Origin of the sequence: Dehalobacter sp. TBBPA1 (genome assembly GCF_040931655.1) — a bacterium.
Lineage (GTDB): Bacteria > Bacillota > Desulfitobacteriia > Desulfitobacteriales > Syntrophobotulaceae > Dehalobacter > Dehalobacter restrictus.
Genome location: NZ_CP162385.1, coordinates 996,097 through 1,111,439 on the forward strand (window position 1 = coordinate 996,097; position 115,343 = coordinate 1,111,439).

Sequence of the window (115,343 nt, forward strand, 5' to 3'; positions counted from 1 at the left end):
TGCCTGAAAAGCATTTGGAGCTATCGTATCATCCCAAATCATGGGGTTATCAGTATTTTTAGTAGTAACTGTATTATAGGCCTCGGAGACTTTTTCATCCATGGTAATGACGGCATCGTCCCACCGCATTAAAGGTGATTGGGCGGATACTCCAAAAGCATTCATAAATGCCCCGTTATTATGCACGTGCCATGCAGCCAAGTTCATCGCCATGTATTCGTGCTCATCTTTTACACTAAAATCGCGAGCCTGTAAAGTTTTTCTCCAGGCGTTGTATTCAGCATCCCAAAATTTGCGGGCGAACATGGTATTCTTCTGATCGAAACGGCCATAATCCTTAGTCAACTCGTAAACTGGTTTGTCTACGGTTTTAGCCTGGGCTTCTTCCGGTGCTATCAAGGAAGGAACGCTTAAGGCTGCTCCAGCTACTAGTGCTGTTTTCAAGAAATTTCTTCTTGAAGTCTTCATGCCACTTCCCCCTTTTTCTCCATGTTGACCGAGTTCTTTTTACCCGGGGTAAGCATTTTCCTGAGAAGGGGCAATAATACCAGCATGATGGCTATAATAGTCGCTCCCATGATTGTGGCTGCTCTTGTTTCATGTTCAGCAATACTGAGACAGACAATATCAATTGCCAAAAAGGCAAGCGCATACCAAATGACAAAAACTCCCCATTGATACCATTTTAAAATAATTCCTTTTTCCTTTAAGCGCTTGTTGAATGTTTGGGCGATAAAGAAACTTAAAGCTCCTGCCGCCATCCAAATTAACCACACAAAAACCACTCCCTTTTTTTTGATCTGCCATGATTACACAGACACTTAATCGTTTTGTTTAACTTTTTTGTTAGATACCCCCTTTAGACATTGAGATTTTGTTTTGTGATTAAAGGCTATAACTCTTTTGAGATAAAGATAGCAAAATAAAAAAAGAAAACATATTGCCCAGACAACAGGGATTTTGTTGTCTACGCTACATATTTTCTTTGTCTTTGAAAATATCGATACTTTATTAAGCTTTATCGATAAATTTTTTTCGTAGTTATTCTGTTATAGCCTTATTATAAGCAGATAGTTTATCTATATCCGTAATAATATATTTTCCACTTTTAACATCAATGAGATTTTGTTTTTTTAAGCCGATAGCTATTTTGGATGCTGTTGTTCTATTAATACCCAATATATCACTAAGAAACTGATGCGTGATTTTAATATTCAGACTAACAGTATTATCACTATTCTTTTCTCCATAATATCTGGCAAGTTGAATTAATGTATTGCATACTCGAGTTTCTGCCTCACCAAAAGTCAGATCCTGAGTCTGGTAGTAGAAAGTTACTATTTTTTTAGCCATTGATTCCATCAAAAATTCAACAGCATTATAATCCGTTTTCAAGATATCAACAAGCGTATTTCTACTCACATATAAGGCCTTGGCATTATCGGATGCCTTATAATAAACAGGATTCAGCACATTCCCAAAAATATTGGTTTCGCCTATTATAGAACCGGGACCAAAGATGAAAAAGATTTTGGAATTACCATTAGAGGAATAGATAAAATTTTCTACTCTGCCTTCTGTTACGATAAGTATGCCTTCCAATAACTGCCCGGGATAATAAATAATTTGATTCCGCTTAAATTTTAGTTCATTTCCCCTTTCTAAAAAAATACCAGGCACTATTTTATTTCCGAAGATAAAGCAGTTATTTCCTTCCATACTTTAATCCTCCTAAATAAAGAATCGTGTCAAATAATAATAACCCAATCACACTGGAGCCATTTTCACATGGGCTTGAAGCCAAAGGCATTGAGGCTGACATCTTTCCGACCCGCTAATGTTGTTGTCTGGTAATATTTAATTATCCGTTTTTAACAAAGCATCATTTGTATGTTAGTGTATCATAGAATGATAAAAGTTAAAATTAAAAGGACTCATTTTTTTAATAGATAAAGAGGTTAAGGCCACCTTGAATGTTCAAGGTGTTTTTTTATTGGTCTGTTTCAATTTGAGGTTTGTCAGTAATCTTAAACATTTAAAAATGTTTTCAACAATAGTTTAACAAATGTGTTTCTAGACACAGAGACAATAATTTTAGATAGCCTACAATAAAGTGGAATTAATAATTCCATTTTAAGGGAGGAGAGACTACATGGCGCACAATGTAAGCAGAAGATCTTTTTTCAAAACATCCCTAATGGGTGCCGTAGCTGTTGCAGTTGCATCCGCTGCAGCGGCGAAAGAAACTTTTAACCCATTAACAGCTGAAGCGGCAGAGATCGTAGCTCCAATCAAAGAAACCTCGGAATTTCCTTACACAGTGGATGCAAAATACCAACGTTTGCCCGGAAACAAGCTCTTATACCAAAGGGTCTTTGATCCGAAAGAAAACAAATCTCCAATTAAGTTTAAGCATGATGATGTTTCTAAAATCACAGGAAAAAAAGACACCGGGAAAGAACTTCCCAGAATTAACGCTGAGACGCTTGGAATTAAAGGACGTGATGCAACCCTTACTGAAACGGGAGGTATTTTTTTCTCCCATCATGACGGTACGGTTTTACCACTGCGCAAGGATGAGTTGGGATGGCGTGAACTGGAAGTAGCATTAGATGTGGCAGCCTGGTCAGTAGAATATAAATTCAATGGATTTACCGCACCTGGGAGTGGCCCCGGCGGCGTCATTGCGCATTATCCGTTTAATCCCGCAACCAATGAATCTGGTACAGAACCGGTGGTTATCCAGGGCATGTATTCTTGGGACAATTCCAAAGTTGTGGAGAGACGTGGTCAAGGGCGGCAATGGAAATTCGGCTCAGGTGAAGAGGCCAGTAGAATTGTGAAAAAAGCAGCCCGCTTCCTGGGGGCAGATCTGGTTGGTATTGCGCCCTATGATGATCGCTGGACCTATTCAACCTGGTCTCGGCCAAACCTTAAACCGTTCAAATTACCGGATGGCAGGACTGAATTTTTTCCGACGGATCCTTTTAAATTTATGAAAGGGGAAGTAGAGACCTTCGGGCAAACCGTTTTTGATGCAGATTGGGAAAAATATGCCGGTTTTAAGCCGAAATCAGTCATCGCTATGGTATTCGAGATGGATTACGAAGCATACCGCACCGCTCCGTCGATTCTTCACAGCGCCGCGCCAGGCAAATCTTACTCGAACATGGGAGAAGTGGCTTTTAAAGTGGCAAACTTCTTAAGAGAGATTGGGTACTATGCAATCCCGTCGGGAAATGATACCGGAATGAGTATTCCAATTGCAGTTCAAGCCGGTCTGGGAGAGGTAGGAAGAGCCGGACAGCTAATCACCCAAAAATACGGGCCCCGGCTGCGTATTGCCAAGGTCTATACAGATTTGGAACTCGTCCCTGATAAGCCAAGAAGTTTCGGTGTACGTGAGTTCTGCCGCTTGTGCCTGAAATGTGCAGATGCTTGCCCGTCACAGGCCATCTCTCATGAAAAAGAAGCACGGGTTTTGCAGCCCGAGGATTGTGGTCCGTCGGAAAATCCTTACACGGAAAAATGGCATGTCGACTCTCATCGCTGTCTCTCTTTCTTTGCCTATAACGGTGGAGATTGCGGGAACTGTATCTCGGTCTGTTCTTGGAATAAAATTGATCAATGGCAGCATGATGTGGCCAGAATTGCTACCCAAATTCCTTTGGTTCAAGATGCAGCCCGTAAGTTTGACGAGTGGTTTGGCTACAATGGCCCTGTAAATCCTGAAGAACGGATTGAGTCCGGCTATGTTGCGAATATGGTGAAAGATTTCTGGAAGGACACAGAACCGACAAAATAAAGGAGGGAAACTAAAATGAAAATTGCGAATGACTTTGTTTGGATGTTTTTTGGTATGTTAATGCTCATTATTCAATTTGGTATTTGGCAGTATTCAAAAAGCAAAGTAAAAAATACGATTCCTATACAGCTTTGTGGTTTTCTTGCGAACTTCTTATTTATATTTACTCTGGCCTGGGGTTATGCTAGCCTTCTTGAGCACGAATACCAGGCTGCCTCAATGGGGTTTGTCTTTTTTGGCGGAGCAACGCTGATCCCGAGCATTATCACATATAGATTATTGAAGAGTTCGCCCAAGAAGAGCAAAGAAAATTCTGAAACCATCTCAGTCTAGATTAATTGAAGGAATAAGATGCTTTTTAATACGCTAGCCACTTGTCCATTTAGCTTTGGTATTAGTGGCTTGCGTACTTTATTACGTCTATTAAGGATTTATTCTCAAAAACAGCGAAGGATGAAAAAAGATGGCTAGTAAAAAGAGAGACCTGGAGTCTTACTATTTGATCGTACTATTCATAACTGCGATAGCGGCGATCTTTTACGGTATCTTTTGGACGAATAAAACCATTGATTACGAGGCGGTTATTCAGCAGAATATTCCTGGTGTAACATCCATCGAGAAAATGATCGGGGCCCAACGTGCTTATCAAGTTGATGCTGAAGGGAAGAAATATTATGCCGTCTGTGACTCCGCAGTAGGGTATCAATCCCGCATCGAAGCCATGACCATCGTCAACCAAGAAGGCTTAGTGGAAAAAGTGATCATTACCCAGCAGGGTGAGACCCCCATCTTTTTTGAGAGACTTTATACCGGGAAATTGTTTGATCAATTTAAGAATCTCTCCATCAAAGAACCTGTTTATTTGGGAGGGGCTTCCGGTTATTCCGGTTATCTGGATGAAAGACAAACCAATAATTACATTGACCGGGTAACCGGTTCCACGGTATCGTCTCATGCTGTAGCTGAGGCAGTTAACAAAGGGACTGCGTATATCGCAGCACAATTCTTTCATACGCGCTGGAGCAATCCTTATGACACTTATCAATTTAACCGGCAGGATTTCACCATGACGATAATCTATATCATCGCGCTCGCTGCAGCTTTCATCAAGAAACTCGTGCGGCTGAGGATTTGGATACTCTTAGCAAGCTTTGGTATCATGGGATTTTTCGTAAAAAAATTCGTAGCAGCCAGCAATTTGTTCTCCTTAATAACGCTGCAAATGCCCGGGTTGACCAATTTGGGATGGTACGTGCTTATTGGTGGAACTTTGAGCTTCATTGTCCTCTTAGGAAAGAACATTTACTGTGCCTGGATTTGCCCTTTCGGAGCAGCCCAGGAGGTCATCAATAAAGTGGCGGGTTTTAAATCCTTGGGGATTTCCCCGCAAGTCACCAAGAAATTGAAGCTGGCTGCGCCGACCATCCTATGGGCTGCGGTCATGCTTGGAACCTTCTTAGGGGACTATGGAACATTGGATTACCAGCCGTTTAGTGCATTCTTCCTGTTTAAAGCCGTATGGGTCATGTGGTTAATGCTGCCGATATTTATTTTCATCAGTCTGTTTATCAGCCGGTTTTATTGTCAATTCTTCTGTCCAGTCGGCTTTATACTCAACTTACTAAATCGTTGGCGAAATAATGGGGTGAGAGTATGGAAACAAATGTGGAACCGAATAGGGTACCAAAGATGGAACCAATGGAAAAACAACAAAGCCTAAAAATAAAAGATCTGTTATTTATTGCTTTAATACTGATACTTGGAGCAGCTCACATTATTGTAATGCTTCAATCAGTTGGCATTATCCGGGCGGACCGTTAAAAATTTCCGGAAGGGGAGATATCTTGAGTGGCAGACAACAGAGAGGTTAGAGGCGAGATGAAACAATTTGAACTTGGACAGTACAAAGGATTAAATGTCAATCGTTTTGATGTATCCGTCAAAGAAGAAGAACTTAATGAAGCACTCAATTATGTTCAAAAATCAATGGACGAAATCCAGGTCGAAAAAAGTGATGAACCGATCGAAGCCGGAGATTACGTCATCGTGAATTTTGAGGGAACGGAAAATGGTATGACAGTCCCGAAATTTAGGGACAGAGGCTTTAAGTTCAGATTGGGTGACGAGAACGTCTTACAGGAATTCTCCGCCAACCTGCTTGGCAAGAGGATGGGCGAGACAGTCGTTTTTGAAACGAAGATACAACCTGTTTTATTGGAATACCAAGCCTTATGGGGGCAGCGGATCACCTTTTCCGTCGAGATTGTAAAAGTATATCGTATGCAAGAGCCGGAATTGACAGACGACATTATCCGGGAAATTGATCCAAGAGTAAAAACCTTGCAGGAATTAAAAGAATTGTTGGCAACGGAGATCAATCAAGAAAAAAAGGCAATAGCACGAGCAGCAAATATTGAAAAAGTGTTTCAGGCGCTGGCCGATCAAAGCAAATATGAATTTGACGAGGAGACATTAAATCAAGCAGCAGAGAATCTGTATCGGAAATTTGCTGAGGAGCTTAAGACAGTCCACGATATGGAACCCATTAATTACTTAATGAAAAGGAAGATAACGGCCGACGAGCTGCTGGCTGAGTGTAAACAAGAGGCTGCGAAAATAATACTTGGAGAAAAAATCTTGGATGCAGTGATTCAAGCAGAAGGGATTCAGCTTACCGGTGAAGAAATGAAGCAGAAAAAAGAGCAGTTAAAGAACAGCCGACAGGATGATCAGGCAGCCGGTCTGCCCGGAGAGCTAAAAATGTTGGAAACCCAACTTCGGAGAAGAACAGCCATGGATTTTTTGTTGGAGGCAAATTTGGCAAAAGGATAGTGTCAACTAGGTATTCTTCCATCTTACTATGTTTAGAATTAGGAGAAGCAGCTTAAGGCTGCTTTTTGCCTTTTTGATCATATTCAACATTTTCTACATTTGTATGCTGGGTAACATACAGAATTCTTATTCTATGTTAATATTGATTCGAAAGATAAGATCTTTGTCCAATTGTATAGCAGTTTATAGGTTAATCATTTATAAAGGAGTATAATAATTTAAATTTATATATTTGCGGGAGAATAAAAGTATGGACAAAATAGCAAATAATTATGGGGCCTTACCCAATCATTTTTATCCGATGAAAAAGCTGCAAAATTATATTCACATGGGTGTTGTCCGTGAATATCGTAAAGGGGATTCCATTGTTTTGCCCGGAGAGTTAATAGATAGAATCGTCTATGTGCTTTCCGGAAAACTAAGTATAAGTTTTCTTAATGAAGATGGACGAAAAAAAATAATGTTCTATGCGGGCCCTTATACCTTTTCCGACAGATTATTCCCAGTTGATCCCTGTTTTGTTCATGTTGTTTCCGTAGAGGACAGCACAGTATGTTTTTTCTCCAAAGAACAACTTTCAGAAATCTTCCAGATGGATAAAGAAATGATTTTTGAATTCATTACATCCTATTCGTCGAAATGTAGTTATTTTATGCGGGAAACCCATGAGATGGCCCTTTATAGCCCATCAGCCCGGGTCTTGCGTTTACTTTATGATCTTTGTCTTAATCAGGGGAAATTGGTTGATGGCGTTTATCAAATTGACGTTAAATTATCCCAAAAGTCTATCTCAGAGATGACAGGTATTCACTATGTGACTATCTGCAAACTATTCGGATATCTGAGAAAAGAAAATATTTTATATAAAACGACAAATAAGATTACAGTCTTTGACTTGCAAGGACTTAAAAATTTAATTAATGACTGGATGAAAATAAAATGATATCATGATAGTTTGTTATTAAGAGAAAGCAGTAATTCTAAATCCCTGCTTTCTCTTTTTTGACATAGAAAATATTTTTAGAAAGATTATTAACAGATAGAGCAGGTAATGAAAAAATTTATATTGAAGTAGCCGCAGGAGTAGAGGCAGTCAGAGTTACTGTGAAATAGTAGCAATATAGGCAGGACTAAGAAATATCGAAATAATAGCCATGGCTATTATTTCAGGTCAATTAATTAATTATAATTGATTATGATAATGAGAATAATAATTTAGTCTTGTCTTGTCTAAGGCGTACGATCAAATCTCGCAGTATGGAGGATAAAGAATGGATGAATTTCTTAAAAATTATATTCTGCCAGATACATTTTATCCTATCAGTAAACTATTAAATTATTGTCATTTAGGCTCCATACGGAACTATAGAAAGGGAGAAATCATAGTATTTCCTGATGAAATAGTGAATAAGGCGATATTTGTAATATCTGGGAGATTCAATATTAATACCGTCGCGGATGAGTGCAGGGAATTATTTATGTACACTGCTGGGCGGCATTCCCTTATGAACAGATTGTTTGAATTTGAAGAAGAAAAAATTCAAATTGTTGCGATTGAGGATAGTAAGGTGTGCTATTTTTCTAAAGAGCAATTACTTCTGGTCTTTAAACAAGATGAAGAAATAATCTTTGACATTTTTAGAAATTATAGCGTTAAGGGAGCTTATTGTTATAAGCTTTTCAGTGAAATGAAGCGATTTACACCTTCTACAAGGGTTTTACGATTGTTTTATGAGTTGTGTCAATCGAACGGAGAATCTATTAATAATCAATGGATAATAAATATTGCATTGTCAAATAATATTATTTCTGAAATAACCGGGATTCATTATGTCACAGTTAGTAAGATACTTGCAAGTTTAAGAAAAGAAAAAACTTTAATAAAAAAAAGAAAGGTAATTATTATTTATGATTTAAAAAAATTAAAAGATCTGATTGATGTGGGAATATCTTACTAATTAGCTATTAAGAACTGCTTTTCTCAGTAATATGCTGAAAGCAGTTTTTTTATTTTCATCTTCAGGCGGCTTTGCCAGTAGCCCACTAGGAGTATTAGCAAAACAGTCGATTATTTCTTCAATAGACGCCCCTTCTATAGGTTAAATTGTTACTGTAGGCAATTCCATATAGAATTGGCGAACAAAGCAAAGTCAAAATATTGTTAAAAGCAGTGATCGCTAAATACGCCAAGAAGTAGGGCTATATACAATATTAGTATAGTAACTCGGAATCACGGATAACTGAGTTTGATAGACTGAGTTGAGAGTTTCCGAGAACCTACTGTCAGTCAATAAAAAGGAGGTGAAAAAAGCTATGAGCACATTTTTGATTTTCTTGTTCGGGATCCTATTTTTGGCCGGAATCTTATTTATTAAACTACGTGCCACCAAAGAGGTCATGTGGAAAACCGTGCTTGTATGGGCTTTATATGGTATTGGCAGCGCAGTCTTATGGATGGGAGTCTCTTTTGTTTACATCAATGCCAGTGTCGGCCACGCTAAGGCAACAAGTACAGCGATCTTCTTATTTTTAGGTCTTGCGGTAGTAGTTGCTGTGATCCTAGCGCGTATGTTGGGATTCATCGGTAGCAAAAAAGTAAACGACAGCAAGTCTGTACAGGCGTGAAAGGAGTATAAGGATGAAAGATTCCATCGAAAGTAAAAACAATCCTGAAAAAAGATTTCAGGTGAGCCGCCGCGGTTTTCTGAAATCAGGTGCGGCTGCAGCTGCCATGGGTGTCCTTGGAGCGATTAAAGCCCCCGCAAAGATTGCTGAAGCGGCAACTGCACCCCACTTAGAGTATAGCTCACCGAAAAAAGGCCAATGGTCAAAATTAAGGCCTGAAATTAATTATGGAGGAGCTTCTGTCAGTTATGCAGAGCATAATGACCAGTGGTTGGGGACATCTAAGATCGTTGGTACTGTAAAAAATACCAAAGAATGTGATATGGGATTTGCACTGGCTGGTCGAGGGCTTCTTGGACAGTATACAGAAGATTGCATTTTTAAACCTGGAAGAGATCCGGTATCTGGTAGCTTAGGAATGGTTACCGCAATGATTGCCTCTGATGATGCAGTTAGTGGACCACCCATGACGAAAGATAAACTTCCCATTCCTGATCCGGAGCAAATGTCCATGCATATTAAAGATCTAGCCTACTGGTTAAGAGCTGATGAAGTTGGAATCGGCAAGATGCCCGAATACGCTTATTATTCTAGCCAAGCGGATCCTCAGTTGTTTACCGGTAAAGTTCGTCAGGGAGATCCCATAGGAGATAAACCGTATACCGAAAGGTCGCCTTATGTGATTGTTGTCGCAATTGAGCAAAATTTAGAGACTTTCTTGGCCTCAACAGGATATGACGGAATCTCAAGCGGCCAATCTCAGCGATGTTATCACGCTTCAGCTAACATTGCCGTAATAATGGCTACTTACATCAGAATGCTGGGCTATAATGCCAGAGCGCATCATTTTGCCAACTACGGAGCGGTTATGACGCCTTTACTGATTGCTGCAGGGATGGGAGAACTTACCCGGACAGGAGACTGTACAGCCCATCCTCGTATGGGATTCCGCAATAAGGTAGCGGCTATTACTACGGATTTGCCTTTGGTACCGGATAAACCTATTGACTTCGGAATGCTGGATTTCTGCAGAGTATGCAATAAATGTGCGGAAAATTGTCCAGGCGGAGCTATTACACACGACCGTGACCCGGTCGAGTATAACGGCTATTTGCGCTGGAACAGCGATTTCAAAAAATGTACAATATTTAGAGTAACAAATGATGAAGGAGTTTACTGCGGGCGCTGTATTAAAGTATGCCCATGGAGTTCCAAGGAGGATTCGTGGTTCCATCAGGCCGGCGTTTGGATCGGCAGCCACGGAGAGTCTTCTGCACGCGTATTAAGAAGTATCGACGATATGTTTGGTTATGGTACTGAAATCGTTGATAAATATAAATGGTGGCTGGAGTGGCCGGAGTTGTATAAATTTTAATGTAAAATTATTAATCCAAATGAATTTATAAGATCGTTTCAGCGGTGCCTGCAGAAGTGCGCCATATTGGCTCATGCGGACACTTTAAATGGTTGTATTCTAGATAATTCATAGAATAGCGGCGATTTATAACCCAATGCTGAATGAAGTCTTCTGCAATTGTAATAAATATCAATCCACTGTTTGAGAGCACGCTGTGTTTGTTCGATGCTCTGAAAGTATCGTTTGTAAACAAATTCTGTCTTCAAGGTTTGGAAGAACGATTCCATCGGGGCATTATCGTAAGGATTCCCTTTACGGCTCATACTGCCGATAATCTTATGCTTATCAAGTAACTCACGAAATGCCTTGCTAGTATACTGACTGCCGCGATCTGAATGATGAATAAGTCCGTGAGCAGGCCGTTCCTTGGCGATAGCCAGAGTCAGAGCTCGACAAACCAATTTGGGCATTTGGCTTTGTTCCAAGTGCCCAACCTACTATTTTTCTACGGCACAAATCCATGACGGCTGCGAGATAAGACCATTTTCCATTTGTCCTGACATAGGTAATGTCGGCCAGCCAAACTTTATTAATCTCTGTAACTCTAAACTCCTGGTTGAGCAGATTAGGAAATGCCTGTTCATTGAGATCAGCCTTAGTGGTTTGCGACTTGTACTTGCTCTTGATCTTAGCTTTAATACCATTTTGATGCATGATCCGCTGGATTTTGCTCCGACCGCACTTGACGTTATGTTCCTTGTTTAAAGATTCATAAACGCGCTGTACACCGTAGTTATGATCATTATCTCGTTCAATCTTTCTGATTTTGGCAAGGACCACGGCATCTTTATCCTGGCGACTCGGGAATCCAGCAGCTACCCACTGATAATATTCGCTTCGGGAAACTTCTATTATTTGGAATAACTTCTTAACAGCATATTTGAAGCGGTATTTGTAAATAAAAGCGTATTTTACTTGCTGTTCTTTGCAAAGTATGCCGTGGCTTTTTTTAGGATCTCGACCTCTTCTTCGAGTTCTTTAATACGCCTTTGGGCTTTCTTTAACTCAGCGTCTTCTGGCTTGAGGTTCCCTGATCCTGGGAAGGAATTTTCAGGATCTGTTTTGAATTGCTCAGCCCATTTGTAAATGGTATTTACATGCAATCCCAGTTCTTCAGCTAAACTCGTTGCTGTTCTTCTTCCCTCAAGATAGACCTGCGCAATTTCTCTCTTGAACTCTGAATCAAAATTCTTTTTACTCATTTCTGACACCTCTCTGGTTTTATTATACTAGCCATTCACGGTGTCCACAAAATCCATTACGCGGCAGTGTCCAAAGAAGCACCTCCTTTTGCATATAATTGTGGAGTTACACAGATCAGTCTAAAACAACTTTAAGATCAAATATTTTTCTCTTTTTTTCATCGACAGAACCTGCCCAAATTGAAGCATCCGACATAGGGTCCTATGTCAAGTTTATTCCAAAACGGCTTTTAATCGGCAGAAAGGACATAACTAAATTTTTTGAAAAATGTGTCTTGACGGTAGGGTGCGGTATAAATCACCTCACCAATAAAAATAATATAAGTAGTCTCCGCTAAACTTCAAAGCTTTATCTTAATATAAACTTAATATAATAAATTAAATATTTGGTATAATGGGAAAATATAGGAGGATAAAAATGGACAGAGTTACTAAAAGCTATATTTTGCCGGATGCATTTTCTAGTGTCCCTAAACTTCTAAATTATATCCATTTAGGATCTCTACGTAATTATGGCAAGGGGGAAATAATATTACAGCCTGATGAAATAATCGGTAGAATAATATTTGTACTATCAGGGAGATTCATTGCCTCTAGGATAACAGATGACGGCAGAGAAATATTTGTCAGTTCAGGCGGACCGCATAGCGTTATAAACAGATTGTTTGAATTTGAAGGAGACAATGTTCAGATTGTCGCGGTTGAGGCTAGCAAGGTATGTTTTTTCTCTGAAGACCAAATGCTTATGATATTTAAACATGATGAAAAAATAATTTCTGATTTCCTTTTCAATGAAAATCTTAAATTAAATTATTTTATTAAGCTTAGCTGTGAACTAAAGCTATATGCCCCTTCTATAAGAGTTTTGCGATTGTTTTATGGACTTTATAATTTGAACGGAAAATCAAAGGATACTTATTGGGAAATACAAATTGCATTGCCAAATAAAGTTATTGCTGAGATAACTGGACTCCATCATGTAACAGTTAGTAAAATACTTGGAAGTTTAAAAGAAAAAAAAATTTTACGCAAGAAAAAAAATGCAATTATTATTTATGATTTAGAAAAATTAAAAGATCTGGTTGATAAAGGAATATCTTACTAATTTGCTTATTTTAACTGCTTTCTCAGTAATATGACGAAAGCAGTTTTTTTATTATTCTTAAGGTGGCTTTGCAAGTATTCCTATAGAGTATTTGCAAACAATCGGTTATTTTTCCCAAAAATTCTTCAATAGCAAAACGTTTCCGTAGACAAGTTCATATAGGATTAGAGAAAAAAGCAAAAATATTTTTGCAAAGTAGTCGTGGCAAATCCACCTAAAAGCAGGGTTATGTACAATATCAGTGTAGTAACTCGGAGACACGGATAACTGAATTAAAAAGAGCCAAGAGCTGAAGGATGTAGCGAGCTTAATATAGGTTCTTTTGAGATGGAGATGAGGCCTATGTCATAACCCAACAGAAACCTTGTCAGGGAAGCTGGAAGAGATAATTGGGATAAACTTAGGATATCAACCGGGGATCAAGTTAGCACGCCGGGTTGGAAGGTTATCCGAGAGACTACTTTTAGTTAGTAAAAAGAGAGGTAAAAAGCTATGAGTATTTTTTTGATTTTCTTGTTTGGGATTCTATTTTTAGCCGGAATCTTATTTATTAACTCACGTGCCACAAAAGAGGTCATGTGGAAGACCGTGCTTGTTTGGGCTTTATATGGTATTGGCAATGCAGTCTTATGGATGGGAGTCTCTTTTGTTTACATCAATTCCAGTGTCGGCCACGCTAAGGCAACAAGTACAGCTATCTTCTTATTCGGAGGAATTGCGGTAGTAGTTGCTGTGATCCTGGCGCGTATGTTGGGATTCATCGGTATCAAAAAAGTGAATGACAACAAGTCTGTACAGGCATGAAAGGAGTAAAAGGGATGGTAGATTCCATTAAAAGCAAAAAAGAATCTGAGAAAAAATTTCAGGTGGGTCGCCGAGGTTTTCTGAAAACAAGTGCGGCTGCGGCAGCCATGGGCGTTCTTGGCGCAATAAAAGCGCCCGCGAAAATTGCCGAAGCCATAAGTGCCAGCAGTTACGGTTATATCCCGGGGGGAAAAGGGAAATGGTCCAAATTATGTCCTGAACCAAATTACGGAGGCGCTACTGTCAGATATGCGGAAAATAATGACCAGTGGCTGGGGACAAGCAAAATCATAGGGCCTATACAAAGAAAAAGCGAAAAAGATATGGGATTTGGTTTAGCGATTCAGGGAACATTAGGCGCAAAGGCGCACAATGGGTTTTTAAAACGAAGAAGTTATCCGTTGGTTGGGGGGTTTGGGACGGCAATAGGACCAATTTCCCTTAATACTATCGTCGACGGTAAACCTAATCCGGAAAGTCTCCCAATACCGGATCCTGAGCAGATGAGCATGCATATTAAGGATATGGCTTATTACTTAAGAGCTGATGAAGTCGGAATCGGCAAAATGCCCGAATACGCTTATTATTCTAACCAAATGGATCCGGGTCTAAATGATTTCCTTGTAATTAGCCGAACAACCGGCAAAGAGCCTCCCCTTGGGGAAAAGCCAGTTACTGAGAAAATGCCTTATGTGATTGTGGTGATGGTTGAGCAGCATTTAGAATCTCACCTGGCTTCGACTGGCTATGACGGAATTTCCAGTTGCCTTTCTTACCGGTGTTATCACGCAACAGCCAACATTGCTGTAATAATGGCTAAATACATCAGAGAGTTGGGTTATCACGCTAGGGCTCACCATTTTGGCAACTATGCGGCGGCTATGCCCCCGTGTATAATTGCCGCGGGGATGGGGGAATTAACCCGGACTGGGGACTGTGCAGCTCATCCTCGTATGGGATTCCGCAATAAAGTAGCAGCTATTACTACGGATTTGCCTTTGGTACCGGATAAACCGATTGACTTCGGAATGCTGGATTTTTGCAGGGTATGCAATAAATGTGCGGAGAACTGCCCGAGCCAGGCTATTTCTTCTGATCTTGACCCGGTCGAGATGAACGGCTACCTGCGTTGGAACAGCGATTTCAAAAAATGTACTGTATTCAGAGTATCCAATGAAGAAGGAACAAGCTGTCATCGTTGTATTAAAGTATGTCCGTGGAGTTCCAAGGAAAATTCCTGGTTCCATGAAGCCGGGATCTGGATCGGCAGCAAAGGGGAGTCTTCGGCGCGCCTGCTTAGAAGTATTGACGATATGTTCGGTTATGGGACTGAAATTGTCGAAAAATACAGATGGTGGATAGAGTGGCCGGATCTATACAAGGTCCCAATGTAATTGCTGCATCAATGAAATCGGTAGATTAAACAAATTCTTAAGCCCTCGACTTTCCGAAAGGAAGTATTGAGGGCATTGTTTATGTTCTGAGACATTTCCCAAGGATCTCGTCTTGAAGCTGCCATTTCGACAATGAATAAAAAAGACATTATACTAATTTGCGTATAAAAGGTTACATTATTTTCCTATTTATGATATAATAAATACATACCAACTTGGAAGGTGTGTATTTGAAATGAGACAGAAAGAATTTACCCAAGAACAAATTGATGCAATATTAAAAGCTGAAAAAGAAGCGGATAACAAGTATGTAATAAAGAGACTTATGGTATTACGTCTTCGGGCAGTACAGAACATGCCATCAAAAGAAATAGGAAAAATGGTTGGGTACCCGCCTGCAAGCGTAAACAATATTCTCAGCAAATATTTCAATAATGGTCTAGAATCAATGCTTGGAGAAAATCGTAAAGGTGGAAATAAAAGATACCTTACACAATCTGAGGAAAATCAGATCCTTCAAGGATTTGAATCCCAATCAGAAGAGGGGAAGATCCTAATCGTTGCAGATATTAAGGAAGCATATGAGAAAACTGTCGGTAAAGAGGTACCAAAATCAACAATTTATAGAATGTTAAAAAGACAAGGATGGCGAAAAGTAATGCCCAGAAGTAAACATCCTAAGTCTAAGCCTGAAGAATTCAGTGCTTATAAAAAAAATCACGGATAAGATAACTGAACTGGTAAATTTTACAAGTAACACAATATCAAAAAAACTTCGTTTAATGTTTCAAGATGAAGCTGGTTTTGGCCGGATCAACAAGCCCAAACGGTGCTGGTGCAAGAAAGGACTGAGACCAAATGTCCCTTGTCATAGAGTTAGAGAATATTCCTATGCCTATGCAGCCGTCTCCCCGCATGATGGGGAAATGGTATCTCTTGTACTTCCATATGCCAACACGGCTTGTATGAACATATTTCTTAAAGAAGTTTCAAAAAGATATCCCGATGACTACATTCTTATGGTCGCAGATAACGCTGCATGGCATAGATCAAAAGGACTTGCTATCCCAGATAATATGGAAATATTTCCATTATTACCCTACAGCCCCGAACTAAATCCCGTTGAACAAATTTGGGATGAAGTAAGGGAAAAAGGATTTCGAGATGAGCTATTCAACACATTGAAACACGTGGAATTAAGACTGTGTGACACACTTGCAAGTCTTGAAAATAATCACTTAAGGGTAAAAAGCATTACTGGCTGGGATTGGATTGTATCTAATGATTTATACGCAAATTAGTATGAAAATATTGGCCGTTTAAAAAAACGACCAAAGTATTATTAATTGTTTAAATGTGCGGAGAATTGCCCGGGCGGAGCGATTACAACTGATCGTGACATGGTCGAGCATAACGGTTATTTGCGTTGGAACAGCGATTTCAAAAAATGTACATTGTTTAGAATAACAAATGAAGAAGGAGTTGGCTGCGGGCGTTGTATTAAAGTATGCCCGTGGAGTTCCAAGGAGGATTCGTGGTTCCATGAGGCCGGTGTTTCGATCGGCAGCCACGGAGAGTCTTCTGCACGCTTATTAAAAATTATCGATGATATGTTTGGTTATGGTACTGAAATGGTCGATAAATATAAATGGTGGCTGGAATGGCCGGAATTGTATAAAATTTATTAATCTAAACGAGTATGAGAGATGATTTCAGCGGTGCCTGCAGGAGGCACCGCTGAAAATTTTATTCTAAAAATGATGGTATTTATCAAAATATCTATATTTTTTCATTTCATAAAATGAGAACCGCATGACTATAGCATGAAGAAACGTCAGATTCAAGGCGTTTCTTCATGCTTTTTTGGATTAAGATTGCGTTTTTTGCTTCCATTGTGGAATAACATGTGAATAATAACACAGAAGATTTTAATATTATGCTTTATATTGTTCTCAAATGGCGTATGAGATGAAAACATTTCGTAATAAGGAGGCAAAAAAGCTTTGAGTACTATATGAATTGCGGGGAAATTATTTCTAGTCGGAATTTTGTTTTTGAAAACCAATAAAAATAAAAGGGGATCTGTATAATGAAACTTAACTATCTATCTAATATGACAACAAAGCAAGTTAGGAATTTAGAAGAAAAAACGAACATTGCTCTATTTCCAATGGGTCCATGCGAAGTTCATGGGACACATCTGCCAATGATGGTTGATGTAACGAGTGCTAACGAAATGACTGAACGAGCTGCCCAAAAATTAAAAGCCAAAGGTATTGAAACATTAATAGCTCCGACTCTTCATTATACCTTAGCTGATATTGCGAACTTATTTGATGGCAATATCACTCTGAGATTTGAAACTGTTGTTAATATTGTAGAAGACGTTTGTCTTGGTTTAGCGAAATGGGGCTTTAATAAAATAGTTATTATATGCGCTCATGGCGAACCCAAAAACAACGAAGCGATCAAAGAAGGAATCAAAAGAGCTTCACTGAAAAAAGATGGATTAAATGTTAAGGTATCCGAGTGGTTTCATCATGGACTGCCTAGAATGAGTTCAGTATGCAAGGGAGAACATCCGGAATGGGATTTTCATGCCGGAGAATGGGAAACAGGCTTAATCTTACTTAGACATCCCGAATTAGTGGATCAGGAAGAACTAAGTAAGTTAGAACCGAACTGGGAGGCAGAACATCTCTTTGCGGGCATTTCAGCCGGCAAAGACAATTGGAAAGATTTAGGCGCTCCTTTGGCATATTTAGGCGATCCTCAAATCGCTACGAAAGAAACCGGTGACAAGGTATACGATATTTTCTCCGACATTGTAGTTGAAGAGGTACTTGAACTAATCAAATAAACAGGGGAAAAATTATATAAGTAAAGCATCATTCATTATTGGAGCGTCCATAATGGCCAATTTATGTGTATAGTAACACAGAAGATTTTAATATGATGCATTATATTATTAGCGAATGGCAGATGAAATGAAAGTAGTCTGTAATAAGGGAGGTGAAAAAAAAAGCTATGAGTACTGTATTAATTTTTTTGGCCGGGATATTATTTTTAGCCGGAATTTTGTTTATTAAACCGCGTGTCAAAAAGGATGTCATGTGGAAGAATGTGCTTGTTTGGGCTTTATACGTAGTTGGGAGCGCTGTCTTATGGATGGGAATCTCCTTTGTTTACATTAACGCCACAGTCGGTCACGCCAAGGCGACAAGTACAGCCATCTTCTTATTTGGAGGAATCGCAGTTGTAATTGCCGTGATTCTAGCGCGCCTGTTAGGATTCATCGGCACTAAAAAAGTAAAAGACAATGAATCAGCATCAGCATGAAAGGAGGAAAAAAGATGGCAGATTCTTTAAAAAGTAAAAATGCTCCAGAAGAAAAATTTCAGGTAAGCCGCCGTGGCTTCTTGAAAACTGGAGCGGCTGCAGCGGCAATGGGCGTTCTTGGCGCCATTAAAGCGCCCTCGAAAATAGCTGAAGCTGCGGTAAGCAACTACGAATACATTACCCCTAAAAAAGGACAATGGTCTAAGCTGAAACCCGAGCCTAATTATGGAGGCGCATCCGTCAGTTTCGCCGAGCACAATGACCAATGGCTTGGCACATCCAAAATCGTAGGGACGGTAAAGAAGTTTAAAGAAAAAGATATGGGATTTGCTTTAGTTGCCCAAGGTCTTTTAGGACCTAAGGCACAGGCGGGGTTCTATACGATCGGTATTAGACACCCGCTGAGTGATGCGCTTGGCTGGGCTATTTCCCCCATATTCGGAGAAAACATCGTTGATGGTCAGCCCAAAAAGGAAAAACTTCCGATACCTGATCCTGAGCAAATGTCCATGCATATTAAAGATGTTGCTTATTATCTAAGAGCTGATGAAGTCGGAATCGGGAAGATGCCTGAATACGGTTATTACTCCGATAAAATGAATCCACCGATGATGGGAATTATTGGCGGTATGGTTCCAAGGGGAACTCCTCTTCAAGATGTACCCTTTACGGAGAAGATGCCCTATGTCATCGTTGTTGCGGTTGAGCAGCATTTAGAGACTTACTTGGCCTCAACTGGATATGACGGAATTTCAGATTCTCAATCTTTCCGGTGTTATCATTCGACCGCCAACATTTCTATAATTATGGCTAAATACATCAGAGAGCTTGGATACCACGCCAGAGCACATCATTTTGGCAACTATGGAGCTGTAATGGCACCCTGTTTAATCGCTGCAGGGATGGGGGAGCTTACCCGGACCGGAGACTGTGTTGCCCACCCGCGCATGGGATTCCGCAACAAAGTGGCAGCCATCACCACGGACTTGCCTTTGGTCCCGGATAAACCGATTGATTTCGGAATGGCGGATTTCTGCCGTGTGTGCAATAAATGCTCCGATAATTGTCCTTCCCAAGCTATCACGCGTGACAGGGACATGGTTGAATATAACGGCTATTTGCGTTGGAACAGCGATTTCAAGAAGTGTGCACAATTTAGGGCAAGCAATGATCAAGGAGTTAGCTGTGGCGTTTGTATTAAAGTATGTCCATGGAGCTCCAAGGAAAGCTCATGGTTTCATGAGGCCGGAATTTGGATCGGAAGCAAAGGAGAAACTGCCTCAAGCCTCTTAAAAGGAATTGACGATATGTTTGGCTATGGCACAGAGATTGTTGATAAATATAAATGGTGGTTGGAATGGCCAGAACTGTATAAGTTCGAATATTAATCCAACGAGTATAGGTAAAAAATTTCAGCGGCGCCTTTGGAAGGCGCCGCTGAAATTTTTGGCGTCATAGCCCAGCGAACGAATATAATGTGCCTTTTTTCGTAATAAATTTAAACAAAAAATAAATATGAGTAGTATTTACTAATGGAAATATATATAAATGTATATACAATATAACTTGAAAGAAGAAGATAATGTTATCAATTTTTCGGCAATAATTTTGTTAAATTAATAGGTAACATTATATTAATAATTTTTAAATACTGGAGGTAAATTAAAATGGATTTGTCGCTATTAACACAGAAAATTGGAGAACTCGATGAAGAAAAAGTATTTGAAATGCTGAATGACTTTGTTAACACAAATCCCAGTCCAGATGAATCCAAAAAGGTGGTAGCTGCTTGTCAGAGCGGGATGTCAGTAGTCGGAGATTTTTTTGAAAAGGGGGAATACTTTGTCGGTGATTTGATCTTTGCCGGGGAGTTGTTAACCAGTGCAATTGATATTTTAAAGCCGGTTATGGACACCCAAAATGCTGGAACTGTCGGTTCAATGGTGCTTGGAACTGTTGCAGGCGACTTGCATGACATTGGAAAAAACATTTTTAAGAGCATGGCTGAAGCAGCAGGTTTTAAAGTATACGACCTGGGTATTGATCAATCTGCAGGTGAATTTGTAGAAAAAGTAAAAGAGGTAAATCCTACAATTGTTGGTTTAAGCGGTGTTTTGACGTTAGCATTGGAATCGATGAAAAATATTGTTGAGGCTTTAGAAGAAGCGGGATTACGCAGCAAAGTTAAAGTTATTATCGGTGGTAACCCTGTAACGAAAGAAGCTTGTGAAACAATCGGTGCTGATGCATTTACCACGAATGCAGCAGAAGGGGTAAAAATATGCCAGAAGTGGGTTGGTTAATCGTAAGGGTTATACGATAACCGTTAAATCAGTATCGGAGGAAAACTCGCAACGAAGAAAACTTGTGAAATAAATAGCACAGGAGGATCTAGTATGAGCGATAAATTAAAATTGTATGATGAACGTGTCAAAAGGCTCAAAGATGCCATAGAATTAAGAGAACCAGACAGGGTTCCTATTTACGGTCTGGTAGACAATTGGGCTCTTTCCTATTATGGAATAACCTTAGAAGAAGCATTAAAAGATGTAGAACTTGAATACAAAGCTTATTCCAAGGCCTTAACAGATTTTCCCTTTGATGGGGCACTCGCTTCACGCGTAACCTTTCCCCTTAATTTTGTGTATTCCTTAGGCGGCGGAATTTTTAACAATGCGACGGAAACCATTCAAATCGCCACCGGTCATTCGGAAATTATGGCAGTAGAAGAGTATGATGAGCTTATTGCTGATCCGATGAAATTTATCCGCGACAAAATTCTTCCTAGAAAACATAAGATTTTCCAAGAGGGGACAGTGGAAGAAAAGTTCGCGAAATATGCCAATTCACTTTCCATCTTCTTCCAGTTTGGTCAAACAACAAAGATGTTGGCGGAGAGGTTTAAAACTGAACATGGACTTCCGATAACCAACGCGGGTGTAAATCATTTTATGCCCGGTGATATGATAATGGACTATTTAAGGGATTTCAAAGGGATTATGAGGGATATTAAAAAATGTCCTGATAAAGTGGCTGAAGCCTGCATGGCAATGGTCGACCCTATGGTAAAAGACACATTTGGAAAAATGCGTACTGTTTCTGATGACAAATATGTTCATTTATATCTGCATTTGCCGCAATTTATCAGAGCGAAAGAGTTTGAAAAGGTTTACTGGCCATCCTTTAAAAAATATGTTGAAGCAGTTGCAGCAAGAGGTGTCAAGATTCTCATTCTATTTGAAAAGAATTGGGAACATCTGTACGAGTATATACAGGAGTTTCCAAAGGGATCGGTTATTGGATTCTTTGAAGAGGACGATCTGAGAAAGGCGAAGAAAGCCTTAGGAAACACTATGTGTATTGCCGGCGGTTTAAAGACAAACGACCTGTACTACGGAACAAAGGAAAAATGCATTGAAGTTGCCAAGGGATTAATCGATGATTTAGCTCCGGGCGGCGGATTTGTCTTTGCACCGGACAAAGTTTTGGCAACTAAAAATGATGCCAAGGCAGAAAACTTAAAAGCTGTTACTGAATTTATTGTGGAATATAGCTCAAAGTAATAGAAACTTCCATCTGTTATCTGAAAATAAATATGTAACCCTAAAGAATAGGAGGGTGTTCTTAAAATGAGTGACATGGAAATGATCTTTAAAATGGCAAGGGAAAGAATTTTATCACAGTTTCTTCATTCAGATCAGGAAAAAGATGGGGTTGAATTGGCTTTAACGCTGCTAATGCTCTATTCATAGGTCTGACGTTACAAAGAAGTAAAAATGTTATATCACTTGGGGCTGTATCACAACTTAGCCCAAATGAAGGACGTCAATAAAATGAAGTGCACCCCAAATGTTGGACAAAAAAATCTAGCATTAGGAGGTGCACTTTTCTTTTGGGAGTGTGCAGCCTTACATAAATCAAACGTTCTACCGTTCTCGCAGCAGTTAAAAACAGAAATATTTCACTAACATGCCAAAACTCCGCTGCTTACTGCAAGTCGTCGCCCTGCCTGACGAAGGCCAAGGCAGCGATTCCATATGGGGAGTAGGGAAAGTGGCTTGCCAGATTCGAATCCGGATTCGAATCTTAGTTTTTCCCAAGCGGTCGTCCCCCCTGGGGATTATGAAATTTTAATCAAAAAACGCTTAAGAAATACTAAGCGTTTATTTTTATAATAGATGCTATATTTAAATGGAAATTGTGGTTTCCGGAATCAGGGCAATTGCGGAAGTTGCTAATAAAAAATAAAGGAGGAGAAATATGGGTACATTTTTGGTCTTTCTAGCGGGTGTTCTTTTTTTAGCCGGCCTACTATTTATTAAACCTAGAGCAAATACGGACAAAAAATGGAAAACTATTCTTAATTGGGTCTTGTACGTCGCATGGTATGCAATTACTTGGATGGGGATTTCTTTCATTTATATTAATGCCAGCGTAGGGCATGTCAAAGCAACGAGTACAGCAATCTTTTTGTTTTTAGGTATTTCAGTTGTACTAGCAGTAGTCTTAGCAAGACTCTTAGGATTTTTCGGTAAACAACAGAAAAAAGCAAATACAAGTTTAGAAGCTTAAAGAGGTGAAAAAGGATGTCTATTGAAAAACAAGAAGAGAAGCAGAAACACGAGCAGCATCAAAAGATAAATCGACGTAATTTTCTAAAGGCAGGAGCAGCCTCAGCTATTTCCATGGGTGTTCTTGGTATGGCAAATGCTTTGCCGGTGCAAGCTGCCGAGACGGTGACAAACTCCGCAGGACAGTCGAAGCTTCATCCGACGAATTACGGCTTAGCCTCAGTTAAAATGGCTGATTTTAACGACCAATGGTTGGGCACAACCAAGATCGTTGGCCCTATAAAAAAATTCCATGAGGCAAATCAGGGATTCAACTTGGTTTTCCGCCATAAGGTTTCCGAGGCGGCTTTTAAGGCGAACATGTTTTACCATGCTGCTGCAAAATATCCTTTGGGAGATGCTTTAGCCAAGTTTACTTTAAGCTTAGCTCCGATGGTCTCTGGAAAACCCGCCCCTGAAAAATTGGCTATTCCCGACCCTGAACAGATGTCCCAGCATATCAAAGACTGCGCCTATTTCTTAAGAGCTGACGAGGTTGGCATCGGCAAAATGCCTTCATTTGCATACTATGAGTTCAAGGCACCTCCTCTTGCAGATATGATGAAAGATGACTTGTCCAAATCAGTGCCTGTCACAGAGAGCCTGCCTTATGTCATCGTTGTCATGACGGATCAGCACCTGGAGACCATGATGGCATCTACCGGCTATGACGGCATCAGCGGTTCCCAATCATTCCGTTCTTATCATGCAACCGCCGTTATTTCGGTAATCTTGGCAAACTATATCCGTAATCTTGGTTACAATGCCAGGGCGCATCATTTTTCCAATTATGCCTTGATCCTGGCTCCATGTATGGTATCCGCAGGACTGGGAGAGATGACAAGGACAGGTGACTGTATAGCTCACCCGACACTTGGATTCCGCAACAAAGCTGCCGCTGTGACCACAGACTTGCCGCTAGCTCCAGATAGGCCAATTGATTTCGGCGCTCAGGATTTCTGCAGGGTGTGCAAAAAATGTGCCGATAATTGTCCTTCGGGAGCGATTACCCAAGACGAGGATTATATTGAAAAGAATGGTATTTTGCGTTGGCAGAGTGACATTAAGAAATGCGTTGAATTCCGTGTAACCAATAAAGAAGGATCCATGTGCGGACGCTGCATGAAAGTATGTCCATGGAATTCCAAAGAAGACTCCTGGTTCCATCAGGCCGGCACATTTATCGGTAGTCAAGGGGAAACTGCTTCAAGTTTGCTCAAATCGATTGACGATATATTTGGCTATGGTACTGAACAGATTGAGAAGTACAAATGGTGGTTAGAGTGGCCTGAACGTTATTAACTCATTGAGTAAGTAACAAATCAAAGAAGAATTTAATAGGAAAATGCATATGTCTCTGACAACCCGAATGTTGTCAGAGACAAATTGCTATGTAAAAAAAATAATATCCTTTGCTTTACCATTAAAAATTTGAGAAATCAACGATATATTCATAATTTATGTTACCAATACACAGTATAAAAGATATAATCCTTTATACTAATTTCGTCTTCTAATAATTGACAAGCTCTTTTAAATAAGATAATTCCTGATAAACTAAGTTTAGACCCAATTCTTCATTTGTTTAAGCAGGTGAAGGCATAATATCTAATCTTTTTGTATTATCTAAAACTAATTTTTATTAATCTCCTGCTAAATCTAATCTTAGCATAAGAATCGATAAAGTATATTAGTATATGCAAAAGGAGGAATTAGATAATGGATGATACTAATAGGAAACAAATTCCCCGACCTTATATGCTTGAGAATTTTGAGCAAACCGAAAGACTAGAAAAGTACCTGCATCTGGCACATAAACGTATATTTCCTAAAGGAGCAATCGTTCAAGCTCAGGGTACAAATGCTAATTCTATTCTTTATGTCAAGTCCGGATGCCTGGGTGTAAGCATTGGCTCAGATGAAGGCTATACCAAATTTCTTTTTCATATTGATGAAAAAACGATCGGGGCAACAATCAATACAAATGAAGACAATAGCGAAGTTCAGGTTTATGCAATCAGAAAAAGTACGGTTTATTTTTTCACGCTTGAAGATATTCTGGAAATATTTAATGAGGATAAACAACTATTTCTAGAAGTTATTCAAAATATTCTTGACAAGTCTTATTGCCTTATGGCTAAAACAAGGGATTTAAGTTATTGCCGGCCGTCAAGCAGAATATTACGGTTTATCTATAATCTCTGTGTCTCTAAAGGGAAACTTGTGGACAATTATTACATTATCAACACCAAACTAACGCAAAAAACGATCGGAGACATTACTGGAACTCATTATGTTTCAGTGAGTAAACTGTTTAAAATGCTAGAAGAGCAGAGAATACTCAAAAAAACAAAAGATAGAATTTACATTTACAATCTTTCAAAATTAGCTTCTATGATTGATGAAGTTTTAAAGTACTGACTTTGGATTGTTAATGACAAAAAAATACAAACCAGGGCCCACTCAAAATTATACCTTGAGTGGGCTTCTTGTTATGTGTATCGTAACACAGAAAATTCTAACATTATGCTTTATATTATTAAGCGGATGACGTATGAAGTTGAAGAAAGTATTTACAAGGAGGAAATATAGCGTGAAAAATACATGAAAAGTTCCCATTAATGATTGTGTTTATTAGGTTCGGGTCACAAAAAATTGGTAAAAAAGCAAAAATTGCAAAGAAAAGGAAAAGTAGAAAAGAAGGGAGATGTGGTAGATAGTATGGGTGGAATTATCGCATATATTTTGGGTCTTACTACGGTATTGCTTATTCAATTATACAAAAAATCTGTGGAAAAGAAGAACCGCAAGTTTGGCATCTGGAACTGGGTATTATCAATATTTGTTACACTCTACGTAGATTTCCTGGTGTATTGGCTCTACATGGGAGTATGGGAGAGGCAACCCAAAGCCGGAATAGTTGGATTATTCCTGATGGGTATTATTGGGGTCGTTATCGTTGCTGTTGCTCAATTATTGGTCAGCAAATCTTTTGGAAAAAAAACGATTGCCAAATTAATGAAAGGAGAAAAAGCATAAAATGTCTAAGAAACTTAGCAGAAGGTCCTTTCTGAAAAGTACTGCACTGACTGGAGCCCTGACCAGTATATTGACACTTACGCCCGGAGCAAGAGAGAAATTACTCGGAGACGGTGCTGCGAGTGCGCTGGAATACCCCAGAGTGGATAAACCGCCTTATGAGGTTGAAGGTGAAGTCGGGCGATTTGATAATAGAAATAACGCTCATTCCCGCGGGTATTGGGATGAAAGCCAGTCGTTTTATATGTTTGGGCCGCAAGGGATGACAGCGCTTCATGATACCGTAAAAAATATCGCTGTCGGTACACCAAAACCCGGGTTTGATCATCGCGATCTGTCATTATTTATGAGTTCGGCGCTGATGTTTAAAGTTGGTAGCTTTGCTGCTTCGCATCTGTGGGAGCCAGAACTGCCTCCGGGATTAACAAAACCATACACGACGACTCCGGAAGAAGCAGCCCAGACTGTGAAAATGGCCGCTAAGCATTTCGGCGCAAGCGTTGTGGGGACATGTAAGCTTAATAGAGATTGGCTTTATAGTCACCGGTATCACGCCGAGAATTGGAAGACGGATGCTAAACGTCTTTTTGAAAAAGTATTTGGTCTTCAAAACGGTCTGTTGGGGCCGGTGATGACACCAGAAGAAAGAAAGAAATTACAACTGCCGAATGTAGATGATGAATTGCCTCAAGAGATGAATAACGTTATCGTCTGTGGTATTGAAATGGACTACGAGGCCTACCAGCGTACCCTTTCCTGTGTTGAAGTAGCTGAAACGTATCGGGCGTACAGCTTTGATAAATTCTTGATTATGCACTTGGCCCTCTTTATTAATTATATGGGTTACCGTGCTTGGCCATTTGGTAGTTATGGACCAGGCTTGGGAATTCCGATGGCTGTCGATGCAGGGCTGGGGGAAATGGGACGGAATGGTCTGCTCATCAACCCAGACTTTGGACCTCGTCTGCGTATTTGTGGTGTTATCACCGACATGCCTATCCAGCCGGATAAACCTATAGATATGGGAGTGACCAAGTTCTGCGAGACCTGTGCGGTTTGCGCTGATAACTGTCCTTCCGGGTCTATTCCCAAGGATAATAATCGTACTGCCGAAGCCGTATATTCCACTACAAATTCTGGCGTTAAAAAGTGGCCGATCGATGCTTGTAAATGCAAAGCGTATTGGGATGATCACAACATAAGTGCTTGTGGTAACTGTGTTCATTATTGTCCGTACAATAAGCCCAAAACTGAAATGCATAAGTTAGCAGCGCATTTGGCACCGACGCTAGGGTCCACTCTTGTCAAGATGGAAAAAATGTTAGGCTATTCAGAACCCAAAGATGTGGCAAGCTGGTGGGCGCAGGATCCTAATAAATTCTTTCCAAGGAAGTAAGTAGAACTATAAACGATATGCCGGCTCTCAAGCGGGAGCCGGCATATCGTTATTAGGTTTCTTATTTACTTTATTTGTCAGCCTAGTTATTAGTCATACTTCTGGAGGAAGCAATAATGTTGAAACGCATAATGATAGTTGTTGCGGTTGCTATGCTGATCGGGATTTTAGCATATTCCAATATGGCAGCAGAGAAGGATGAACTTCTCTACATGAAACAAATTTTGCCGCAAACAAGCTTTAAAGAAATAAGTAACAACCCTCCAACTTTTAAAGCTGATCAAAGTAACGGTAAGGACCATTATTATGTCGTATTTGGAGAGGCCAATGGTTATGGCGGGCCAATGAAGATAGCTACAGTAATCGATCCGCTGGGGGAGATCCAACAAGTTGTGGTTGTGGAGAGTAGAGAGACGTCCAGTTTTTTGAACAAAGTCTTAAAGGCAAAATTTCTGGATCAGTTCAAGAACATAAAAGCAAATAACCCGATTGAACTGGGTGCTGACATTGATTACGTCACCGGGGCTACAGTAAGTTCCAGGGCTATCGCCAATGCTGTACGACAGGGAAGTCATGAAGTGGCAGTCAATCAACTTGGTCTAAGTATATCGGAAAAGCCGGAATCCTGGAAGTTTGGGTTAGCGGAAGCAAGCGCGATCATTCTATTTCTAGCCGTATTGATCCTAAGCTTGGTGTGGAAAAAGTCCAAAGTACGGTATATTACTTTACTTGCTGCAGTCGTTATCTTTGGGTTCTGGCTTAAAATCCAGATTTCCTTATCCTCTATCTCGGCATTATTGATGGGGTATTGGCCTTCTATACACAGTAATATGATTTGGTATGTAATCGTACTAGGCGGTTTAGGGATCGCTCTTTTTTCAGGACGTAACCTATACTGTTACTGGCTGTGTCCTTTCGGGGGAGTACAAGAATTAACAAGTATGGTAAGAGGTCACAGCAAGTGCCGAAGGGTATCTAATCAGCTCCTGAGATTATTACCTAAGATACTGTTGTGGTCTGGCTTACTTTTAACTTTCCTGTACCGGAACCCGGCTATTGGCAGTTATGAACCATTTGGCACGTTGTTCGGGCTTACAGGGACTTTTCTTAATTGGCTATTATTGCTTGTGATTATGACGGGGTCCATCTTTATCTATCGGTTCTGGTGCGATTGCTTCTGTCCAGTAGGTGCTTTTCTGGATATTTGCGCTAAAATAAGGCGTAAACTCGGAAAACTCGCGACACTTACCGGACAAAGTTACCCAGCACCAAATGCCGATAGAATAAAAACGAGTAGGTGTAATTAAATCAACGCGAGGGAGATAATGAAAAATAAATTCAATATCGGTGATATCCTAAACCATGCCTTATGTGTTGTTACACTTGTAATAATCAGTTTGATCTTTTGGCAGAACTCCGGCTTGAATAATACTCACTGTTCTTTGTCTTCCGTCTTTACTTAACATCATGGTCTTCAATGTTCCTTTTTCGACACACTGGATGTAGTTTATTTCTTCACCGGTATTTATGACTCTTTGTCCTTTGCTTACAGTAAAACGTTGACCATTCGTCTTCATAAAATCAAATAGTTTTTCAGATGAAGGCTCCCATGGGAAATGTGAATAGTCAAACACTGCAATCACCTCCACACACAGATTCCCCTATACCTTATCATATCATTTCTGTTTCTGAAGATATGTGAATCAAGACACACTCTGTCTTTTGATTACCAGAAAAGCAAAACAAAAGAATCGCAGAAAATAAGGATAATTAAAGCATCTCCAAATAATTAAAAATTATTTGTTATGCCAATAATAATCCACAATGAAATTGGGCAGAAAACTGTTGAGATAAATAATATATAAATAATTTTGAAAATTTAAAATATATAAATTATACCCTTAGTAAGCGCTAAGATTTATTAAATTTTATCTATGATATATTAACTTGTATAGACAGCAAACTTTATTATCATAGACTAAAAAAATAGCTGTAAAAAATTTAAGGAGGATGGTTTGAAGTGGTGGATTTGAAAGCCCTGATTCAAGCGATGTCCGATTTGGATGAAGGCGTGTTAAACAAGGCTATTGATGAAGTACTCAGCAAAGACGACAACGCGGCAGAAGTCCAAGAAATTGTTAAAGCCTGTCAGCAAGGTATGACGCTCGTAGGTGAGCGTTATGATTCGGGTGAGTACTTTATCGGGGACTTGGTCTTCGCCGGGGAAGTGTTGCAAAACGTCATGGACAAGCTCAAACCGGCTTTAAGCGCAGAATCTTCAGCAAAAGGCGGAAAAATTGTCCTGGCTACCGTTTTCGGAGACCTTCATGATATCGGCAAAAATATTTTCAGATCCATGGTAGAAGCCGCAGGTTTTGAGGTCATCGACATGGGGATCAATGTTCCGGTCAGTCAGATCGTGGACAAGGTTAAAGAGGTTAACCCAGATATTGTCGGATTAAGCGGCGTACTCACCTTGGCGCTGGATAGTATGAAAGAAACGGTTGACGGTCTTGCTGAAGCAGGTCTTAGAAGCTCAGTCAAGGTGATTATCGGCGGCGTACCGGTTAATGAGGTCGTATGTAAAAGCATAGGTGCGGATGCCTTTTCGACAAACGCTGCTGAAGGCGTCAAAATATGCCAAAGATGGGTGGGTTGATCGATGAGTGATATGATGAGTCTATATCAAGAACGTTTAGATCGGGTGTTCAAAGCCTTTAATCTGGAACAGCCGGACCGTGTCCCTGTGCTTGGGACTTATGGATCTTGGTGCGCCGAGTTTGCAGGGTATACCGATGCAGAAACCAATTGGGATACGGACAAAGGCGGCAAAGCTATGATGAAAGTAGCCAGCGAAATCCCGCTGGACATGGTTCATAACTACTTTGGCAGACCTGGCGGCGTTTATCAGGCGTTGGGGAGTAAAGCATTTCATTATTTAAGTGACAGTACGGTCGCACAGTATTCGGATGAGTCTGCCCAAATCATGACAGCTGATGAATATCCGGAGTTTGCCAAAGATCCGTTTAGATTTATGGTAGAAAAAATCTTGCCGCGTAAATACGCTGAACTGGCCAAACCTTCACCGGTTAAGGATTTAGCTTTTGCTAAAGGCGCTATGAAATTCGGCATGTTTGGGGCACAATCCGGAGGTATTGCGGGTGCGCTTGCCGCGCAATGCGGGATGCCCAAACTTCTTGATGGCGTTATTATTCACCCAATGGATTGGATTGCGGATTTCTTCCGGGGCATTAAAAACGCCTTCATGGATATCCGCCGTTGTCCCGAGGAATTCTTAGTAGCGATAGAGGCATTTACGCCGTTGATCATCAGGTTCGGTATGGGTCAGGCACTCATGGTTCCGCCGACACAGTACCCCAAAGTTATTTTGATCCCTATTCATTTGCCTACAATGTTAAAAGTTGCTGATTTTGATAAATTCTTCTGGCCGGCTTTCAAAACGATCATGGAGTTTTTTGCTTCCCAGAATATCAATGTCGTACCAATTTATGAAGGCGATTGGTCTCGTTATTACGATCACCTCCAAGAGCTGCCTGCCAAGAAATCCATGGGTTGGTTTGAATACGGGGATCCTAAAGAAATTAAAGATAAACTCGGAGATACCATGTGTATTTCGGGACTTTACCCGGCAACCTTACTGCAATTTGGCACCAAGGAAGAATGTATCGCCAAGGCCAAAGAATTAGTAGACATTCTGGCCCCTGGCGGCGGATATGTATTTGGTACGGATAAGGAACTGATTACAGGTAAAGCGGAAAACATCATCGCCGTAAACAAGTTTGTCATGGAGTATGGTGTTTATAAATAGGAGGTGCTTCACAGTGGAAGAACAATTGTTGATCTCTTGGAGTGATATCGTAAAAGAGCATCCGGAGCTCGCAGATAAAGATCCTGCAATGGCTATGAGCTGGGATATTGGACAGGAAATGATTTTTGCTTATGTAACTTTCCTGGCGCTCTTTTAAAACAAAGACGATAAAGAAAGCATGGGTGCAAGCGTATAACTGTGCTGTGATGGTATAACCTTAACCATGAATAATGAAAAAATACCAAAAGATAATTTCACAAATTGCAGATTACTTACACAGCCTAAAGCCAGGAGAAAATCCTGGCTTTTTCATGGATTCGTGTTTTACATTCGTGTCAACTGGCGCTAGAAAGAAGGTCTATATCAGAGCATCAACTTCTGCTGGGGTGAAAATGAGCTGTTTATCCTTGACCTCAGCTGTCCCAGCGAGACGATAGCCTTTAGGTCCACCGTTCATTGTTGCTGCAACAACCCATGTATTTTTATTAGCTGCTAAATTCTGCTGTGTTACTTCCATTTTGTAAATCCCGAAAACTACTGTATCGCCTACAACTTCGCCTTTGCCCGCAATGATTGGGTGAGGAATGCCATCTGTACTCAGCGTGACAAGGGAGAGGAAGGCCGAACCCTCAATGACTGCTTTGACCCCTTCATTAATAACCATCTCGTCATCTCCTTAATATTTTTTGATAGTCTTTACTTTAGTTTTACTACCTAGTACAATATTACTACCTAGATTTTATTTTTCAAGTACGCAGAAAATGATGAGTAGGTAAGGAAAAACTGACTATGAAAAACGATCAAAACAACAGCGCATGTAAAAATAACTGCCCATGTATGGAGGATTGTCCATTAGGGAGTGCATTAAGGCTAATAGGCGGAAAATGGAAAGTGCCTATTTTATGCGCGCTTAATCAAGACGGGGTAACAAGGTATAATGAACTGAAACGCAAGATTAGAGGCATAACAAATACGATGTTGGCAAGCTCATTGAAGGAATTGGAAGAAGATGGTCTCATCTACCGTAAACAATATATGGAGATGCCATTGAGGGTTGAATATGCATTGACGGACCTTTGCAGTGACCTGATGCCGATTCTAAAACAACTTGCACATTGGGGGATTCAGGTTCAGGAGTCCGAATAATATTGAGCAGATACAAAGAAATGTATCTGCTCAAATGAATGTTTAGCAACGGAATTTTGTAAACAAACCAATTTTTATGGTGCTATTAGGCACTTTTTTCTTCCGAGCGGGTTCCTTTGATAAAGAACGACAGAAGTACTCCAACTATGCTGATGCAAGTCACCACCATAAAGGCCACGTTGACGCCGTGGATAGCCCCCTCCATGCCATACGTTTCAGGATTTAACGCGCTGTTCGTCATCACCGAGACAAGAACCGCCGTTCCAATGGCACTTGCCACTTGCCGCAGGGTATTATTCATTGCGGTCCCGTGCGGGATTAATTCTGCCGGTAACTGGTTTAGTGCCGCAGTGGTAAGGGGCATCATCACCATAGCAAAGCCAATCATCGTGACTGAATTGACGACTGCCAGATAAGTAAATGATGTCTCCAAATGAAGATGTGTAAGCATAAAAGCACTGACAGCATTGTTCTTTTTTTCGAGGAGACAGAAGCTTACTTGGAAGAAAAACGGAAAGAGCCGCCGAGCAAGCGATTGAAGGGGGTACTCAGGCTATTTATCCAATTCAAAGAAAACAAAGCAAAATTACTTAAAGGTGTTGGGGACATTGCGCCAAAACGAAAATCTATAGACGGGAGTCCGCTGTATAACCAATTACACCAAATATTTGTCGATCTTTTTGAAGAGATAAATGAAAAAGAATTCCCGGTAACTAACAGTATATTTAGAGCTGACATGTTGCTCACAACTTTCGCAAGTGATTTTTACTTGTTCCAGAGAGAAGTACGCGGTTATTCGGCCGATATGCTTTTGGAACAGGTCTATATCATATTCGTTTCAGGTAATTCGGCCCACTTGAAGAAGTAAAAAAACGAGTTGAATTTGCCCTGGGGAATTAAAGGAAATATATTTTATAGGAGCATTAGTCAAAAAATAGTCTGATGCTCCTTTGTTTGCGTTAGATTTTTCTGAATATTCAAAAAAGTATTCGTTTAACATACACAAAAAGTTGGCTGCTATAAACTGAATACGAGCGCTCATGTTTATAATAAGGATCCAGATTTTAAGTAAAGGAGGAAAGGCAAAGACTAAGTCTAAAAAAACCAGACTTCATAGCGCAAATGTTTAGCATCTAAGGGACTTTTAACATTATCTTTTTTAATTTTCACAAATTGGAATGGAGTGAACAGGATGGAAAATAGCCCGTTAGAAAATGGCCAGGGAAATGGCTCCGTAGTAGACAAGATTAAATCTGTTCAAATCAGCAGACGTTCTTTATTTAAATTTGCCGGGCTTGCTGGGGGTGTAGCGGCACTCGGGGGAATTGCTGCCAGTAGCTTTGGTGATGCAAAGTCCATTGATACGATGATGGGATGGGAATCAGAACAAGGGGAAGTATATTTTAATCGTGAGCCGTTTAGAGTAGATAAGCCTGGTTATGAGATTAAAGGACCGGTCAATCGTGTGGATCAAGACGTAGATTCACCAACCTTTCGTCGTCTGTACTATCAAGAAGATGCTTTATTAAGCAAAAAAGGCGAAGAAAATTTAATGCCCAGATTGAAGGAATATTACGCAAAGCATCCTGATAAACTGGAAGGCGACAGAGCGTGGTTCACCAAACTTCTTCCAAACCTCGCTGAAGAAGAGAAAAAAATGAATAAGGATATGTGGGGAATTGCAACTGCATGGAACAAGGCTTGGACCAGCATGCTTGCTCCCTTAGTAGGGGACCCAAAAGAGTGGGACTTTAAGGGTGTAATCAAAGAACCATTAAAAGTTAAGGATCCAAAAGAAACAAGCAAACTCATTAAAAAAATGGCAGGCCTCTTTGGTGGGACTTTAGTGGGTATTACGAAAGTCAATCCGAGGTGGATCTTAGGCTGGGGTGGTGGCGTGGACCCCAGGATGCTTCCAATTTTAGCTGCGGTAGGAATTGATCCAATAACGCCAAGGGGGGTAAGAGGCGGTCCCATAGACATCCCCGATTGGTGGCAATATGCAATTGTCATTGCTGTACCCCATGAACCTAATTTAATAGAAGCAACACCGCTTTTTTACAGTCCATTTGAGGCATATACGCGGTCAGGCCTTGCTGCTGCAAGACTTACGGGCTTTATCAAAGCTTTGGGGTATCCTGCCAGATATAACGGAAACCCAATTATAGGGTGGGATGAACTTTTACCCACGCCGTTAGCAATTGATGCAGGATTGGGTGAGATGGGAAGGCCTGGCATATTGGTTACACCCGAATTTGGACCCTCGGTAAAATTGGCTGTTGTACTGACAAATCTTCCTATGGAGCCGGATCGGCCAATCAACATGGGCTTAAAGGATTTCTGCGACAAGTGTGGTATTTGCGCGGAAAAATGTCCTGGTGGCTCTATTCCAAGCGGACAACCCGAACTGCAGGACGATGGCGTGGTACGTTGGATGTCAGACAGAGAAAAATGTCAGAACTATTATGCTTCTGTTCCCATCAGACATATGTGCGGTGTTTGTTATTCTGTGTGTCCGTGGCGCAGATTTGACAATGCGTTGCATAAGTATAGCCGTGAATTGGCTGTAAGAGATCGAACCGGAATAGCACATCAAATCATGTTATGGGGGCAAAAGAGCTTTTATCCAAGTCCGTCAAAAGACGATTATAATGCTCCGACGTGGGCGACTTATAAAGACGTGCCTTGGTGGATGAGAACGGATATGTTCTTTGACGGGATACCGGAAGGCATCTTTAAGAAATAGGAGGGAATAGCGGATGAGCCTTTATTCGTTCATTGCAGGAATGGGAACAGCGGTGGCTGTGTATTGGTTGTATTCATGGTCGAAGCAACGTGGTCAAAGCTTAAATTGGTGGAAATGGTTAGTCGTTTGTGCGTGGGTTTTATTACTCTTTTTAACGGATATATTTATTTTCACTAGTCTCGGTGAAAATGAGTCTCGTGCTGCTTTAATGGGCGGAGTCTTTTTGACTGCAATCACTGTAATTTCAGGAGTCGGGATCTGGCGTTGGTTTTTTACTGTACCGAAAGCAAAAATAGCTGATAATGCATCTAAAATGTAATTACTTTTGTTCTCAGTTTTAAGGTAAGGCTGAATGGTTTGCTGCCCAGAGAGAAAACAAAAAAATAATCGCTGGGCAGTCAAACCGTTTGTCGTAAAAGCGTGGTTGGCAGTTTGAGGAAATCTGAGGGACACTCTTGTAGCCGGATCCAACAAGACTTGGAACTACATGCACTATGTTTCAATTGAGGCGGGAAGTGCTGAGAAAGGCACGTAGTGCGGATATAATAAACGATGGTATACCGGGAGATGTGTAATTTTGTCTAAAGTTCATTTAAAAAGACTGTTCTTATTTATGTTTTTTGGATCTTTAATAATCGCATTATTGTTTAGTTTTAAGGGCAGACAGATGGATGTCCAGCAATTCTTACCCTCAATGCTGAGCAATACTCAGGAGTTTAAAGCGATTGAGACTCACCCACTGACCTATGCAGGCTATAAGAATATCAACGGTCAGGATACGCTGCAGGGGTACGTGGTTTTTGGTCAAGGGAACGGCTATGGCGGTCCCGTATCTGTTTTAACGGCTACAGACCCCAACGGTAACATTTTAAAAGTTCGGGTTGTAGGGTATGCTACGGAAACACCATCCTATATTCATTCAGTTTTGAGTGGGGATTTTCTAAAACAATTTACAGGTAAATCTGTAGATGAACCGTTAGAAATTGGTCAGGATATCGACAAAGTGACCAGCGCTACGCTTTCATCAAGAGGAATTACCAATGCAGTCCGTCAGGCTAGTCATGGGTTGGGTAAAAACCAACTTGCTTTGAATATTTCTGAGCCTTCCGAGAATATTAATTTGGGGATCAAAGAAATAGGCTTGGCTTTATTAATATTTGCAACGATTATAGGAGTGCGTTTTAAGATTCCTAAGCTGCGATGGCTGGTTCTTATATGCAGTATATTTTTTACTGGTTTCTGGTTTAACTGTTCAATTTCACTTGCGAACATTGCCAGCGGATTAATGGGATTCTTCACGGCTTTTAAACAAAATCTTTTTTGGTATATTTTAATCGTCGGGATTCCAGTAATTATTTTCTTAAGCGGGAAGAACCTATACTGTTATTGGTTATGTCCTTTTGGAGGGATTCAGGAAATACTGGCAAAAATCGGAGGCGGAAAACTAAAATGTAATCATCATGTAGCAACATGGCTGCAAAAAATAAAATACATGTTAGTTTGGATCGTACTGATTTTAAGCTTTTGCTTTAAATCACCGAGTATAGGAGGCAGTTATGAGCCTTTTGGAGTCCTGTTCGGATTTCAGGGGGTGAGTGTGCAATGGATACTGCTCAGTATTATCCTGGTTGTATCGCTGTTTATTAGAAGATTTTGGTGTTTATATTTTTGTCCGGTCGGGGTGATCAATGAAATCATCATTAAAGCAAGACGATTTGTAAATTCCCTTTTCCAAAAGAAACAGGAACAAGGTATTCTAACGAATAAAGGAAGGTCACTATGAGGCACCTTGGCTCTAAGGAAATATTTTTCTGTACTTTGACAGCGATCATCTTATTTTTAGTTATAATCTTAGTATTTAGCAACATAAAACAACTTTTATAACCATTCACCAGCGTTAATTAAATTGACGCTCGTCGTTAGATGTCCATTATCTGCATACTATATCCACGAAGAAAAATAATATATAATCAAGGTAAGGGTAGTTCTGTCTGCCCATATCTCTAATTATCAGGAGATTTAGGCAGGACAAGGAAACAACATAATTACATTTTCACATATTAATTAGTCTAAGTATAAGGCTAAGTACAAGGGAGTGTAATCATGAGTGATAATGATCTACCATGGCTGAAACACACAAAATTATTCCGGTCGCCAATAGATGGTTGGAAGAAAGTTTTTGCGGATAGAGAAAGATTGTTATATCCCAAAGGAAGCATTATTATTAAACAAGGCATTACGATTGAGAAGCTATTATATATTTTTACAGGGACGGTTGAATATTCGAAAGTTGACGAAGAAGGCAATGAGGTTCTCATTGATGTCTTGGGTGCAAATAATTTATTTATGATTGCGCCATTGTTTACCGGTATTCCCCCTCTCGGTTCATTTACGGCTGTTGAAGACACAGTAGCCGCTGCAATTTCAATTCAGGAAATGAAAAGTTTGATGAAGTCTGATTTTACGCTTACTGAAGAGCTGCTCTACGACCTTTCAATGAAAAGTAATAACCATATAAGCCGGCTGCAGAAACATTACACTTACAAGGTAGACCATAGAATTATCGAAACTTTATGTGCACTTGCAGATCAACAAGGGATGCAACTGTTTATCAATCAACAAGATTTGGCTGAACTTGCAGATACAACAAGAGTAACGGTGTCAAAATTATTTCGCGACTTAAAATCTGAGAACATTATACGGCCAATATATGGAGGGATCATTATACAGGATTATAGCCGTCTAAAAAACTGGCAGAAACATATTTAAAGATCTGTAATTAAGACCAGCTAGTATTTTCTCCTGGCGTCATACGGATATAATATTGGGGATTCAATGAATTTATTATTGATTTGATGAAGAAAAGATATTTTAGGAGGTTATTAAATGCCAACTTATGACTTTATTTGCGAAAAGTGTGGTCACAAGTTTTCTGTTTTTTGTAGTGTTAGTTCAAGAGACAAACAAATATGTCCGCAGTGCGCTGATGATAAAATAACTCAGCGGTTTACAACGGTTAATGCCTATGGAGTTAAAGGTGGTAAAACCTGTTCATCTGGGAAATGTAGTCCTGGCTGCAAATGTTAAAATCTCACCATCTTTTCTCTTGACTTTTCTTCAATTTCATTTAGAATAAGACGTAATAATCATACATTCTTTTTTGGTGTCTCTTATCGAGAAGAATAGGGAATCAGGTGCAATTCCTGGACGGACCCGCCGCTGTAAATAGCTGTGATGACTGTACGATGCCACTGAGAAATCGGGAAGGCACAGAAATCGGTTAAAGCTATGAGTCAGAAGACCTGCCAATGAAGATATCAACATGAAGCAATGGTAAAGTTTCAGTTTGAGAGTTAGTATCTCTCAAAACTGGAACTTTTTTATTTTGTATGCATGTCGTTTACATAGTTTAGATTTTTATATGGAGGCCTTCATCCGATGGAACCTGCGGTACAGCTTAAAATAGAATCTCTTGTATTTCCGCCTGAGACAAACAAAGTGTTAAAAGATATCGACTTAACCATCAATCAAGGAGATTTCATCGCCATTACTGGGGAAGCCGCATCGGGAAAATCGATGTTACTCCATAGTATCACCGGAGCGGCATCTCAATTTTTTAACGGACAGCTAAACGGTACCGTTAGGGTCATGGGGCAAGACATTCATGCGATCCCCTTAGCAAAAATGTGTGATTATATCGGCTATATGATGCAGGAACCGCAAAATCAAATGGTCAGTATCACGGTAGAGGAAGAAGTGGCTTTCGGGATTGCCAATATGGAACTTCCTTGGGATGAAATGAAGAACAGAGTCAAAAAAACTTTACAATTCGTTGGCCTGGAGGGTTTTGAACAAAGAAAGACGGATGGACTGTCCGGCGGCCAAGCCCAAAGAGTAGTATTGGCAAGTATTCTCGCGATGGAAACGCCCATTCTTGTTTTAGATCAGCCCACCGCAGAATTAGACGGAAAAGGAAAACGGGAACTTTATTCCTATATCAGCTATTTAAATAAAGAAAAGGGAATTACCGTGATTATGGTGATGGACCGGGCCTGCGATATTCTTCCCTATACCAACCGTATTCTTATCATGGCTGAAGGAACAATCAGAGAAGAATGCAGCCCTGGTGACTATCAGAAACGCTTCAATCAAACAAGACCAACCCCAAATATGACGGCGGCAAATGAAAAGTTAAATGAGAAATTGAATGAAAAATCGAATCAAAAATCGAATGAAAAATTGATGGAAGTAAAGGATCTGGCCTTTACCTATAAAGGTGGTTTCAAAGGCTGTGAAAATATGAATTTAGATATTAATTGCGGTGATTTTATTGGGGTGATTGGGCTCAATGGTTCAGGGAAAACGACGTTGTTGAAATTAATGGAAGGTTTGCTTATCCCGGATACGGGTGCGATTCGAATCTTTGGCAAACCCCTGACCAAGAGGAACTTAGCAACGATACGCAGTCAAATAGGTTTCCTGTTTCAAAACCCCGATCTTCAAATCTTTGCGAACACAGTAAAAGATGAGGCGGCATTTGTTTTAAGAACAAGAAAACTGCCGGAAGAGGAAATTGCAGAGAAAGTAAATGGGATTTTAGACAAAGTCGGGCTATTGGCATTCGCCGATGTCCACCCGCACAGGCTTAGCCGCTGCCAGCGTCAGAAGCTGGCAATTGCCTCTGTTTTGGTAGGAGGCCCCGAGATTATCATGGCGGATGAACCTACCTCAGGTTTAGATGAAGAACAGAGCGCCCTGATCATGGAGCTGCTCTCTGCATTTCAGCAACAAGGTAAAACGGTTATTCTCGTTACCCATGACCTGGGTTTGGCCAAACAATATGCCAACCGTATTGTGGCAATGCACATGCACCGTCTGGCATTGGATATTCCGGCCCAAGAGATTGGTTCTTTTGAAGAGGTCCTTAAAGACATAGGGTTAGATTTCCAGAAGGAAGGCGTTGCTTATGGCTTTCATTGAAAAAATTGATCCGCGTACGAAGTTGGTATGGTGTTTAACACTCATTCTTACAGCTTTGCTTTCACAAAATCTGAGCCTGGAAATCGGAATTATTGCCTTGGTAATCATTGCGGATTGTATTTTTACCAACCATTTAAAAAAATATAAAATACTGTTGCCAGTAATGCTTTTAGTAGCCTCGCAGATTCTTGTCATACAGTTATTGTTCTGCCGGGAGGGGGACCTTCTCTGGAAGTGGGGTATTCTGTCTGTTTATACAGGCTCAATTCCGGCCGCTGCTTTGGGTATTTCCCGGACGGCTGCTGTGACCTTGGCCGCTGTTCAGTTTATGACCTGGACTTCTGCCACAGATGCGGCTTTAATGCTTATAGCATGGGGTGTCCCTTATCGTTATGCCATGTTGGTCGTTATGACAAAACGTTTTTTTCCTCTGATGCAAAAGGAATATCTGGCAATTTCAGAGAGTCAATCGGTTCGGGGTTATCCCTCGGAAGGAATTAAAAATAGAATAAAAAATCTTCCGCTAACCTTTATGCCATTGCTCTATCGCACAGTCCGGCATACTTCAGATATCGCTCTTGCAATGGAGTTAAAAGGTTATGGCCGAAGCAAGCAGCGGACGTTTGGCAAACAATTGCATTTAAAAAGCTGGGAAATGATCAGTATGATGGTTTGTACCCTATTCTTTATCACCGTTAATTTTATTTAAAATTAAAAAATATAATTTTAGGAGGACATTATGAAAAACAAATTTTTAAGAACCGACACCAAAGCGCTCGTAGGGTCCATTCTCTTAGGGATTGTCTTTGTCATAGCCTGTCAGGCGACAGGGTTTATTGACAACCTTCTTCCCACAGGCAAAGCAGGCATGTACTTAATTAACGGTACGGTCTGGGCTTCCTTTACAGCCCTCATTGTTCTGCTTTATAAACAGCCTGCAGGGATCATTGCCGGGGAAGTTGAAGCTATCATTTCCATTTGGTACAGTCCGCTGTGGATTGCTTTTATCTTTGCGAATGCTATCGGGTCACTTGCCGTATCCTTCGTGGCGGCCAAATATTCTATGGAAAAATGGGGGCACCACATTTTCGCTCAATTCCTTTGTAATGTTTTGGGGAATGCTGTTGTTTGTATCGGATTAATTTATATTTACCAGTTACCTGTTAAGGTTGCCGTTGTTGAAGCCTTGATTACCATTGCAGTCTGCTGGCCTCTTTCCACAGTCATCACAAAATTGGTGTATGACAGCATTAAAAAATCAGGTTTAGCCCAGTAAAGAATCATTTGCGGGAGACAATGCAGTAAGAAAAGAGGTTAGGATATGAGCCAAGACTTAAGAGATTTTTTGAAGCAGCTGGAACAGGATGGTGAAGTGAAGCATGTCACGGAAGAAGTCAAAAGAGCGTATGAAATCAGCACTCTCATTATGGAACTGGAAAAAGAGCACCGTTATCCCGTCATGGTTTTCGATCAAGTAGAAAACAGTGCGTTTCCTGTGGTGACCAGTATCTTAAGCACCAGAGAACGGTTTGGCAAAGGCCTGGGTGTCGAAGCGTCTAAAGTTTCTGAGACCTATGCCCAGCGTATCAAAAAACGGATTGAAGAGGTCAAAGTTATTGAGAACCCTCCTTTTGCTGAGCATTGTATCACCGGTGATGAGATTGATCTCTATAAGCTTCCGATTCCGACCCACTTTCCGATTGACGCCGGACCCTATGTGACCTCCGGACTGTGTGTTGCCAAAGACCCTGTAAGCGGTGTGGAAACCTTAGGTTTCCACCGCATGCAGTTAAAAAACAAGAATACCTTAGGGATTTCACTCCATTCCCGTCAAAGGCTCTGGGAATATTTCCGAAGAAGCGAAGAAAGAGGACAGAGCCTGGAAGCCGCAATCGTGATTGGTGTTCATCCCAATATTGCCTTGGGATCGATGGCCCTCGTCCCCTATGACCAGGGAAAATATGGTGCGATTGCCGGACTTTTCGGTGAACCATTAGAGGTTGCACCTTGCGCAACGGTCAATTTGCAGGTTCCGGCCTACGCGGAAATTGTCCTGGAAGGTGAAATATTGGCTGACGTACGGGAACAGGAAGGTCCTTTCGCTGAATTTACCAATTACGCCTGCTATCGCAGTACGGAAAATGTCTTTAAAGTCAAAGCCATCCGCTACCGGCAAAACGCTTTTTATCATGATTTAACGCCTGGGATGAGCAGTGAGCATATCACGGTTGTGGCCATTCAGAGAGAAGGCGATGTTTTAAACGCTTTACATCAGACCTTGCCGAATATTAAAGCAGTTCATGCACCTTTTTCCGCCTGCGGACTTTTTCATTGCTATATTTCTATGAAAAAAATTGCCGAAGGTCAGCCAATGCAAGCGATTTACGCCGCTTTGGCGGTCGACCACAATATTAAAATGGTCATTGTGGTGGATGAAGATGTTGACGTCTTTAACGAAGAGGAAGTCCTATGGGCACTTGCCACTCGGTTACAAGCGGATAAAGGCGTTTCCATTTTGCCGCAGCACCTGGGAATGGGTGTGACCCTTGACCCCTCGACGGATGAACTGAGCCGTACTTCTAAAATGGGGATTGATGCCACAAAACCGTTAAGCGGCTTTGCTCCTAAAATCGAGATGAACGATGACGTCAAAAAAGCAGTGCAGCGGCTTCTTAAATATGCCAGATAAGGGATGCGTATTTTAAATATACCGGTTAAAGGATGAGCATATGATTAAAATTGCCATTGATACAGGAGGTACATTTACCGACTACACTGCGGTAGGGATGTTTCAAAACAGTGAACCCAAAACGGTCTTTGTCAAAAATCTCACGGATCATAACCATCTTGCCCAGGGGATGATCGCTGGCTTAAAAAAATTAGCAGATGCCTGGCATACGGATTTAGAGACACTCCTCTCAGAAACGGAACAAATCATTCACGGCACCACCTTAGCTTTAAACGCCCTTTTAGAAAAAAAAGGCGCGGTTACTGCACTTTTTACCACGGAGGGGTTCCGTGATGCGCTGGAGATACGCCGTTCTCAGCTTGAAAATCAATGGGATCTGCGAGCGGAAACGCCGGATGTACTGGTTCCGCGCAGACTGCGCTTGGGTATTGCGCAGCGTATGGACTACAAAGGGGACATCCTTAAAGTGCTGGATGAACAAGCTGTCCGAAATGCTTGTCTGAAATGCAAGGCATACGGCGTACAGAGCATTGCGGTTTGTTACCTTTTTTCTTTTCTAAATCCGGAACATGAAAAAAGAACAGCAGAAATTATTCGAGAAGAACTACCCGGCGTTTTCGTGGCGCTCTCTTCGGACGTAGCGCCAAAAATCAGAGAGTATGAAAGAACTTCCACGACGGTTCTCAATGCTTATCTGACGCCGGTTCTTCAAGATTATCTCCGCACCGTCAAAAAAGAACTGGCCCAATATGGCTGGGGCAAACCGATTCACATGATGATGAACAGCGGTGGCTTAAGCGATACGGATGCGATGTCCAGTTTCGCTGTCAGAACCCTTTTTTCTGGACCTGCCGGCGGTGCCTGCGGCAATGAAGCCATCGGGAAAATGACAGAAAAGCCCTATACGGTGTTGGCAGATATGGGGGGGACCAGTTTTGATGTGCATGTGGCAGACAGTAAAAATCAGCTGATCCCCCAATCGAAGATTGCTGGCTATCCGTTATCGATCCCGACCATTGACATCACTTCCATTGGAGCCGGCGGGGGTAGCATTGCCCGTCTGGACGAAAGCGGAAGATTGTTGGTGGGACCGGACTCCGCCGGATCAGTTCCAGGCCCTGCCTGTTACGGTTTAGGCGGGACCGAGCCTACGGTTACGGATGCTTTGGTTGTTTTGGGACTGATCGATGAAGATAGTTTCCTCGGTGGTCAAATGGGCCTTAATAAGAAGCTGGCTGAAAAAGTGATTCACGACAAAGTTGCTGCGCCGCTGGATATCTCTGCGACAGAAGGGGCCAATATCATTTACCGGATTGCTACTGAGATGATGGCTGATGCGGTGCGTCTTGTCACAATCCAAAAAGGCAATGACCCCAGAAAATTCTCCTTGATCGGCGCGGGAGGAGCTTTTCCGTTGTTTGCAGCCAACATGATGGATGCGCTGCATATGAAAGAAGTCTTATTTCCGGTCACCGGTCCTGTCTTTTGTGCATGGGGTATGTTAGGGGCAACCCGTCGTTGTGATTTCACGCGAAGTTTCTTTATGGAAAAGGGACAATGGGACCCATCGAAGATTAACGTGGTTATTTCCGACATGAAAAAAGAAGGAAAAGCGGAGCTCGGGCGTTTGGGAGTACCGGAAAATGAGCAGAATTTCCGACTTACCCTGGAAATGCGTTACATCGGACAGCACCATGAAATAGCAATACCCTGGCAGGGAACGTTTACCTCAGAGAGCCGGGATGCTTTAGAAATCGCCTTCAATCGTACCCACGAAAGCATCTATGAATATGTTGAAACAGACAAGGAATGGGAAATCATGAATATCCATCTGGCTTGTGTGGAACGGGAGAAGGAGAACACACGTTTTCCGTTCCCTGAGAATGACATTCTCTTAGCGAATAGGACAGTGGCAGGGAACCCCTTCGGACAAACGGGCGAAATCTCCGTCCCTGTCTACCACGCCGGTGATTTAACCGGCAATGGTACAAAAAGTATCAACGGCCCGGCTCTGATTAATTTTGACTACACCACGGTTTTGATTCCCGCTGGCTTTGCAGGCAAACCGGTTAAGAACGGTGTTTTATCGATAACAAAAGAAGGTACAGAAGCATGACAAGGACAACGACGGAAGATATGATTAACCGCACCGTTATCGCCAATCGTCTCGATAGTATCACCAAAGAAATGGGACTCGCCTTGGAGCATTCCGCCCATTCCCCGATCTTCGCCGAAGCCTGTGACTTTGCTTGTTGTATTTGTGATCGAGACGGTCAATTGGTCTCTCAGTTAAGCGGTATTCCGATTTTGGCGACAGCAGGCTCCTTCAGCGTCAAATCTGTTTTGCGGAAATATCCGAATAGCATCACAAACGGTGATGTTTTTATCATCAATGATCCCTATGACGGTGGAAATCACCTGCCTGATATCGGAATCATTACCCCTGTCTTTTTTGAGGACAATTTAATGTTTTTCTGTGTCAGCCGCGCCCATCACGGGGATATCGGAGGTTCCACCGCGGGCAGCTATAATCCCAAGGCAACCGAAATATTTCAGGAAGGAATTCGAATCCCCCCGACAAAACTAATGCGCAACAACGAATTCATGGGTGAAATTTTAGATCTGATTTTAATCAATACCCGTAATCCCAACATGCTCAAAAGCGACCTCTTAGCCCAGATCGGCGCCAACAAAGTTGCTGCGAAGCGCATTCTGGAGATGGTGGAAGCTTATACGCCCGCTGTCGTGAACAAAGCCATTGCCGAAACCCTGGAACAAACCGAAATGCTCACGAAGAAGCGGATAAGAGAGATTCCTGACGGTATTTACCGGGCGACCGAATACATTGATGATGACGGTTTTCAAGAAGAACCTGTTAAAATTGAGATTGCAGTGAAAGTAGAAGGCGAACGTCTTTTGGTTGATTTCGCAGGGACAGACCCGCAGGTCAAAGGCTTTATCAATACTTCAGTGGTCACAGCGACGACTGCTTCGGGTATTGCGGTACTTTGGTTTTTAGGCGACGATATTCCCAGAAATGATGGTGCCTTCCGCTGCATCGATGTCCATTTGCCCAAAGGATCTTTAGTAAATCCATATGAACCGGCACCCATGACGCTTTGCACCTTAACCCCGGCCAGTGAAATAATCGGCGCCATTTTTCAGGCATTGAATCAAGCAGTCCCCGGAAGGGTTCCTGCGGGATATACGCGCTATGCAGGCCCTTCTTATTATGGTACCGATCCGAGGAATAACCGCTATTACGTTGGGTTTTCGTTTTGCTCGACCGGAAGCGGCGGCGCCATGCAAGGAAGAGACGGAAAATCCTATATGTCGCCCATGTCTAATTTCGGTGGTGTCAAAACGCCGGATATTGAATCCAACGAAATTCAATATCCGCACATCACCCTTTATCATGAAATGGAAACGGATACGGCCGGTGCCGGAGAATATCGCGGCGGAGCAGGGATGAAATATGCGTTTGAGCTATACGATGAAGGCAGCCATATCGTAAATTTTGGGGATGGGATGAAATTTGCACCTTACGGTTTAAATGGCGGAAACCAAGGGAGTTTAAATAAAGGGGTTTTTATTCATCAGGGGGAACCGGTCGTTATGGCAAGTAAAGAAGCGCCAAGATGTGTTGCCAAAGGTGACCAGGTCATGCTGAGTTCCTGCGGCGGCGGCGGATGGGGCAAACCGCTGGACCGCCCGGTAGAAAAGGTATATGCGGATGTTTTGGATGAGATCATCTCCATCAAAACGGCTAAAGAAATTTATGGTGTTGTCATCACGAAAACAGGCATCGACTATGATCAAACGAACCAATTCAGAAACAGTAAAAATGGGAATAAAAGAGTGTAAGAAAAAATAAGGCGACAAAAACAAGGATAAGGATAAGGTAAGGACTGATAAGTAATGAAAATTCTTGTTGCAATGACCGGTGCCACCGGGGTGATCTACGGCGTACGTCTATTGGAAGTCCTCAAAGAGACAGAGCATCATGTTTCCCTGATCATGAGCGGGTGGGCCAAAGAAACGCTCTCGCTGGAAACGGATTATGCTGTTGGCTACGTCCAATCTTTAGCAGACAAAGTATACGACCATAACGACTTAGCTGCCGCTGTTGCCAGCGGTTCTTACGGGATCGAGGCGACCATTGTCGCACCTTGCAGTATGAAGACTCTGTCCGGGATTGCGAATGGCTACAGCGATAATCTGATTGTCCGCGCTTCCGACGTGGCCTTGAAAGAGCGGCGTCCTCTCTTATTGATGGTCAGAGAAACACCGCTTTCGTCCATTCATCTAAAAAATATGACGACCGTAACAGAAGCGGGCGGCATACTCATCCCGCCCGTACCGGCTTTTTACCACCGGCCCAAAACCATTGACGATATTGTAAATCAAAGTGTCGGCAAGGTGTTGGATTTGTTGAGAGTTCCTCATAATCTCTATGAAAGATGGAGAAGTGACCAATGAAAATAACCATCGGACAAGACAAGCTTGCCCTGTCCTACGAGATATCCATCATAGGACACGACATTCTAATTACCGTTACCGGAGGGAAACAACATATCGGCAGTGCAGCGGTCGGAAACTGCGGCACGGTTACAAAGTATGCCGTAGAAGGCCACCGTGATGACGTCCTGGCCGGAACTCTGGCACAGGATGTTTCCAAGCTTTTTAACTGCATTTGCTTGGTAGCTGCAGGATTTCATCAAGACAATATGACCAAAGAAGAAATTGAGATTGTGTTGCTAAATCATCAGCAGGGAATCCAAAAAGTGATTACGTATTTGAAAGAGAACTATGCAAAGAGAACCGATGGCAAAATAATTAAAGGATGATACCGGCATGAACAAAATTGATTATCAAAACAATGACTATGACTTTTTATTGAAGGTCAAAGCGGAACAGCAAACAGCAGCGATTCTTCAGAAGGCGATGGCATGTGATATTTTTACCGCGATTGAAGAAGGTAAATCTTTCGGTGATCTGACCAATTGCCTTCATCTCGATGCGAAAGGAACGTTTCTTTTCCTCGACGTTTTAGACAAAATGGGTCTAATCATTAGGAAAGAAGGCTATCTGTGCAATGCCCCCGTCAGCGCAAAATATCTTACGGCAACAAGTCCTTTTTTTAGCCTGGACGCTTTAAAAAGCGGTAAAATCAGCGGCATCTTTATCGCGGAAAAACTTTTGCCCATGTTAGCATCTTTTAGGGGGAATGTCCTCTTTGAGGGATTTTCTGCTGATATTTTTTCTCCGTTAATTCAAAAGTTTATGTTGGAGCAATGTAAAGAAATTTCTTTTGATGATCAATCGCCTTATGAGCTGATTATCACAGGCGAAAATTACGAAAAACACGCGGAAAGCATTATCCATAACGGAATTATTGGTGTCATGGGGGCGTTTTCCGGGGAATACTCTTTAAACACTGCGATGAACTTATATCATAATTACCTTAATGAGAATGACCTTCAACAAAAAGACAGCTCTATGTTTTCGGTAAACATCCTTTCAGAGAAAGATGTGGCTGCATTTTTTACGAAAAAGCAGATGCATCAGACACCTTTATTACCCCTCACCCGTGATATTTCGGTGATTTTTGCATCCAAGAATAAGCACAAATTAGAGGAGCTGGCCATAACAAAAGAAGCGCAAATCTACGCAAGATTAAAAAGACTGCCCATTCAGTCCATCACGATGATCAATCCTCAGGATGTTGTTACGGCCCACTGGGCAAAAGATCATTGCCGTTACGGATGCTCCAGCTATGGGGAAAAGTGCTGTCCGCCAAATAGCCCTTCCTATGAGGAAACGAGGGTGAAATTAGACGGCTATACCAAAGCTTTTCTGATTGAAGGCCAGCCGCCGACAAGTGATTTTCAAAAACTAATGCTGAATGCAGAGAAATTAGCTTTTAAACATGGATTCTACAAAGCATTCTCTTTTTGGGCAGGACCATGCCATATTTGCAGCGAGTGCAAACCGCCAGCATCGCCCAAGAAGTGTACAGTGACCCGTCCCTCTATGGAAAGCGCCGGTATTGATGTTTTTGCCACTGTTTCTAAGCAAGGCTTTACAATGCGAACCTTAAAAGATAAACAGGAATTCGTTAAATACTTTGGACTGTTACTTCTGGAATAAATGATAGGTTTCTTTAGCTGGATTGAATTGTTATCTCCAAACAGAATGTATTTGTGATTTTGAGAAATAATAATGGAAATCACAAACCTGAATATGGAGAATACAATAATGAAGAAAAAACATAAGGGATTATCTGTTTGGCAGCTTACAATGATGGCTTTGGGAACAGTAATCGGAGGCTCCTTTTTTTTGGGCTCATCGGTAGCGATTAATGCTGCAGGACCTTCAATTATCGTTTCCTTTATTCTTGGCGGAGTCATCGTTTATTTTATCCTTTTTGCATTGTCGGAAATGACGGTTGCAAATCCTGATGTCGGCTCCTTTCGTACTTTTGCAGCCCAAACCTTTGGGAAAGGAACCGGTTTTGTAGTTGGTTGGGTATATTGGGCTGGGATGGTTTTGGCTATGTCCAGTGAGGCTACTGCTGTATCGATCCTGATGCGCGAATGGGTTCCCAATATATCCATAGCCGGATTGGGAAGCTTAATTATTGTAAGCGTCACGCTGCTAAATTTATTGGGAGCTGATAAATTAAGTAAGCTCGAGAGTGGTCTGGCTGCCGTTAAGCTATTAGCCCTGGCTTCGTTTATTATCATCGCCTTACTTTTAATCATGGGATTATTTTCGACTGTTTCCCAAATTGGTGTCGGAGAATTAGTCAGGGAACCTTTGATGCCGGCGGGAATAAAAGGGATAGCAGGGAGTATGCTTATCGTCATATTTTCCTATGCGGGTTTTGAAATCATCGGACTGGCTGCTTCGGAAGCTGACAATCCAACAAAAACGATTCCCAAAGCAATTTCCCATACAGTATTAATTCTAGTAGGATTTTATATTGTCTCTATTGCTGTGCTGCTTCCGTTAATCCCGACCTCCAGTCTGAGTGAAAAATTCAGTCCCATGGTAGCTGCGCTTGATAGATGGGGAATCAGCTGGGCGGGCAACGCCATTAACTTTGTACTCATAACAGCGATACTTTCCACCATGTTGGCAGCGATGTTTGGTCTGGGCAGAATGATGCGTTCTCTTGCCGAAGAAGGCCAGGCACCCAGGTGGTTAAAGGACCGGAGAAACGTCCCGTATCGGGGAATACTGATTTCTGGTTTAGCCATGCTTGCGGGATTGGGCATTGGTCTTATGCTCCCAAGTGTGTACTTATTTTTGATAAGCTCTGGTGGGTTTGCTTTGTTATTTACGTATGCGGTAATTATGGCGACTCACTTACGCTTTCGAAAAAAATATGGGTGTCCGCCATCAGGGAAGTGTCAGATGCCTTTATACCCTTATTCTAGCTGGATTGTTTTTCTGAGTCTGATCATGATTATCATCAGTATGCCATTTATCTCCGGGCAGGGAACAGGACTTATTGCCGGGATAATCATGATTGCTGTGTTTTATGTCCTCTATATGTTTCTAACTAGGATCAATAAACTACAAACAAATAACGCTAATAGAGCCAATAATAAACGATTAAACAATAATACCTGTAAAACGAAACTGTCCGTCGAATTCTCCAGAGATTTAATAGAAAAAGTGGATTTTCAGGCAGACAGAAAGCAAGAATGCCAGCCAAGAAAGGACGAATTACCTTAAACAATGAGCATTCCAAAACTGCTACAGCGCTAGCGAATAGTGAAGAGATTTCCATGGAAAGCATTTTAGCCTCTGCCTAAGCTTGTCACACTATAATTTAGCCTCCCATACTATATAGCAAAATATGGTTAACTAATTGGTAAGCGCCGATTAGGGGAGGTTAAGAGCTTAAGATGAATAAATATCTTAGTCAAAAAGCAATTGATTATCTTCTTTCGCTAAACAATGTGGTGGGAATCGGCTACGGACTAAAAGAGGTCAAAGGAAAACTGACTGATCAAAAGGCGATTGTCGTAATGGTAAGTCGGAAAGTAACGCAAACGGAGTTAATCAGACGACATGTTGTTCTAAAATCTATTGAAGGATTTGTTACCGATGTTATCGAGGTCGGGAAGGTCTCTGCTCATAGAATTCAGGAAGAAGGGCCAATTAGGGAAGCTGAAGATAATGTATCCCGCAAATCCAGCTGGCGGCCCGCGCCAGGAGGGGTAAGCATCGGCCACTATAAGATTACAGCCGGAACTCTTGGAGTTGTGGTTTATGATAATTTTACAGGCAAAAAACTGATTTTATCCAACAATCATGTCTTGGCCAATTCAACGAATGGTAAAGACAAACGAGCTAAAAAAGGCGATCCAATCCTTCAGCCTGGACCACTGGATGGCGGGACCAAGAGAAATGATAAAATTGCTAAACTTTACAGGTATGTTCCATTAAAAGACAACGGTTTCAATGTTGTTGATGCTGCTGTAGCGAAACCACTTAGACAAGGCCTCGTAGTTCCGGAAATTCTTGGCATTGGTACTGTCCAGGGTAAAACGCTGCCGCAATTAGGAATGCTGGTGAAAAAATCCGGACGTACGACGGGTTTGACCAGTGGTATCGTTCAAGTAATAGACGCCATTATTGATGTGGATTATGACGGACGGATTCTTAAATTTAAGAATCAAATTATGGTTACTGCCTTTGATCAAGGCGGCGATAGCGGTTCATTGGTCCTCAATGAGTTTAACTGGGCCGTCGGTTTATTATTTGCCGGGTCGGATACTTTCACTTTTGTAAATCCTATTGATCCAGTCTTAGATTTATTGGGTGTACACTTGTAAGCCAGTCTTAGATTTATTGGGTGTACACTTGTAAGCCAGTCGCAAGATTGGCTTTTTTATGACCCAAAAGCACTAAAGCAAAGCAAGGATTGTCATAGTTTGGCAGGATATGACATTCTTTCTAAAGGAATTTCTCGATCCAGCGTGTAATACTCATATTTGCTTTCAATATATTGGATCATTATACCTCTCGATTTTTTTCAGTTCTGCCGTGACCCTTTATTATATACCAATGAATATACAGACCATCCTGAGTGGGGTGGGGAGTATGGCTTTCCCGGTCATGATCGGAGTCTTAATCTGGATTTTTTCCGAGAAGCTCGCGAGCTTCATGGTTGAGCGTGAAGGAGAAAAAGGAGGACATGATGTCCCCTACCTTTGATCTTGACAGTGCTCAAATCATTGTACTGACGACAGCCGGTCTGATCTTGCTCGTCAATGCCATTTCTTCGCTGATTTCAGCTTTAACCGTCTATGCAGTTTTGTCGGACCTTCCTACCAGCAGTGCTTGGCATGAAATTATCAGCCAGCTGGTGAACTCGGCCATCCAGATTATTCTGGGGTTATGGCTTGTATTTGGCGGTAAAGGGCTGGTAAATATCATAAAGAAGATTCGGACTGCAGGTGTTAAGTGAAATAAGATTCCTGCCTAAAAATAAGGAATTTAGCGGCAGGCCTCTAGTTCCTGAACTTTATTTAAAAACCAGGCCGTGTGCAGATCTTCGTCAACTAGATTGGCCCACAGGACAGAAAACAACGTATGATCTTTTCCGATTTTTAAAATCAAGTCTTTATAATCACTCATTGCTTTTCTCTCCAGAAGAATATCGGCTTTTAGCAGGGAAACTATTCCAAACGCAGCAGTGATATTCCCGGCGGTCTTTCCCAGGAGCGGGGAAATAATATCCCCTAAAATGGTCGGTTCGCTACCGTATTTCCGTATTTGGGCGGCAATGTTATCGACATGCTGCTGTTCAATATAAGATGACCGTTCCAATACTTTGCTGATATAGATATCTTCGACCAATTTACTTTGCGCCATATAAAGATCAACCTGGTTCAGTTCCAGGCTGTAAAACCAGTTGAGCTTTGCGATGATTCCGTCAGTATCCAGATTTTATTCCACCACCTGACTGCCTCAATGTCTTGATGTTCGTACTGAAAGAAGTCTTTCATAAGTCTATTCTATTATTGATAAAATGCCTTGCAAATATACGGAAATCTATTCGGATTGATCATGAATCATGCCCCATTAATTTCAGTAAATCTTATTTTAGTGGTAAAATAAAATGGCAATATTACTGCTAGGAGGGTAAACAATGAATGCTGCTGACGAAGGAATCGTCTACGAAGAATTTGAGGTAGTAGAAATCCAAAGAGAAAATGATGCCATTGTGATGAAAGAAGCGGTGAGAAAGGTCATCGCCGAAGTGTCCCTTAAAATGATAGTCAATGGACAGGAGCTTGTTTCCGTTCTCTGTCTGAACCGGCACCACGAGGAGTTGGCCCTGGGTTTTCTATATAATGAGGGTGTTATTGGTTCTTATGAAGATATTGAAAGCATCGAATACAATGAGAAAATGCTGGCAGTGCTGATTGAACTTAGAGAAGGAATCGTTATTGACAGACGCGAAAGTCTGAGAAGCATCACTTCCGGCTGTGGCAAGTGTTATACCTACATTAATCCGCTGAAAAAGACGCAGTACGCCGTCAGCACGAACAAATCCACTTTTTCCGCAGGAAATATCTTGACAATCATGGATAAGTTCATTGAGCAGTCTGAGATCTTTCATACGATTGGCGGCGTCCACAGTGTCTTATTTTACGCTGACGGATTTGAAGTGCTAAATGAAGACATTGGCCGGCACAACTGCTTCGATAAAATGACAGGAATACTGATGAAGGCAAACAAGATGGAGCTAGCCGCAAATGGCATGGTTTTTATCAGCGGCAGACTTACTTCGGAAATGCTCATGAAAATGATCAGGCTTGGAGCACCCGTGGTAGTTTCCAAATCGACGCCCACAACAGCGACCATCAGGCTTGCCCGGGAACATAACATTACACTTCTCGGCTATGTCAGAGGAGGCAAAGGTACTGTTTATGCCTGCCCAGAAAGGCTGGCTGACACCTCCGATAGCCAAATCTAATGCTCCGCATATTTTGAAAAAATTTGTCGAATAGTAGGAATTTCTTAACTTATGTAGAAATAGTATACAAATCCTTTGAAATGACAGAATGTTTAGATTATTGAAATATTCTGATAAGGTAAAAAAGTTGAATTGTTCTAATTACTATCCCGAGCTGCAGGAAAAGTTATTGGATCTTGAGCATATTAATATTCGAAACAAAGCTTTGATGGCCGCGATTCAGGACATTATGCTGGTCAGCGATTCAGATGGCCATATTTCGCCATTTGCCGTCTCCAATAAAAAGGACGATCCTTTAACACTAGAGATCTTAAGAAATAACGAAATTGTTCGGAGATTACAGGAGGCAATTTATCAGGTTGTTCAGAAACGGGAGATGGTCACCTGTGATTTTAGGTTAAAGTACCAGGGACGGGACTACTATTTTGAATCGCGAATTCACATCTCAGAGATTAATGAAATCTTAATACTGGTTCGGGATATGACCGAAAGAACCCTAATGGAAATGCAGTTAAGGGAGATGGCGGAAAGAGAAAGCCTGACAAAGCTATATAAACGGCACTGTTTAATCAACAAACTGGCTGAATTCCATGGAAAAGGCTTCGAAAAGCTCACCGTGCTGCTCTTTGATATTGATGGGTTGAAAATTATTAATGATACTTTTGGAAATCTGAAAGGGGATGAAGTGATTGTATCCGTAGCCCGGATTATTCATGACCACTTCAGATTGATTGGGTATATCGCCCGTATTGGCGGAGATGAATTTTGCGTGATTGTCGAGGGACTCTCCAGCCAGGAGATTGAGCAGCAACTTAAACAGATGAATAAAATGCTGCATAAATATAATGAACAAACAGATGCATTAAAGATCTCGCTGTCTTCGGGCTATTCTTTCCATAGGACAGGTATTGTCAATACAGAATGGATGTTTCAGGAAGCAAATAACAACATGTATCAAAATAAATTATTGAAGGAATCCAGCAACCGGAACGATTTGGTCAAGACCCTGATGAGAGCGCTGGAAGCGAAGGACTATATTACCGAGGGCTATGCGGAACGGATGGGTGAGCTTGCAACCCAAATGGGTGTAGCGCTGCGGCTGCCTCAAAGTAAACTCGACCGGATCAGGTTGCTTACCAAATTTCACGATATCGGTAAAGTGGGAATTCCAGATAGGATCCTGTGTAAACCTTCCAAGCTGAACGAGGAGGAGTGGAAGGTCATGAAAACGCATTGCGGGATCGGGGAAAGAATTGCGGCCGAATCCTCAGAATTAAAGAGTATTGCACACCTGATTCTGAAGCACCATGAAAGGTGGGACGGAAAAGGTTATCCTTTAGGATTGAAAGCAGGGGAGATACCGATCGAATGCAGAATTTTAAGTATTGTTGATACCTTTGATGCGATGACAAATGACCGGCCGTATCGTGAAGCACTGTCTGAAGCTGAGGCAATCAAGGAAATCGTATCATGTTCCCGAACGCAGTTTGATCCGAATTTGGTTCTCTTGTTCAAAGAGATTATTGAGAAATCATCATAAACATCGAGTAATACGCATCACCCTTTCTTCCATCATACCATCTTAGCAATAGCCACGATCCTCCGAACATATTGCCATTGATTCCATGAATTAAACAAGCGTATTGCATATATATAATTCACAATATTCACACAATTATCCACAATTAATTTGCTATCAATTTCAACGATGATTCCATGATTCAAAGAGAGAATATAACTGCGGATATGGCGATTAAATATTATCAGAATATTAAGAAAATGGCATCTGATTTTTGTAACCTTGGATACCGATTTCCGGCAGTTTTTTACGTATGATTAAAAAAATAAGACCACGATTAAAAACAAAATATAGAGGAGGTAAATTCTTATGTCTCAGATGTTCTGTTTTCAATGTGAACAAACTGCCGGTGGAAAAGGATGCACGAACGCAGGGGTCTGCGGAAAGAAACCGGAAGTAGCTAATAAGCATGATGAACTCACTTGTGCCCTGATTGGATTGGCCAGAGCAGCATCCGGTCGGAAAACTGCACCGGAAACAGATGCTTTGGTGATGCAGAGCCTGTTTGCCACAGTGACCAATGTTAATTTTGATCCTCAAGATTTTGATGCCTTCATACAAAAGGTAACTGAAGAGAAAAACAAACTTGGCGGGGCGGAAGATTTTGCACCTGAAGCTTTGTTCCATGGTGATCCGGACATCGTTTCGCTGCGTACGACTCTCTTGTTAGGCATGCGCGGGATGGCGGCATATGCTTGGCATGCGTATGTTCTAGGCAAGCAGGATCCTCAAGTCACCGCCTGCTTTTATAAAGGATTGAAAGCTGTCGGGGAAGATCATTCCGTCGATGAATGGCTGGAGTTGCTGATGGAATTCGGCAAAACCAATCTTGCCTGTATGGCGCTGCTCGATGAAGCGAATACTTCGGCTTTCGGTCATCCGGTGCCAACCAAAGTTACAACAACCATAGAAAAAGGCCCATTCATTGTGATCACCGGCCATGACCTGCTCGATCTGAAACAATTGCTGGAACAGACAGAAGGAAAAGGAATCAATATTTATACCCATGGTGAAATGCTCCCAGCTCACGCCTATCCTGAATTTAAAAAATATGTGCATCTGAAGGGCAATTTCGGAACGGCCTGGCAGAACCAGCAAAAGGAATTTGACAATATTCCGGCTCCAATCTTTTTTACGACGAACTGTCTGATGCCACCCAAAGCCAGTTACGCTGACAGGGTTTATACGACATCCGTCGTCGGTTATCCCGAAATGAAGCATATCCCGGATGCCAAAGTCAAGGACTTTTCGCCCCTGATTAAGCAGGCGCTTGAACTTGGCGGCTACAGCGGAGATCAATACAGGACAGGGATCAACGGCGGAAACGAGCTGATGACAGGTTTTGCCCGGAATACTGTTCTCGGAGTCGCGGATAAAGTGATCGATGCCGTCAAGGCAGGGGCAATCAAGCATTTCTTCCTGGTTGGCGGCTGTGATGGCGCGAAACCCGGCAGAAACTACTATACCGAGTTTGTCAGACAAACTCCGAAAGATACGGTCGTACTGACACTTGCCTGCGGGAAATACCGCTTTAATGACCTGAATATCGGAGAAATCGGGGGACTGCCACGGCTAATGGATATGGGTCAATGCAACGATGCCTATTCCGCTATTCAGGTTGCTGTTGCATTGGCCAAGGCTTTTGAATGCGGCGTAAACGATCTGCCCTTAACGCTTGTGCTTTCCTGGTATGAGCAAAAAGCCGTCTGTATTTTACTGACACTTCTGGCGCTGGGCATAAAAAATATCTATATCGGACCATCCGTTCCCGCTTTTTTCTCTTCCAATGTACTCAGTGTTTTGGTCGAAAAATTCAATATCACACCAATCTCTACACCAGAGAATGATTTAACAGCTATTCTGGCTAAATAAAAGGGCTCACCTCAATCCGAATGCTGCTGACACTGTGTTGGCAGCATTTCATTTTGGGTGTTAATAGCCCCTTTTTGCACATTTAGCATGACCTAGCTGCGTTTCACATCCATGTTCGCTTGGACTGCTGGATCACGTTACGTTACGCGAATTATTCCACGAAATTATGCTATAATATTTTCATGCGCTGATCTTAGACATAAAGGCTGGTAAAAAGTATGCAGGTATTTTTACGGATTGATATTAATCTTGTTGCCCTGGTGTTGTTGGGGGTAGTATTTTTAATTGCTTACCAGAGTCTTGACCGGCAGGATCGTATCAATAAAAAATTTCTGACCACGTCTTTAGTCATTATGCTGGAGCTTGTTTTTGAAACGCTGACCTGTATGATCAACAGACGCCCTGAGTTATGGTTGATCCCGGTGTCCGAGCTGATGCATATATGTTTGTTTATTACGGCACCGCTGTTAACCTATTCATGGTACAAATTTAATTATAGCTGGACTGAACCAGATAGTACGATTTTTAAAACCAGGGAAATCCTGTATTTTATTCCGATTGTCATCAATACGGTACTGACCGTCTTATCGCCCATTTACGGTTTTATCTTCACTATAGACAGTGCGAATGTCTACCACCGGGGATCACTTTTTCTTGTCTCAGCCGTTATTACCTATTTCTATCTGATAGTCAGCCTGATACATATTCTCAAAAGAAAAGGAAAAATCATTAAGCAGGAATGGATTCCTATGATCGGATTTGGAATATTGCCGATTATCGGAGGGATCCTTCAGTCGTTATTTTATGGTGTGCTTCTGATGTGGAGTTGTACGGCATTTTCCCTCGTGATTATTTATTATTTTCTGCAGCAAAGAATGGCTCATCTGGATAACTTGACCGGCGTATGGACGAGAGGATCTTTTGACTATTACATTTCCCGAAGGATCCACCATAAGGCCGATGACAAATTTGGGCTTATTTATGCCGACCTTGACGGACTGAAACAAATTAATGACCAATATGGGCATTCCGAAGGGGACAAAGCGATCCAGACTGCTGTTGGGCTAATAAGAAGTGTCCTAAGAAAAACAGACATTATTGCCAGGATGGGTGGCGATGAATTCGCGGTAATTATGGAATGTGACAGCAAAGAAGCTCTGGAGAAAACAATTGAGAGAATCAATGTGTCTTTTGAAGCGTATAATAAAACTTCCGGAAAGCGTTACAGGCTGGAAGGAAGTTTTGGGACTGACATCTTCGATATGAAATATGCCAGCATTGAGCAATTTCTGAACCATGTTGACAATCTGATGTACAGCCAAAAAAGAATAAAAAAAGCGGATTTGCGATGATCCGTGGGATTTTATTCCTTTTAGCAAGTAATTCTTTATGAGCTAAAGAAAAACCGGTATAATAGACTGAAAATTCGTAACATTTTATTAACTTTAGCCTAAATCACGATATTTGCAGGTTGACCGAAAGCTTGTATTTTATGTATGATAATAACAAGCTTCAAGGAATTCCTAAGATGGAATACCAGTGAAGCCTGAAAATGGAAACAAAATGTTATCATTGGATGATTAGGTCGGTGAACGAAAAGGTTCACTATATCTGGAGAGTTTCGAAGAAAAGAGTCTGCAACGGGATTGATAGAAATGAAGGTTTGGTTCAAAAAAATCTGTAAAAAGAATTTTTAAGAGGCAAATTCCGAAATGAAATCAGACTGAAGTGGGTAATGAGTAAACGGAATATCTGTAGACGAAGGTCTTTTAAGGAAGATGGATAGCAGGAAACGAAATTGAGGGTAATACTGGGGATACATTGATAAAGGTTCGTTGGAGCTTCTTTTTTATTTTTCGCGCTTGTAGGCTGCGATATACGGAAGGTTTCGGTACTTTTCCTGGTAATCGAGGCCATATCCAACTACAAATTGGTCCGGCATAAGAAAACAGCAATAATCGATGTTAATGGTGAGGAGCCTTTCCGAGGGATTATCCAGCAGGGTGCATATTTTTAGACTAGCCGGCTTTGCAGCTTCGAGGTGCTGGCAGATATAAGCAAGCGTAAGTCCGGTTCCGACCACATCTTCTACTAAAAGAACATGTTTGCCGGTGATCGAAAGGTCAAGATCTTTCGCAAATCTTACAATGCCAGTTTTATTCGTTTCATCAGGGAAGGCCCTGATCGACAGAAAATCAATGCTTAAGGGTACCGTCAGGTGCCGGGTCAGGTCAGCCAAAAAGTAAAACGATCCTTTTAGGACGCTGATCACAACCAGCTCTTTGCCCTGATAGTCGGTATCAATGATTCGCCCGGTTTCGGCGACTTTCCGTTGAATCTCCTCTGCAGTGAAAATGATCTTCCCAACAGCATTAGCATTCATTGTGCATGTCCTTTCTTAATGCCGAATCTCTCCAAAAGGGAATAAAAATCATTTTTAAAGACAATGTTGATGTTGGTGCCGGGATAGAGCCGTTTGAGCAGCTCAACCTTTTTCTTTTTTTCTGAAGCATATTTTTGGTTCATCGTGGTCAGTTCAATGAACGTATTAAATCTGGGTAGGTAAAAATCAGGTGAAAACGCCATGGTAACATTACCCTCTTCATCCCATTGAATCGGGAACGTACGGGGCTCGTACTCCCAGTCAAGGTGGTACATATCCAGGATTCCGGCAAATTCCTCTTCGGATGGATGCTTGAAAATAATCGGTTTTTTACCGTCCTGAGAAGGACATTCAGCCGCAGGGGAGTAAAGCTGCTTATTTCTGGCATAGTACTCCAGAAATGCAGCGCCTTCTTTGATGCCAATAAAATCTGTGTTCAGCGTAATGCCGTAAAGAGAAGGATCAGACCAGTCTCTATGATAAATGGTGGAAATATACCGTTTGTGTTTGCGGTCGGTCAGCTCCAGGAATCTTTCGGCATTGGAGCGGTCCAGACGGAGATTATGCATGACCCGGCCGGTTCGAACTTCATCTGAAGCTATGATTCTGACATGGATCGCTTCAGGATGGCGGGAGAAAATAACCTGAGCGCCGAGACCGAAGATGATAGCAGGCTGTTCAGAAATATAACCTTTTAATCTGCTTTCAATATGCTCGGCAAAGGTAAGGCCTTGAGAGGACAGATTCAAATAAAAGCCAGGGCTTTCTTTCAGCATATGTAGCTCATGCTTGTCGGCAATCTCCGGCAGCCATTGGTTCACAACAAAATCGTGTGTAATCAGAGGCAGATCCAATTTCTTGGCGAGGAGCCCAGATATTTCTTTCCCCAGGCTTCCTGTTTGTCTGGAAATTGTAAGAAATACCAAATCAGTCACCCCCACAGCAGTAATGATACCGGTTCAGTCCTCAGATTATTATACCATATCAGGCCAATTAGCGTCGGAACGCTGGAAATGACTAAACTGGTTTCTTTTTCCTAAGTTTTACAAAGAGAAGAACGGCCGAAAGCAAAATTGCTGCAATACTGATGACTTGGGCTATTTTAAATGGACCAAGCATCAGACTGTCGGTTCTGAGACTCTCAATAATAAAACGGCCTGCCGAGTACAGCAATAAATAAAGCAAGAAAATGATGCCGTCAGGTGTTGATTTCTTCCTGATCAGCCAGAACAAGAACAAAAAGATCAAAGTGTCCCATAAAGACTCATATAAAAAAGTCGGATGGTAATATTGGCCGTCAATATACATGCCCTGCTGAATAAAATGCGGAAATTTACTGATAAAGGATTCACTAACCGGGCCGCCATGTGCTTCCTGATTAAGAAAGTTGCCCCATCTGCCAATCGCCTGGCCGATAACCAGACTTGGCGCGATAACATCGGCCACAGACCAAAATTTTAAATCCGGATCTCTGCGGGTAACCACTAAGACCGCCAGAAAACCGCCGATAATTCCGCCGTGAATGGCTAATCCGCCATGCCAGACAGCCACGATTTCCGCCGGACAAGATATGTAATAATGCAAATTGAACAGGACATAATATAGTCTGGCACCGATCAGAGCAGCGGGAATCATAACAATCAGCAGATTAAAAAGTTTGTCCGGGTCCAGCCTGCGATAGTTCGTATGATAGTTCGCGAGAATGAGTCCGGCGCAAAACGCCAGAGCGATCAGTATACCGTACCAATGAATAGAAAAAGGACCAATTTCAAATGCAATAGGGTTCAAGAAAATCAACTCCCGTATTAATGAATACACTATCTTTCCGAAATTGTCCAGAAAAAATGCCCGATTGAAGTCTTCCCAGGAATCGTGTAGAAGCATTACTGGATATTTGCGAAAAGACCGACACCGTAGTATTGTGGTGTTATCAGGTAAGTTTAAGGTTATTCTATGATTCTTTGCTATGAATTGTTTTCAGGGGGTAGACAATGCAAATATTATTAATCTATAATCCGCTTGCCGGAAACGGCAGCTTTAATAATCACTTGGACAGCATTATTGAAGCTGTCCAAGATAAAGGCTATTATTTGGTCCCTTACAGGGTCAGCACTACGGAAGCCCTGGAAAAAATGGTCTCCTCAGCGGATATCAACAGTTTCAACAGGATCTGGATTGCCGGGGGCGACGGGACGATCCACCAGGTCATCAATGTTCTTTTTTATTATGATTGCCAGATCCCGGTTGGAATATATCCGGTAGGAACTGCCAATGACTTTGCCCGTTATTTTCATTTTCCGGAGCGGGTCAATGAAATGACGGAGATTCTGCTTCAGGATCATTTTACAGTTTGCGATATCGGGGTCGCCAATGGCCGCTATTTTTTAAATGTGGCCAGTCTGGGTTTTCTGATCGATGTCAGCCAAAAAACTCCCAAAAGAATCAAACAAAGTTTTGGGGCTCTCGCCTATTATTTAAAGGGTGTTGAAGAATTCGCCAATATGAAGCCGGTGAAAGTTAGTATTCGGAGCCGGGAAGCCAACCGCGACGATGAAGTGTATTTCATCTTGATTATGAATGGCAAATCGGCAGGCGGTTTTAAGAGGATAGCGCCGTTGGCTTCTATTAGCGATGGTCTGCTTGATGTGTATATTTTTAAACCATGTCCAGTTCTCGAACTGATCCCGCTGGTTATCAAAGTGGCGAACGGTGAACATGCGGAGAGCCCATATGTAGACTACTTCCAGACGGCAGAGCTGACAATCAACTGTCGGGAATCGATTGGTACGGATTTAGACGGAGAAAAAGGGTTTGATTTTCCGTTAAGAGTCACTGTTGAGCCCGCCAAACTTAAAGTCATTACCAGAGAGAATCAAGAGGAAGGCTATCTGGATAAAACCGGTTTTGGCTTCTTAATTTAGATGTAAAAATTTTCAATGCAAACGTTAATAAAAAGGTTAATAAAAACATTCGAATTGAAGACAGGTCCGGGTAAATATTTTTATTTTGGGCAGATTAATTATGAAAACAATTGCCTTAAAATATCTGATGCAAAGGAGGAATTGTCTTGAGTGTTATCGGCTGGATTATTTTAGGCGGCCTTGCGGGGTGGATTGCCAGCATGATTACAGGCCGTGATGCCAAAATGGGCGTTGGAATGAATATTGTTGTCGGGATCGTCGGGGCGTTCATCGGCGGATGGATCGTCAACATTTTCGGAGGAATAGGGATCAATGGATTTAATGTCTGGAGTTTCTTGGTTGCTCTCCTCGGTGCGGTGATCCTGTTGTCCATCGTCAATGCCTTAACGGGCAGGAAACATTCTCACAAGCAGTATCAGTCGTAAATGTTATCCCGGATTTTGATGGATGTTGGAAACGGCGGAGTAGATCTCCAGCCGTTTTCATTTTTTATTTAGCGCCAAATCAAACCAGCAAAACTGACTTAGCACAGTTCTGTCTGAGTGCATACTGATCCACAACACTTGACAAATATTCGGAAATTTGATAGCATTACCTAAAATTATATCATACAGTTTTATATTTAAAGGCTGTACCATGACAGTATAAAGCAGCATTCGTCTTTAACAGAAATGCTAAGGGGTGAAGGCTTTTTTGGTATATCAGAAAAAGTCTAAGCACTTTCTGATATCTCTAGGCGCAGCTAGTACCATGTCAACCCTAAATCTATATATCCTGGCGGCAGATTTCTGTTAATACTGCGTTGTCGTCAATCACCATACGCTCGGTATGCCTCAATCCTTCGCCTTGTCTTAAAAGAAATCTGCTCCCCATTATATTACAGTTTTAAGGTTGACAAGGTACTAGAGACATGGCGCCAGTAAAGTTTTCAATAGTTTATAAGATATAAAATGCTAGGAGGAGAGTATGTTGAAACTTGCGTTTTCAACCCTGGGTTGCCCGGATTTCAGCTGGACCGATATCTATTCCATGGCCAAGGACTTTGGCTTTGACGGCATTGAAATCCGCGGTCTGGGCAGTGAGATCTTTGCAGTGCAGGCCCAGCCTTTTACTGAGTCTCAGCTGCCGCAAACCATAAAAAAGTTATCCGAACTCCGTATTCAAATTCCTTGTCTGTCTTCCGGCTGTTGTCTAAAGTATGCTGAGAAAGCGGAACAGAATCATCAGGAGATCGTTCAGTATATTGAATTAGCCTCCAAGCTAGGAACCCCGTATATTCGTATCCTCGCCGATATCGCACCGCAGCCGACTGGTGAAGTCGATGACGAGGTGGTGCTTACTGCGCTGAACCGTCTGGTACCTCTGGCCGAAGAAAAAGGCGTTACCCTTTTGGTTGAAACGAACGGAGTCTATTCCGATACCTCCCGTTTATGCCATCTGCTCAACCATGTAGCCAGTGACAATGTTGGCGCCTTGTGGGATATGCATCACCCTTATCGTTTTGCAGATGAGACACCTGGAAAGACTGTTCAGAACCTTGGTGCCTACATTAAATATGTACATATCAAGGATTCCGTTTTAGAGAACGGCACCACCCGGTACCGTATGATGGGAGAAGGAGATTTACCCATCGATGAGATGATGCAGGCCCTGCATTCGATTAACTATGAGGGCTATGTTTCCCTGGAATGGGTCAAACGCTGGGCGGCGGACCTGGATGATGCCGGCGTCGTTTTCCCGAATTTTGCAGAATATATGAGCCGTTACACGAAAAAAACATCGGTGAAAGGTCATTTGTACGATAACAATGCCAAGACCGGAAAATATATCTGGCAAAAGGATACGCTGATTGATCTGACCTTCCCCCAGGTGCTTGACCGGATGGTGGATGAGTTCCCGGATCAGTATGCTTTCCGTTATACGACCATGGATTATACCCGTACGTATAAAGAATTCCGGGACGATGTTGACACATTTGCACGCGCCCTGATCGCGATGGGTGTCAGACCCGGGGACCATGTTGCGACCTGGGCCACCAACGTTCCGCAGTGGTACATTACCTTTTGGGCGGCAACCAAGATTGGCGCTGTGCTGGTAACCGTAAATACCGCGTATAAGATTTATGAGGCAGAATATCTGCTGCGCCAGTCGGATACACACACGCTGGTCATGATAGACGGATATAAGGACTCCGATTATGTCGGCATTATCAAGGAGCTTTGCCCCGAGCTGGAGACTACCGAGGCCGGAAAGCCGCTGCATATCAAACGGCTGCCTTTCTTACGCAATATTGTCACGGTTGATTCCAGGCAGAACGGCTGTCTCACCTGGGAAGATGCGATTGCCCTGGCTGACAAAGTCCCCGTTGAGGAAGTATACCGCCGTGCCCTTTCTCTTAACCGTCATGATGTCTGCAACATGCAGTATACCTCAGGAACCACTGGTTTCCCGAAAGGCGTTATGCTGACACACTATAATGTTGTGAATAACGGTAAAAATATTGGCGACTGCATGGATCTTTCCACAGCCGACCGCATGATGATTCATGTCCCGATGTTCCATTGCTTCGGGATGGTGCTGGCGATGACTGCGTCCATGACCCATGGGGTGACCATGTCCCCGATACCGGCGTTTTCGCCGAAGATATCGCTGGATTGCATCAACAGGGAAAAAATCACCGCCTTCCATGGTGTTCCGACCATGTTTATTGCGATGCTCGAGCATGAAGATTTTCCGAAAACAGACTTTTCCTACATGCGGACCGGAATCATGGCAGGAAGCCCGTGTCCTGTGAAGGTCATGCAGGATGTCGTCGAGAAGATGAATATGAATGAAATCACCATTGTCTTCGGACAGACCGAATCTTCACCCGGCTGCACCCAGAGCCGTGTCGACGATTCCGTCGAACTGCGGGTTGCCACTGTGGGCCGTGCTTTGCCAGGTGTTGAGTGCAAGATCGTGGATCCGAAGACCGGGGAAGATCTTCCGGATAATGAGGACGGCGAATTTGTTGCCAGGGGCTACAATATCATGAAAGGCTATTATAAAATGCCCGAAGCCACCGCTGCGGCGATTGATGAGAACGGCTGGCTGCACACCGGCGACCTGGCCAGACGCGATGAGAACGGATACTATAAAATTACCGGACGTATCAAGGACATGATCATTCGCGGCGGGGAAAACATCTATCCGAAAGAAATCGAAGATTTTATTTATACCCATCCAAAGGTCAAGGACGTTCAAGTTATTGGTGTCCCTGACAAACAATATGGGGAAGAGATTATGGCCTGTGTCATACTGAAGGACGGCGTCGAACTGACCGCTGATGAGCTGAAGGATTTTGTCCGCACCCACATGGCCAAGCACAAAACACCGCGTTATATTGACTTTGTCGCAGAATTCCCGATGAATGCCGCAGGCAAAATTATGAAATATAAAATGCGCGAAAACGCGGTCGAAAAGTTAAACCTTCAGGCCGACAACAGTATTGAAACTGCCTAAGGTACTTCTAGTAAGCCTTATTATGTTTATCAAATGGCAAAAATTTTCTTTGGATGAATAGAAAATTATGGTATAATATTTGCGTAATTCGCAAAATGTGGTGAAACAGTTGGTCAGAAAGTTTGATTTGATCAAATATAAACCGCTGGAACGAAAATTCCTGCTCTTTAGGTGGGGACTGCTTATTGTTGCCCTGGCTGAGCTGATCCGTTTTCAGGGCTCTTTCACGGGCGTGTTTTTTGTTGGTTTCTTTATCACCCTTCTATATAATGCATTTATTTCCGTTTGTGTCTTCAGCAAGGACACCCGGGCCGAGAAAATGATGCGACTCAGCTTAGTGCTTGATATTCCTGTTTATACCCTGTTGATGGCAGGAAATGTTGAATTACTGAATATGCTCTTTTTTTCCTATTTCTTCTTTGTTTCTTTTCACGGCATGCGTTATGGGATTCCGGGTTTGATCATTGCTGCTGCCGAAAGCGTAGCCTCTTTATTCATTACGTCATTCAAAATTTCGGACCTGTTTGTATCCGTGAATATCTATCTGTTCAGCCTTCTGCTCCTAGCCTTCGGTTTTATCATTGTATTTGAAGTCAACAGTTTGCTGAATATCAGCCAATATCAGTTCAGAAAGGCCAAAAATCAGGCGGCCAGAGATCCGCTGACAGGGCTTCCGAACCGCCTGCTGTTGGAAAAGAGTTTTCAGAAGGCTGTATCCAATTATCAGAGGACAGGGCAGCCTTTTTGCATTGCCATTTTTGATATTGATAATTTTAAAAAGATAAATGATCAGAAGGGACATGTCTTTGGCGACAAGGTTTTGCTGGTTTTAGCCCGTGTTTTAAAAACGAATGCCAGGGCCACTGATTTTATCTGCCGTTACGGCGGTGAGGAGTTTCTAATTATTCTTTATGGCTGCGGCCTGAAGGACGCCTGCCTGAAAGCGGATAAAATCAGGGAAGAATTTGCACTTAACAGTTATTTTGATAAGCCACTGACCGTGAGTGCCGGTGTCTGTCTCTATCAAAAAGGCTGCTCGCTGACCGAAAATATTGAGATTGCGGATAAAGCACTTTACGCTGCCAAAACAGCAGGGAAGAACAGGGTCATCTCAGGCAGCCGTTTCGGCGTTGATCTTTTCCATAAAGAAGCTTAAAGATCAAAATCCTCCACCCAAATTTTCTAAAATTATTTTAATATTTCCTCAGTCCGGCGGAATACTTTTCGGAAATGAAAACCGTATATGGACAGGGTTACTGCCAGCGGAAATACATTACGGCGTTTCCGCAGAGACCAAATGATCAGTTTCCAGTAGTATCGTCTTTCTTGGCCGATAATTCCCAAACGGAATACCGATCTGATAAACGCGAGCACCTGACAACGGCCGATCCGCTGAGCCGTAAATCCAGCAGGTTCGTACTGCTCTAAGAATGTCAGGACCCGCTCATAATATTTTCTTGGCGAGTAGATCGTATCGACAATTTTTTGATAGCCTTTGATCAACAGGTGGCTTTCCATTCTTGGTATGAAGTTCATCGAGAAGTCGGTGTTGTCGCCGCTGATGCTTTTTAACAGGCGGCCTTCCGCTGCCAGACGCTGATATAGTTTAGTTCCTTTCGGCGCATTCAGCAGCCCGACCATCGCGGTAACGATCCCGCTTTCCTGAATAAAGGTTACCAGTTTGTCAAAAATAGAGGCATTGTCGTTGTCGAACCCGACAATAAAGCCGCCCTGAACCTGAAGGCCGAATTTCTGAATTTTTTTGATACACGCAATCAGATTGCGGTTTTTATTCTGAAGTTTATTGCACTCAACCAGGCTGTCTTCATCCATGGTTTCAATTCCGATAAATACAGTCAGAAACCCCGCCTTAACCATTAGATTCATAAGGCTGTCATCATCAGCCAGATTGATCGAGGCCTCTGTGATAAACGTAAACGGATAATTTTTTTGTTTCATCCAGCTGATCAACGCAGGCAGGATATCATCCTTTAATTTTTTTTTGTTTCCGATAAAATTATCATCGACCAGGAAGATGCCTCCGCGCCATCCGGCCCGATAAAGGGAATCCAATTCTGACAGGAGCTGCGGAGAGGTCTTGGTACGGGGCTCGTGACCGTATAAAGATGTAATGTTGCAGAAATCGCAATGGAATGGGCATCCGCGTGAATATTGAATATTCATTGTTGCGTAGTGTTTCATATCGATAAGGTCCCACAAAGGCACAGGGGTATTTCTGATATCCGCCCATTCTTCCGTTGTGTAAATGTGCGCTGCCGATCCGTTCTCAAGGTCACGCACAAAGGCAGGTACAGTGTTCTCCCCTTCATTCAGGACGAGATAATCTACATCATCATACTCCTCAGGTTCGGAAGTAAAGAGGGGACCGCCTGCAGTCGTTTTGACTCCGAGGGCATGACAGCGGTTAATAACTTCCCTGACAGATTCTTTTTGGACGACCATCGCGCTGATCCAGACATAATCGGCCCATAAAATATCCCGATCCTTGAGTTTCGTTACATTCATATCCACAAGACGCTTATCATAATGCTCCGGCAGCATAGCAGCTACGGAAAGTAGCCCCAGGGGCGGAGATCCAGCTTTCTTGGATATGAACTTTAACGCGTACTGGAAACTCCAATAGGTTAGCGGTATTTGCGGGTAAACAAGCAAAATTTTCATAGATTTGCCCTTCCTGTTCTATTGACTGGCACAGCCACTTCTAGCATATCCATTTTTTACTTGCTCAATTCGTTTCTGGTTTATTCGCTGATTTTCTGCAGAACAACACAGGACATTGCAATTTATCATCGGGTAAATTAAAATAGATGTAGAATCAAGAAAGGGAGAGAGTAGTAAGATATGGAGGAAAATGCGGGAGATATACGAAGTAGTATTATTTCAAATGACTTATTAATAGGATTTGGTAAAAGGCTTTGACAATCCTGTATAAGGAATGATTCTGCCTTTTTATTATTATCAGGAGGAACAATCATTGATTACCGGGATTTTGTTTTTAGTCGTGCTGATTGCGCTCAATGCCTTTTTCGCTGCCTCGGAGATTGCTTTGATCTCCCTGAATGACAATAAAATCAGAATGATGGCTGAAGATGGCGACAAGAAGGCCAAAATTTTAACCAATTTGCTCGGCGAGCCGAGCAAATTTCTTGCGACGATCCAGATTGGGATAACGTTGGCAGGCTTTCTGGCCAGTGCGTTTGCTTCAGAAAATTTTTCCGATCCGCTGGTTTCACTGCTGATTAAGCTTGGGGCCCCCGTTTCAGCATCCTTGCTGAAGACGATAGCCGTTATTCTAATTACCATCATTTTATCTTACTTCACGCTGGTGCTCGGAGAGCTCGTGCCGAAAAGAATTGCGATGAATAAAGCTGAAAAGATCGCCTGGTTTGCTGCAAATCCGCTGTATATCCTGTCTAAAATTACCTCACCATTCGTAAAAATGCTTACGGCGTCAATGAACGTGTTTGTAAGGCTTTTCGGGGTAGATCCGAATGCGGAGAACGAGCAGGTCACGGAAGAAGAAATCCGCATGATGGTTGATGTTGGCGAGGAAAAAGGCGCTATCCATGAAACAGAAAAACTGATGATTAACAATATTTTTGAATTTAACAATAAAACGGTTTCCGAAGTCATGACACATCGCACGGATATTGCGGCGCTGCCGATTGAAGCAAGCTTAAGTGAAGTCATTGCCTTTATCAATCATGAGAAGTATTCCAGGATACCCGTCTATGAGGAGAATATCGACAATATTGTCGGGGTGCTGCAATCCAAATACCTTTTCCAGTATTTAACGAACAACAGCAATCCGGAGACATTTCATCTGCGGGATGTTGTCCGGCAACCCTATTATGTACCGGATTCGAAACGCACCGATGAATTATTCAAAGAACTTCAGCAGAACAAGACACATCTGGCCGTGATCATTGACGAATACGGCGGGACGGCCGGTATTGTGACGCTGGAGGATCTTATTGAAGAAATTGTCGGCAACATTTTTGACGAGGATGATGAAGTCGAACTGGAATTTGAAAAGATCGATGAAAATACCTATATGATCAACGGGGCGACGAGCCTCGATGCGGTCCAAGATTATCTCGACGTAGAACTGCCGATTGAAGAATATGAGACCCTAAGCGGTTTTTTGGTTGGACAGCTCGGAAGGATTCCCGGAAAAGATGATACGCCTTCCTTAGAATTCAACAGTTTGATGTTTAAGGTTGAGGAAGTTGATGAAAAAAGGATTGCCAAAGTGAAGGTGTGCAGGCTATAACGCCTATGTCATAGTGCCATAACTTGGGGTCGGTCTGCGTGCCACATTACTGCTTTCGGCCGTTGCGTCCTCCTTGACGCAAAAGGCCGCGCTGCGCACTCCATGCTCCGCTCGTCGCAGTAGCTGCGACACGCAGACTGATATTAAGACTATAGATGAGTCTGCATGCAGTCTAAGTTAGAGTTTGTTCCAAGCTTTCTTTTATCCACGCAAACCTTTTGGAGGTGTTATATTGGGAGAAATAAGTTCTGATCCGAATCAGAATAATCAAAAGGCTAATAAGAAGGTTGAGCTTAAAATGTTTGACCCGCAGCCGTGCTGCTGCGGGGATGACAGTTTAGCGGGGTCTGTAACCATCTATGACACGGAATGCGGCTGGATTACAGGTGAAATAAAGACACCAGTAGGGCTGGTGCCTCAGATTTCGACGAACTTAACGACTCAGGATATCCTGGGAGGATGGAAAGCCCGCTGGGGTATCGGCCGGATGAATTATAAAATCAATCCTGGACTTTATGCTGTCGGCAATCCGGATGAACATTCCGAGGTTCTGGTAACGGCCAATTACAAAATGACCTTTGATGCCCTTCGCAAGGAGCTGGCCGGACTTCAGGCCTGGATACTGGTGCTTGACACCAAAGGCATTAATGTCTGGTGTGCGGCAGGCAAAGGGACGTTCGGCACGGCGGAGCTCAGCAGTCGGATCGGGAAGACCAGGCTTGCCCAGATTGTGTCCCACAGGACATTGCTTCTGCCGCAGCTCGGCGCTCCTGGGGTAAGTGCGCATCAAGTCTACAAACAAACTGGTTTCAATGTCGTGTATGGTCCGGTTAGAGCTCGGGATATCCGTGAATTTATCGCTTCCGGAAGGAAAGCGACAGCCGAAATGCGGACCGTGAAGTTTACGGCGTATGACCGGTTGGTACTTACGCCGATGGAACTTACCGGTACATTTAAGATGTCCTTGATGATTTTAGGCATTTTATTTATCTTGAATCTGATCCGTCCAGGAGCTTTTGGGATCACAGACTTTTATGCCTATGCCGGGGCGCTAATTGTGGGTTGTGTTCTGACCCCGGTTTTGTTGCCGTGGATTCCAGGAAAGGCATTTGCCTGGAAGGGATGGCTCCTGGGTCTGCTTTGGGCGGCAGCAGTGAATGTGCTGAACGGCTGGCCGGGAGATCTTTCCTACAGTTGGCTCAGGGCTTTGGGGTACTTTCTGGTTCTGCCGTCGATCTCTGCATTTTATGCGATGAACTTTACTGGATCTTCGACATATACTTCGTTTTCTGGCGTTATGAAGGAAATGAAAACCGCTGTTCCAGCTATTGCGGTTACCATCGGCATCGGAGTTATTCTCATTTTAGTGAACAGCTTATTCAGGGTGTAAGGGGGAAGCCGATATGAAGCACCGCTATTTAAAAAATGTTTCTACGCTTACGCTTAAGACGGAAAAATGCACCGGCTGCGGAAGATGTCTCGAAGTCTGTCCGCATCAGGTCCTGGGTTTAAAATGTAAAAAAGCAGAGATACTGGATATAGATCTCTGCATGGAATGCGGCGCCTGCGCCCGCAATTGCCCGTTTGAGGCGATCGATGTCAAGTCCGGTGTGGGCTGCGCTTCAGCCGTTATCACGGGGTGGCTTACAGGGACAGAACCAAGCTGCGACTGCTCTGGAGGCAGCAGCGGGGGATGCTGCTGACCTTTGACTTTTTGAATTCAGATTTGCACGGATAATGGATAAAAAATTATTTTCTCTTCAGTCTTTTGAGAATAATTTTTGCCATTAGCCATCCTGCCATCAGAAGTGCGATCAGATAGCCGATCAGGCTAATGACCGGAATCCCGAACAGGCGGGGCGTGATGCTCGTCATACAGACTAGACTGGCCCCGATCAGAAAGGCCGCGCTGAGAATGCTTAAGACAAGCTTGTCCATGATCATGTCGGCCTGACGTACGGGTTCATCGGCACTGGACAGATCAATATTGATCTTGGCCTGTCCTCTCATTGCCATTTTGAGGATGTTGGCGAACTGAACCGGCAATTCAAGACTGTTTTTGGTGAAACCGTACAAAGAAAGCCCCGCAGAAACCAATTCCTGTCTTGCATCCAACTCACTTAGGAATTTTCCAGAAACGTGATTGGCCATGATTTGAATGAAATTGACTTTCGGACAACATACGGCGAGTACGCCCTCGATCGTAATGACCCCGCGCCCGAGTATCGTGAAGCCTGTCGGCAGGGATATCTGATGGAAATTAAAAACTTCCTTGACTTCTTCCATGATCTGGCCAAAATGCAGCTCAGACAGATCCAGATCACCATAGCGTGCCAGCAGGCTTTCAATGTCTTCATAGAGCCTGGTGTGGTTTACCCTGCCTTTGATCGTATCAAGCAATAAAAATACTTCTTTTAACCCTTCAATATCATGCTGGACGATGGCCAGGATGATTTTTTTCAACATCAGTCGGTCACGGTTATTGATTTTTCCAACCATCCCTAAATCGAGCCAGACGATTTTTCCGTCTCGGATAAAGATATTTCCCGGATGCGGATCGGCATGAAACAGGCCGTCATCGACAATTTGTTTGACATAGTTTTCGGCGAGTTTGATCCCGATCTCATTCAGATCGTAACCGCGTGCATGAAGCTTATCAAGATCATCGATTTGAACCCCATCGATGTATTCCATAACAAGGACTCTCGGGGTGCACAGCTGACGTTCGATCTGCGGAAAGGAGATATAATTCACCCCTGCATTCAGGTCGGTAAATTCTTTGATGTAGTTTGCTTCGGCAATAAAGTTCATTTCCTGCTGGGCAGTCGCCCACATTTCATCGATAAACATTTTAAAGTCGATATTTCCGACATTGATATTTAAGATTTTGATCAGCGAGATTGCTTTTTTGAGCAGTTGGATATCGCGCTCCATCGTCTGATAAATACCGGGGCGCTGTACTTTCAGCACGACGACTTTGCCGCTTTTCAGCACAGCTTTATGCACCTGCGCAATCGATGCTGAGCCGATGCACACAGGGTCGATTTCCTGAAAAGCTTCCTCTGCGGCGAAGCCGTATTCTGAGGCGATGACCTGAAGCACTTCTTCATAAATCATCGGTTTCACATCCGTTCGCAGTTCGGCAAGTTCATCGCAGTAACTCTTCGGGAGCATATCTGTGCGCATGGACATAATCTGACCGAGCTTGACATACGTCGGGCCGAGGTCTTCCAGCATGAATTTTAGCTTGGCGGGAGAAACGCCGTGGATGACTCCATGGCGTTTCAGCGCAGTGACCATTTCCTTTAAGCGGGCTGCGGATGATAGTTTGACCTCAGTTTGGGTCATTCTTTTTCTCCATCTCTGCGAGCTTTTCTTTGAGCACAGAGAGCTCTTCTTTATTCAGCGTGTTCACCTTTTGCAGAAGATCCTCCATGTGACGGGCGGAAGAATGATGATGCAGATTTTCAGAAAGGTTGCGTTTTAATTCCTCGTTGATGACTTTGCCTTGTTCGACGGTAAGCTCACCTTTTTCAATTAACGAATCAATGACTTCCTTAGCTTTTTCGGCCGTTGTCGCTATCGCTCCAATTCCCGCAAGAAAGACTTTTTTCATTTCATCGCTTGCATTCAACTTTAACAACCCCCTTTATGCTTTTAGTATATCTAAAAATAGGTATAAAATATATAGAAAATGTAAAATGTTTACTTATACCTAATCTTTGGATTGATTGATTTTTCAGATATTCATTGCTCTGGGATTTTGTGTTAATATATGACTAAAGCCATATATTAACCCCCAGTAACCGCAAGCTACTCGAGAATAACGACAAGGAGGCAAATACGCGATGAAAGTGATCAGGAATCTTTTCGTTTCATTCATGTTTTTGGCTTTAGTGAGTCTGGCAGGGTGTCAATCCCAGACAGAACCAACTCCGGAGCCTTCGCCTGAGCCTGAACCCCCTGCTGTTGAAACGATGAAAGTAGCGGTCTATTATCTGAAGGATAGTAATAATGAAATGTACCTGGTCAGAGAGGTGCATGAGATCCCGAAAAGCACAGGTGTTGCCCGGGCAGCTCTCGAGGAGCTAATTAACGGTACCCCTGTAACGACAGGCGCATTTAAGGTACTTCCCGCCAACACGAAAATTTTGGAAGTTAATATCGAAAACGGCTTGGCAACCATTGATTTTTCCGAAGAGGTGCTGCATGCGAACGTTGGTGCCAGCGGCGAAACACTTGGAATTGCCAGCATTGTCAATACACTGACCGAGTTTCCGACTATTAAAAAAGTTCAGTTCATCGTGAACGGCAAGGCTGAAAACGGCATGGACTGGTGGGGCCACGTCGGTCTTTCTGAGCAACCCTTTGCCAGGGATCTCAGCTCGGTCTATGAACCGGCGATCTGGGTTACGGCTCCTGTCGACGGCCAAACCATAACGAGCCCACTGAAGATCACCGGCAATGCCCAAATCTTCGAAGCTGTCGTAAGCTATCGCTTAAGGGATGTACAAGGTAATATTCTGGCAGAAGGTAACACAATGGCTGCAGCAGGGGCGCCAGGCCGAGGCGATTTCGAAGCCTCGCTGACATTTAAGCCGTTGGCAGCAGGAAGCGGTCAGCTCGAAGTATTCGAGTCCAGCATGGAGGACGGAAGCGATCTGAATAAGGTCATTATTCCTGTTAAATGGTGATCTGATTAAGCTTCCTTAAATACAAAACCGGTTAAGCAGGGATTAGTCACACCGTAAGATAAAGCTTACGCCAGTGCAGCAAGACAGCTAGCAGGACCCAGAGCCCAGTATAAATCGCAATAAAGCCAAGCTGAGGGTTGCTACTCCAGAATTTCACCCAGTTATAAGAAAATTCAAAAACCGAGAGAGTATTCCCATTCATTTTCAGGATCATATGATGCATAACCGAGAACACCATCGAAGAACCAAAATACAGCAGGATCGCATTGCGGCCGATCGCTTCAAACATCCAGTAGAAAGGTGCCATGAGCTTCCTAATAACCGGGATCTGCGGGTCCCAGATCAAGTGGGCAAAGGCCAAAACAAGAATGGTGGCACCGGATGACAGCGTCACAAAGGACGGCGTCCAGAGTCGTTTACCTATTGGGATAAAGTTGGACAGCAGCGGGGTAAGCAGCAGAAGAACGGCAGCCAGAGCCAGGATTTTTAAGAAATTTCGGCCAATGTTTTTATTGTTCAAAAACAAACCTGCCGTATAACCGAAAAGCGTGCTGGCAATTGCGGAAAAAAGCGTACATATTCCTTCAGGATCATATCCGGCATCGCCGTGAACATAAAGATGGCTCTTTGTGAAAATAAACGGATCAATCATTCCGGATAAATTATGGTCCGGCGAGGGCAAACTGCCCGGAAAAAACTGGCTTGTATATAAGAGAATGCCAAGATAGGCAGCCAGAATAAGTAGTCCGGCAGTGAACGGCCAGAACCATTTCCCGGATACGCTGGTTATCAGGGTTGTCATAATTCCAGTAAAAGCAAGAACCTGAAGTACTCCGGTAAAGCGAAGCTCGGAAAGATGAAATTCCCAGGATACCAGGGAATTAAAAATGAGGCCAATGATAATCAGTACAAAAAACCTTCTGATTAATCGTACCCAAGGCACATGCTTGCGGTAGGCAATCGCCATGCTGGTTCCGGAAAGTGTCACAAAGGCTGGAAAAGCAAAGTCAATGACGGTATAACCAAACCACGGAGCATGCGCAATATAGGCCCCGTAGAGAGGACCTTCGGGAACAAAGGTCAGGAACAAAAGCAGTACGGACAGAGCCCGCGCAAAATCAAGGGCTTTAATCCGGTTCGTTATTCTTTTCATAGTATTATCCTTTAATCAAAGTCTGTAATAATTTTCAATACATTTCTATTATATATTTACATGTCAATGATATTGCTGGCTACCAAGTCCAGTGGGCTTCTAAAATTTTTTCATCGATCCCAAACCCATCCTGTTTTAGATAGATATTCAGATACCTATTTTATATGTTCTTTTCCAAGCACCTTCTCGACAAATACTTTGGCCAGATGAGGATCAAACTGGGTTCCAGCATTTTTTAGGATTTCTTCAGCAGCGGTTTCCACGTCCAAGGCTTTTCGGTATGGACGGCTGCTGGTCATCGCGTTGTAAGCATCAGCAATCGTAACAATCCGGGCTTCCAATGGGATTTCCTCACCTTTCAGTCCCTTGGGATATCCCTTCCCGTCCCATCGTTCATGATGGGCTAGGACGTAATCCGAGAGATGCGCATACTCATTCATTGTGCTGAGGATTTCATGGCCGAGCTCCGGATGACGCTTCATTTCCGCCATCTCGGAATCAGTCAGCTTGCCCGGTTTATGAAGAATCCTGCTGTCAAGGCTGACCTTGCCAATGTTTCTGATGAGTCCGATCATCTCAAGATTTTCAATGTTTTTCTCACTCAATTCCAGGGTTTGACCGATTTCGGCACAAAACTCACTTACTTGGGCGGATTCTTTTTCTTCCTTTTCATTCTTATGGAATAACGTTTCCATAATGATTTCGATCAGAGCATTACTCGGTTTGTTTTTAGCTGTGCTTTTAAGCGGAGGAGTTTTTTCTGCAGCTTCTTTATAGACGAGGGCAATTTCATTTTCTTTCTTCGTTGTTGGTTCTAATTTTTCCTTATCAACCAAGTCATTGATCCGGTTCACAAGAATATCGGCCTGTTTGGAGTTGGTTTTCGGCAGTAATATCATAAATTCGCTTTCGCTGATCCGGGCGATGATATCGTCAACACGGCATTCTTGTTTAATGATTTCAGCGATCTTTTTGATGATAAGATTTCCTTCAGCATGGCCGAGGTCTTTTTTTATGTCGTCCAGGTAATCGATGTCAATGAGGGCCAGAGATATTGGCAGATTTCTTTCAGTATTCAGTCGCTTGAATTCTTCCTCAAAAAACCTGCGGTTGTATAATCCGGTAAGCGGATCGTGGAAACTTAGAAATTCGGCTTTACCCAGTTTTTTGTTTTTTCTGACGAGTTCTTTAAAGACAAGCACAATGCCTTGGATGTGCTTGTCCTCGTCTTTCACCGGTTTTGCCTTACTCCTGACCGGACGCTTTTCGCCACTTTTGGAGAGCAAAACAGCATTTTTGGTAAATTCAACTTTCTTGCCAGTCTCAAGCACGTTCAGCATGCTGCCGCCAAGCTCTTCATTAGTAGCTGCGTTCAAAAGCTGAAATACTTCAGTCAGCGGTTTGTGAAGCGCTTCTTCGTTCTTCCAGCCGGTGAGCAGTTTGGCCTTTTGGCTTAATAATCGTATATTGCCTTGTATATCCGTCAAGATGACAGCGTCACTGATCGATTCTAACGTCGTTTTTAACCATTCCTGATCCGGTTTCATGCTCCTAATCTCCTAATAAAAAACTGTTCGAAACGAAAAAACAAGCTGTAACTAATATATCGTAATATTTTTTCAAATATTTAGTAATTATTTTGGCGGATCATTTTAAAGCTCAAGTGTCTTTTCCATCTTATCTGGCACCAGTTCGCTTTTGATTGACCCGGAAGTGCATGCAGTTTGATGAGGAGGGGCTGGTATCCCCAGCCCTTCGCTTGTCGCAGTTATAATTCACTCCGTTTTGGCTTACCGGTCTTCAGTATTTTTGATAGCTCCTATTTTAGCGCTTAAACCACCGGATCGAAAAGATCGTTGGTGGTGTTATCAAACACTCTGATATCTCGCTTTAAGCTAATCTCACCGCTGGGCGTATTAAAAATATTGCGGGCAATGATCATATCCATCACGGCCTCAGCCTCAGCCTTGGTCATATCTGCCCTTGGATTGGGCACCGTGATGGCAAATGTTTTACCGCCGGCGGTCAGGAAGGTTAATCTGACGAATTTATTGTTTACAATAGCCATGCTTTCACCTCCTTTCCCGCAGATTTTGCGTGTGTTTATTCTTCGTTAATCAATTCGTAATTCTTCTGCAGCAGCACATTCGCTACCGGATTCTGGCTCAGGCTGTATAAGGCTGTTATCACATCGAAGAGGTCCTGCACCGCGGCATCAGGCTTCACATAATTGATGCCTTTCTTCTTGATTTCCGGGTCGCCGGCGGGTGTAGTCCCCCCGGTCTGGTAGCGCGCAGCAAGTATCGAATTTAGAGAAACCGCTATCGCTGCCATTGTCCTCAGCTCCTTTCCTACGGATTGACAGGCCGGGCTTGTACGGCTTGTCAAATATAGTTTATGGTGAAGTTTATCCGGCGGTTACCCCCGAAGGCATATATTATAAAAGTGACACTTCTGCGCTACCCTTAATATCAGCCGCCGGCCGTGGTTGTCCAAGAATCTGAGGCGCCTCAGATTCTTGGACAACCCTGTTATAGGAGGTTTTTCACATTTGTAAGCCTGTCCTCATATTCTGTAAGTGAGGAAAAATTGAAAGCGAGGACCTGAAGCTGTCATGAGCCATTTGATAGACATGAACGATGTGATGATAGAACGTACGCCGCATTTAATCGCGGCTGAGATTAACCTGATTAAATACCAGACCAATCATATCGTGCTTACCAATACCATCGAGATTGGGCGGCGGCTGACGGAGGCCAAGAAGCTGGTCCCCTATGGGGGATGGGGCAAATGGCTGAAGGAGTCGGTCGACTACTCCCAGAGCACGGCCGAAAAAATGATGCGCCTCTACCAAGCTTACGGCGACAAGCAGCCCCTCGCCCAGAGCGTCGGCGAGCAACCGCAGGAAATTCCAAATCTGAGCTATACGCAGGCATACATCCTCTTAGGCGTCCCGGAGGAGGAACGGAAAGCGTTCATCGCGGAAATTGATATTGTAGACATGTCTACCCGTGAACTGCAAAAAGCGGTTAATGAACGGACCCAGGCAGAGCAGGAAAAGAATAAGGCTCTCGAGGAGAAAACAGAACTCCGGCAAGTCCTGGATGACGAAAAGGAGAAGAACGAACGGCTGACCAAGGAGAATACCAATCTGAGCAAGAATGCGCAAGAGTTGTATAATGCCAATATCGAGCTCGAGAAGAAGAGCGGTAAGCAACAGAATGAGCTTGATTCGCTCAAAAAAAGCACATCTTACGACTTCGTCGACCGGCTGAGAAAGGACCTCGACAGCGCTTCTGTCAAAGCGAAGTCCAATAAAATTGCTTTTCTCTATGAGAACCTGGACAGAACCTTCAAGGAACTGAAGTGGGAGCTGGAGCAGATCGGTACGGATGATCCGGATACCTTTGTCGCTTATAAGAATAATGTCTATGAATCTCTGATTCAGTGGACGAGGGATACGTTGTGGAATAAAAATTATTAATTTATTCTGGTGAACATCGATTGATTTTTTCACATAAGATTCTTGAATTGTTTTCTGGTGTTTTTGCATGACAGACACCAGCATAGAAATTTTCGGATTGATCTCCGGAAGCACCGGTCTGATGAAGGGAAAAAATTCTATTACCTGTATTATTTGCTTCATAATTCCTATGATCATTAGAAAACCAGCAAAGACCAGTTTGCGAACCAAATGCCCTCTATCATTAAGGGGCTTAAATATTTCCGAATTTTTGCCGAGTTTTTGCCGGTTATTTAAGGCTGAAGAAATTATACTTAACCTATAGTCGTCACCAAAAAACAAGGGGGGATTATCTTATTAGAAGTTCACACATTAAAAAAAGTATCATTTTCTAACTTTAAAAAAAGAAAGAGAGGCGTAAATTCAAATGTCAATCACACAGATTACCAGGGAATTTTTAGGATTATCTTCTGACACAAAACCTACTGACGTTGCAACAGGCTCGAAATTTATCGAACTTGATACAAAGAAAGTATTCATTTTTGACGGTTCATCTTGGTACCTTAATCCTATGCCAGTTATGGTAACTGATTCACTTCCAACGGGGTCAAATATAATTGGGAAAGTTGGAATAGACTCTGGAAATAATGGGGTTTCGATAATTGGGAGTTATGCGAACCAATTTGAACAACTTACTATAGATGCAACAGCCGGGGGAATATCGTTGACGTTTGGTACTTACGGAACAAATACTAATGCCTATATAACCGTGGAGGGCGCAGACATCCGTTTCAGGGTAGACGGTGGCGCACCAACAGTAACACTAGGATTATTGGTCAAAGATGGTGGAATTATTAAACTGGACTCCCTATCGGACATTCAAAATTTTAAAGCCATCCGAACCAGTACTACCAGCGCAACAATAAACTGTAGCTATTCAGCATAGGGGGACATTTAATTATGGATATTATCAACCCAACATCTACTGCGTCAACTGCTGAAGTTGATGTGAATAAGATTATTAACCAAGTATATGCTGTACCAAACGATTATCTCCGTAAAAAAGGCGTAGTCCTTGATAATTTTCAAGATACTTCAGGCTGGGCGGCAACAAGCTGTACCAAAGCAGACAATACTAATCAATACAAAATCGGCACAAAATCATTGCAATTAACAGCAACGACGTATAACACACAGTTTTATATTGATAAGGTAATCAATTGGGATTTATCCGATATGGAGTCTTTGTCCTTTTGGGTTTATATCTCAAGTAATTCGGCATTCACCGAAGACCTTGTGGTAATGCTAAGCAATGATTCTGGATTTTCAAACTATTACCAGCTTACAACCTCAATATATTATTATGGTCAGGCTGGCGGGTGGGCGTTGCTTACTGTTAAAAAAGAAGACGCTGAAATTGGATGGGGAGAGCCAAGCTGGGATACTGTTTTTACCAAATTAAGAATCAGAAATAAAACCTCGGCTTCTGCTTACGCTGTAGTAAGTCTCGGCGGTATCATCAAAAACATCGAGAGTATAGGCAGAGTAATAATTTGTTCAGATGATTCCAACGAATCCGTTTATACAAAAATGTTTCCGTATCTACAATCCAAAGGAAAGAATTTCACCTTTTACTACATCACTGAAAGATATAACCAAGAAGGACTTATCACCCCTGCCCAACTTCAGGAAATCTACGATGCCGGCAACGACATTGCAAATCATACCGTCAATCATTATGATTTAACATCACTTACTGAAGTTGCTGCCAGAAACGAGTTAACTAAAGCAAGGCAACAACTTAATGACTGGGGATTTACAAGAGCAAGCGATCACGTGGCTTATCCGTATGGGTATTACTCTTCTACGGTTCTAAAGGTCATGGAGGAAAACGGATTTAAGACTGGCCGTTTGGCAATGTTCCGCAATCAATCAATGCCAATAGACAATCCTTATTTGATGCGTAGTTGCTCGTATGTTTACGGAGATACAACCATAGCTGATTTTATCGCAAAAGCAGACGAAGCCAAAGAATACGGTTGGACGATGATTGCCCTATTTCATAACGTAACAGATAGCCCGACCGAAACAGAAGACGTACCAACATCTGATTTTCAGTCTTTTGTTGATCATTGTATATCCATTGATCTACCTATAGTATCTATGTCTCAATGGTACAATGAGCTAAATCCGTCTTCGGATATACCAATAGCAAATACAAAGGCATCAGCGGATGTTTCAATCGCAGTAGCTAATACTTGGTACTCTGGAGCGTCAATTACATTAGCGCCTGGTAGATGGCTTGTATTTGGGCAAATTGCCTTATTAAGAAACACCACAACCGCATTAACCTATTCGGCTAGAATTTCTGACGGTACTAATCATTATGCCTCTGGTGGGGATTATCGGACATCTGTAGCAAATAACATCACCACGATACCACTTAATACAGTTATAACCCTAACTGCTACAACAACGATATCTATTCAGGCCACAGCCGATCAGACAGCGACGATTAAGGCTGCACTTGCCACAAACGGAGCTGGAAACAACGCAACGCAGATATCGGCGGTAAAATTAGCGTAGATTAACTGCGTTAAAGACCCATTTTACGAATCAAATTTAATGGGTTTAAAGATTGCTGACTCGTTCATCAACCTGTATGTATGGCGGTAAGCGACAGGGAATCTATGACGATCACGGATAAATTAAAGCGCTTGAAGGCTTAATCATTGATATTACAGACCGGAAGCTAAAGAGAATGTCACATTGATCACTAGAGCATTTAGTACTTTTTTATTGGCGAAACATTAATCGGGTTGTCGTAGGCTATGATAACCGCAGTTATTCCGAAAAATTTGCAGATGCAGCTATTCAACAGTTTATTGCAGACGGTTTTGAGGTATTTGACATAGGTCTGACACTAAGTCCGGTTGCTTACTTTGCTCAGTATTATTTCCAGAGCCCTGGTGTCATGATGATCACAGCCAGTCATAATCCGAATGGATGGTCAGGATTCAAGCTTGGGGACGAATATTCAAAAACAATCGGCCCCGAGGAGATCAAAGAGATTTTCAACATTCTTCAGACTCAGGATTTCAGCACGTTACCTCAGTCAGGGGTCCGAAACATTGTCGAGATTCGGAAAGCCTATATTGATGCAGTCATAAGCCGTATTCATATGTCCGATTACAAGCCAAAAGTTGTTCTGGATGCCGGAAATGGCGGGGCTGGTTTATTTGCATATGAAATCTTTCAAAAACTTGGTTGTCTTACTTTCCAACTAAATTGTGATCCCGATACTGCATATTCCCATTATTTTTCAGATCCATCTAATCTCAAGGCAAGAGAACGTTTAGCACAAATGGTCACCCACTCTCATATTCAGGCGGATCTTGGGCTGGCTTTTGATGGTGATGGAGACAGACTGGGGGTTGTAGATCAGTATGGAAATAATATTTGGAGCGACAGAATCTTAATTATCTTGGCAAGTCAACTTTTAGAAAAAAAGAGGTTCCAAAATTGTTTTTGATGTAAAGTGTACACAGGAGTTAACAGATGATATCCTGGCTCACGGTGGTATTCCGATTATGTGGAAGACCGGACATTCCCATATAAAATTAAAAATGCAAAGCGAAAGGGCTGACCTCGCGGGTGAACGAAGCGGTCATATTTTTATTGCAGATGATTATTTTGGCTTTGATGACGCCATATTTGCCGGCGCTAAGCTTATCTAGTATTTGTCCCATGTCAAAAAGTCACTGACTGAAGTACTTGAGGATATACCTTCTTATATCACTTTTCCTGAAGTTAAAGCACATTGTAAGGACTCGGAAAAATATCTCGTTGTAGATCAGCTTGTCGAGAGCTTTAAGCAGGAATACGGGGATAAGGTGATTGATATCAATGGGGCACGAGTGGTATTTGATGCAGGCTGGGGATTAGTCAGAGCATCTTCAAATTTACCTGAACTTGTACTGATCTTTGAAGCAGATACTCAAGAAAAACTATTGGAAATTCGCAGTATTTTTAAAGAAAAAATAACAGCGTTTAAAGAGGTTGCTCCTAATTGGGAAAATGATTTGATTATTTGATTGATTTTTTACAATATGCTTCAATTATTATGAAGGAAAAATTCTGGAATCGTCGAATAGGGAGGAATCAATAATATTATTTAGTATTTATTACTAATTTTTTTTGAATAACTGGAGTGTGAACTAATTGATAAGAAACGTGTTAGTGACTGGCGGCGCTGGCTATATCGGCAGCCATACAGTTAAGGTTTTACTGGAAAAAGGTTTTTCGGTCGTTGTCTTAGACAATCTATTAACTGGACATCTTAAAGCGTTGGGTAAGGAAGTCAAATATTACCATGGGGATATCGCAGATAGGAGTCTGGTTTTAAATATTGTCAAGAACGAAAACATTGAAGCAGTTATCCATTTTGCAGCCTGCAGCATCGTAAGTGATTCAATAAAAAGACCAGATTACTATTTCACAGAAAACGTAGCTAAAACAAATCGATTTATTGCATCGTTGCTTATGGGTGGTGTTGATAAGGTCGTTTTTTCTTCGACTGCAGCAATCTATGGCATACCGTATAGTGTTCCTATCCCGGAGGATGCTGTAACACAACCGGTTAATCCCTATGGAGTTTCAAAATTGATGATTGAACAAATGTTTTATTGGATGGAATTGTCTTATGGTCTTAAATGGGTAGCCTTGAGATATTTTAATGCAGCTGGGGCAATGTTGGATGGCTCAATTGGCGAGGACCACGAGCAGGAAACGCATCTAATTCCCCTTGTCTTAAAGACAGCACTTGGACAACAGAAAAGTATCGATGTATTTGGAGACGATTATCAAACGCCGGATGGTACGTGTATTCGTGATTATATTCACGTTTTGGATCTTGCTGAAGCACATATCGCGGCTTTATATACGTTGGAGAAAGTCAACAAAGGAGTAGTCTATAATGTCGGTACAGGGACGGGTTATTCAGTCAAAGAAGTGATCGATATGGCAAAAAGAATAACTGGTAAAAATATTCACGTTCAATTGGCCGCACGCCGACAGGGAGATCCGGACATGTTAATTGCCAAGGTTGACAAAATTAAAAGTGAATTGACCTGGCTTCCACACTATAGCGGAATGGATACAATTATTGGCAGTGCCTGGGAATGGCTTAGCAAAAATCCAAAAGGCTATCGGAGCTGAAATAGCTTAAAGCCTTTATTTCTGACTCTTTTGTTACGATAATGATTATATAAGTGAACGAAAATTCCTTTAAATTGTTTCTGAAGGGATACAAATGGAGAGCAAAGCCGCCGCAGTCGTTACAACTTTAAATGATATTATTATATTAGAAAAATCGTATTCTTTCTGGAAAAGAACCTTTGATGTCTTGTTTTCAATATTTGCGTTGTTGATTAGATAGTCGACTTCAATGATAGTCAGAGAAATAGGCAAATTTCGTTATATTAAGTCCTCAAAAAATCTTCGATTATATAAACAGGTAAATGGATCATGAAAGTTTAATTCAGATTTCTCAAATATTTTATTTTTTTCTTCAGCTCTCTTAATATGAGTACCATACCCAGAATATGTTTGTCTTTGTTTTTTACCGGTTTAGCTATACAATTGACTGGTTTTTTTCCATTTCTTGATAGCTAAACGATATCTTTGGCGAACTTGATTACACTCAGCAGGTTGCTTGCGAGCCTATCATAAGTTTTAACATTAATTAACGTTAGTACTTTGGTTAGTGTTTTTTGTAGAGCGTCTTCATTGTTCCAGCCAGTGAGTAATTCGGCCTTCTTACTTATAACTGAATATCTGTTAAAATCACGGCATCATTGATCGATTCAAAGATGGTTTTTAACCATTCCTGATCTGGTTTCATAATTCGTAATCTACCTGAAAAACAGACTGTATCTACTTTATCGTAATTAGTTTCAAAAATATTTAGTAGGCATTATTATTAAATGGGAAAAAGTTATTAAATGAAAAATATATAAAAAAACAAGGATTTTATCTATATTTGTTGAATATAAATCTTACAAAAAACCATTAAATTTAATTTTTAAATTATTGCTTTTTTTTATCTTTTCAGTAATGGAGAAGTAGTAATGAATAGAAAGAACAGATATGTTCATGCAAATATTGTTCAGTTTATTGTAGATATTATTTTTCTAGCATTAACTTTCGTGTGCTCATATGTTTTTTCTAGTGATTTTACAGATTTATTAGTAATAACCAACTATCTCTGGATTTTAATTGTGTTCACGCCTATTTGGGTTTTTTTATGGCTTTACGTGGAATGTATGATAAAACAACTTTTTATTATTTAGACCGGATTTTGCGTAATGTTATTTTTTCTTCACTATTTTCCGGTCTTATAATTGGAAGCTTATTTTATTTTGTTAAAGATTCAAGTATTAGTCGTTTGTTTATAGGAATATTTTTAGTACACATCGTTATTATCATGTTCCTACAACGCGTATTTTTTGGGATGATATATCGTAAAAGAAAATCCAGTAATCGTGATCCACGACTTATTATTGTATGTACAAATGCAACGTGGTCTTTATTTCTTCACTATTTGGAAAGAACGCGTATTCGCTATAATATTATAGGCATTATACAGATAGCTGATGTCGAATCCATACAGGGGATTACTTGCTTAGGCAATTTGACAAATTTAGAAGATATTCTAATTAAAAATGTCGTAGATGAAGTTATACTTTATTTGCCTCAAAACTATTCCGGAAATTTAAATGAATACATATTGTTGTGCCAAAAAATGGGAATTACAGCACATTTGGTAATAAATCCATATGATTTGCTATTACCTACACATGTTAATATATCTATGCTGGGGCCAAGACCAATGCTCACTTTTCATACTGTAACACTGAATCCAATACAAAAGTTACTCAAACGCCTTATGGATATTTGCGGAGCTCTAGTAGGTATTTTTTTGACACTATTTCTCAGCATTTTTATTGTTCCTGCAATTAAACTGGATTCGCCTGGACCTGTTTTATTTAAACAGAAACGGGTTGGTCGAAACGGCCGAGTGTTTGAGATTTATAAGTTCAGGACGATGTGTATGAATGCTGAGGAACAAAAACAAGCACTTAAAGAACAAAATCAATATCAGAGTAGACTTATGTTTAAAATAAAAGACGATCCGAGAATTACACGTGTTGGAGAATTTTTACGCAAAACCAGTCTTGACGAGTTCCCACAATTCTTTAATGTATTTAAGGGGGAGATGAGCTTAGTGGGAACTAGACCTCCCACGCTTGATGAAGTATCTCAGTACGATACAGATCATTGGCGACGAATCAGTATAAAGCCAGGTCTTACAGGAATGTGGCAAGTTAATGGCAGAAGTGCCATTGAAAAGTTTGAGGATGTCGTAGCACTAGACATTGAATATATCGATAAATGGTCTATTTGGCTAGATATTAATATTTTAGTTCAGACAGTAGTAAAAGTTGCTCAAGTTAAATCAGCTTTTTAATGAATTTTATTTTACAATGAGAGGTATATATGACAAACTGGAATAAATTCTTTCGAATACTATGGAAAAAGAAAATAATCGTACTTCTGATACCTGTTTTATTAAGCTTGATATCTGCGTATGTTTCGTTAGATATTATGCAACCCAAGTATGAAGCAAGTACAAAGTTATTTGTATTATATAATAGCCATGGTGGCGATCCTCATATGATGACTTATGATGATTTATTGGCCAGCCAAATTTTGGCTACAAATTATAAAGAAGTAATTAAAAGTAACTCTGTTACTTCTGAAGTTATTAGACGACTTCATTTACAAGAGACAAATGAAGAGATTGCTGATTCTATTGATGTTACAGTTATCCCCGATTCAAGTTCAATTAGGATTTCTGTCCGACATAGAGATGCGTATCTTGTAGGTAAAATCGCAAATGAAGTAAGTTCAGTTTTTGTTCTCAAGGCATCAGAGCTATTGGGGATTAATAATATTACGATTGTAGATAAAGCTGTTGTATCGGAAAAGCCGGTTTATCCTAATCCAATCCTATTAATTAGCCTTAGTTTCTTAGCAGGGGCAGTCCTTTCTTTTAGTTTTGTTTTATTTATTGCATTTATTGACGACGCAGTTGGAAACACTGAAGAAATTGAAAAAAAGACGGGGTTACCTGTTGTAGGAATTATACCGAATATGAAGATTAAATAGAGGTGGCTTATGGCAATACATACTATTGATATCACTGATTATTTAAACTCACCTGCTCAAGAGGCATTTAGAGTTTTAAGTTCTAATCTAGGGTTTAGTGTGAAAAAACAAAACTTAAAAACTGTTTTAATTACAAGCTATAGACCTGGTGAAGGAAAAACATCGGTCACAATTAATCTTGCTATTGCCAGCGCGAAGGCAGGAAGAAATGTTTTATATGTTGATGCTGATTTGAGGAAGGCTAATCGTAAGAAGAGACATTGGAATGCAAGTATCAAAGGTTTAACGGATTTTGAATCTGACATTAATGAAGTGATTAGTTTAACTGCTGTTAATAATCTTCAATATGTTACGGCAGGAACTCGTTCAGTAGATTCTATTGAATTTTTGAATAGCAAAAGGTTTGATAATTTCCTTAAGGATGCATCTAAGCACTATGATATTGTATTCATCGATTCTCCTTCTCTTGGGCACGCTGTAGATGGCTCGATTATTGCATCGAAAGTTTCTGGATCGCTTATTGTTACGCGGGCAAATCATACACGTTATAGAAATATAGAACAGATAAAATGGTTTATGAATAATGTTGGAGCAAATATCATTGGTATAGTCCTCAACCGTATTGATCGAAGGGAGTATAAATCATATTTTCTTTTACAGAATCACTTTAGGTTGTTGGCTCCTGATTCTCGTAGAAGAGGGACAAATATTAGCCAATAAGGAGGATTTTTATGCTTACTAAAAAAATATGTATTTTGGGTTTAGGATACATTGGATTACCTACAGCTGCTATGTTTGCTACAAATGGCCATCAGATCATTGGAGTCGACATAAATGAGGAAGTCGTACATGAATTGAACGAAGCGCGAATTCTTATTAAGGAGCCCTATCTTGATAAATTAGTTGAGGCTGCAGTAATATCAGGTAAACTTAAAGCTAGTATGCAACCAGAAAAGGCAGACGTATTCATCATTGCAGTACCGACTCCTATTAAGCCTGATAAGACGGCAGATATGCGTTATGTTATTGAGGCTACGAAGACCATTGTGCCTTATCTCCAGGAAGAAAATATTGTTATTTTGGAATCAACGTCACCTATAGGGACAGTTAGAGATATAATGGCACCTATACTGGCTGAATCTGGGTTAGTAATCGGAGAACAGCTTTTGCTCGCACATTCGCCAGAACGTGTATTACCTGGAAGAATCTTAATTGAACTTGTTGAGAATAACCGAATTATCGGAGGTATCAATTATAAGTCAGCTGTGGCAGTCCGAGATCTTTACAAGTCGTTTGTAAAAGGTCGGATTTTTCTTACGGATGCTACTACTGCAGAGATGTGTAAATTGATGGAGAATACTTATCGGGATGTCAACATTGCCTTGGCAAATGAACTTGCTTCAATTTGTGAAGAAATCGGAATTAACGCTTGGGAAGTAATTCAGCTTTGTAATAAACATCCGCGTGTAAATATATTAAATCCAGGGCCAGGGGTAGGAGGACACTGTATTGCTGTAGATCCTTGGTTTATTGTAGAAAAATATCCTAAAGAGGCAAAAATGATTGCTCTAGCCCGGCAGATCAATGATGCTAAGCCTAATTATGTTGCACAAAAAGTTGATAAAATTCTTGCTCCTATTAAAGGTAAGAAAAAAATCTGTATACTTGGAGCTGCTTATAAAGCAAATATTGATGATGTTAGAGAAAGTCCTATTATAGAATTAATTAAATTGTTAAAGACAAGGAATTATGATTTAAGCATAGTCGATCCATATATAGATAAAAGTTCTTATGAAACAGAAGACATCTTATCTGCAGCTAAGCAAAGCGACTTAATTCTTTTGGGCGTAAACCATGAAGAATTTTCCAAAATCGAATTTAAGCAAGTTTCTAAGATTATGCGCCATAGAATTATTCTTGATACCAGAGGTTTTTTTGATGCTGAAAAAATGGCGGAATTAGGTTTTAAGTACTATCTTTTAGGTAATGGCATTTATAGGGAAGCCTAATTTTATGAATAGGTTATATATTATCCAAAAAAAAATACTTAATAAGATATTCAGTAATTTAATAAAAAAATTTGAAAAGTTACTGTTTTTTTTAAGAAAAGAAAGGGATTTTCTTAATTTTAAAACTGAGATGGTATTTTATGACGGATTTGTCGATAAAAAAGCTGTAATAGATCAGTTTAAAGTTCAAATAAATCTTAATGCCCAAATTTTTGAACAGGCGGACAAACTGTTAGCACATCGTTTTAATTTATTAGGTAGTGGAGAACTTTCACTTGGTCAAAAAATTGAATGGCATCATGATTTTAAATCAGGTTACAGATGGCCAAAAGTTTTCTACCAAAAGTTGGTAGAAGCGGGATTTGATCAGTATAATCAACTTAAAGCAGATATAAAGGTACCATGGGAACTTTCACGCCTTCAGGATTTGATAACTTTAGGCCAGGCTTATTACTTAAGCAGCGATGAAAAATATACAGAGGAATTTATAGCAAAAATTAATCATTGGATTGATGAAAACCCACCTGAAGTAGGTGTAAATTGGGTAAGCAGTATGGACATATCTTTACGGGTAATTAGCCTTATTTTTGCTTACTTCTTTTTCAGATCATCGCCTGCATTCACTAATTATTTCAGAAATCGTTATTTTTCTCTTTTGTATTACTCTGGTGTACATATTGAACAGAATTTAGAAGTGAGTAGTTCAGGGCTGAGAAACAATCACCATTTGACAAATTGTGCCGCGATGGTGTGGTTGGGTATCTTTTTTAAAGGCTATAACAAAAGAGCCAATCGTTGGTTAGATCGTGGAATAAATGATTTGTGTTTGGAAATGGACTATCAAGTAAACCCTGACGGAGGATCTTTTGAAGGTTCGATATCTTATCACAGACTGGCTTTAGAGATATTTATGTTCACAACAATACTGGCTGAAAAAAATATTGTGTGTTTTCCGAGCTCTTATAAGAAACGATTCGAAAAAATGTGCGAATTTACTATGCATTATATAAAGCCCAATGGGTTGGCTCCACAATTTGGTGACGCAGATAACGGAAGATTTTGTATCCTAAATGGTTATGGAGTTGACGACATGCGTGATCATCGGACCATTTTAGGAATTGCGGGAGAATATTTTCAACGCAATGATTTTAAGGCAGCTGCTGGAGAGAAGATATGGGATGCTTTATGGATTTTTGCTAAATGTCAAAAACAGATGGATGCAACTTTATCATATTCCAAACTGATTGGATATTCTGATACCGGTCTATATATAATGAGAAATGATAGAATATTTTTTGTTATTAAGTGTGGTAGCATAGGCCAGAAGGGTAATGGGGGACATGATCACAATGATCAGTTAAGCTTTGAAGTTAATATTGATGGGATGGATATAATAATAGATCCGGGATCTTATATTTACACAATGGATAAAGATGCAAGGCACGCATTTAGATCAACGAAGTTTCATAATGTATCCTGCTTAGGGGACTTAGAACAAAATATTATTAAAAATGATACTGTCGCAGATTTATTCAAAATGTATAGCTTGAATAAAGGTGTTAGGCTAATATTTAACGAAGAACCACCTGGTTACATGAATTTTCTTGGTGAAATTGTACTCGGGGAAAATCAGCGGATACAGTATAAGCGGTCTGTCCAATTGAACGAAGCGGATCGAAGAATTATCATAAAAGACTATTTCATGGGGAGTCAAGAAAAATCAACTTGCAGATTACACCTTTCCGATCAAGTCAAAGCCCGACAGTCTGGTGATAAAGTGGCAATTATTGACTCAGGAAAATCTAAAGTGGAAATTAGAGCTGATGAAGATATTAGAATAGAAAATTGTATAATATCTCCAAGCTATGGTGTTAAAATTAACTCGCTATCTATTTGCTGGGATTTTTGTGAGAAGACTGAATTTCATATTTCATATTAATAGATTTGAATTAGCTAAAAAATGTTTAATGGAATAATTATTTATGTCGCAGAGTGCGGTGGAATAGAGGTTTTTTATGAGGATTGGTTTGGTTGGACCTTATCCTCCTCCAAGAGGAGGTGTCTCTGTGCATTTGCAGAGATTAGAATCCATATTATGTAACAATGGGGTAAAGGTGGAAGTCTTTGATACGAAGCTTTTGCAGACCAATAAAAGCAAGATAAAGAAAAAATTATTTCATCTTAAGTGGCTAAGACAATTCGAAAAATGCAATTGGATAGATATTTTACATATTCATACTGTGAACTGGCTTGATTGCGCAGTAATTATTTCAATAGCAAAAAGAAGAAAAATCCATACGATCATTACATTTCATAGTCTTCGAGACGAATGGCATGAAATGACTATGTTCAAAAAAAAACTGGTAGGTTATGTTCTAAAAAATGCGGATTATCTTATTGCAACAGGTGAAAAAGAAAGGAATAAATTACTTAAGTGGCTTGACTGTCGAACAAAATTAAGTATCATTCCAGCATTTTTAAAACCAAAAGAGATTAGCTGTGAGCTTCCTACTCGAATTGCTCAATTTATCCAAAACCATAAATTTATTATTTCTGCAAATGGTTCTAATACTAATTTCTATCAAGGAAATGATATCTATGGGCTGGACATGCTTGTAGAGCTATGCAGTAAGCTAAGTAATGAAATTGACGTGGGCTTTATATATTGTTTATCTAACGTGACAGACATTGAATACATTCGTGAAATTCAAAAGCGAATTGCAACTAATGAAATTGAAGACTCATTTTTAATTGTTTTAGATAATATAGATTTTTGGCCATTATTAAGGAACACAAATCTATTCATCAGACCTGCTTGTACGGATAGTTTTGGCGTATCTGTGGCGGAAGCCCTTTCATCTGGTATACCATCCATTGCCAGTGATGTTTGTAAGAGACCGGAAGGTACGATATTATTTAAGAATAGAAGCAACGAAGATCTGTATGCAAAAACTAAAGAAGTAATCAACAATTTTACTTATTATAAGGAATGTACGAAACATTTGGAAGTTGCGGATTATGGGAATTCAATTTATAAGCTTTACCAAAAATTTTTATAAGAATCCTAGCCGTGATATTCAATGATTGATTTTTTTTTATATTAGAGAGGTATTTGTGAGAGAGCCAATGAAAGGTGGACATTATTTTTTCTTATGGAAATAAACAATTTAGCTAAGCATAGCTTAATATATGCTGCTTCTTCAATATTGACTCAATTTTTTTCCTTGCTGACAGTTCCTGTATTCACGAAATACATGACATTAGATGAGTTTGGACAATATAGCCTATTTACAAGTATCCAATCGTTATTGGCTATTTTTATTACATTAGGTATATATTCTGGCATGACTCGTTTTATCAACGAGTTTCAAGATAAGAACAGGACGAAAAATATTGTTTTGACTTTTTCAATTATATTTAGTATTTTAATTTTTTTTGTATCGTTCTTGCTAAAAAATAAGATATGTGACTTGATTTTTCCAGGAGAAAGTGGGAAAACATATTTTGTCACCTACTTAATACTTAGTTCAATATTTTTATGCTTAATCAGCATTTATAATTCGTATTATGTGATGCTCTTTAAGTCCAAAACTGTATGTATCATGAACTTAATTCGTGCTTCGTTACTACTACTGTTATCAATTTATTTTATAATCATTAAAGAAAATGGATTATTGGGAGCCTTACAGGCTCAGCTTTATGCCGTAATTATTGTATTTATAGGATTATTACTTTATGATTTAAAAAATATTAAGCTTATCATCAGTCGTAAGGAATTAAAAATTATGTTGAGTTATAGTATCGGTTTAGTACCTGGACAAGCATCAGCTTGGGTCTACACTTTACTGGATCGATACTTTATTCAGATTTATATAGGATTGCAGCAAGTTGCTATATATTCCATGGGATATAAGATTGGGATGCTGATGGAGCCAATTCTTATTTCTCCTTTTAAATCTGTATTTACTGCATTTAAATACAAGGTTTATAAAGAGGCAGATGCCCCTTTAAGGTTCAAAAAAGTATACATCTACTATAATTTTATCAGCTGGTTTTGTGTGTTAGGATTTTCAGTTTTTGCCAAGCCTGCGATATTGTTATTGGCTACTCCCAAATATGTTGAGGCTTTTAAGGTTGTACCTTTGATCGTTTTTTCTTATTTCCTTTATGGTTTAGGGGAGTTTTACTCGTTAGGCATCCATATAAAAAATAAGCCGATGCTTGATTCTTTAATCCTTGCAGCTGGAGCTGTAAGCAATATTATATTAAATTTTGCATTAATACCATCCTTAGGTATTAATGGGGCTGCTTTTGCGACAATTTTCAGCTATCTTATTATGAATGTCTTGTATTTTTTTATTGGCAGGAAATATTTGGATTTGGGTTTAAAATACCTTGAAGCTTTTAAGGGAGGGATTATCACCCTAGGTTTATATATTATTTACATTGGAATAACACCGTTTCTAGGTAGTATAATACTGGAAATATTATTGGCCTTATTATTATGTTCATTATTTATCATTGTAAGCTATCTAGTGAAAATGATTCCAAAAGAAACATTTAGATTAATCTATCTCTGGACTTGTGATTTTACAAAAAAAATTTTGAAAGAGAAAAACTAGTTTATGAATAGGATGTTAGAAATTTGTAAGTGGTATCAAAATGCAGTGTCACCAGTTATTTTTATGATTGATGATTTTTGTAACGTTTGGATCGATTTAAACCATAACGGTAAAATCGATCCGGGTGAGGATTGGGGGTATGCTCAAAGAAATAGTGGATCATCATTATACTTTTTAGAGCAAAATATACTGGACAAATTTACTGAGGTTAAAGTTACATTTTTTACACCGGTTGGGGTCCGGTCACCTGTGATTGAAAAAGCTCTATTTCCTTTTGTATCTAAGCAAATTAATTGCGATGAAGAGACAAAAAAGTTTTTTAGGTCAGTCGGAGAAAATCGTAAATTTGAGATAGCCTATCATGGAACTACCCATGGAAGACCAGGAAAAATAGCAGCAGATTTTATTCAGGAATGGGATTCTTTTGTAGACTTAAAGCAGGCGACAGATACTATCCGAACCGGTATTAATATATATAAAGACGTATTTGGCAAAAATCCGGTTGGTGGTAAATACTGTGGGTATGTTGCCAATGAATTTTCAGATGATAGCATAGATCAAAATGGATTTCTATGGTGGTGTAGATATTGCAATGTAGACTTAATAGAGAATGACAATAATCCTATTGAAGGAGACGACCAGTATTTATTATCTAACTATGATATAAAATATTTTGGCAAAAATAAAGTCGTAGACATTCCTACAACTATAAATGGTTCCTTATGTCACATTGCTTATTCCAATTCTTTCAATGTTAAGAATATTGGCAAAAAAATGCTTAAACCATTGATTCAAAGCAGGAAACTAGAACAATTAAGGTATTTGCTGGATAATTCGTTGGTTATTTCTATCCAAGAACATATTGCGCCTTCCAGAGCAGATGGCAAAAGGCAAATGCCTAATATTTTTGATGATTTAGATAGTCTTCAAATGATATTTCAATTGCTAAAAGGATATCCTGTTTGGTATTGTACATGTTCAGAGCTTGCAAATTACGTTAGAGCAAGGGATAATGTTGACATAATTTTTGACACTCAAAACAGTTTTACACTGGAAACGAATATTACCGGCCTGGAAAAAACACAATTAACATTGAAGATGAATTCAAATAATTTTAAAGTGATTAAACAACCGGATTATTCCGATGTGTTAATTAAAAATGGGTTAGCAAATATTGATGTGATAAAGGGAAAATTTTTTTTATATTAGAGGCATTGTAAATGAAGAAAGTAGAGTTAGAAAATAAACGATTAACCGATGGTTTGATTGTACCCCTATTACTTTGTACTGCTTTTTCTCTTTTTCTTTTTAATGAATCTGCCCGGTCTTTTTTAGGGAATGGGATATTAAATACTTACTTCAATATATTTTTTTTACTTTTTGGTATTACACTCATTGTTATCTTTTTGATAAGGCAGTGTTTGGATTTAAGGATTATTCTTTTAACATTTTCATTCATAGGAATGGCTTTAATTCTTTTAAAATTAAATGGCAGAAATCTGCTTCAGCAAATCGTTCTTATGACTTCGATGGGTTTACCGTTTCTGATAACGGCCATTAGAATACCGGAAGCCATTTTTAAGCCTCTTTGCGAAAAATTTATCAAGAGCATAAATCTAATCTGTCTTTTATTGATGCTTACGGCACTATTGGATTATATGTCCGGATCGGCCATTCAGTTATTTTTAGCAAAGCATTATTTTTTTGATAACGATCAAATAAATCTGGTATTGTCGGCCCATGCACGTGGTGAGTATCGATATTATTCAATTGTCGGGCATCCTCTTGTTGTATCATGGTATTTTTTGGCTTATTATATGTTGAATATTTTATATAACCGTTATTTTAAACCAATAAGCAACGAGTATGTTGTAACTTTAGTGACGCTCATTGGGTTAGTATTATGTGCTAGCCGGACAGCAATCATTATTGCCGTTATTATGATTATTTTTCTGAATAACCGAACCCATAAAATATTATATTTTATACTTTTTTCTATCTTTGGATTGTTAGGTGCCATCAATCCGATTACGAAAGAAGTATTAATAAAAAGGTTTATGGCTGGTCTTTCATCAAGTGACTATAGTGGTGGGAGAAATAGTGCTTTTATATTAGTATTAAAACATTATGTAGACCCTCCGTCATGGATTATGGGGGGAGGACTTGGCTATTCGAGGCAGATAACGATGATGATGGGAGGGTTTATTAATAGTTTCGAATACCCCATGATCATGTTTGCCTATGATTTTTCTATTATTGGCGCTATAATTATTTATCTTGTAATATTTGTTAGCCCAATTTATGTTTTTATTAAAAATAAAACATTTTTCTTTATACCTTTTTTTATTCTAATCTCATTTTATATGAATGGTTTTAATGTTTTAGCAAATTATTCAGATCATATGGGACAATTCTGTTTTATCATTATGATACTTGTGAATTTTTCTTATTTTATAAAAAGTAGATGCGATGGAGAGATGAAAAATGAAAAAAGTAATTATATCTGATTTTATTGAGTACAATTCTTGTGAATTTAAATTGGGAAATTATCATTATTGCAATTGCTTTTTAAAAGATAATTATGAAGCATTATGGCTTTCAAATCCTTACAATCAGTTAATTTATTTTAGGAATAAAGAAGACTATTATTTCAGAAAGAGTATATCTAAAGGTGAACGTCACTATTTGGCAGAAAATGTATACGGTTTTTCTCCGTATGCTTTACGGCTATATGGGAACCATCCTTTTTCTAGAAATCCCAAAATTATCGAACAGTTTGAAAAATTTATTAGACCGGATGTAAAAAAGACTTTAAAACAAATGGATTTTAACGATGTTGATGTTTTATGGATTTCGAACCCTAAAGCCTATTGGTTAACCAATGTAGTAAAGTATAAGAAATTTATTTACCGCATTGCTGATGACTATTCTCACTTTCCAGAATATCCAAATATAAAAGAGATAGATGAAATGCTAATTAGAAAAGCGGATGGCGTAGTTATTGCCTCCAGTACACTTAAAGACCATGTGGCTAAATATGATAAGGATCCGCTTATATTGAGTAATGGAGTTGAATTTGATCATTTCAATAAAACTGGGTTAGCTGTTCCAGCAGAATATTCAAAAAATCAAAGAAAAAAAATTATTTATGTTGGGGCAATAAAATATTGGTTTGATATTGAATTGGTAAAAAAAATCGCACTTCAAGTTAATGCAGATGTTTTTTTAATTGGTAAATGCGAAACAAATCTAGAGGTTCTAGAAAACTTAGAAAATCTTCATGTTTTGGGTCCCAAAAAATATGATGATTTACCTGCTTATCTTCAATATGCTGATATTGCGATTATTCCTTTTATTAAAAGCCCAATGACGGATTCGGTAAGTCCGATTAAACTTTATGAATATTGTTCTGCAGGAGTTGCTGTCGTTACAATGAATTTAGAAGAAACTGTGAAATTAAATGCGCCGGTTTCAATTGCATGTAATCATGAAGAATTTATCGCAGCAGTTCAACACTATTTAAAGGAAGGATATGACCGTAATGTGTTAAGAGAATATGGGAGGGAAAATTCGTGGCAAAAGCGGTATGAAAAGATGAAGCGCCTTTTTATGCTGGATAATTGGAGGTGAAGTCAAAAATGTGCATGGTTAGTATCGTTATACCTTATTATAATAGAAGCACCACGCTTATACGTGCGTTAGAATCTGTTAGACTTCAGACTTATAAAAATTTTGAACTAATTTTAGTGAATGATGGATCAACGGATGACAGTGAACAGATGGCTAAGAAGTATTTAGACCATTTTCCGGAGATTTCGGTTCAATATATTAGTCAAGAGAATAAAGGACCTTCAAGTGCAAGAAACAATGGGGTTCGGCATAGTAAAGGCAGATATATTGCCTTTTTGGATTCAGATGACGCATGGGACCCGTGCAAACTTGAAATACAGGTTGGCTTCATGGAAAAAAATCCTGATGTTATGCTAAGTGGCACAAATTATGTTACTGTTACAGAGAGGAAAAAGAATCGATATCCGTTAGAACCTGAATATATGGAAGCCGGATTTTATCATATGTTATTTAAAATTATCTTTGCAACTCCAACCGTTATTATTCGAAAAGGGATTTTCCGGGACGATAATTTTTGGTTTTTGGAAGGGAAACATCAAGGGGAAGATAATTTACTATATTTCCAAGTTCTTAGGAAATATCGAGGAGTACGACTCTCTAAGCCACTAGCAAGTGTTTTTAAAATGGAATATGGCATTGATGGATTAACCGCTAACATAAAAAAAATTCGTGAAAATGACCTCGACAATCTTAATAAACTGTATAAAGAGAATAGTCGAAGTGAGAAAAAGATTTATCTGTTTTTATTTTGTTTGCTGTACATTCATTACTACTTAAAACATTTTAAAAGGATAATTAGATGCAGGTGTAGAAAAGTAGCCAAATTAGTTAAGAATATTTTAGTGAAGGAAAATGGATATGATAAAAAATAATAAAAAGATTATTATTGTTGTCTCCTGTCTAATTTTATTGGTACTTATTACAGGACTCGCATATTATCTTATTACTTCTTTAGATTACAATAAAACTTTGCTTAACACTCCCAAAAATTCGGGTTCCAATAATTCAGAATTAGAGAGTACGGCAGAAGTTTCGGATATTGGCACTGACAAAGTTATTTATATTCTCTTTCTTGGCATTGATAAGACAGAAGAAAGAGAAGAATGGCTGGGGGTATATCGTTCGGATACTATTATGATAGGAAAAGTAGATATTACAAACAAAAAAATACAACTTTTAAGTATTCCCAGAGATACTTACACTTATATTCCGATTGAAGGTAAATTTGATAAAATTAATCATGCCTATGCATATGGCAGTGTTAAGGGAGACGGGGTAAGTGCAAGTATTGATGCGGTAAGCCATCTTTTAGGCAAGAACGTGATTAATTATTATTTTCTAATGAATATGGAGCCCATCCCAAACATAGTCGATGAAATTGGGGGCGTAAAAGTTGATGTTGAAATTGATATGAAAGATCATGGTGCTAATCTTTCAAAAGGAGTTCAAATATTAAACGGAAGACAAGCATTTGATTATATTCATTGGCGATATTCTCCCGGTGGTGATATTGATCGAATTCAGAGGCAACAGAAGTTTTTAAATGCTCTTTATAAGCAACAACGTGATTCGGGTGAAATTCTTGAGACTTTAAATATCATTCTCAAATACAAAAATGAGATGAAAACTGATTTAACGCTAAAACAGATGATTGCTCTGACAAAATTACTCTCAGAAATTCCCGGTGAAAATGTCGAACAAACTTTCATACCAGGCAAAGGACAAATGATTAATAATATATCCTACTGGGTACCAGACCAAAAAAAGACCGAAAAAATATTGTCTGAGTTTATAGAATAACGCTATCAAAAAATTAATCAAAAAACATGAGATAGTTTTTCATAATTTGCTAATGATTAGCAGATTAACATACTTAGACGTTTTTATTTAGTGAAAAAAAGCTTGACTACTATTCATGAAAATGCTATCTTTTTATTAGAAATGTATATTTTTTTGTTGGAAAACTTTTTACCGACAAAGGCAAACTTGTCGAAAGGCAAGGACGCAAAACTACAGGGCCTGAAATGGCAGCCAGTTACCGAAAAATAAGTTTTTTTGTTGTCTGTTTTTGACATTTTGACAAATGAATAATCGTTTTTGAGATACATGTACTGTTTCAAAAATGGACAGTCTCTGGTTCTCGAACGATAAAGGCAAACTTACCGAAAGGTAAGGACGCAAAGCTATAGGGCCTGAAATGGCAGCCAGCTACCGAAAGGAGAATTTAATTATGAAAAAAGTTAAGGCTGTTTTTGGATTAATTGTATTTGTGTCTCTCTTGTTTAACACTACAGTTGCTTCAGCTGCAGCAGTGAGCAAAAATAAAGAAAACCAAGTCAATCGCTGGGGAGGACAATTGATAGAATCCCCTATGTTTGAAAATGATATATTATTAAATTCTGCAGGAAAAAAACTTAGTTCCTATTGGAATCGCGAAATGGCTAATAATACCTATTCAGGTGCCGTTTCTGGTGAATTTTTGCTTAATGGATTATCGTCTTATCGGATTGAACTTAGAAAAGATGATAAAATTGTCAATGGCAGTAAACGTTCTGAAATAGCAGCTGTCAGGCCATGTGAGGCTTTAGCTGAAAAAACTTACACCTTTAGCACTTATCTTCCGGATGGTGGATCTGAGGATTATGCTTATGATCCTCAAGGTTCGGAAATTATAGCTCAGTGGCACAATACTCCAGATCCAGGAGAAGACTGGACTTATCCTCCACTTGCTTTGCATACAGGAGCTTATTATACTAATGATGCTGGGCATTATATTTTAGAAAGCAACTGGGATCCATCGCCCATGTCGACTGATGAGCAGATAGATAATAATGGAACAAGAGCACGCTATGATCTTGGTTCGTATATTGAAGATAAAGGAAAATGGGTTACTTGGACCTTCCACATTAAATGGGGATGGCTTGAGTCGCAAAATCCTATACTTGAAGTATATAAGAATGGTGAAAAAATACTTGATTTGAATGGCCTTCCTAACACAATGAATGATAAAGTTGGAACGGTTATGAAATTAGGTGTTTATAAATGGGATTGGGCTCAAAGTGGAAGTAATAATAAGTCAATTTTATCAAAAAGAGTAGTATACTATAGCAATGTCAGTGTTGAATAGCATGGGTTTGTCACAGCGTGCATAGCAGAAATAAGCAATGGAAATAAAGGCAGTCTTAGTCAATTAAATTGACTAAGACTTTTTTATTGATTTTATACAATTTTATAGTAAGCTGTTAATATGAAGTTGCCACTCAATAACAATATTGATAATGTATCTTTTTTTAAAAGAAGTAGGAATAATTGCTTTCATGTAGAAAATAAATAGGAGGAGATCAGTGGATAAAAGAATTGAATGGGTAGATGTAGCAAAGGGAATAGGAATTATTTTAGTCGTTTACGGCCATGTCTTACGAGGAATAAACACAGCACAGATGAACGTTCCACAAAATTTTTTCTATAATTCAGATCGATTATTATATGGCTTTCACATGCCTTTATTCTTTTTTTTATCAGGATTGTTTGTTGAAAAATGGTTCTATAAGAAGAACAGAATTAAAGAAAAAATTAAAGTAATCGTTTATCCGTATATAATTTGGTCTCTTTTGCAAGGTGGTATAAATATATTGTTTTCAAGTGTAACAAACAATCCTATGTCACTAAAGGAATTGTTAGCAAATATTGCATATAATCCTTATGGCCAATTCTGGTTTTTATATGTACTATTTATTCATTATGTTCTTTATTTAGTTCTTAGAAAGAACTTTCAGTTGACTCAAGTTTTACTAATGGCATTATTTTTAGCTATTTTGAGTCCATTGATAAAAGTTTGGATTTTTGAATCCATTTTCTTTCATTTTTTGTTTTTTGTATTGGGTGCATTTCTTAATAATCAATTATCACTTAAATGTATTAACAATGGAGTATTATTCTTTTCTATTGGTTTATTTATAATAACTGGCTTTTCTTATTTAACCATTCCGCTAAGTGGCTACCTTGAATTTCTTGGGAAAACAGTATTTTCTTTTTGTGGAATTTTCGCAATTTTTAGCCTCTCTAACTTCTTATTACGATTTAAAATTTCTTCTTTTATAAAATACATAGGTTATATGTCATTAGTGATATATTTAGCTCATACTATAGCTGCCTCTGGCTTTAGAATTTTAGTTAGCCACTTACTAGGAACAAATAATTATTGTATTCATATTTTTTTGGGTATGATTGCAGGAATTTTCTTACCTATTATAGGATACAGATTACTTGAGTATTTAAAAATTGAAAAGTATTTTTTCGGACGGTCTCTTTCAAGAGGTTCTTAATACTTTGACCCGTACCCGGTTTGTAGGATACAGGTAAGTTTGGGTAATCAAAAGCGCAGTTAAAAGCAAAAGATAAAAAAATTGCCGATCAGGAAATGACCATAGATATCCTAAAAAAACTACCCTCATCTTCATCCAGAATAACTGGAAGTAATCTATAGAATCATTAAGAAGGAAAGCATCTCCGGCTTTCCGATTGAGAAGATGTGCAGAACGTTAGAAGTGTCCCGGAGTGGCTTTTATGACTGGTTAGCGAGAGCCAAGTAACCGTCAAAAAGAAGATGAAGAAATACTAGAAATTTTAAAGAAGAAACACACAGAGGCTCAGGGAGTGATTGGCCTGGATAAACTATGGGCCGATGTCAGAGAAGCAGGATTTAAGTGCGGAAGAAACCGCGTATACAGACAACAGAAAGCAAATAAGCTTTATAGTATAAGAAGGAAACTATTTCGCGTAGGGTTGACAGAATACAGGAATAATTATCATGAGGATTTGTGAGAAAACTTACTCTGGATTTTCCGTTTTATCGAGAAAAGGTCACTTTTGAATGCTGTTAAGTATTTTGCAAATTTTATTATAGATTATTAATATCTTATAGGGGAAAATATGAACATAAATAAAAAAATTCTATTTATTTTAATAATTATTTTGTTATTTATAGGGTTTGCATATAAGTGGGAATATAATAAGGAAATAAGGCGATATTTGTCAAAATTAAATGAAGTATCTACCTTGAAATATGCTACTGAAAACACAAAAGAATATATTCATGATTCCCCAAAAGAGGAAAATGGAAAATTTTTTGAGTCAACAGAGGTAGATACGAATACAGTAGAGAATGACGATAATAAGGAGCCGCAGGCATCTGGTTATCAAAATGAAAAAATAAATGAGAAGGAAGAAGTTAAAGAAAAATATGACGTTTGGAAACAAAAGCCGACTCTTTATGATGATTTTGAGTATGGATTAGGATCGGATTGGAACCGTGAAATGGCAAACGATGAATATTCCGGTCAAATAACTTCTAAATTTGCATTTGATAGAATGTATTCTTATCGTATAGAGTTACGTAATACAGATGTTAGTGTCAATGGAGGAAAACGTTCGGAGCTTTCAACGGTTCGGGCTGAAAAACCTTTGGAAGAACATGTTTATATAGTTAGTGTCTTGCTTCCTGATGGAGAAGATGAGGATTATTTACTAGACCCGTATGGATCTGAGATCATTATTCAATGGCACAATACTCCGGATCCGGGAGAAGAATGGACATATCCGCCCCTAGCATTACATACGGAAAATGGTAGATATACTTTAGAACGTAACTGGGATACATCACCAATGTCCACTAACGAAAAAATTGATCTAAACGGTACTCGGCATTTTTATGATCTGGGATCCTATCTGGAGGATAAAGGTCGGTGGGTGACATGGACCTTTCACATTAAGTGGGGATGGCTCAAGTCCCAAAATCCGATTCTTGAAGTATATAAAGACAAAAAGAAGATACTCGACTTAAATGGACTTCCAAACACAATGAATGATCAGGTTGGCGTACATATGAAGTTAGGAATGTATAAAACAGACTGGCAAGAGGATATTGAGCAAAATAAGTCTGACCTTGAAAAAAGAGTTATTTATTTCGATGGAGTGAGTATTCGATAATGTCTCTTGACATTTTAGCTTATTGAAAGAGGACAGAATAAATGAAAATAGCTATGATTGGTCAAAAAGGAATTTCTATATTTGCCGGTGGAGTTGAAAGACACGTTGAAGAGATCAGTAAGAGATTAACTAAGAAAGGACATGAAGTTACAGTCTACTGTCGGGCGATAGGTAAAGCCGGTCGATCGACATTAGAAAATTATCACGGAATAAATTTAAAATACATTCCTACGTCAGAAAATAAATATTTGGAACCTATTATATATACATTCAAAGCAACAATGGACAGCTTGACAAAACAGTATGATATTATCCATTATCATGCATTAGGACCTGCATCGTTGAGCTTTATACCGAAAATAATTGGAAAAAATGTTATTGTTACAGTTCATGGATTAGATTGGAAAAGAGATAAATGGGGTCAATTAGCAAAACTATATTTGAAGTTTGGAGAAAAGGTTTCTGCCAGATTTCCTGATAAAGTAATATCTGTTTCGGAAAATTTAAGAGAATATTATCTTTATAAATATATAAAAAAAGAAGATGAAGTAATATATATTCCAAACGGCGTAAATAGTCAACCGCTAAGAGAAGAAAAAGAAATAATGAAATATGGTCTGGAGAAAGGGAAATATATTTTATTTCTTGCTAGGTTGGTACCAGAGAAAGGAGCACATTATCTTATTAATGCTTATAGAGATTTAAGTACGGATAAAAAGCTTGTTATCGCTGGCGGATCAAGTTATACTGACTCCTATGTTAATGAAATAAAGGAAAAAAATCCTAATAATAAAATCATTTTTACTGGAGATGTTAAGGGGCCGTTATTGGAAGAGCTTTTTAGCAATGCATTTGTTTATGTACTTCCTTCTGATGTTGAAGGTATGCCAATAACTCTGTTGGAGGCTATGAGTTATAGAAAATGTTGTTTAGTAAGTGATATACCTGAAAATGTTAATGTAATAGATGAAGATTGTGGCTTTAGTTTTAAGAAGTCCGATGAATCCGACTTAAAAAGGAAGCTTGAATATTTACTTTTGAACCCTGAGATTGTGAATATCACAGGACAAAAAGCTTATGAGAAGGTTGTAATGCACTATAATTGGGACAATATTTCGGAAAGTACGGAAAAAGTATATTATGATGTTTTTAATAAATGTTTATAATTAAAGGTAATGAGATGCAACCGGCTATTTATATGGAGGAGATTTTATGAAAGTCAAAAAAGCAATAATACCTGCGGCGGGTCTTGGTACAAGGTTTTTACCAGCAACGAAATCTTTACCGAAAGAAATGCTACCAATTGTTGATAAACCAACTATTCAGTATATTGTCGATGAAGCTATTTCCTCAGGTATTGAAGACATTCTAATTATTACCGGTAGAGGCAAGTGGCCAATTGTTGATTTTTATGACCGTTCGCCTGAGCTTGAAGCTCACCTGAAGAAAAAAGGACTACTTGATTTACTTGAGAAGATTAAAAATCTGTCCTATATGGCAAATTTCCATTATATCCGGCAGAATGAGCCGCTCGGGCTTGGACATGCAATTTATTGTGCCAAGTCATTTGTGGGACAAGAACCATTTGCAGTCCTGCTTGGTGATGATATTATAAAATCTAATATACCTGTGACCAAACAGTTGATGAATATTTCGGAGGAAACAGGTTCCAGTGTGATCGGAATTCAGGAAGTACAGGAAAGCGAAGTTAGTAAGTATGGTATTATCGATCCATTGGATCACCAAGGAAACATTTGGCGGGTTAAAAATTTAGTTGAAAAGCCTATTCCAGCCAAAGCGCCTTCTAGATTAGCGATTATAGGTAGGTATATTATTAATCCTTCAATTTTTAAATATTTGGAAGAAATTTCTGCTGGAACGGACGGTGAAATTCAGTTGACGGATGCATTAAAATCTATGAGTAAGGATGAGAACATTTATGCTTGTCTGTTTGAAGGGAAACGCTATGATGCAGGTGATAAACTAGGTTATCTGAAGGCAACAGTAGAATTTGCTTTGGAATCTCCAAGTCTTGGAGAAAGATTTGAGAAATATTTAGAAGAACTTTATTTAGAAAGAAATGAAATCAGAAAAAGAGTTGTAAAACAAGAAAATGATTCGGCTGCTTCTTGAAGTAATCTCAAAATCAATTTAATTATATACCTTAGATTAAGACAGTATACTTTTTTATTATTTTTATGTAAATCTTGCTACCCAAATAAAATAAAGCTACACTCTTATTGTATAATCAATGACTGTAAAAAAGGAAGACGGTTTTTATTCATCCAGTTCAAACAACTGAGAAATTTATCAGTCTTTATCTGTTCCTATACTGCGACGGGTGCAGGTGTGATTGGAGTCGAAGCCTGAAGCGTTACGTTATTAGCCGGAGGTGAGTGATGATTGACCAGCTTGTCAACGGTTTCGACCAAATCTTCCAGGTCAAAGGGCTTACTTAGCAAGCCCTGGAATTGATCTTTATCAGGCAAATTTTCTGCATTAGGGATTGAAGCCGTAATAATGACTGCAGGAATACTGCAAAGCTTTTTGTCATTACGCATTCTTAGGATAAGATCTCTGCCATCCATTTCTCTCATGATCAAATCAGTAAGGACTAAATCAGGAATAAAACCGGTGTACATCAGGTACAGACCTTCCATGGCGCTTTTCCGCACTTCAACCTGATGTCCTTCATCGGTTAACACGGTTTGAATAACCATTCCAATAACGGGGTTATCTTCAACGACCAATATTTTATTCATGTGTCAATCCTCCAAATTAATATGGATTAGGACTAATTTCAGTATAACACCGGGATTGAGCGAATAGTGTCGAGTCGTGTTTCCTTAATCAGACTTACATGGAAAAAATAGTGTAATATCTGGAAGGAAATCATCAATTCTGGTCGAATTTGCTTATGTACAGATAGGATAGGCAAAGGAGGACCATGACCGTGTCCGAGTGGATTGAGGCAGTCGAAATAATCAAGTCGGAACGCTGGAACACTTTTTTGGAATGTATCGGAACAGGCTTACATTTGAAATTGATGATTGTATCTGAAGATGGCACGTTATTAACGAAAAGGCCTGAGTCCTGCCCCATTTGTCATCAGATGTATGAACCTTTCAGCCGGCAACCTGTTCGCTGGCCATTGAATGATGGTTTCTTTCTGGATGCAGTGGAGTGCTCTTCCTGCCGGCAGGGGAAATCGAATTTTTCCGTGGCTGACCGGGCCCGTTTAGCTGCGGATATGCTCAGCAGCTTCCAGAATGCACTTGCCGAATTTAGCGGAGAGATACGGACTGTTGAATTATCTGCGCTGCGTAAATTGAACCATACTGTTATATCTCTTTGTCACGGAGAAGAAAATGTTCAGGATCAATTGCTTGAGCTTATTTTAAATGCCCTGATGATCCTGCTTGATGCAGAGGGGAGCTGGCTAGAGTATGCAGACTCAGGATTCTCTGCCTTACTGATCAAAGGAGATGAGCGTGCGGTAGAGGCTGCCCGTTTAAACAGATATTCTTTTGAAACAATTATCTTTGAAATCAACCAAGGTAATTTACACGGAGAGTTAGGCGTTTTACAGCCTCGTGATTTCAGCCGGGCGGAATTTCTGCTCCCTCTAATGGCTGAAGAGTGTGTCATTGCTTTTGATGGAGTTTGTTTATGCCGACTGCTCAAGAAACAGCTGGATGTACTTTTGGGTGCGGTTGGCAGTGCAGTTGTTATGATTGACCGTCATTATCGAATTATCTATGCCAACAGACAGGCAGAGCAATTGATGAATGGTGCAAATGTTGACCTGCTCGGAAGCCCGATCGCTGATTGGCCGGGACCGTGGCTGGGTTATATCCGTTCCAATACCGTTATCCCGGTTGGCGGGCAAATGGATTCTTTCCCGGATAAGTACAGTGATTCCGACATTTGCCGTGTTGACTGGCAGGTATCTCCGCTGCTGGAAGAAACGACAGTCAGAGGCTGGCTGCTGCTGTTGGAGGATCGGACGGATTATTACCGCTGGCAGGAGAGTGCCCGTCAGGCTGAGCGTTTTGAGGCGACTGCCAAGATGGTGGGCGTCCTGGCGCATGAACTGCGTAATCCAATCAGTGCGGCAAGCGGGCTTCTACAGCTCATGGGCCGCAAGAAAGATCCTGAACTGACACGCAATTATAAAGACCTGGTTTTGCGGGAACTTGACAGGGTCACCCGTCTATTGAATGAATTTTTGCTGCTTGGAAAACCATCCAACATTGAAGCCGAACCGATTGACCCGGTTGCTTTTCTCCAGGAACTGATGCCGCTGTTTCAAGGAGAAGCTATGGGCACAAAGTCAGATATTATTCTGGAAACAGGAAAGGTCTCGCCAGTGGCAGCTGATCCGGGACAATTAACGCAGGTCATGCTGAATCTGGTACGAAATGCAGTCCAGGCTGCAGACGCCGGCGGAAGAGTAATCATTCGGCTGGAAGAACGCGGCAATCATGTTTGTATCAATGTCATAGACAATGGGCCGGGATTAACGCCGGAAGCCATGAAAAATTTATTCCGTCCGTTTTTTACCACAAAAGAAAGGGGAACCGGTCTTGGACTCCCCATTGTTCGGGCCATCGTACATAATCATGGCGGTGAAATTACGGCTTTTAACAGGGAAGATGGCGGTGCTGTCTTTTCAATGAGTTTCCCCCCGGCGGCAAACCAAAAAAACAGTGAGACCGACGTCCTGATCGCACTGGAAGATAATTTATTTAATTATCCGTTGGAGCAGGCCCTTTTGAGCACTGGGGTAAAAGTGACAACGATTTCGGGTCTGAAAAGGGCGCTACAAGGTTCCGATGAAATGGGTTCCTTTGAAATTTATCCCAAAGTCGTTATTGCCGAATCACCGGATGGGGAGGGCGGCCCAAAGACGTCAGCATTAATTGCTGAATGCCGCACACATTGGCCCGATTCCAGGATCCTGCTGCTTGTGACATCAATACAGCTGCCATCGATGGTTAAAGAAACGGATGATGCAATACAGTACAGTGGGAACCAGCAAGTAAGCTATATACAATATTCTACTGATCTGACCGGATTGATCAGTACAGTGCAGCGTTTATTGGAACATTGGGAATAATATTCTTTGGATGGCAAGGAGCGGCGAGGAGCCGTTGTGTAAGACAGTTTGTTTGATTATAATGGTAACTGAGGAGAGTGATCCGATGGTTAATGAATTCAAACAGTTCATCATGAAAGGTAACATTGTCGATTTGGCGGTAGCTGTAATTATTGGTGGTGCCTTCGGGAAGATTGTCACGTCTCTGGTTAATGATATACTGATGCCGGTTATCGGATTCTTGCTCGGAAGGATTAATTTCGCCAATCTGAAAATTGTCATTACGGAAGCTACAGACAGTGTACCGGAAGCGGCGATCAGGTATGGCGCATTCATTCAATCGATTGTTGATTTTCTGATTATTTCACTGTCCATCTTCTTTATGCTGAAAGTGTTGATGAAATTAAGGAAAAAGAAAGAAGAAGAGCCGCCCGCCTCCGAATCACCTCCGGAACCTTCTAATGAGGAAATCCTGCTTACGGAGATAAGGGATATCCTGAAGTTCAGGTAATTGGTTAAGAGCATCTTTCCTATGGCGGAAAGGTGCTTTTTGTTGCATCAATTCTTTTCGTTTCTTGCTTTATTTCTTAATTGGAATTTTGAATATAATATCTGATATTTTCCATTGCCCAGTTTTGGTGATACAGGTTTTTTTGGGTTGACTCGGGATCGGACATTGAGGCTGAATAGGCTGACCTTTTTCCTTGCTTAAGTTCCTGGAATACCTTGAGAAAGTTTGGCCGGAACTTTGCGGCGGCAGCTCTATTAATATAATATCTGCGCCAGATATCGAAACAGGTATCTACCGGATGATTCAAGCTGCACCATCTTTCAGCCTGACACTCGGCGCAGTTAATGGACTGCGTCATCTCAATTTCAACGGTATCGATAAAACCTGCCTTGAAATCAGTATAACAACAGATCCGCGCAGATAGTTCGGAATCACCATAACAGCATTCTTCGTTCCAATAACCGATCTGATTGATTAATTCCGGTCTTAAGGCTTGGCAGCAGCCTGGAACAAAGTCGAGCGGAGCGTCAATATGACCGTTTTCTAATTGTAAATAATGAATGTTGTCTTTAACTCTGGGAATAACCGGAGGGTAATACCGAGGGTAAGGTTTTCCTCTTTTAACGCCTAGAAGTCCCGCTTCAGGAAATGTCTCAAAAACCTCCATAAAACGTGAAATCCATTTTTTGCTAATCATAAAAACATCACTGTCAATGGTTAAAAAATATTGTTCCGGTTTTCTTCTGGAAAGATTTAAGTTCAGGGGATAAATGGGTCCGCAGTTTAGAGGAAGCCTGGTTACGGATTGGATGCGCGGGTCCTGAAGGGATCTTAAATATTCCCAGGTATCATCCCTGGAATTGCTGTCGATGATGTGCATTTCAAATTCTTCTGAAGTATCAAGGATCGAATCAAGATTTCTCGCGGTCAGGCCCAAGCGGTTAAATGTAATATAACTGATGAAAGGTGGAATCATTGTCTTCCCTTCCTCTTTCCATATCTTGTTTCAAATACTTCTGAAGCATGTTTTAGAAGCTATTACAGCATATTGTATGAAAACTAGGTTGAGCTTGTTTGAGATATCTCCATTATTTTGAGAAAATGCTTGTTTTTCTTCACAATAAATTTCTCAAAATCATATTAATAAGCACGTACTAAAATTGGATAATATTAGAAATACAAAGGAGGTATTGTGGTGTCTGATGACTACCAAAATGGTAAAAAAATATTGGATAAAATATCTTTGGCAAATTTCTTATGTCACTTGCAGATAATCCAAGATGAATTGCGTAATAATCAAACAGAAACTGGATATGCAGCTGAGTCCGGACTATACGCACGTTTTGCTACAATTAAACAAGCTGTGAATACAACAATCATATGTATTGGTGTATTGTCGGGACTCTTCTTAGGTGGGGCGACAATAAAAATTCTTCACAAGAGCAAGGTTGATAATCAAACCAGTCCCAAAGATCAGGTAGGTAGAAAAAAGATTGTGATCGTAAGAAATCTGAAAATAAGCGTGACTGCGGTAGGCGTCCTGTTTTTCTTTGGCAGTTCGTTTAAATTTTTCTGCAAGAAAAAAGGCTGCTGTCCCAAGCATTGGCCTGATTGCAAGAAAATCCTAAAACTGTTGGAAAGCCCGACATTTGGGCTTGCAGAAATCAAAACTGAGATATTTTCGATAGAAAAAGCAGTGAATCATCCATTTTTTGGATTGCAGGAGATTAAGTCCGAAGTTCAGGTTATTGAATTCACGGTTGAGAATATCGAAAATAAGCTAGACAGTCCAACGTTTGGGTTGGCAGAGATCAAGACGGAAGTCTTCAGTATTGGCACGCTGGTTGAAGGCATTTTCACGAGTATCGTAGGATCGACTTTCAGTCTGCAGGAGATTAAATCCGAAATAGCAGCAATCGAAGGCGCGGTGTTCAGTCCGACATTTGGCTTAGCAGAAATTAAAACGGAAATCTTCCAGATCCAAAACGCTGTATTGAGTCCCACCTTTGGTTTGCTGGAAATAAAATCTGAAGTAGCAGCGATAGAAGCAAGCCTAGGTGCTGCCAACGCTCAGACTTCAGGACCGTTCAAACTCAGTAATCCCAGTGTAGGGAATATCCTGGATGTTAAAGTCATGAACAACAGTGCATCCACTATCGGGCCTATCAATGTTTCGGTCTTTAATGTAGATGTCTGTCCCAAGACACTTCTCAGTCCAACTTTCAAATCAACGGTTACCTTGCCACCTTACTGCACGACAAGCATCTTCTTCAATCAAAAATTGCCCAACACCCAGATAGAAATCGAAGTATCCGGCGCGCCCCCAGGAAAGGTATTTATTTGGTCAAGAACAACACCTACTGTGGTCAGTGACCAAATTGTAGACCCGCTTTTCAGCAGTAATTATCTACCGCTGCAACAGCCTCTTGATCCTTGATTGTCAAATAGGTATAAGATGAGCGTTAGAGAAGCCCGCCTGTATTATTTCAGGGTGAGCTTCTCACTATTCAAAAGTGTCTTTGGCTTTAATCCTTGACAAAAACTGCAATATGAGCGAGAGAATCCAAATGGTTTTGTTTCAGCGCTTGAATCAGGTTATGGAGAATCGGGTATTTATGTTCGACAGCCTTTGTATAGGATTGAATCACCATGAGGGCAGTATCAACGGTCAGTTCCTGCTGATAAGCGGATATTCCAACGAGCTGCATTTTGAGCAAGGCATAATTAACTGCCAGCAGCAAGTAACTGTAATAAACTGAATTCCCATTCAAGTCATAAGGGAACAGCTTCATAAAAACGTAATTTAAGAGGTAGTTTTCCAGGATATAGTCATGTTCACGCATAAAAGGGGAGTAATACCTTTGGTAGGCTTCTTCATAGCATTTACCAACTTGGGTATAACTTGTTGAAGCATAAAAACGAATTCCTTCTAAGAATTTACTGAAACAACGCAGATACCGGTCTGATTCAATCGAGGGAAGAATCACACGGATCGCAGGAGGTAGAAACAGGGAAATACGTGGGACCGGAGAAACAGGAATGGCTGTTATATCCTGCATTGCTGAAGCATCCGTAAAAAGAGCTGTGTAGCTCAAAATGAGATCCGGGATTCTATCAACAGCAGACACTTTCTCCAGTCGGTCAACCTCTTCCATAAAGGCCCCAAGAAAAACAACCCTGTCATCTAAATGGTATTTTCTGTCTTTCAGGATACTCCAAGTGAATTCTCTGAGTTCAGACAGGTGCTTCGCAGGTTTATTCTGAAATATTTCGTCTTCGGTGTTCAGCAAATTGTAAACAAAATTCCGGGTATCATTAGGCTCTTCAACTTCGATTAAGTCCATCGCCTCGGTCTGTAACAGAGCCAGACGTGCCGCTTCCGGACAAGCTAGAGTTGCTGATTTTTCCAGGACACCGTTAAAAATATTGCCTATACACGGAAAGGAAGCACAGATCTCGGATAAGTACTGTTCTCCTTTCCGGCATTGCAGGAAGCACAGTTTTTCTTCCGTGAGGAAAGGACAACGATAATCTTTAGTCGGATTGATGGTGATATAATCCTGTTTTGCTGTCGAACTGCGGATGATATAAATATTTTCTTCAAATAACTTACGGATGACGGGATCATTCTCCATCTTATATTTGCTGAAGGTTTCCGGATCGATTCGGATGTTAAAACCTATGCAGCAGGAATTTTCACAGGCTGAGGCAATACAGCTGAAGGTTTTCAGATAGGAAGGGGACAAAACCTTTCTTTTTGCTTCGGTCATGGAATGCACCTCACGTGGTTTATATTCATATCCCTATATTCATATGACTATCCTATGTAACCATATTCCGGGTTGAGACTGCACATAACAATTTCCGCAACATAAAAATATAGCAAAGAAAAATGATAAAGCACCGGAGAGAGCGCGATGATTACGATCAGTTTATGTATGATTGTCCGGGATGAGGAGCTGACACTGGAAAGATGTCTGACGGGGATTAAAGGCATTGTCGATGAGATTATCATTGTGGATACCGGTTCTGTTGACCGGACTAAGGAAATTGCAGCAAAATTCACCGAGAAGATTTATGATTTTACGTGGATTGATGATTTTGCTGCGGCCAGGAACTATTCTTTTTCCATGGCTCAGATGGACTATATCCTGTGGCTGGATGCTGATGATGTAATTTTGGAAGAGGACCGTCAACTTCTTATGGAATTGAAGCAGGAAATACCGCTGTCCTTTGATGTTGTGATGATGAAATACAATGTTAGCAGGGATGAAAAAGGGTATGAGACCGACACATTCTACAGGGAACGGCTGATTAACAGAAGTGCCGGTTTCAAATGGTGCAATCCAATTCATGAGTGTATTGAGTTCAGCGGCAATATTCTTCATACTGAAATCTGCATTACGCATTGTAAAGAACGTGGTACAAGCGACCGAAACTTAAAGATCTTGGAAAAACTCATAAGACAAAGCAGCAAAATCAGCGCCAGGGACCTGTACTATTATGCGAGGGAACTGTATATCAACAGCCGCTGTGAGGAGGCCGCTGAGCAATACAATCGCTATTTGGACAGTGAAAATATGTTTGAAAACTATGCGATACTGGCTTGTCTGGACCTTGCCGATTGCTATCATCGGGCTCAGGAATGGAAAAAAGCGCTCCGGACATTGATCCGGAGTTTTGAATACGGCAGTATGCGCGCTGAGACACTGTGTTACATTGGGAGCTTATATTTGGAAAAAGAAGAATACCCGAAGGCAATTGGCTGGTACGAGTTGGCGCTTACCCTCAAAAAGCCTGACATCAGCTGGAATACCGTCCTGCATGATTTCTGGGGTTTTATCCCGAATATTCAGCTATGTTACTGTTATTACAGGATCGGGGATATGGAAGAAGCACAAAAATACAATGAAAAAGCGGCTCAATACAAACCGGATAATCCGGGAGTCGTATTCAACCGCATGTTATTTAGTAGCCTTGGCTATCAAGGGGCTGCAATTACTTCAAAGCTAAAGTAGTTGAAGTTATCCAGGTATTTGGCGGTTATAATAATTGTCGTCGTATCCGCAACTGCTAACGTCATAACCCCGGTATCAGGGTTAATAGGAAGAATCGTATTCGATGATTCGTAACGTAAAGCAGTTTCATTGGAATTATCAATATTGGTATTGACATCGATTGTACTGCCGACGGTATCCGTCATAGCGGCGCTTGCAGCATTTACAAATGACAGCCTTTCATAGACCATAGGTGTAGAAACATTCATTGTTCTGGTTTCTCCAGGGTCCAAACTAATGGAGGTTGACTGGGCCCAAGTATCATCATCCTGGCTTTGCTCCACGATAGCAAGACCTGCTGTAGGGGCTGCTGAATCATAGGTGATTGTATAAGCTGTTTCTAAGGTATGCCCTTCTAAAACAAAGCTTGTGGATAAATAGG

Annotated in this window: 112 protein-coding genes, 2 pseudogenes and 3 riboswitches (2 of these 117 only partly in view); of the genes and pseudogenes, 90 read left to right on the plus strand and 24 right to left on the minus strand. The window is 40.6% G+C overall.

Annotated elements, in window-relative coordinates; genetic code table 11:
• The 3 genes from AB3489_RS04995 to AB3489_RS05005 form a co-directional block, all read right to left on the minus strand.
• A protein-coding gene (locus AB3489_RS04995; protein WP_368294164.1) for a reductive dehalogenase crosses the window boundary here: on the minus strand, nt 1-468 show its 5' portion. The gene continues 825 nt to the left of window position 1, outside the view; 468 of the gene's 1,293 nt are visible here — the first part of the coding sequence; the start codon lies at nt 466-468; its stop codon lies beyond the left edge, outside the window.
• Entirely contained in the window at nt 465-776 is a 312-nt protein-coding gene (locus AB3489_RS05000; RefSeq protein WP_368294165.1) for a hypothetical protein, read from the minus strand. The genes AB3489_RS04995 and AB3489_RS05000 overlap by 4 nt, the downstream gene beginning before the upstream one ends.
• 265 nt (nt 777-1,041) lie before the next feature.
• Complete coding sequence (locus AB3489_RS05005; protein ID WP_368294166.1) at nt 1,042-1,719, minus strand: Crp/Fnr family transcriptional regulator; 678 nt, start codon at nt 1,717-1,719, stop codon at nt 1,042-1,044.
• Nucleotides 1,720-2,152: 433 nt separating this feature from the next.
• Between AB3489_RS05005 and AB3489_RS05010 the strand changes: the two genes are divergently transcribed.
• From AB3489_RS05010 to AB3489_RS05045, 8 genes are all read left to right on the plus strand, one after another.
• Nucleotides 2,153-3,805, plus strand: coding sequence for a reductive dehalogenase (locus AB3489_RS05010; protein ID WP_368294168.1), 1,653 nt, complete (start codon nt 2,153-2,155; stop codon nt 3,803-3,805).
• 15 nt (nt 3,806-3,820) lie between these two features.
• Complete coding sequence (locus AB3489_RS05015; RefSeq protein ID WP_368294169.1) at nt 3,821-4,138, plus strand: tetrachloroethene dehalogenase; 318 nt, start codon at nt 3,821-3,823, stop codon at nt 4,136-4,138.
• Nucleotides 4,139-4,268: 130 nt separating this feature from the next.
• A complete protein-coding gene (locus AB3489_RS05020) occupies nt 4,269-5,525 on the plus strand; it encodes a 4Fe-4S binding protein (RefSeq protein ID WP_368294170.1) in 1,257 nt (418 codons plus the stop codon).
• Between the two features lie 128 nt (nt 5,526-5,653).
• Complete coding sequence (locus AB3489_RS05025) at nt 5,654-6,637, plus strand: trigger factor (protein ID WP_368294171.1); 984 nt, start codon at nt 5,654-5,656, stop codon at nt 6,635-6,637.
• Nucleotides 6,638-6,887: 250 nt separating this feature from the next.
• Nucleotides 6,888-7,580: a Crp/Fnr family transcriptional regulator gene (locus AB3489_RS05030; RefSeq protein ID WP_368294172.1), complete on the plus strand. Its 693-nt coding sequence runs from the start codon at nt 6,888-6,890 to the stop codon at nt 7,578-7,580.
• Nucleotides 7,581-7,908: 328 nt separating this feature from the next.
• On the plus strand, nt 7,909-8,595 hold the full coding sequence (locus tag AB3489_RS05035) for a Crp/Fnr family transcriptional regulator (RefSeq protein WP_368294173.1): 687 nt from the start codon (nt 7,909-7,911) through the stop codon (nt 8,593-8,595).
• A gap of 355 nt (nt 8,596-8,950) precedes the next feature.
• Nucleotides 8,951-9,262 carry a dehalogenase gene (locus AB3489_RS05040; protein ID WP_368294174.1) on the plus strand — a complete coding sequence of 104 codons (312 nt, stop codon included), beginning with the start codon at nt 8,951-8,953 and terminating at the stop codon, nt 9,260-9,262.
• Nucleotides 9,263-9,275: 13 nt separating this feature from the next.
• Nucleotides 9,276-10,637 carry a reductive dehalogenase gene (locus AB3489_RS05045; RefSeq protein WP_368294175.1) on the plus strand — a complete coding sequence of 454 codons (1,362 nt, stop codon included), beginning with the start codon at nt 9,276-9,278 and terminating at the stop codon, nt 10,635-10,637.
• A gap of 71 nt (nt 10,638-10,708) precedes the next feature.
• Here the strand turns inward: AB3489_RS05045 and AB3489_RS05050 are convergent, their stop codons facing one another.
• From AB3489_RS05050 to AB3489_RS05060, 3 genes are read right to left on the minus strand one after another with little or no spacing between them, the layout of a single operon-like run.
• Nucleotides 10,709-11,089 carry an IS3 family transposase gene (locus tag AB3489_RS05050; RefSeq protein WP_368294585.1) on the minus strand — a complete coding sequence of 127 codons (381 nt, stop codon included), beginning with the start codon at nt 11,087-11,089 and terminating at the stop codon, nt 10,709-10,711.
• Entirely contained in the window at nt 10,989-11,615 is a 627-nt protein-coding gene (locus AB3489_RS05055; protein WP_368294586.1) for an IS3 family transposase, read from the minus strand. The genes AB3489_RS05050 and AB3489_RS05055 overlap by 101 nt, the downstream gene beginning before the upstream one ends.
• Nucleotides 11,591-11,881 carry a transposase gene (locus AB3489_RS05060; RefSeq protein WP_368294176.1) on the minus strand — a complete coding sequence of 97 codons (291 nt, stop codon included), beginning with the start codon at nt 11,879-11,881 and terminating at the stop codon, nt 11,591-11,593. Before AB3489_RS05060 ends, AB3489_RS05055 begins: the two co-directional genes overlap by 25 nt.
• Nucleotides 11,882-12,299: 418 nt before the next feature.
• Between AB3489_RS05060 and AB3489_RS05065 the strand changes: the two genes are divergently transcribed.
• From AB3489_RS05065 to AB3489_RS05150, 18 genes and pseudogenes are all read left to right on the plus strand, one after another.
• On the plus strand, nt 12,300-12,986 hold the full coding sequence (locus AB3489_RS05065) for a Crp/Fnr family transcriptional regulator (protein WP_368294177.1): 687 nt from the start codon (nt 12,300-12,302) through the stop codon (nt 12,984-12,986).
• Between the two features lie 492 nt (nt 12,987-13,478).
• Nucleotides 13,479-13,790 (plus strand): dehalogenase, encoded by a 312-nt coding sequence (locus tag AB3489_RS05070; RefSeq protein WP_368294178.1) that lies wholly within the window; start codon nt 13,479-13,481, stop codon nt 13,788-13,790.
• Nucleotides 13,791-13,804: 14 nt separating this feature from the next.
• Nucleotides 13,805-15,184 (plus strand): reductive dehalogenase, encoded by a 1,380-nt coding sequence (locus AB3489_RS05075; RefSeq protein ID WP_368294179.1) that lies wholly within the window; start codon nt 13,805-13,807, stop codon nt 15,182-15,184.
• Between the two features lie 235 nt (nt 15,185-15,419).
• Nucleotides 15,420-15,911 (plus strand): transposase, encoded by a 492-nt coding sequence (locus tag AB3489_RS05080; RefSeq protein WP_368294181.1) that lies wholly within the window; start codon nt 15,420-15,422, stop codon nt 15,909-15,911.
• Nucleotides 15,886-16,485 carry an IS630 family transposase gene (locus tag AB3489_RS05085; protein ID WP_368294182.1) on the plus strand — a complete coding sequence of 200 codons (600 nt, stop codon included), beginning with the start codon at nt 15,886-15,888 and terminating at the stop codon, nt 16,483-16,485. The genes AB3489_RS05080 and AB3489_RS05085 overlap by 26 nt, the downstream gene beginning before the upstream one ends.
• Nucleotides 16,486-16,536: 51 nt before the next feature.
• Nucleotides 16,537-16,872 (plus strand): annotated as a pseudogene (locus AB3489_RS05090) (4Fe-4S double cluster binding domain-containing protein); the annotation flags it as partial.
• 401 nt (nt 16,873-17,273) lie between these two features.
• Nucleotides 17,274-18,044, plus strand: a complete 771-nt coding sequence (locus AB3489_RS05095; RefSeq protein WP_368294183.1) for a creatininase family protein — start codon at nt 17,274-17,276, stop codon at nt 18,042-18,044.
• Nucleotides 18,045-18,211: 167 nt separating this feature from the next.
• Nucleotides 18,212-18,523, plus strand: a complete 312-nt coding sequence (locus AB3489_RS05100; RefSeq protein WP_368294184.1) for a dehalogenase — start codon at nt 18,212-18,214, stop codon at nt 18,521-18,523.
• Between the two features lie 14 nt (nt 18,524-18,537).
• Entirely contained in the window at nt 18,538-19,911 is a 1,374-nt protein-coding gene (locus AB3489_RS05105) for a reductive dehalogenase (protein ID WP_368294186.1), read from the plus strand.
• Nucleotides 19,912-20,190: 279 nt separating this feature from the next.
• Complete coding sequence (locus tag AB3489_RS05110; RefSeq protein ID WP_368294187.1) at nt 20,191-20,826, plus strand: B12-binding domain-containing protein; 636 nt, start codon at nt 20,191-20,193, stop codon at nt 20,824-20,826.
• A gap of 93 nt (nt 20,827-20,919) precedes the next feature.
• Nucleotides 20,920-22,086 (plus strand): uroporphyrinogen decarboxylase family protein, encoded by a 1,167-nt coding sequence (locus AB3489_RS05115; protein ID WP_368294188.1) that lies wholly within the window; start codon nt 20,920-20,922, stop codon nt 22,084-22,086.
• Between the two features lie 66 nt (nt 22,087-22,152).
• Complete coding sequence (locus tag AB3489_RS05120) at nt 22,153-22,275, plus strand: hypothetical protein (RefSeq protein ID WP_020491082.1); 123 nt, start codon at nt 22,153-22,155, stop codon at nt 22,273-22,275.
• A 508-nt stretch (nt 22,276-22,783) separates the two neighbouring features.
• Nucleotides 22,784-23,095: a hypothetical protein gene (locus tag AB3489_RS05125; protein WP_015043211.1), complete on the plus strand. Its 312-nt coding sequence runs from the start codon at nt 22,784-22,786 to the stop codon at nt 23,093-23,095.
• A gap of 14 nt (nt 23,096-23,109) precedes the next feature.
• On the plus strand, nt 23,110-24,435 hold the full coding sequence (locus AB3489_RS05130; RefSeq protein WP_368294189.1) for a reductive dehalogenase: 1,326 nt from the start codon (nt 23,110-23,112) through the stop codon (nt 24,433-24,435).
• Nucleotides 24,436-24,852: 417 nt separating this feature from the next.
• Nucleotides 24,853-25,554, plus strand: coding sequence for a Crp/Fnr family transcriptional regulator (locus tag AB3489_RS05135; protein ID WP_368294191.1), 702 nt, complete (start codon nt 24,853-24,855; stop codon nt 25,552-25,554).
• 234 nt (nt 25,555-25,788) lie between these two features.
• A complete protein-coding gene (locus tag AB3489_RS05140) occupies nt 25,789-26,172 on the plus strand; it encodes a dehalogenase (RefSeq protein WP_368294193.1) in 384 nt (127 codons plus the stop codon).
• Between the two features lies 1 nt (nt 26,173).
• Nucleotides 26,174-27,568: a reductive dehalogenase gene (locus AB3489_RS05145; protein ID WP_368294194.1), complete on the plus strand. Its 1,395-nt coding sequence runs from the start codon at nt 26,174-26,176 to the stop codon at nt 27,566-27,568.
• A 116-nt stretch (nt 27,569-27,684) separates the two neighbouring features.
• A complete protein-coding gene (locus tag AB3489_RS05150) occupies nt 27,685-28,875 on the plus strand; it encodes a 4Fe-4S binding protein (RefSeq protein WP_368294195.1) in 1,191 nt (396 codons plus the stop codon).
• A 60-nt stretch (nt 28,876-28,935) separates the two neighbouring features.
• Here the strand turns inward: AB3489_RS05150 and AB3489_RS05155 are convergent, their stop codons facing one another.
• Complete coding sequence (locus AB3489_RS05155) at nt 28,936-29,217, minus strand: hypothetical protein (RefSeq protein WP_368294196.1); 282 nt, start codon at nt 29,215-29,217, stop codon at nt 28,936-28,938.
• 371 nt (nt 29,218-29,588) lie between these two features.
• Here AB3489_RS05155 and AB3489_RS05160 point away from each other — a divergent pair, with 371 nt between their 5' ends.
• From AB3489_RS05160 to AB3489_RS05170, 3 genes are read left to right on the plus strand one after another with little or no spacing between them, the layout of a single operon-like run.
• Nucleotides 29,589-30,227 (plus strand): B12-binding domain-containing protein, encoded by a 639-nt coding sequence (locus AB3489_RS05160; protein ID WP_368294198.1) that lies wholly within the window; start codon nt 29,589-29,591, stop codon nt 30,225-30,227.
• 3 nt (nt 30,228-30,230) lie between these two features.
• On the plus strand, nt 30,231-31,397 hold the full coding sequence (locus AB3489_RS05165) for a uroporphyrinogen decarboxylase family protein (protein ID WP_368294199.1): 1,167 nt from the start codon (nt 30,231-30,233) through the stop codon (nt 31,395-31,397).
• A gap of 13 nt (nt 31,398-31,410) precedes the next feature.
• Nucleotides 31,411-31,554, plus strand: coding sequence for a hypothetical protein (locus AB3489_RS05170; protein ID WP_020492679.1), 144 nt, complete (start codon nt 31,411-31,413; stop codon nt 31,552-31,554).
• Between the two features lie 201 nt (nt 31,555-31,755).
• Here AB3489_RS05170 and AB3489_RS05175 read toward each other — a convergent pair whose 3' ends face one another.
• Nucleotides 31,756-32,061, minus strand: coding sequence for a pyridoxamine 5'-phosphate oxidase family protein (locus AB3489_RS05175; RefSeq protein WP_368294200.1), 306 nt, complete (start codon nt 32,059-32,061; stop codon nt 31,756-31,758).
• Nucleotides 32,062-32,186: 125 nt separating this feature from the next.
• Here AB3489_RS05175 and AB3489_RS05180 point away from each other — a divergent pair, with 125 nt between their 5' ends.
• Complete coding sequence (locus tag AB3489_RS05180; RefSeq protein ID WP_368294201.1) at nt 32,187-32,543, plus strand: winged helix-turn-helix transcriptional regulator; 357 nt, start codon at nt 32,187-32,189, stop codon at nt 32,541-32,543.
• A gap of 85 nt (nt 32,544-32,628) precedes the next feature.
• On the opposite strand, the gene AB3489_RS05185 is transcribed toward AB3489_RS05180, so the two are convergent.
• On the minus strand, nt 32,629-32,994 hold the full coding sequence (locus tag AB3489_RS05185) for a hypothetical protein (protein ID WP_368294202.1): 366 nt from the start codon (nt 32,992-32,994) through the stop codon (nt 32,629-32,631).
• A 48-nt stretch (nt 32,995-33,042) separates the two neighbouring features.
• Between AB3489_RS05185 and AB3489_RS05190 the strand changes: the two genes are divergently transcribed.
• The 19 genes from AB3489_RS05190 to AB3489_RS05280 all read left to right on the plus strand — a co-directional run bounded on the left by AB3489_RS05190 (nt 33,043) and on the right by AB3489_RS05280 (nt 52,442).
• On the plus strand, nt 33,043-33,411 hold the full coding sequence (locus AB3489_RS05190; RefSeq protein ID WP_368294203.1) for a hypothetical protein: 369 nt from the start codon (nt 33,043-33,045) through the stop codon (nt 33,409-33,411).
• Between the two features lie 324 nt (nt 33,412-33,735).
• Nucleotides 33,736-35,289 carry a reductive dehalogenase domain-containing protein gene (locus AB3489_RS05195; protein WP_368294204.1) on the plus strand — a complete coding sequence of 518 codons (1,554 nt, stop codon included), beginning with the start codon at nt 33,736-33,738 and terminating at the stop codon, nt 35,287-35,289.
• Nucleotides 35,290-35,302: 13 nt separating this feature from the next.
• Complete coding sequence (locus AB3489_RS05200) at nt 35,303-35,608, plus strand: hypothetical protein (RefSeq protein ID WP_034378102.1); 306 nt, start codon at nt 35,303-35,305, stop codon at nt 35,606-35,608.
• Nucleotides 35,609-35,983: 375 nt separating this feature from the next.
• On the plus strand, nt 35,984-37,072 hold the full coding sequence (locus AB3489_RS05205; protein WP_368294205.1) for a 4Fe-4S binding protein: 1,089 nt from the start codon (nt 35,984-35,986) through the stop codon (nt 37,070-37,072).
• 320 nt (nt 37,073-37,392) lie between these two features.
• Nucleotides 37,393-38,058: a Crp/Fnr family transcriptional regulator gene (locus AB3489_RS05210; protein ID WP_119774485.1), complete on the plus strand. Its 666-nt coding sequence runs from the start codon at nt 37,393-37,395 to the stop codon at nt 38,056-38,058.
• Nucleotides 38,059-38,175: 117 nt separating this feature from the next.
• Entirely contained in the window at nt 38,176-38,376 is a 201-nt protein-coding gene (locus AB3489_RS05215) for a zinc ribbon domain-containing protein (RefSeq protein ID WP_119774484.1), read from the plus strand.
• A 57-nt stretch (nt 38,377-38,433) separates the two neighbouring features.
• Nucleotides 38,434-38,614: riboswitch (cobalamin riboswitch) on the plus strand.
• A gap of 113 nt (nt 38,615-38,727) precedes the next feature.
• Entirely contained in the window at nt 38,728-40,269 is a 1,542-nt protein-coding gene (locus AB3489_RS05220; protein WP_368294206.1) for an ABC transporter ATP-binding protein, read from the plus strand.
• Nucleotides 40,256-40,978, plus strand: coding sequence for an energy-coupling factor transporter transmembrane protein EcfT (locus AB3489_RS05225; protein WP_368294207.1), 723 nt, complete (start codon nt 40,256-40,258; stop codon nt 40,976-40,978). Before AB3489_RS05220 ends, AB3489_RS05225 begins: the two co-directional genes overlap by 14 nt.
• 30 nt (nt 40,979-41,008) lie before the next feature.
• Entirely contained in the window at nt 41,009-41,545 is a 537-nt protein-coding gene (locus tag AB3489_RS05230; protein ID WP_368294208.1) for a hypothetical protein, read from the plus strand.
• A gap of 45 nt (nt 41,546-41,590) precedes the next feature.
• The gene (locus tag AB3489_RS05235) at nt 41,591-42,958 is read left to right on the plus strand and encodes a UbiD family decarboxylase (RefSeq protein ID WP_368294209.1); all 1,368 of its coding nucleotides are present in this window, start codon (nt 41,591-41,593) and stop codon (nt 42,956-42,958) included.
• Nucleotides 42,959-42,998: 40 nt separating this feature from the next.
• Nucleotides 42,999-45,074 carry a hydantoinase/oxoprolinase family protein gene (locus AB3489_RS05240; RefSeq protein WP_368294210.1) on the plus strand — a complete coding sequence of 692 codons (2,076 nt, stop codon included), beginning with the start codon at nt 42,999-43,001 and terminating at the stop codon, nt 45,072-45,074.
• A complete protein-coding gene (locus AB3489_RS05245; RefSeq protein WP_368294211.1) occupies nt 45,071-46,822 on the plus strand; it encodes a hydantoinase B/oxoprolinase family protein in 1,752 nt (583 codons plus the stop codon). Before AB3489_RS05240 ends, AB3489_RS05245 begins: the two co-directional genes overlap by 4 nt.
• Before the next feature lie 54 nt (nt 46,823-46,876).
• Entirely contained in the window at nt 46,877-47,437 is a 561-nt protein-coding gene (locus tag AB3489_RS05250; RefSeq protein WP_368294213.1) for a UbiX family flavin prenyltransferase, read from the plus strand.
• Nucleotides 47,434-47,805, plus strand: coding sequence for a hypothetical protein (locus AB3489_RS05255; RefSeq protein ID WP_368294214.1), 372 nt, complete (start codon nt 47,434-47,436; stop codon nt 47,803-47,805). The genes AB3489_RS05250 and AB3489_RS05255 overlap by 4 nt, the downstream gene beginning before the upstream one ends.
• Before the next feature lie 7 nt (nt 47,806-47,812).
• Nucleotides 47,813-49,108, plus strand: a complete 1,296-nt coding sequence (locus AB3489_RS05260; RefSeq protein ID WP_368294215.1) for a DUF2284 domain-containing protein — start codon at nt 47,813-47,815, stop codon at nt 49,106-49,108.
• 108 nt (nt 49,109-49,216) lie between these two features.
• The gene (locus AB3489_RS05265) at nt 49,217-50,701 is read left to right on the plus strand and encodes an amino acid permease (RefSeq protein ID WP_368294216.1); all 1,485 of its coding nucleotides are present in this window, start codon (nt 49,217-49,219) and stop codon (nt 50,699-50,701) included.
• Between the two features lie 173 nt (nt 50,702-50,874).
• Nucleotides 50,875-51,807 carry a hypothetical protein gene (locus AB3489_RS05270; RefSeq protein WP_368294217.1) on the plus strand — a complete coding sequence of 311 codons (933 nt, stop codon included), beginning with the start codon at nt 50,875-50,877 and terminating at the stop codon, nt 51,805-51,807.
• A gap of 232 nt (nt 51,808-52,039) precedes the next feature.
• Nucleotides 52,040-52,189, plus strand: a complete 150-nt coding sequence (locus tag AB3489_RS05275) for a hypothetical protein (protein ID WP_368294218.1) — start codon at nt 52,040-52,042, stop codon at nt 52,187-52,189.
• The gene (locus AB3489_RS05280; protein ID WP_368294219.1) at nt 52,173-52,442 is read left to right on the plus strand and encodes a hypothetical protein; all 270 of its coding nucleotides are present in this window, start codon (nt 52,173-52,175) and stop codon (nt 52,440-52,442) included. Before AB3489_RS05275 ends, AB3489_RS05280 begins: the two co-directional genes overlap by 17 nt.
• A 29-nt stretch (nt 52,443-52,471) precedes the next feature.
• Here AB3489_RS05280 and AB3489_RS05285 read toward each other — a convergent pair whose 3' ends face one another.
• Nucleotides 52,472-52,903: a ferritin-like domain-containing protein gene (locus AB3489_RS05285; protein ID WP_368294587.1), complete on the minus strand. Its 432-nt coding sequence runs from the start codon at nt 52,901-52,903 to the stop codon at nt 52,472-52,474.
• A gap of 223 nt (nt 52,904-53,126) precedes the next feature.
• Between AB3489_RS05285 and fdhD the strand changes: the two genes are divergently transcribed.
• The 4 genes from fdhD to AB3489_RS05305 all read left to right on the plus strand — a co-directional run bounded on the left by fdhD (nt 53,127) and on the right by AB3489_RS05305 (nt 58,760).
• On the plus strand, nt 53,127-53,957 hold the full coding sequence (gene fdhD, locus AB3489_RS05290) for a formate dehydrogenase accessory sulfurtransferase FdhD (protein ID WP_368294220.1): 831 nt from the start codon (nt 53,127-53,129) through the stop codon (nt 53,955-53,957).
• 127 nt (nt 53,958-54,084) lie between these two features.
• Entirely contained in the window at nt 54,085-55,497 is a 1,413-nt protein-coding gene (locus AB3489_RS05295; RefSeq protein WP_368294221.1) for an HD domain-containing phosphohydrolase, read from the plus strand.
• Nucleotides 55,498-55,845: 348 nt separating this feature from the next.
• Nucleotides 55,846-57,408: a hydroxylamine reductase gene (hcp, locus tag AB3489_RS05300; RefSeq protein WP_368294222.1), complete on the plus strand. Its 1,563-nt coding sequence runs from the start codon at nt 55,846-55,848 to the stop codon at nt 57,406-57,408.
• Nucleotides 57,409-57,626: 218 nt separating this feature from the next.
• Nucleotides 57,627-58,760, plus strand: coding sequence for a GGDEF domain-containing protein (locus tag AB3489_RS05305; protein WP_368294223.1), 1,134 nt, complete (start codon nt 57,627-57,629; stop codon nt 58,758-58,760).
• A gap of 497 nt (nt 58,761-59,257) precedes the next feature.
• Here the strand turns inward: AB3489_RS05305 and hpt are convergent, their stop codons facing one another.
• The 3 genes from hpt to lgt all read right to left on the minus strand — a co-directional run bounded on the left by hpt (nt 59,258) and on the right by lgt (nt 61,579).
• Entirely contained in the window at nt 59,258-59,791 is a 534-nt protein-coding gene (gene hpt / locus AB3489_RS05310) for a hypoxanthine phosphoribosyltransferase (RefSeq protein ID WP_021315264.1), read from the minus strand.
• Nucleotides 59,788-60,717: a cytidylate kinase family protein gene (locus tag AB3489_RS05315; protein ID WP_368294224.1), complete on the minus strand. Its 930-nt coding sequence runs from the start codon at nt 60,715-60,717 to the stop codon at nt 59,788-59,790. The genes hpt and AB3489_RS05315 overlap by 4 nt, the downstream gene beginning before the upstream one ends.
• Before the next feature lie 91 nt (nt 60,718-60,808).
• Entirely contained in the window at nt 60,809-61,579 is a 771-nt protein-coding gene (gene lgt, locus AB3489_RS05320; RefSeq protein ID WP_368294225.1) for a prolipoprotein diacylglyceryl transferase, read from the minus strand.
• Between the two features lie 203 nt (nt 61,580-61,782).
• Between lgt and AB3489_RS05325 the strand changes: the two genes are divergently transcribed.
• From AB3489_RS05325 to AB3489_RS05340, 4 genes are all read left to right on the plus strand, one after another.
• Complete coding sequence (locus AB3489_RS05325; RefSeq protein WP_368294226.1) at nt 61,783-62,712, plus strand: YegS/Rv2252/BmrU family lipid kinase; 930 nt, start codon at nt 61,783-61,785, stop codon at nt 62,710-62,712.
• A gap of 146 nt (nt 62,713-62,858) precedes the next feature.
• Complete coding sequence (locus tag AB3489_RS05330) at nt 62,859-63,137, plus strand: GlsB/YeaQ/YmgE family stress response membrane protein (RefSeq protein ID WP_368294227.1); 279 nt, start codon at nt 62,859-62,861, stop codon at nt 63,135-63,137.
• Between the two features lie 544 nt (nt 63,138-63,681).
• Nucleotides 63,682-66,213, plus strand: a complete 2,532-nt coding sequence (locus AB3489_RS05335) for an AMP-binding protein (RefSeq protein WP_368294588.1) — start codon at nt 63,682-63,684, stop codon at nt 66,211-66,213.
• 127 nt (nt 66,214-66,340) lie between these two features.
• Complete coding sequence (locus AB3489_RS05340; RefSeq protein WP_368294228.1) at nt 66,341-67,369, plus strand: GGDEF domain-containing protein; 1,029 nt, start codon at nt 66,341-66,343, stop codon at nt 67,367-67,369.
• Between the two features lie 32 nt (nt 67,370-67,401).
• Here the strand turns inward: AB3489_RS05340 and AB3489_RS05345 are convergent, their stop codons facing one another.
• A complete protein-coding gene (locus AB3489_RS05345; protein WP_368294229.1) occupies nt 67,402-68,895 on the minus strand; it encodes a B12-binding domain-containing radical SAM protein in 1,494 nt (497 codons plus the stop codon).
• 274 nt (nt 68,896-69,169) lie between these two features.
• Here AB3489_RS05345 and AB3489_RS05350 point away from each other — a divergent pair, with 274 nt between their 5' ends.
• From AB3489_RS05350 to hgcB, 3 genes are all read left to right on the plus strand, one after another.
• Nucleotides 69,170-70,507, plus strand: a complete 1,338-nt coding sequence (locus AB3489_RS05350; protein WP_368294230.1) for a hemolysin family protein — start codon at nt 69,170-69,172, stop codon at nt 70,505-70,507.
• 298 nt (nt 70,508-70,805) lie between these two features.
• Nucleotides 70,806-71,897, plus strand: coding sequence for a mercury methylation corrinoid protein HgcA (gene hgcA, locus AB3489_RS05355; protein WP_368294589.1), 1,092 nt, complete (start codon nt 70,806-70,808; stop codon nt 71,895-71,897).
• A 13-nt stretch (nt 71,898-71,910) separates the two neighbouring features.
• Nucleotides 71,911-72,210: a mercury methylation ferredoxin HgcB gene (hgcB, locus tag AB3489_RS05360; RefSeq protein ID WP_025205892.1), complete on the plus strand. Its 300-nt coding sequence runs from the start codon at nt 71,911-71,913 to the stop codon at nt 72,208-72,210.
• 46 nt (nt 72,211-72,256) lie between these two features.
• Here the strand turns inward: hgcB and AB3489_RS05365 are convergent, their stop codons facing one another.
• Both AB3489_RS05365 and AB3489_RS05370 read right to left on the minus strand, forming a co-directional pair.
• Entirely contained in the window at nt 72,257-73,855 is a 1,599-nt protein-coding gene (locus AB3489_RS05365; RefSeq protein WP_368294231.1) for an ABC1 kinase family protein, read from the minus strand.
• Nucleotides 73,842-74,141, minus strand: a complete 300-nt coding sequence (locus tag AB3489_RS05370; protein WP_158208328.1) for a phasin family protein — start codon at nt 74,139-74,141, stop codon at nt 73,842-73,844. The genes AB3489_RS05365 and AB3489_RS05370 overlap by 14 nt, the downstream gene beginning before the upstream one ends.
• Nucleotides 74,142-74,355: 214 nt before the next feature.
• On the opposite strand from AB3489_RS05370, the gene AB3489_RS05375 reads away from it, so the two are divergent.
• Complete coding sequence (locus AB3489_RS05375) at nt 74,356-75,201, plus strand: Gmad2 immunoglobulin-like domain-containing protein (RefSeq protein WP_368294232.1); 846 nt, start codon at nt 74,356-74,358, stop codon at nt 75,199-75,201.
• A gap of 46 nt (nt 75,202-75,247) precedes the next feature.
• On the opposite strand, the gene AB3489_RS05380 is transcribed toward AB3489_RS05375, so the two are convergent.
• The 4 genes from AB3489_RS05380 to AB3489_RS05395 all read right to left on the minus strand — a co-directional run bounded on the left by AB3489_RS05380 (nt 75,248) and on the right by AB3489_RS05395 (nt 78,688).
• Entirely contained in the window at nt 75,248-76,354 is a 1,107-nt protein-coding gene (locus tag AB3489_RS05380) for a heparan-alpha-glucosaminide N-acetyltransferase domain-containing protein (RefSeq protein WP_368294233.1), read from the minus strand.
• Between the two features lie 155 nt (nt 76,355-76,509).
• Complete coding sequence (locus tag AB3489_RS05385) at nt 76,510-77,901, minus strand: HD domain-containing phosphohydrolase (protein ID WP_368294235.1); 1,392 nt, start codon at nt 77,899-77,901, stop codon at nt 76,510-76,512.
• Between the two features lie 284 nt (nt 77,902-78,185).
• Nucleotides 78,186-78,422, minus strand: a complete 237-nt coding sequence (locus AB3489_RS05390; RefSeq protein ID WP_368294236.1) for a DUF2922 domain-containing protein — start codon at nt 78,420-78,422, stop codon at nt 78,186-78,188.
• 35 nt (nt 78,423-78,457) lie between these two features.
• On the minus strand, nt 78,458-78,688 hold the full coding sequence (locus AB3489_RS05395) for a DUF1659 domain-containing protein (protein WP_368294590.1): 231 nt from the start codon (nt 78,686-78,688) through the stop codon (nt 78,458-78,460).
• A gap of 280 nt (nt 78,689-78,968) precedes the next feature.
• Here AB3489_RS05395 and AB3489_RS05400 point away from each other — a divergent pair, with 280 nt between their 5' ends.
• From AB3489_RS05400 to galU, 25 genes and pseudogenes are all read left to right on the plus strand, one after another.
• The gene (locus tag AB3489_RS05400) at nt 78,969-79,838 is read left to right on the plus strand and encodes a DUF3102 domain-containing protein (protein ID WP_368294237.1); all 870 of its coding nucleotides are present in this window, start codon (nt 78,969-78,971) and stop codon (nt 79,836-79,838) included.
• Between the two features lie 406 nt (nt 79,839-80,244).
• Nucleotides 80,245-80,763: a hypothetical protein gene (locus tag AB3489_RS05405; protein WP_368294239.1), complete on the plus strand. Its 519-nt coding sequence runs from the start codon at nt 80,245-80,247 to the stop codon at nt 80,761-80,763.
• A gap of 14 nt (nt 80,764-80,777) precedes the next feature.
• Nucleotides 80,778-82,403, plus strand: a complete 1,626-nt coding sequence (locus tag AB3489_RS05410; RefSeq protein ID WP_368294240.1) for a polysaccharide deacetylase family protein — start codon at nt 80,778-80,780, stop codon at nt 82,401-82,403.
• Between the two features lie 223 nt (nt 82,404-82,626).
• A complete protein-coding gene (locus AB3489_RS05415) occupies nt 82,627-83,349 on the plus strand; it encodes a hypothetical protein (protein WP_368294591.1) in 723 nt (240 codons plus the stop codon).
• Between the two features lie 34 nt (nt 83,350-83,383).
• A complete protein-coding gene (locus tag AB3489_RS05420; protein ID WP_368294592.1) occupies nt 83,384-83,554 on the plus strand; it encodes a hypothetical protein in 171 nt (56 codons plus the stop codon).
• Between the two features lie 3 nt (nt 83,555-83,557).
• A complete protein-coding gene (locus AB3489_RS05425; RefSeq protein ID WP_368294241.1) occupies nt 83,558-83,911 on the plus strand; it encodes a hypothetical protein in 354 nt (117 codons plus the stop codon).
• A 130-nt stretch (nt 83,912-84,041) separates the two neighbouring features.
• Complete coding sequence (galE, locus tag AB3489_RS05430; protein WP_368294593.1) at nt 84,042-85,034, plus strand: UDP-glucose 4-epimerase GalE; 993 nt, start codon at nt 84,042-84,044, stop codon at nt 85,032-85,034.
• A gap of 1,087 nt (nt 85,035-86,121) precedes the next feature.
• Nucleotides 86,122-87,345, plus strand: coding sequence for a sugar transferase (locus tag AB3489_RS05435; protein ID WP_368294242.1), 1,224 nt, complete (start codon nt 86,122-86,124; stop codon nt 87,343-87,345).
• Between the two features lie 29 nt (nt 87,346-87,374).
• Nucleotides 87,375-88,046: a YveK family protein gene (locus AB3489_RS05440; protein ID WP_368294243.1), complete on the plus strand. Its 672-nt coding sequence runs from the start codon at nt 87,375-87,377 to the stop codon at nt 88,044-88,046.
• A gap of 9 nt (nt 88,047-88,055) precedes the next feature.
• Nucleotides 88,056-88,766: a CpsD/CapB family tyrosine-protein kinase gene (locus tag AB3489_RS05445; RefSeq protein ID WP_368294244.1), complete on the plus strand. Its 711-nt coding sequence runs from the start codon at nt 88,056-88,058 to the stop codon at nt 88,764-88,766.
• An 11-nt stretch (nt 88,767-88,777) separates the two neighbouring features.
• Nucleotides 88,778-90,055 carry a nucleotide sugar dehydrogenase gene (locus AB3489_RS05450; protein ID WP_368294245.1) on the plus strand — a complete coding sequence of 426 codons (1,278 nt, stop codon included), beginning with the start codon at nt 88,778-88,780 and terminating at the stop codon, nt 90,053-90,055.
• Nucleotides 90,056-90,059: 4 nt separating this feature from the next.
• The gene (locus AB3489_RS05455; RefSeq protein ID WP_368294246.1) at nt 90,060-91,994 is read left to right on the plus strand and encodes an alginate lyase family protein; all 1,935 of its coding nucleotides are present in this window, start codon (nt 90,060-90,062) and stop codon (nt 91,992-91,994) included.
• 76 nt (nt 91,995-92,070) lie between these two features.
• A complete protein-coding gene (locus tag AB3489_RS05460; protein WP_368294248.1) occupies nt 92,071-93,114 on the plus strand; it encodes a glycosyltransferase family 4 protein in 1,044 nt (347 codons plus the stop codon).
• Nucleotides 93,115-93,207: 93 nt separating this feature from the next.
• Nucleotides 93,208-94,677 (plus strand): oligosaccharide flippase family protein, encoded by a 1,470-nt coding sequence (locus AB3489_RS05465; protein WP_368294249.1) that lies wholly within the window; start codon nt 93,208-93,210, stop codon nt 94,675-94,677.
• 12 nt (nt 94,678-94,689) lie between these two features.
• Entirely contained in the window at nt 94,690-95,886 is a 1,197-nt protein-coding gene (locus tag AB3489_RS05470) for a hypothetical protein (protein WP_368294251.1), read from the plus strand.
• Between the two features lie 11 nt (nt 95,887-95,897).
• Nucleotides 95,898-97,184, plus strand: a complete 1,287-nt coding sequence (locus AB3489_RS05475) for a hypothetical protein (protein WP_368294252.1) — start codon at nt 95,898-95,900, stop codon at nt 97,182-97,184.
• Nucleotides 97,162-98,307 carry a glycosyltransferase gene (locus AB3489_RS05480; RefSeq protein ID WP_368294253.1) on the plus strand — a complete coding sequence of 382 codons (1,146 nt, stop codon included), beginning with the start codon at nt 97,162-97,164 and terminating at the stop codon, nt 98,305-98,307. The genes AB3489_RS05475 and AB3489_RS05480 overlap by 23 nt, the downstream gene beginning before the upstream one ends.
• Before the next feature lie 8 nt (nt 98,308-98,315).
• Nucleotides 98,316-99,179 (plus strand): glycosyltransferase family 2 protein, encoded by an 864-nt coding sequence (locus AB3489_RS05485; protein ID WP_368294254.1) that lies wholly within the window; start codon nt 98,316-98,318, stop codon nt 99,177-99,179.
• On the plus strand, nt 99,166-100,107 hold the full coding sequence (locus tag AB3489_RS05490; protein WP_368294255.1) for an LCP family protein: 942 nt from the start codon (nt 99,166-99,168) through the stop codon (nt 100,105-100,107). Before AB3489_RS05485 ends, AB3489_RS05490 begins: the two co-directional genes overlap by 14 nt.
• 169 nt (nt 100,108-100,276) lie before the next feature.
• Nucleotides 100,277-100,350: riboswitch (cyclic di-GMP riboswitch) on the plus strand.
• A 99-nt stretch (nt 100,351-100,449) separates the two neighbouring features.
• Nucleotides 100,450-100,523: riboswitch (cyclic di-GMP riboswitch) on the plus strand.
• A gap of 14 nt (nt 100,524-100,537) precedes the next feature.
• Complete coding sequence (locus tag AB3489_RS05495; RefSeq protein WP_368294256.1) at nt 100,538-101,434, plus strand: polysaccharide lyase; 897 nt, start codon at nt 100,538-100,540, stop codon at nt 101,432-101,434.
• Between the two features lie 217 nt (nt 101,435-101,651).
• Nucleotides 101,652-102,632 carry an acyltransferase family protein gene (locus AB3489_RS05500; RefSeq protein ID WP_368294257.1) on the plus strand — a complete coding sequence of 327 codons (981 nt, stop codon included), beginning with the start codon at nt 101,652-101,654 and terminating at the stop codon, nt 102,630-102,632.
• Between the two features lie 50 nt (nt 102,633-102,682).
• Nucleotides 102,683-103,101, plus strand: a pseudogene (locus AB3489_RS05505) (IS3 family transposase); the annotation flags it as partial.
• A gap of 138 nt (nt 103,102-103,239) precedes the next feature.
• Entirely contained in the window at nt 103,240-104,295 is a 1,056-nt protein-coding gene (locus tag AB3489_RS05510; protein WP_368294259.1) for a polysaccharide lyase, read from the plus strand.
• 41 nt (nt 104,296-104,336) lie between these two features.
• A complete protein-coding gene (locus tag AB3489_RS05515) occupies nt 104,337-105,461 on the plus strand; it encodes a glycosyltransferase family 4 protein (protein WP_368294261.1) in 1,125 nt (374 codons plus the stop codon).
• A gap of 46 nt (nt 105,462-105,507) precedes the next feature.
• Nucleotides 105,508-106,428, plus strand: coding sequence for a UTP--glucose-1-phosphate uridylyltransferase GalU (gene galU, locus AB3489_RS05520; RefSeq protein WP_368294262.1), 921 nt, complete (start codon nt 105,508-105,510; stop codon nt 106,426-106,428).
• Nucleotides 106,429-106,622: 194 nt separating this feature from the next.
• Here the strand turns inward: galU and AB3489_RS05525 are convergent, their stop codons facing one another.
• A complete protein-coding gene (locus AB3489_RS05525) occupies nt 106,623-107,057 on the minus strand; it encodes a response regulator (RefSeq protein WP_368294263.1) in 435 nt (144 codons plus the stop codon).
• 185 nt (nt 107,058-107,242) lie between these two features.
• Between AB3489_RS05525 and AB3489_RS05530 the strand changes: the two genes are divergently transcribed.
• Nucleotides 107,243-109,414, plus strand: a complete 2,172-nt coding sequence (locus tag AB3489_RS05530) for a nitrogen regulation protein NR(II) (RefSeq protein WP_368294264.1) — start codon at nt 107,243-107,245, stop codon at nt 109,412-109,414.
• 85 nt (nt 109,415-109,499) lie between these two features.
• Nucleotides 109,500-109,904 carry a large-conductance mechanosensitive channel protein MscL gene (gene mscL / locus AB3489_RS05535; RefSeq protein ID WP_368294266.1) on the plus strand — a complete coding sequence of 135 codons (405 nt, stop codon included), beginning with the start codon at nt 109,500-109,502 and terminating at the stop codon, nt 109,902-109,904.
• Between the two features lie 76 nt (nt 109,905-109,980).
• On the opposite strand, the gene AB3489_RS05540 is transcribed toward mscL, so the two are convergent.
• Nucleotides 109,981-110,880: a glycosyltransferase gene (locus AB3489_RS05540; RefSeq protein ID WP_368294267.1), complete on the minus strand. Its 900-nt coding sequence runs from the start codon at nt 110,878-110,880 to the stop codon at nt 109,981-109,983.
• Nucleotides 110,881-111,099: 219 nt separating this feature from the next.
• Here AB3489_RS05540 and AB3489_RS05545 point away from each other — a divergent pair, with 219 nt between their 5' ends.
• Nucleotides 111,100-112,341 (plus strand): hypothetical protein, encoded by a 1,242-nt coding sequence (locus tag AB3489_RS05545; protein WP_368294268.1) that lies wholly within the window; start codon nt 111,100-111,102, stop codon nt 112,339-112,341.
• Nucleotides 112,342-112,429: 88 nt separating this feature from the next.
• On the opposite strand, the gene fliB is transcribed toward AB3489_RS05545, so the two are convergent.
• Entirely contained in the window at nt 112,430-113,674 is a 1,245-nt protein-coding gene (gene fliB / locus AB3489_RS05550) for a flagellin lysine-N-methylase (RefSeq protein WP_368294269.1), read from the minus strand.
• Between the two features lie 147 nt (nt 113,675-113,821).
• Here fliB and AB3489_RS05555 point away from each other — a divergent pair, with 147 nt between their 5' ends.
• Nucleotides 113,822-114,922, plus strand: coding sequence for a glycosyltransferase (locus tag AB3489_RS05555; RefSeq protein WP_368294270.1), 1,101 nt, complete (start codon nt 113,822-113,824; stop codon nt 114,920-114,922).
• Here the strand turns inward: AB3489_RS05555 and AB3489_RS05560 are convergent.
• A protein-coding gene (locus AB3489_RS05560; protein ID WP_368294271.1) for a DNRLRE domain-containing protein crosses the window boundary here: on the minus strand, nt 114,889-115,343 show its end. Its footprint extends 634 nt past the window's final position; 455 of the gene's 1,089 nt are visible here — the last part of the coding sequence; its start codon lies beyond the right edge, outside the window; the stop codon is at nt 114,889-114,891. The genes AB3489_RS05555 and AB3489_RS05560 overlap by 34 nt on opposite strands.

Coding starts and splice junctions, on each gene's coding strand:
- hcp (WP_368294222.1), top strand. CDS start 55,846: ATGTCTCAGATGTTCTGTTTTCAATGTGAACAAACTGCCGGTGGAAAA.
- AB3489_RS05275 (WP_368294218.1), top strand. CDS start 52,040: ATGAATATACAGACCATCCTGAGTGGGGTGGGGAGTATGGCTTTCCCG.
- AB3489_RS05480 (WP_368294253.1), top strand. CDS start 97,162: ATGAAAAAAGTAATTATATCTGATTTTATTGAGTACAATTCTTGTGAA.
- AB3489_RS05145 (WP_368294194.1), top strand. CDS start 26,174: ATGTCTAAGAAACTTAGCAGAAGGTCCTTTCTGAAAAGTACTGCACTG.
- AB3489_RS05435 (WP_368294242.1), top strand. CDS start 86,122: ATGGCTTTACGTGGAATGTATGATAAAACAACTTTTTATTATTTAGAC.
- AB3489_RS05410 (WP_368294240.1), top strand. CDS start 80,778: ATGGATATTATCAACCCAACATCTACTGCGTCAACTGCTGAAGTTGAT.
- AB3489_RS05470 (WP_368294251.1), top strand. CDS start 94,690: ATGTTAGAAATTTGTAAGTGGTATCAAAATGCAGTGTCACCAGTTATT.
- AB3489_RS05125 (WP_015043211.1), top strand. CDS start 22,784: ATGGGTACATTTTTGGTCTTTCTAGCGGGTGTTCTTTTTTTAGCCGGC.
- AB3489_RS05030 (WP_368294172.1), top strand. CDS start 6,888: ATGGACAAAATAGCAAATAATTATGGGGCCTTACCCAATCATTTTTAT.
- AB3489_RS05245 (WP_368294211.1), top strand. CDS start 45,071: ATGACAAGGACAACGACGGAAGATATGATTAACCGCACCGTTATCGCC.
- AB3489_RS05240 (WP_368294210.1), top strand. CDS start 42,999: ATGATTAAAATTGCCATTGATACAGGAGGTACATTTACCGACTACACT.
- AB3489_RS05080 (WP_368294181.1), top strand. CDS start 15,420: ATGAGACAGAAAGAATTTACCCAAGAACAAATTGATGCAATATTAAAA.
- AB3489_RS05120 (WP_020491082.1), top strand. CDS start 22,153: ATGAGTGACATGGAAATGATCTTTAAAATGGCAAGGGAAAGAATTTTA.
- fliB (WP_368294269.1), bottom strand. CDS start 113,674: ATGACCGAAGCAAAAAGAAAGGTTTTGTCCCCTTCCTATCTGAAAACC.
- AB3489_RS05485 (WP_368294254.1), top strand. CDS start 98,316: ATGTGCATGGTTAGTATCGTTATACCTTATTATAATAGAAGCACCACG.
- AB3489_RS05325 (WP_368294226.1), top strand. CDS start 61,783: ATGCAAATATTATTAATCTATAATCCGCTTGCCGGAAACGGCAGCTTT.
- AB3489_RS05075 (WP_368294179.1), top strand. CDS start 13,805: ATGGTAGATTCCATTAAAAGCAAAAAAGAATCTGAGAAAAAATTTCAG.
- AB3489_RS05260 (WP_368294215.1), top strand. CDS start 47,813: ATGAACAAAATTGATTATCAAAACAATGACTATGACTTTTTATTGAAG.
- AB3489_RS05350 (WP_368294230.1), top strand. CDS start 69,170: ATGATTCTGCCTTTTTATTATTATCAGGAGGAACAATCATTGATTACC.
- AB3489_RS05235 (WP_368294209.1), top strand. CDS start 41,591: ATGAGCCAAGACTTAAGAGATTTTTTGAAGCAGCTGGAACAGGATGGT.
- fdhD (WP_368294220.1), top strand. CDS start 53,127: ATGAATGCTGCTGACGAAGGAATCGTCTACGAAGAATTTGAGGTAGTA.
- AB3489_RS05305 (WP_368294223.1), top strand. CDS start 57,627: ATGCAGGTATTTTTACGGATTGATATTAATCTTGTTGCCCTGGTGTTG.
- AB3489_RS05365 (WP_368294231.1), bottom strand. CDS start 73,855: ATGACCCAAACTGAGGTCAAACTATCATCCGCAGCCCGCTTAAAGGAA.
- AB3489_RS05060 (WP_368294176.1), bottom strand. CDS start 11,881: ATGAGTAAAAAGAATTTTGATTCAGAGTTCAAGAGAGAAATTGCGCAG.
- AB3489_RS05110 (WP_368294187.1), top strand. CDS start 20,191: ATGGATTTGTCGCTATTAACACAGAAAATTGGAGAACTCGATGAAGAA.
- AB3489_RS05105 (WP_368294186.1), top strand. CDS start 18,538: ATGGCAGATTCTTTAAAAAGTAAAAATGCTCCAGAAGAAAAATTTCAG.
- AB3489_RS05540 (WP_368294267.1), bottom strand. CDS start 110,880: ATGATTCCACCTTTCATCAGTTATATTACATTTAACCGCTTGGGCCTG.
- AB3489_RS05100 (WP_368294184.1), top strand. CDS start 18,212: ATGAGTACTGTATTAATTTTTTTGGCCGGGATATTATTTTTAGCCGGA.
- AB3489_RS05255 (WP_368294214.1), top strand. CDS start 47,434: ATGAAAATAACCATCGGACAAGACAAGCTTGCCCTGTCCTACGAGATA.
- AB3489_RS05185 (WP_368294202.1), bottom strand. CDS start 32,994: ATGCTTACACATCTTCATTTGGAGACATCATTTACTTATCTGGCAGTC.
- AB3489_RS05490 (WP_368294255.1), top strand. CDS start 99,166: ATGATAAAAAATAATAAAAAGATTATTATTGTTGTCTCCTGTCTAATT.
- AB3489_RS05390 (WP_368294236.1), bottom strand. CDS start 78,422: ATGGCTATTGTAAACAATAAATTCGTCAGATTAACCTTCCTGACCGCC.
- AB3489_RS05015 (WP_368294169.1), top strand. CDS start 3,821: ATGAAAATTGCGAATGACTTTGTTTGGATGTTTTTTGGTATGTTAATG.
- AB3489_RS05440 (WP_368294243.1), top strand. CDS start 87,375: ATGACAAACTGGAATAAATTCTTTCGAATACTATGGAAAAAGAAAATA.
- AB3489_RS05020 (WP_368294170.1), top strand. CDS start 4,269: ATGGCTAGTAAAAAGAGAGACCTGGAGTCTTACTATTTGATCGTACTA.
- AB3489_RS05095 (WP_368294183.1), top strand. CDS start 17,274: ATGAAACTTAACTATCTATCTAATATGACAACAAAGCAAGTTAGGAAT.
- AB3489_RS05400 (WP_368294237.1), top strand. CDS start 78,969: ATGAGCCATTTGATAGACATGAACGATGTGATGATAGAACGTACGCCG.
- AB3489_RS05070 (WP_368294178.1), top strand. CDS start 13,479: ATGAGTATTTTTTTGATTTTCTTGTTTGGGATTCTATTTTTAGCCGGA.
- AB3489_RS05005 (WP_368294166.1), bottom strand. CDS start 1,719: ATGGAAGGAAATAACTGCTTTATCTTCGGAAATAAAATAGTGCCTGGT.
- AB3489_RS05525 (WP_368294263.1), bottom strand. CDS start 107,057: ATGAATAAAATATTGGTCGTTGAAGATAACCCCGTTATTGGAATGGTT.
- AB3489_RS05200 (WP_034378102.1), top strand. CDS start 35,303: ATGAGCCTTTATTCGTTCATTGCAGGAATGGGAACAGCGGTGGCTGTG.
- AB3489_RS05375 (WP_368294232.1), top strand. CDS start 74,356: ATGAAAGTGATCAGGAATCTTTTCGTTTCATTCATGTTTTTGGCTTTA.
- AB3489_RS05150 (WP_368294195.1), top strand. CDS start 27,685: ATGTTGAAACGCATAATGATAGTTGTTGCGGTTGCTATGCTGATCGGG.
- AB3489_RS05280 (WP_368294219.1), top strand. CDS start 52,173: ATGTCCCCTACCTTTGATCTTGACAGTGCTCAAATCATTGTACTGACG.
- AB3489_RS05385 (WP_368294235.1), bottom strand. CDS start 77,901: ATGAAACCGGATCAGGAATGGTTAAAAACGACGTTAGAATCGATCAGT.
- galU (WP_368294262.1), top strand. CDS start 105,508: ATGAAAGTCAAAAAAGCAATAATACCTGCGGCGGGTCTTGGTACAAGG.
- AB3489_RS05205 (WP_368294205.1), top strand. CDS start 35,984: ATGCTGAGCAATACTCAGGAGTTTAAAGCGATTGAGACTCACCCACTG.
- AB3489_RS05455 (WP_368294246.1), top strand. CDS start 90,060: ATGAATAGGTTATATATTATCCAAAAAAAAATACTTAATAAGATATTC.
- AB3489_RS05065 (WP_368294177.1), top strand. CDS start 12,300: ATGGACAGAGTTACTAAAAGCTATATTTTGCCGGATGCATTTTCTAGT.
- hgcB (WP_025205892.1), top strand. CDS start 71,911: ATGAAGCACCGCTATTTAAAAAATGTTTCTACGCTTACGCTTAAGACG.
- AB3489_RS05270 (WP_368294217.1), top strand. CDS start 50,875: ATGAATAAATATCTTAGTCAAAAAGCAATTGATTATCTTCTTTCGCTA.
- AB3489_RS05555 (WP_368294270.1), top strand. CDS start 113,822: ATGATTACGATCAGTTTATGTATGATTGTCCGGGATGAGGAGCTGACA.
- AB3489_RS05530 (WP_368294264.1), top strand. CDS start 107,243: ATGACCGTGTCCGAGTGGATTGAGGCAGTCGAAATAATCAAGTCGGAA.
- AB3489_RS05450 (WP_368294245.1), top strand. CDS start 88,778: ATGCTTACTAAAAAAATATGTATTTTGGGTTTAGGATACATTGGATTA.
- AB3489_RS05495 (WP_368294256.1), top strand. CDS start 100,538: ATGAAAAAAGTTAAGGCTGTTTTTGGATTAATTGTATTTGTGTCTCTC.
- AB3489_RS05265 (WP_368294216.1), top strand. CDS start 49,217: ATGAAGAAAAAACATAAGGGATTATCTGTTTGGCAGCTTACAATGATG.
- AB3489_RS05210 (WP_119774485.1), top strand. CDS start 37,393: ATGAGTGATAATGATCTACCATGGCTGAAACACACAAAATTATTCCGG.
- AB3489_RS05250 (WP_368294213.1), top strand. CDS start 46,877: ATGAAAATTCTTGTTGCAATGACCGGTGCCACCGGGGTGATCTACGGC.
- AB3489_RS05040 (WP_368294174.1), top strand. CDS start 8,951: ATGAGCACATTTTTGATTTTCTTGTTCGGGATCCTATTTTTGGCCGGA.
- AB3489_RS05460 (WP_368294248.1), top strand. CDS start 92,071: ATGAGGATTGGTTTGGTTGGACCTTATCCTCCTCCAAGAGGAGGTGTC.
- AB3489_RS05115 (WP_368294188.1), top strand. CDS start 20,920: ATGAGCGATAAATTAAAATTGTATGATGAACGTGTCAAAAGGCTCAAA.
- AB3489_RS05165 (WP_368294199.1), top strand. CDS start 30,231: ATGAGTGATATGATGAGTCTATATCAAGAACGTTTAGATCGGGTGTTC.
- AB3489_RS05130 (WP_368294189.1), top strand. CDS start 23,110: ATGTCTATTGAAAAACAAGAAGAGAAGCAGAAACACGAGCAGCATCAA.
- AB3489_RS05010 (WP_368294168.1), top strand. CDS start 2,153: ATGGCGCACAATGTAAGCAGAAGATCTTTTTTCAAAACATCCCTAATG.
- AB3489_RS05345 (WP_368294229.1), bottom strand. CDS start 68,895: ATGAAAATTTTGCTTGTTTACCCGCAAATACCGCTAACCTATTGGAGT.
- AB3489_RS05180 (WP_368294201.1), top strand. CDS start 32,187: ATGAAAAACGATCAAAACAACAGCGCATGTAAAAATAACTGCCCATGT.
- AB3489_RS05175 (WP_368294200.1), bottom strand. CDS start 32,061: ATGGTTATTAATGAAGGGGTCAAAGCAGTCATTGAGGGTTCGGCCTTC.
- AB3489_RS05395 (WP_368294590.1), bottom strand. CDS start 78,688: ATGGCAGCGATAGCGGTTTCTCTAAATTCGATACTTGCTGCGCGCTAC.
- AB3489_RS05515 (WP_368294261.1), top strand. CDS start 104,337: ATGAAAATAGCTATGATTGGTCAAAAAGGAATTTCTATATTTGCCGGT.
- AB3489_RS05045 (WP_368294175.1), top strand. CDS start 9,276: ATGAAAGATTCCATCGAAAGTAAAAACAATCCTGAAAAAAGATTTCAG.
- hpt (WP_021315264.1), bottom strand. CDS start 59,791: ATGAATGCTAATGCTGTTGGGAAGATCATTTTCACTGCAGAGGAGATT.
- mscL (WP_368294266.1), top strand. CDS start 109,500: ATGGTTAATGAATTCAAACAGTTCATCATGAAAGGTAACATTGTCGAT.
- AB3489_RS05510 (WP_368294259.1), top strand. CDS start 103,240: ATGAACATAAATAAAAAAATTCTATTTATTTTAATAATTATTTTGTTA.
- AB3489_RS05035 (WP_368294173.1), top strand. CDS start 7,909: ATGGATGAATTTCTTAAAAATTATATTCTGCCAGATACATTTTATCCT.
- AB3489_RS05195 (WP_368294204.1), top strand. CDS start 33,736: ATGGAAAATAGCCCGTTAGAAAATGGCCAGGGAAATGGCTCCGTAGTA.
- AB3489_RS05405 (WP_368294239.1), top strand. CDS start 80,245: ATGTCAATCACACAGATTACCAGGGAATTTTTAGGATTATCTTCTGAC.
- hgcA (WP_368294589.1), top strand. CDS start 70,806: ATGTTTGACCCGCAGCCGTGCTGCTGCGGGGATGACAGTTTAGCGGGG.
- AB3489_RS05050 (WP_368294585.1), bottom strand. CDS start 11,089: ATGCCCAAATTGGTTTGTCGAGCTCTGACTCTGGCTATCGCCAAGGAA.
- AB3489_RS05465 (WP_368294249.1), top strand. CDS start 93,208: ATGGAAATAAACAATTTAGCTAAGCATAGCTTAATATATGCTGCTTCT.
- AB3489_RS05380 (WP_368294233.1), bottom strand. CDS start 76,354: ATGAAAAGAATAACGAACCGGATTAAAGCCCTTGATTTTGCGCGGGCT.
- AB3489_RS05445 (WP_368294244.1), top strand. CDS start 88,056: ATGGCAATACATACTATTGATATCACTGATTATTTAAACTCACCTGCT.
- AB3489_RS05220 (WP_368294206.1), top strand. CDS start 38,728: ATGGAACCTGCGGTACAGCTTAAAATAGAATCTCTTGTATTTCCGCCT.
- AB3489_RS05135 (WP_368294191.1), top strand. CDS start 24,853: ATGGATGATACTAATAGGAAACAAATTCCCCGACCTTATATGCTTGAG.
- AB3489_RS05230 (WP_368294208.1), top strand. CDS start 41,009: ATGAAAAACAAATTTTTAAGAACCGACACCAAAGCGCTCGTAGGGTCC.
- AB3489_RS05225 (WP_368294207.1), top strand. CDS start 40,256: ATGGCTTTCATTGAAAAAATTGATCCGCGTACGAAGTTGGTATGGTGT.
- AB3489_RS05215 (WP_119774484.1), top strand. CDS start 38,176: ATGCCAACTTATGACTTTATTTGCGAAAAGTGTGGTCACAAGTTTTCT.
- AB3489_RS05475 (WP_368294252.1), top strand. CDS start 95,898: ATGAAGAAAGTAGAGTTAGAAAATAAACGATTAACCGATGGTTTGATT.